General features: G+C 49.4%; 65 protein-coding genes and 1 tRNA gene (1 of these 66 only partly in view). 25 read left to right on the top strand and 41 right to left on the bottom strand.

The genetic code is table 11. The annotated features are described in order from the left end of the window. Positions 1-154 precede the first annotated feature (154 nt). From FH968_RS06595 to FH968_RS06585, 3 genes are all read right to left on the bottom strand, one after another. Positions 155-3,268, bottom strand: coding sequence for an efflux RND transporter permease subunit (locus tag FH968_RS06595; protein ID WP_139878342.1), 3,114 nt, complete (start codon positions 3,266-3,268; stop codon positions 155-157). Between the two features lie 13 nt (positions 3,269-3,281). After that, the gene (locus FH968_RS06590; protein WP_139878341.1) at positions 3,282-4,436 is read right to left on the bottom strand and encodes an efflux RND transporter periplasmic adaptor subunit; all 1,155 of its coding nucleotides are present in this window, start codon (positions 4,434-4,436) and stop codon (positions 3,282-3,284) included. Positions 4,437-4,518: 82 nt separating this feature from the next. Next, on the bottom strand, positions 4,519-7,629 hold the full coding sequence (locus FH968_RS06585) for an efflux RND transporter permease subunit (RefSeq protein WP_139878340.1): 3,111 nt from the start codon (positions 7,627-7,629) through the stop codon (positions 4,519-4,521). 239 nt (positions 7,630-7,868) lie between these two features. Between FH968_RS06585 and FH968_RS06580 the strand changes: the two genes are divergently transcribed. Continuing rightward, on the top strand, positions 7,869-8,486 hold the full coding sequence (locus FH968_RS06580; RefSeq protein ID WP_139878339.1) for a TetR family transcriptional regulator: 618 nt from the start codon (positions 7,869-7,871) through the stop codon (positions 8,484-8,486). 79 nt (positions 8,487-8,565) lie between these two features. On the opposite strand, the gene chbG is transcribed toward FH968_RS06580, so the two are convergent. From chbG to putP, 11 genes are all read right to left on the bottom strand, one after another. Further along, entirely contained in the window at positions 8,566-9,327 is a 762-nt protein-coding gene (gene chbG / locus FH968_RS06575) for a chitin disaccharide deacetylase (protein WP_139878338.1), read from the bottom strand. 51 nt (positions 9,328-9,378) lie between these two features. Further along, positions 9,379-10,722, bottom strand: a complete 1,344-nt coding sequence (locus tag FH968_RS06570; RefSeq protein WP_139878337.1) for a 6-phospho-beta-glucosidase — start codon at positions 10,720-10,722, stop codon at positions 9,379-9,381. Between the two features lie 137 nt (positions 10,723-10,859). Continuing rightward, positions 10,860-11,696 (bottom strand): transcriptional regulator ChbR, encoded by an 837-nt coding sequence (gene chbR / locus FH968_RS06565; protein ID WP_139878336.1) that lies wholly within the window; start codon positions 11,694-11,696, stop codon positions 10,860-10,862. 12 nt (positions 11,697-11,708) lie between these two features. Beyond that, positions 11,709-12,056 carry a PTS N,N'-diacetylchitobiose transporter subunit IIA gene (gene chbA / locus FH968_RS06560; RefSeq protein WP_139878335.1) on the bottom strand — a complete coding sequence of 116 codons (348 nt, stop codon included), beginning with the start codon at positions 12,054-12,056 and terminating at the stop codon, positions 11,709-11,711. A 68-nt stretch (positions 12,057-12,124) separates the two neighbouring features. Then, positions 12,125-13,483 carry a PTS N,N'-diacetylchitobiose transporter subunit IIC gene (gene chbC, locus FH968_RS06555; protein WP_139878334.1) on the bottom strand — a complete coding sequence of 453 codons (1,359 nt, stop codon included), beginning with the start codon at positions 13,481-13,483 and terminating at the stop codon, positions 12,125-12,127. 88 nt (positions 13,484-13,571) lie between these two features. Then, entirely contained in the window at positions 13,572-13,892 is a 321-nt protein-coding gene (locus FH968_RS06550; RefSeq protein ID WP_139878333.1) for a PTS sugar transporter subunit IIB, read from the bottom strand. 262 nt (positions 13,893-14,154) lie between these two features. Continuing rightward, the gene (gene phoH / locus FH968_RS06545) at positions 14,155-14,943 is read right to left on the bottom strand and encodes a phosphate starvation-inducible protein PhoH (RefSeq protein ID WP_189389021.1); all 789 of its coding nucleotides are present in this window, start codon (positions 14,941-14,943) and stop codon (positions 14,155-14,157) included. 587 nt (positions 14,944-15,530) lie between these two features. Further along, positions 15,531-16,814 carry an iron uptake transporter deferrochelatase/peroxidase subunit gene (efeB, locus tag FH968_RS06540; protein ID WP_139878331.1) on the bottom strand — a complete coding sequence of 428 codons (1,284 nt, stop codon included), beginning with the start codon at positions 16,812-16,814 and terminating at the stop codon, positions 15,531-15,533. Positions 16,815-16,819: 5 nt separating this feature from the next. Then, the gene (gene efeO / locus FH968_RS06535; protein WP_139878330.1) at positions 16,820-17,944 is read right to left on the bottom strand and encodes an iron uptake system protein EfeO; all 1,125 of its coding nucleotides are present in this window, start codon (positions 17,942-17,944) and stop codon (positions 16,820-16,822) included. A gap of 62 nt (positions 17,945-18,006) precedes the next feature. Further along, complete coding sequence (efeU, locus tag FH968_RS06530; protein ID WP_139878329.1) at positions 18,007-18,840, bottom strand: iron uptake transporter permease EfeU; 834 nt, start codon at positions 18,838-18,840, stop codon at positions 18,007-18,009. A gap of 157 nt (positions 18,841-18,997) precedes the next feature. Beyond that, positions 18,998-20,506 (bottom strand): sodium/proline symporter PutP, encoded by a 1,509-nt coding sequence (gene putP / locus FH968_RS06525; RefSeq protein WP_139878328.1) that lies wholly within the window; start codon positions 20,504-20,506, stop codon positions 18,998-19,000. Positions 20,507-20,945: 439 nt separating this feature from the next. Between putP and putA the strand changes: the two genes are divergently transcribed. Both putA and FH968_RS06515 read left to right on the top strand, forming a co-directional pair. After that, positions 20,946-24,905, top strand: a complete 3,960-nt coding sequence (putA, locus tag FH968_RS06520) for a trifunctional transcriptional regulator/proline dehydrogenase/L-glutamate gamma-semialdehyde dehydrogenase (RefSeq protein WP_139878327.1) — start codon at positions 20,946-20,948, stop codon at positions 24,903-24,905. Between the two features lie 55 nt (positions 24,906-24,960). Next, complete coding sequence (locus tag FH968_RS06515; protein ID WP_370451480.1) at positions 24,961-25,368, top strand: lysozyme inhibitor LprI family protein; 408 nt, start codon at positions 24,961-24,963, stop codon at positions 25,366-25,368. Here the strand turns inward: FH968_RS06515 and rutR are convergent. The 3 genes from rutR to FH968_RS06500 form a co-directional block, all read right to left on the bottom strand. Further along, positions 25,365-26,009 (bottom strand): HTH-type transcriptional regulator RutR, encoded by a 645-nt coding sequence (gene rutR / locus FH968_RS06510; protein WP_139878326.1) that lies wholly within the window; start codon positions 26,007-26,009, stop codon positions 25,365-25,367. The genes FH968_RS06515 and rutR overlap by 4 nt on opposite strands. 85 nt (positions 26,010-26,094) lie before the next feature. After that, positions 26,095-27,015, bottom strand: a complete 921-nt coding sequence (locus FH968_RS06505) for a DMT family transporter (protein ID WP_139878325.1) — start codon at positions 27,013-27,015, stop codon at positions 26,095-26,097. Between the two features lie 119 nt (positions 27,016-27,134). After that, on the bottom strand, positions 27,135-27,311 hold the full coding sequence (locus FH968_RS06500; RefSeq protein ID WP_034456279.1) for a general stress protein: 177 nt from the start codon (positions 27,309-27,311) through the stop codon (positions 27,135-27,137). 382 nt (positions 27,312-27,693) lie between these two features. On the opposite strand from FH968_RS06500, the gene wrbA reads away from it, so the two are divergent. Both wrbA and FH968_RS06490 read left to right on the top strand, forming a co-directional pair. After that, on the top strand, positions 27,694-28,290 hold the full coding sequence (wrbA, locus tag FH968_RS06495) for an NAD(P)H:quinone oxidoreductase (RefSeq protein ID WP_139878324.1): 597 nt from the start codon (positions 27,694-27,696) through the stop codon (positions 28,288-28,290). A 15-nt stretch (positions 28,291-28,305) separates the two neighbouring features. After that, on the top strand, positions 28,306-28,533 hold the full coding sequence (locus tag FH968_RS06490) for a YccJ family protein (RefSeq protein WP_139878323.1): 228 nt from the start codon (positions 28,306-28,308) through the stop codon (positions 28,531-28,533). A 40-nt stretch (positions 28,534-28,573) separates the two neighbouring features. Here the strand turns inward: FH968_RS06490 and agp are convergent, their stop codons facing one another. Continuing rightward, the gene (gene agp / locus FH968_RS06485) at positions 28,574-29,824 is read right to left on the bottom strand and encodes a bifunctional glucose-1-phosphatase/inositol phosphatase (protein ID WP_139878322.1); all 1,251 of its coding nucleotides are present in this window, start codon (positions 29,822-29,824) and stop codon (positions 28,574-28,576) included. Positions 29,825-29,992: 168 nt separating this feature from the next. On the opposite strand from agp, the gene FH968_RS06480 reads away from it, so the two are divergent. Next, on the top strand, positions 29,993-30,448 hold the full coding sequence (locus FH968_RS06480) for a helix-turn-helix domain-containing protein (protein ID WP_139878321.1): 456 nt from the start codon (positions 29,993-29,995) through the stop codon (positions 30,446-30,448). Between the two features lie 180 nt (positions 30,449-30,628). Continuing rightward, positions 30,629-31,423 carry an SDR family oxidoreductase gene (locus tag FH968_RS06475; RefSeq protein WP_139878320.1) on the top strand — a complete coding sequence of 265 codons (795 nt, stop codon included), beginning with the start codon at positions 30,629-30,631 and terminating at the stop codon, positions 31,421-31,423. Positions 31,424-31,715: 292 nt separating this feature from the next. Here FH968_RS06475 and FH968_RS06470 read toward each other — a convergent pair whose 3' ends face one another. Beyond that, positions 31,716-32,120, bottom strand: a complete 405-nt coding sequence (locus FH968_RS06470; RefSeq protein WP_139878319.1) for an SgcJ/EcaC family oxidoreductase — start codon at positions 32,118-32,120, stop codon at positions 31,716-31,718. A gap of 133 nt (positions 32,121-32,253) precedes the next feature. On the opposite strand from FH968_RS06470, the gene FH968_RS06465 reads away from it, so the two are divergent. The 6 genes from FH968_RS06465 to FH968_RS06440 all read left to right on the top strand — a co-directional run bounded on the left by FH968_RS06465 (position 32,254) and on the right by FH968_RS06440 (position 39,372). After that, positions 32,254-32,730, top strand: coding sequence for a WbuC family cupin fold metalloprotein (locus FH968_RS06465; RefSeq protein ID WP_139878318.1), 477 nt, complete (start codon positions 32,254-32,256; stop codon positions 32,728-32,730). 88 nt (positions 32,731-32,818) lie between these two features. Then, a complete protein-coding gene (locus FH968_RS06460; protein ID WP_139878317.1) occupies positions 32,819-34,468 on the top strand; it encodes a sensor histidine kinase in 1,650 nt (549 codons plus the stop codon). Next, a complete protein-coding gene (locus FH968_RS06455) occupies positions 34,461-35,159 on the top strand; it encodes a response regulator (protein ID WP_139878316.1) in 699 nt (232 codons plus the stop codon). Before FH968_RS06460 ends, FH968_RS06455 begins: the two co-directional genes overlap by 8 nt. A gap of 186 nt (positions 35,160-35,345) precedes the next feature. Then, a complete protein-coding gene (locus FH968_RS06450) occupies positions 35,346-36,434 on the top strand; it encodes an ABC transporter substrate-binding protein (RefSeq protein WP_139878315.1) in 1,089 nt (362 codons plus the stop codon). Positions 36,435-36,539: 105 nt separating this feature from the next. Further along, positions 36,540-38,309, top strand: coding sequence for an iron ABC transporter permease (locus tag FH968_RS06445; protein WP_139878314.1), 1,770 nt, complete (start codon positions 36,540-36,542; stop codon positions 38,307-38,309). Continuing rightward, a complete protein-coding gene (locus FH968_RS06440; RefSeq protein WP_139878313.1) occupies positions 38,302-39,372 on the top strand; it encodes an ABC transporter ATP-binding protein in 1,071 nt (356 codons plus the stop codon). The genes FH968_RS06445 and FH968_RS06440 overlap by 8 nt, the downstream gene beginning before the upstream one ends. A 107-nt stretch (positions 39,373-39,479) precedes the next feature. On the opposite strand, the gene arnF is transcribed toward FH968_RS06440, so the two are convergent. From arnF to arnB, 7 genes are read right to left on the bottom strand one after another with little or no spacing between them, the layout of a single operon-like run. After that, on the bottom strand, positions 39,480-39,860 hold the full coding sequence (arnF, locus tag FH968_RS06435; RefSeq protein ID WP_189389012.1) for a 4-amino-4-deoxy-L-arabinose-phosphoundecaprenol flippase subunit ArnF: 381 nt from the start codon (positions 39,858-39,860) through the stop codon (positions 39,480-39,482). Then, positions 39,860-40,183, bottom strand: a complete 324-nt coding sequence (gene arnE, locus FH968_RS06430) for a 4-amino-4-deoxy-L-arabinose-phosphoundecaprenol flippase subunit ArnE (protein ID WP_139878311.1) — start codon at positions 40,181-40,183, stop codon at positions 39,860-39,862. The genes arnF and arnE overlap by 1 nt, the downstream gene beginning before the upstream one ends. After that, the gene (gene arnT, locus FH968_RS06425; RefSeq protein ID WP_139878310.1) at positions 40,180-41,841 is read right to left on the bottom strand and encodes a lipid IV(A) 4-amino-4-deoxy-L-arabinosyltransferase; all 1,662 of its coding nucleotides are present in this window, start codon (positions 41,839-41,841) and stop codon (positions 40,180-40,182) included. The genes arnE and arnT overlap by 4 nt, the downstream gene beginning before the upstream one ends. Before the next feature lie 6 nt (positions 41,842-41,847). Beyond that, a complete protein-coding gene (gene arnD / locus FH968_RS06420) occupies positions 41,848-42,741 on the bottom strand; it encodes a 4-deoxy-4-formamido-L-arabinose-phosphoundecaprenol deformylase (protein ID WP_139878309.1) in 894 nt (297 codons plus the stop codon). Then, complete coding sequence (arnA, locus tag FH968_RS06415; RefSeq protein WP_139878308.1) at positions 42,738-44,720, bottom strand: bifunctional UDP-4-amino-4-deoxy-L-arabinose formyltransferase/UDP-glucuronic acid oxidase ArnA; 1,983 nt, start codon at positions 44,718-44,720, stop codon at positions 42,738-42,740. Before arnA ends, arnD begins: the two co-directional genes overlap by 4 nt. Next, positions 44,720-45,700: an undecaprenyl-phosphate 4-deoxy-4-formamido-L-arabinose transferase gene (gene arnC, locus FH968_RS06410; RefSeq protein ID WP_139878307.1), complete on the bottom strand. Its 981-nt coding sequence runs from the start codon at positions 45,698-45,700 to the stop codon at positions 44,720-44,722. The genes arnA and arnC overlap by 1 nt, the downstream gene beginning before the upstream one ends. A 1-nt stretch (position 45,701) precedes the next feature. Next, positions 45,702-46,841, bottom strand: coding sequence for a UDP-4-amino-4-deoxy-L-arabinose aminotransferase (arnB, locus tag FH968_RS06405; protein ID WP_139878306.1), 1,140 nt, complete (start codon positions 46,839-46,841; stop codon positions 45,702-45,704). 433 nt (positions 46,842-47,274) lie between these two features. Here arnB and FH968_RS06400 point away from each other — a divergent pair, with 433 nt between their 5' ends. Continuing rightward, positions 47,275-48,894, top strand: coding sequence for a phosphoethanolamine transferase (locus FH968_RS06400; RefSeq protein ID WP_139878305.1), 1,620 nt, complete (start codon positions 47,275-47,277; stop codon positions 48,892-48,894). A gap of 67 nt (positions 48,895-48,961) precedes the next feature. Here the strand turns inward: FH968_RS06400 and FH968_RS06395 are convergent, their stop codons facing one another. The 10 genes from FH968_RS06395 to FH968_RS06350 form a co-directional block, all read right to left on the bottom strand. Continuing rightward, on the bottom strand, positions 48,962-49,750 hold the full coding sequence (locus tag FH968_RS06395) for a hypothetical protein (protein ID WP_223271293.1): 789 nt from the start codon (positions 49,748-49,750) through the stop codon (positions 48,962-48,964). Beyond that, positions 49,747-50,277 carry an undecaprenyl-diphosphatase gene (locus FH968_RS06390; RefSeq protein ID WP_189389009.1) on the bottom strand — a complete coding sequence of 177 codons (531 nt, stop codon included), beginning with the start codon at positions 50,275-50,277 and terminating at the stop codon, positions 49,747-49,749. The genes FH968_RS06395 and FH968_RS06390 overlap by 4 nt, the downstream gene beginning before the upstream one ends. 34 nt (positions 50,278-50,311) lie before the next feature. After that, positions 50,312-50,932, bottom strand: a complete 621-nt coding sequence (locus tag FH968_RS06385; protein WP_139878302.1) for a VTT domain-containing protein — start codon at positions 50,930-50,932, stop codon at positions 50,312-50,314. 111 nt (positions 50,933-51,043) lie between these two features. Then, complete coding sequence (locus FH968_RS06380) at positions 51,044-52,435, bottom strand: heavy metal sensor histidine kinase (RefSeq protein ID WP_139878301.1); 1,392 nt, start codon at positions 52,433-52,435, stop codon at positions 51,044-51,046. Beyond that, complete coding sequence (locus FH968_RS06375; RefSeq protein ID WP_139878300.1) at positions 52,419-53,120, bottom strand: heavy metal response regulator transcription factor; 702 nt, start codon at positions 53,118-53,120, stop codon at positions 52,419-52,421. The genes FH968_RS06380 and FH968_RS06375 overlap by 17 nt, the downstream gene beginning before the upstream one ends. Positions 53,121-53,211: 91 nt before the next feature. After that, the gene (locus tag FH968_RS06370) at positions 53,212-54,249 is read right to left on the bottom strand and encodes an ABC transporter ATP-binding protein (RefSeq protein ID WP_139878299.1); all 1,038 of its coding nucleotides are present in this window, start codon (positions 54,247-54,249) and stop codon (positions 53,212-53,214) included. Between the two features lies 1 nt (position 54,250). Next, entirely contained in the window at positions 54,251-55,825 is a 1,575-nt protein-coding gene (locus FH968_RS06365; protein ID WP_189389006.1) for an iron ABC transporter permease, read from the bottom strand. Between the two features lie 26 nt (positions 55,826-55,851). Further along, entirely contained in the window at positions 55,852-56,868 is a 1,017-nt protein-coding gene (locus FH968_RS06360; RefSeq protein WP_139878298.1) for an iron ABC transporter substrate-binding protein, read from the bottom strand. Between the two features lie 303 nt (positions 56,869-57,171). Further along, entirely contained in the window at positions 57,172-58,362 is a 1,191-nt protein-coding gene (locus tag FH968_RS06355; protein WP_139878297.1) for an OmpP1/FadL family transporter, read from the bottom strand. Between the two features lie 65 nt (positions 58,363-58,427). Beyond that, positions 58,428-60,434, bottom strand: coding sequence for an alkyl/aryl-sulfatase (locus FH968_RS06350; protein ID WP_139878296.1), 2,007 nt, complete (start codon positions 60,432-60,434; stop codon positions 58,428-58,430). A 350-nt stretch (positions 60,435-60,784) separates the two neighbouring features. Between FH968_RS06350 and FH968_RS06345 the strand changes: the two genes are divergently transcribed. The 3 genes from FH968_RS06345 to FH968_RS06335 all read left to right on the top strand — a co-directional run bounded on the left by FH968_RS06345 (position 60,785) and on the right by FH968_RS06335 (position 72,441). Then, positions 60,785-61,576: a hypothetical protein gene (locus FH968_RS06345; RefSeq protein WP_223271291.1), complete on the top strand. Its 792-nt coding sequence runs from the start codon at positions 60,785-60,787 to the stop codon at positions 61,574-61,576. A 69-nt stretch (positions 61,577-61,645) separates the two neighbouring features. After that, positions 61,646-71,302, top strand: a complete 9,657-nt coding sequence (locus tag FH968_RS06340) for an autotransporter-associated beta strand repeat-containing protein (RefSeq protein ID WP_139878295.1) — start codon at positions 61,646-61,648, stop codon at positions 71,300-71,302. A 179-nt stretch (positions 71,303-71,481) separates the two neighbouring features. Continuing rightward, complete coding sequence (locus FH968_RS06335) at positions 71,482-72,441, top strand: hypothetical protein (RefSeq protein WP_139878294.1); 960 nt, start codon at positions 71,482-71,484, stop codon at positions 72,439-72,441. Between the two features lie 150 nt (positions 72,442-72,591). Here FH968_RS06335 and FH968_RS06330 read toward each other — a convergent pair. After that, positions 72,592-72,679: transfer RNA gene (locus tag FH968_RS06330), tRNA-Ser, on the bottom strand. Positions 72,680-72,842: 163 nt separating this feature from the next. After that, positions 72,843-74,471 carry an ABC transporter substrate-binding protein gene (locus FH968_RS06325; protein WP_139878293.1) on the bottom strand — a complete coding sequence of 543 codons (1,629 nt, stop codon included), beginning with the start codon at positions 74,469-74,471 and terminating at the stop codon, positions 72,843-72,845. 226 nt (positions 74,472-74,697) lie between these two features. On the opposite strand from FH968_RS06325, the gene yccA reads away from it, so the two are divergent. Both yccA and tusE read left to right on the top strand, forming a co-directional pair. Beyond that, positions 74,698-75,357 (top strand): FtsH protease modulator YccA, encoded by a 660-nt coding sequence (yccA, locus tag FH968_RS06320; RefSeq protein WP_064557603.1) that lies wholly within the window; start codon positions 74,698-74,700, stop codon positions 75,355-75,357. 108 nt (positions 75,358-75,465) lie between these two features. Further along, positions 75,466-75,795 (top strand): sulfurtransferase TusE, encoded by a 330-nt coding sequence (tusE, locus tag FH968_RS06315; RefSeq protein ID WP_139878292.1) that lies wholly within the window; start codon positions 75,466-75,468, stop codon positions 75,793-75,795. Here tusE and yccX read toward each other — a convergent pair. Beyond that, positions 75,792-76,073, bottom strand: coding sequence for an acylphosphatase (yccX, locus tag FH968_RS06310; RefSeq protein ID WP_139878291.1), 282 nt, complete (start codon positions 76,071-76,073; stop codon positions 75,792-75,794). The genes tusE and yccX overlap by 4 nt on opposite strands. Positions 76,074-76,163: 90 nt before the next feature. Here yccX and rlmI point away from each other — a divergent pair, with 90 nt between their 5' ends. Next, positions 76,164-77,363, top strand: coding sequence for a 23S rRNA (cytosine(1962)-C(5))-methyltransferase RlmI (rlmI, locus tag FH968_RS06305; RefSeq protein WP_139878290.1), 1,200 nt, complete (start codon positions 76,164-76,166; stop codon positions 77,361-77,363). Positions 77,364-77,466: 103 nt separating this feature from the next. Beyond that, positions 77,467-77,784 carry a heat shock protein HspQ gene (gene hspQ, locus FH968_RS06300; protein WP_139878289.1) on the top strand — a complete coding sequence of 106 codons (318 nt, stop codon included), beginning with the start codon at positions 77,467-77,469 and terminating at the stop codon, positions 77,782-77,784. Between the two features lie 28 nt (positions 77,785-77,812). Here hspQ and FH968_RS06295 read toward each other — a convergent pair whose 3' ends face one another. Next, a complete protein-coding gene (locus FH968_RS06295; protein ID WP_139878287.1) occupies positions 77,813-78,226 on the bottom strand; it encodes a CoA-binding protein in 414 nt (137 codons plus the stop codon). Positions 78,227-78,412: 186 nt separating this feature from the next. Here FH968_RS06295 and FH968_RS06290 point away from each other — a divergent pair, with 186 nt between their 5' ends. Beyond that, on the top strand, positions 78,413-79,078 hold the full coding sequence (locus tag FH968_RS06290) for a DUF2057 family protein (protein WP_139878286.1): 666 nt from the start codon (positions 78,413-78,415) through the stop codon (positions 79,076-79,078). Between the two features lie 94 nt (positions 79,079-79,172). Further along, the gene (gene mgsA, locus FH968_RS06285) at positions 79,173-79,631 is read left to right on the top strand and encodes a methylglyoxal synthase (protein ID WP_139878285.1); all 459 of its coding nucleotides are present in this window, start codon (positions 79,173-79,175) and stop codon (positions 79,629-79,631) included. 19 nt (positions 79,632-79,650) lie between these two features. Here mgsA and helD read toward each other — a convergent pair whose 3' ends face one another. Next, positions 79,651-81,705: a DNA helicase IV gene (gene helD, locus FH968_RS06280; RefSeq protein ID WP_139878284.1), complete on the bottom strand. Its 2,055-nt coding sequence runs from the start codon at positions 81,703-81,705 to the stop codon at positions 79,651-79,653. Between the two features lie 132 nt (positions 81,706-81,837). Here helD and FH968_RS06275 point away from each other — a divergent pair, with 132 nt between their 5' ends. Further along, positions 81,838-82,284 (top strand): YccF domain-containing protein, encoded by a 447-nt coding sequence (locus tag FH968_RS06275; RefSeq protein WP_139878283.1) that lies wholly within the window; start codon positions 81,838-81,840, stop codon positions 82,282-82,284. Between the two features lie 24 nt (positions 82,285-82,308). Next, on the top strand, positions 82,309-83,655 hold the 5' portion of the coding sequence (gene yccS, locus FH968_RS06270) for a YccS family putative transporter (protein WP_139878282.1). Its footprint extends 789 nt past the window's final position; 1,347 of the gene's 2,136 nt are visible here — the first part of the coding sequence; the start codon lies at positions 82,309-82,311; its stop codon lies beyond the right edge, outside the window.

Raw genomic sequence — 83,655 nt, 5'->3', positions numbered from 1 at the left:
GTATACGGCAACGTATCGAGGGTTCGAACCCCTCTCTCACCGCCACATTCCGAGAAGAGCCCGCATGAAAATGCGGGCTTTTTTTCGTCTGTAATTTGTCAATCCCCTCCAGTACAGGCAAAAAAGCCCGACCTTAAGTTCGGGCTTGCTCTTTCTAATCAGGCTTTTGCTTACTGAATCGCTTTCGTATCACGACGAAGAACACCGGAACAAAGAAGATGGCTAATAAGGTTGCTGATAGCATCCCGCCCATCACGCCTGTACCTACGGCGTTCTGCGCACCACTGCCCGCACCACGGCTTAATACCAGAGGCATTACTCCCAGAATAAATGCCAGTGACGTCATCAGGATAGGACGTAAGCGCATGCGCACTGCATCCAGCGTGGCTTCTAACAACCCCTTGCCTTCTTTATCCATCAAGTCTTTGGCGAACTCCACAATCAGAATGGCGTTCTTTGCCGACAGGCCGATAGTCGTCAGTAATCCCACCTGGAAATAAACGTCATTGTTCATGCCGCGCATTGCCGCAGCGAGTAGCGCCCCAACCACACCCAGCGGCACCACCAGCATCACCGAGAACGGTATTGACCAGCTTTCATAAAGCGCAGCAAGGCACAGGAACACCACCACCAAAGAGATGGCATACAGTGCGGGTGCCTGGTTTCCAGAAAGCCGTTCCTGATAGGACATTCCCGTCCAGTCGTAACCAATACCGGAAGGCAGTTTTGACGCTAATTGTTCCATTAATGCCATGGCCTCGCCGGTACTTTTACCCGGAGTTGCCTCACCCAGCAGTTCCATGGATGGCAAGCCGTTGTAGCGCTCCAGACGCGGGGATCCATACATCCAGTGCGATGAAGAAAATGCCGAAAACGGTGCCATCTGCCCGTTACTGCCGCGAACATAGAGATTGTTAATGTCCTGCGGGAGCATACGGAAGCGGGCATCCGCCTGCACATATACCTTCTTAACGCGACCATGATCGATAAAGTCGTTCACATAAGTGCCGCCCAACGCACTGGCAATCGTCTGGTTGATATCCTCAAGGCTAATGCCAAGGGACTGCGCTTTTTCCTGGTCAATTTCAAGTTTGTACTGCGGGGTATCTTCAAGCCCATTCGGACGAACACGCGTCAGCACATCGGGATGTTTAGCGACCATTCCCATCAATTGATTACGCGCCTGAGTGAGTTGCTGATGCCCAAGGTTAGCCTGGTCAATTAATTCAAAGTCAAAACCTGTTGCCGTACCCAGTTCAATAATGGCAGGCAAGTTAAACGGGAAAACCAACCCATCACGAATCTTGCTAAAGGTTTTAGTGGCGCGTTCAACAATAGCACCGACAGCATTTTCCTTACCGACGCGTTCCTCCCATGGCTTCAGGCTGATAAACGCCAGGCCGGAGTTCTGCCCCTGCCCGCTATAGCTAAAGCCATTAACGGTAAACACGGATTCAACGTTGGCCTTTTCGGTCTTCAGATAATAATTCGTTATCTGGTCGAGTACTTTCTGCGTTCTTTCCTGTGTCGCACCAGCGGGAAGTTGCACCATCGTCATAAACACGCCCTGGTCTTCTTCAGGCAGGAATGAGGTTGGCAAACGTAGGAATAAAACCGCCATCCCGGCAACAATAATCAGGTACAGCAGCAGATAGCGCCCGGTGTTGCGCAGGATATTGCTGACGCTGTCGGTGTAGTGATGAGCACTCTGGTTGAATTTATTATTAAACCAACCGAAGAAACCTGTTTTTTGATGGGCATTCGGTTCAATAGGCTTCAACAATGTGGCGCACAATGCAGGAGTTAAAATCAACGCAACCAGTACAGACAGCGCCATTGCCGAGACAATCGTAATGGAGAACTGGCGGTAAATAGCCCCCGTCGAACCGCCAAAGAATGCCATCGGAATAAACACCGCCGACAGCACCATGGCAATCCCCACCAGCGCGCCCTGAATCTGGCCCATCGATTTTTTGGTGGCCTCTTTTGGTGAGAGATGGTCTTCAACCATCACACGCTCAACGTTTTCCACCACCACAATCGCATCGTCCACCAACAAACCTATCGCCAATACCATACCGAACATGGTCAGCGTGTTTATCGAATAACCAAACGCGGAAAGAACGGCAAATGTTCCTAGCAGCACAACCGGTACGGCAATCGTCGGGATTAGGGTAGCGCGGAAATTTTGCAGGAAAAGGTACATCACCAGGAACACAAGGATAATGGCCTCGAACAGCGTTTTCACCACTTCATGAATGGAGATCTTCACAAATGGCGTGGTGTCGTATGGGTAAACTACCTTCATGCCTTGCGGGAAATAAGGTTGTAGCGAGGCCAATTTTGCCTTAATTCCGGCAGCGGTATCCAGCGCATTCGCACCGGTCGCAAGTTTAATACCCAGACCTGCTGCGGCCTGCCCATTAATCTTCGCCACGACGTTGTAATTTTCGCCACCCAGCTCAATGCGAGCCACATCGCTTAAATGCACTACCGAGCCATCCGGGTTCACTTTCAGCGTCACTTTCCCGAACTCGGCCGGATCGCGTAAGCGCGTTTGAGCAATAATCGAAGCATTAAGCTGCTGATTTTTAACTGCAGGCGTACCGCCCAGCTGCCCTGCGGCAACCTGGTCGTTCTGTATTTTAAGCTGACTAACCACGTCACCCGGATTGAGCTGATATTTGTTCAGCGCATCTGCATTCAACCAAATGCGCATCGCATACTGCGCACCAAACAGCTGCACATCCCCCACTCCATTGGTGCGGCTAATGGCATCTTTGATATTCGATGCCACATAGTCGGAAATATCATCCTGGGACAGTGCTGGGTTATCGGAGATAAACCCGGCAACCAGCAAAAAGCTGCTTGAGGATTTTTCTACGCTAATGCCCTGCTGCTGCACTTCTTGCGGCAGTAGCGGCATCGCCAGTTGCAGTTTGTTCTGCACCTGAACCTGGGCAATATCCGGGCTGGTACCTGATTTAAACGTCAGGGTAATGGTCACGCCGCCTGCGGAATCACTGGTGGAAGACATGTACATCAGGTTATCGATACCGTTCATGTTCTGTTCGATAACCTGCGTTACGGTGTCCTGCACTGTCTGCGCATCAGCACCCGGATAGGTTGCAGCCACCGCGACCGCCGGAGGTGCAATCGTCGGATACTGCGCGACAGGAAGCTTCAATATTGCAAGGGCACCCGCAATCATCAAAATGATCGCCAACACCCAGGCAAAGATCGGTCTATCAATAAAAAACTTAGCCATTTTGCGCGATACCTTAGTGTGTTTGAGCGGCAGCGCTATCTGGTACTATCTGTACCGCAACCCCAGGTCGAACACGTTGAAGGCCGCTGACAATAATTTTATCGCCAGGCTTAACGCCCTTCGTTACCAGCCATTGATCACCCATCGCCTGTGGCGCAGTCACTTCACGAACTTGTGCTTTATTGTTTTTGTCGACCACCAACACCGTTGCATCACCGCGAGGGTTACGCGTCACCCCCTGTTGCGGCACTAACATCGCTTCAGGCTGGATACCCTCGTCAATTTTTGCCCGCACATACATACCCGGCAGTAATTGATGCTGCGGATTCGGGAATACTGCGCGCAGGGTAATAGAACCTGTAGTCTGATCGACCGTTACATCAGAAAACTCCAACTGGCCGTTTAGCGGATAAGGCTGTCCATCTTCCATCATCAGTTGCACCGCAGTTTTGCCGTTCACTTTTTGCAAGCTTCCCTGCAAAACCGCCTGCTTCAACTGCATAAAATCATTGCTGGATTGGGTTACATCCACATAAATCGGGTCGAGTTGCTGAACGGTTGCCATTGATGAAGCCTGACCATTGGTGACTAGCGCCCCTTCGGTGACATTCGATTTACCAATCAGCCCATCAATTGGCGAGGTGACTTTGGTATAAGCCAAATTAATGCGCGCGTTTTCAACGTCAGCTTTTGCCGCTTTCACTTGCGCATCCGCTTGCTGGGCAGTAGCCACAGCCTGATCGTATTCTTGTTGGCTAATGTATTTTGTACCGAGTAACGGTAGATAACGTTTTACGGTTAAATGCGCGATGTTCGCAGCCGCTTGTGCTTTGGCAAGCGCACCTTGCGCACTATTCCAGGTTGCCTGATAAGGTGCGGGATCAATCTGATAAAGAGAATTTCCCGCGACGATATCGCTGCCTTCAACAAAGTTGCGCTTCAGGATGATACCGCTTACCTGTGGGCGAACTTCCGCCACACGGAAGGCATCGGTACGTCCAGGAAGTTCAGTCGTCACAGCTAACGGGGCGGCTTTAACGGTATAAACATTGACTTGTGGCGCAGACGCTTGCGCCTTTTCATCACCTTTATCATTACAACCCGTTAAGACTCCTGCCGCTAATAACAGTACGGAGGGCAGGATGATGAACTCACCATATTTCTTCATTACGATTCCTTAAAGCATCACTCTTAAAGTAAAAATTTGCCAACGGAGGAGAATTACGAAGCCCTCCGACAGCGTATTCTTGTTATTTCGTCTTACTAAAACGGCGGCTTATCACGACGAAAAATACCGGGACAAAGAAAACCGCCAGCAGCGTAGCGGAAATCATTCCGCCCATTACGCCTGTGCCTACCGCATTCTGTGCGCCGCTCCCCGCACCACTACTGATAACCAGCGGCATCACGCCGAGAATGAATGCCAGCGAAGTCATCAGGATCGGGCGCAAGCGCATACGCACCGCATCAAGCGTGGCTTCGATTAACCCTTTACCTTCTTTGTCCATCAGGTCTTTGGCGAACTCGACAATCAAGATCGCGTTCTTCGCCGACAGGCCGATGGTGGTCAACAGCCCGACCTGGAAATAAACGTCGTTATTCAAACCGCGCAATGAAGCAGCAAGCAGCGCCCCGACGACACCCAGTGGCACCACCAGCATGACGGAGAAAGGAATTGACCAGCTCTCATACAACGCGGCCAGGCAGAGGAAAACGACTAATAAAGAGATGGCATAAAGCGCCGGAGCCTGGTTGCCAGACAGTCGTTCCTGATACGACATCCCGGTCCAGTCAAAGCCGATTCCGGCGGGTAATTTCGCCGCCAGATGTTCCATCAGCAGCATCGCTTCACCGGTGCTTTTGCCCGGTGTTGCTTCACCAAGAATTTCCATAGAAGGCAAACCGTTGTAGCGTTCAAGACGCGGCGAACCATAAATCCAGTGCGCACTGGCAAAGGCAGAGAATGGCACCATTTGCCCGGAACTTGCCCGCACGTACCAGTTATTGACATCCTGCGGCAACATGCGCCCGGACGCTCGTCCCTGGAGGTAAACTTTTTTCACACGCCCGTTGTCGATGAAATCGTTGACATAAGTGCTACCAAGGCCTGTAGCAATGGTCTGGTTAATATCGGAAATGCTGACACCCAGCGACTGCGCCTTTTCCTGATCGATTTCCAGCTTAAATTGCGGTGTATCTTCAAGCCCGTTAGGGCGAACGCGTACCAGCAAATCCGGGCGTTTTGCAATAGCACCCAATAGCTGGTTTCGCGCCTGTGTCAGCCCTTTATGACCAAGGCTTGCCTGGTCAATCAATTCGAAGTCGAAACCCGTCGCCGTCCCCAGTTCAGTTATCGCCGGCAGGTTAAAGGCGAAAACCATCCCATCATGAATTTGACTAAATGCACGCGTTGCACGGCCAACAATGGCGGTCACTTCGTTCTCTTTGCCAGGGCGTTTACCCCAATATTTCAGACGCACAAACGCCAGGCCGTTGTTCTGGCCTTTGCCGCTGAAACTGAAACCGTTAACCGTAAAGACCGATTCAACGTTGGCGGATTCTTTAGTCAGATAGTAATGGGTAATCTGATCCATGATTTTCTCAGTTCTGGCCTGAGTTGCCCCAGCGGGCAGAGTTACCATAGTAAGGAAAACGCCTTGATCTTCTTCCGGTAAAAATGAAGTGGGCAAATGCAGGAACAGCGCCGCCATACCCGCAACAATGAGGGCATAAAGCAGCATATAGCGGCCGGTGCGGCGCAAAATCAGTTTTACGCTGTCTGTGTAATGATGTGTGCTTTGCTCAAAGCGGGCATTAAACCAGCCGAACAATCCACTGGTTTTACCGTGGCTACCTTTAGCGACAGGCTTGAGCAATGTGGCGCACAGCGCGGGCGTCAGGATCAGAGCAACCAGTACGGAAAGTGCCATTGCAGAAACAATCGTAATAGAGAACTGGCGATAGATAACGCCGGTTGAGCCGCCGAAAAATGCCATCGGAATAAACACCGCCGACAGCACCATCGCAATCCCAACCAGCGCACCTTGTATTTGCCCCATCGACTTTTGTGTCGCTTCTTTCGGTGGCAGCCCTTCCTCCACCATTACACGCTCGACGTTTTCCACCACCACAATGGCATCGTCCACCAGCAAGCCTATCGCCAGGACCATGCCGAACATCGTCAATGTATTAATGGAATAACCAAACGCAGCAAGGATGGAGAAGGTACCCAACAGCACGACGGGTACGGCAATGGTAGGGATAAGCGTGGCACGGAAGTTTTGTAAAAACAGATACATCACCAGGAATACCAACACGATGGCTTCCAGCAAGGTTTTGAATACTTCGCGAATTGAGATTTTGACAAACGGCGTTGTGTCGTAGGTATAGACCACGCTCAACCCGTGGGGGAAATAAGGTTTTAGCCGGGCCATTTGCGCCTGTACCGCCTTCGCGGTATCCAACGCATTGGCGCCCGTAGCTAATTTTATCCCCAGACCCGCGGCAGGTTTGCCGTTGTAACGGGCGATGACATTGTAGTTTTCACCGCCCAGCTCAATGCGCCCAACATCGTGCAATTCAACTTTGGCACCGTCCGGTTTCACTTTGAGCAAGATATGCCCAAACTGCTCCGGGTCACGCAAACGAGTCTGAGCAATAATAGAAGCATTGAGCTGTTGGCCCGCAATTGCGGGTGTACCACCGAGTTGCCCAGCAGCCACTTGCGCATTCTGCGTTTTTATCTGGTTAATCACGTCAAGCGTAGTTAACTGGTATTTATTCAGCAGATTTGGGTCTAACCAGATGCGCATCGCGTATTGCGCGCCGAATAGCTGCACATCCCCTACCCCCGCAGTACGGCTAATAGGGTCTTTGATATTAGAGGAAATATAGTCAGCAATATCGTCCTGACTCATGCTGCCATCCTGAGAGATAAAACCGGCAACCATCAGGAAGCTACTGGAGGATTTCTTCACACTAATCCCCTGTTGCTGTACTTCTTGTGGCAACAAAGGCATGGCGAGCTGAAGTTTATTTTGCACCTGAACCTGTGCGATATCCGGATCGGTGCCAGATTTAAAGGTCAGCGTCACGGTCACACTACCCGAAGCATCGCTGGTAGAGGACATGTACATCAGGTTATCCAGGCCGTTCATGTTCTGTTCGACAACCTGCGTTACCGTATCCTGAACGGTACTGGCGTCCGCACCCGGGTAGGTTGCGTTAATGGCAACCGCAGGTGGTGCGATTGTCGGGTACTGCGCCACCGGCAAGTTGATGATGGACAGCACACCTGCCAACATCAATATAATCGCCAGCACCCAGGCAAATATGGGGCGCTCGATAAAAAACTTCGCCATGCAAGAATTTCCCTGTAAACGGTTTAACTCTGTAAATGGATATAGAGAACCGAAGCTTAACAGAGGGTTTATCGATTAATTATTCATTGCTGTATGTATAATCCTATATTCCACCACTAGACATAAAAAAAATTAAAGCACATAATAATTCGCACTTTAATTAGGCAAACTAATATTATAAAAATAATATTTACACTTGTTAATTCTTGTAACTAATATCCACAAAGAGTTAATTCACTATGGCACGCAAAACAAAAATTGAAGCGTTAAAAACGCGTCAGCATCTGATTGATGTTGCTATCACATTATTTGCTAAAAATGGTGTGTCTAGCACCACGCTTGGCGACATAGCCGATGCGGCGGGCATGACACGTGGCGCGATTTACTGGCACTTTGATAGCAAGGTTTCATTATTTAATGAAATATGGAATATCCAGCCTTGTATCTCTTTGGAAATTAGAAGAAAACTTAAATCTCAAATTCATGATAATGACCTACAGTTTTTACGTGAGATCATCGTTGAAACATTAAAAATCATTTCCACAGACCGCCGCCAGTATGAGTTATTACAAATTCTTTACCATACGTGCGAATTTAATGGGGAAATGTATTCTGAGCGCGAAATAAGAGAGCGGCTTTGGTTTAACCGCGAAAGAATGAGAAAATTATTACGCAGTTGTATTTCAAAAGGTCAAATTCCTGTTAATACCAATATCGAACTGACGATCACCATTATCCAGGGTTATCTCAGTGGTATTATCAAAAACTGGCTGATGCAGCCTGAGAATCTCAATCTTTATGAGCAGGCACCTGAAGTGGTGGACAATCTTTTCCTGATGCTAACGAAATCAGCGTAATAAAAAGGGCAATAGCGTTATGCCATTGCCCTTCGGTTTTGTAGGTCGGATTAGCGTAAACGCCATCCGACAAAACCATTCATAGGTCTTTAAACGTCCCCAAGCGATAACCCCGTTCTGCAATCGCATATTTAAGCGAGGCTGCGGTCAGTACATCGAGTTCTGCGAGGCGTGGGTAGCAGTATTTGCTCGCAAGAATCGTGTTATCAATAAAGGAAGGATGACACATTATTTCTAACGATTGCTCGCCACGTGCCATTGCACGATCAAGCGTATCGAGGAACAATGTTTCTGAAATTTCATCGCCATAAAAGCCACTATCAAAACCCTGAGCAGTTTTTACCACCTGACACTCTAACCCACCCGGTATTGCAGCATCGTAGTCAAAACGGAGCGCAACACCCTTCTCTTTGGCAAAAGCTTCAACGATTGGATAGATTTGCGGGATCATATGCGCATGGTGATGGCTGTCGATATGCGTAGGTGCACGACCAAACAATTCGATAAATCTCGCAAACTGGCATGCCAGCTCTTGCTCAATTTCCGCCAGCGGTAGCGTGCCTTCTTCTGCTCGCTGCCAAATCCATTTCCCCAATTCACCCTTTTCATCTACAAGCCCTGGCATAGCAGACAATGGGCGACCTAGCGTCAAAACAAAGTGCATCCCTACTGCAAGTCCTGGATGTTTGGCGCTTAGCGCAACGGCGTGTTCGATACCTGAAGCGTTAACCATGGCGGTGGTCGAAGTCACCACGCCATTGGTGAAGGCGTCGATAATTCCGTAATTTTGCGCCTTACATAGCCCAAAATCGTCCGCGTTAACAATTAATAACTTATCCATTGTCGCCTCGGTAAGCTGCCTTCCCTTTTCCGGGAAGGCTTCAGTTATTTATTATTTCAGTGCAGCGATAGCCTGCGTGAAGTTTGGCAAATTAGCTTCATGCGCCAGCAACATGTCACGGGCAATTTTCTCAGCATCTTTATCAGAATGAATCAGCGGACTTAAATTGAGTGCCAGCAGAACATCGTTAAAGTTACCACTCAGAGCGGCTTCACTTGCTGCAACCTCAAACCCTTTAATGGTGTAAATCAGGCCCAGCACTTTCTCATCAAAATGTGTGATGCGCGGAGTCGGTGTTGCACCATCGCGACCAATAGTACAGGTCACTTCAATTGCCCAGTCAGCAGGAATGTTATCAATATGGCCGTGATGCGGCACGTTGACGTAATGCTCACTTTGCTTGTCGTTGTAGATGTCGCTTATCACTTCACAGGCGGCGTCAGAATAGTAAGCTCCACCGCGCAATTCCAGCTCTTTTGGCTTCACGTTCAGCGCAGGATCTTTGTAAAGCTCGAACAGTTGTTTCTCCACTTTCTGCACAACTGTTGCGCGCGCGCCACCTTTGTAGAACTCGCCCATTTCGATTGCCAGCATCTCTTTTTGCTTAAAGTAATACAGCAAGTAAGAGCACGGCAACAAACGCAGAGAGCGGATGAGGCCTTCGCTAAATGGCAGGTCAAAGATGTTTTTCACCGAGCCCGCAGTCAGCGTACCAGACGCCACGCCATCCAGCAGTTCATCAAAGCGGGAGGTACCGTTAACCAGAACGTCTTTGATGAACACCATGTGGTTCAGACCGAACAAGTCGATATTCAATTCATCTTTTGGATCGAGTTTTAGCACATCTTTAATGAACATTTTCATGCCCACCGGGATGTTACAAACACCGATGAACTTTTTGAAATCCGTGTGACGATAAACCGCTTCAGTCACCATACCGGCCGGGTTGGTAAAGTTGATAACCCAGGCGTTCGGGCAAATTTCTTTCACATCTTCGATAATGTCGAAAATCACTGGAATAGTACGCAGACCTTTGAACAGGCCGCCTGCACCGTTGGTTTCCTGGCCTAAATAGCCGTAGCTTAACGGGATACGCTCATCAAGTTCACGGGCTTTAAGTTGCCCAACACGTAATTGCGTCGTCACGAAATCGGCATCAACCAAGGCTTCACGGCGATTGAGGGTCTTATACAGTGCAATCGGCACACCCGCGCGCTCAACCATACGCAAGCAAAGATCAAAGATAATATCTTGTTTCTCTTTACCCGCCTCAACATCAACCAGCCATAATTCACTAATTGGCAATTCATCGTAACGTTTAATAAAACCTTCGAGTAATTCAGGTGTATAGCTGCTACCACCACCGATTGTGACGACTTTCAATTTTTTACTCATAGGGACTCCGGTACAAGTTTATTGCACTGTAATTAAGACAGCGACATATCCATTTGGGGCGTAAATGTATTATTGAAGGCTATTGCCGTCATTATATTACGGGGTTAATTACCAACCTTCACTAATACATATACAGATTATTTAATACTGTATAATTTCTTCCGATAATGTTGCGGTGTAAATGACGTTAGCTTTTTAAAGTTTTTAATAAACATACTGGCGCTACTGTAACCTGACTCAAAAGCAATATCGGTGACAGAAAAGTTGGTGATCTCCAGTTGTTTCTTGGCAAAATCAATTCTTATCTCATTGATAATTTGCATTGGTGTTTTACCATAATGGCGTTGTGTGGCACGGGTTAGATATTCCTGCGACTTACCGGACAACTCAACCATATTCACTAAGGCTTTATCACCAAACATCGCCTTGCCATGCATCTGTTCGACGGTATTTTTAAGCCAGGCAGGAATATCACCTCCTGACTCTGATTCTTTATGATGGCGCAGGCGATTTACAATATAAAACGTCACCATCTCCAGAAATTCACTAAACTCACCTTGCCGGAAATTTAATGAGGCAGTCACAGATTCAATATAAGCCAGGAATTCATTCTTAATTTGATAAACCTGTGAAGCAATAAAATATGCCGGAAATAACGGTAAATAATGCTGTTCAAAAAAAGCCTTGCTGATACCGACATTCAGAATCCGGGTTGCACCAAAATCATAAAAACTTTGATGATAGGAACCCAATGGAATGAAAACAAAACTTCCTCTTTCCAGCAGCACGCGTTTACCGTTTATTTCCTGATAATAACGTCCTGTTAGCACTACCGTGAATTCGTAATAATCATGCTGGTGTAGCCCGGAGACACTTTCGACTTTATTGTGGATGAACATGTGGAAATGTTGACCATCAAAAAGTTGACTCTCGCGTGCCGTATTGATTTCCATACTGATTACCGGTGGCTGCATAAGGACTCCAACTTATTTTATTTTTTCGTGAAGCTCAATAAGTTCTGTGACTAACTCACGCGCCAGCATGGAAGTCATCAGGTGATCCTGCGCATGAACCAGCACCAGGCTAACCTTGGTTTTGCCTTCGCCCTGGTCACCTTCAATCAGTTTGGTCTGAACCAGATGTGCTTCATTGAGTGCCAAACGCGATTGTGCCATTAATTCTTTAGCTTGCTCAAAATCACCAGTTTTAGCGATTTTCAGTGCGGCATAAGCCAGGCTGCGAGCTTGTCCTGAGTTTATGATTAAGCCCATCACCACTTCTTCAAGATCATCTGCGACTACTTCATCTTCTACTACTGTGTCCAGATCAAACATCAAACTCTCCCTAAAATCTTTGTGGTAACGGTTGGGGACAACCTTGCGCTATCCCCAACCAATTTTATTTAAAATTTCAGTGCGTTAGCGATATCTTCTTCGCTCTCTTCTTTTTCAATTACAGCCTGTGCTTTGTTAGACAGGATAACGAATGGAATGTACACACAGGTTGCGACACCCAGGTTAAACAGCGCAACTAACAGAGCCGCGATACTACCGTTACTGTTAAAGAAAGCGCCCAAACCGGTAGGCATTGTCCACGGAGCCAGGTTAGTGACCGGTGGAATAATTCCCAGTGAGTAAGCCGCGAGTGTAATGGCTGCCAGGATAGGTTGAACCAGTACAAACGGGATGAACATAACTGGGTTCATGATGATTGGCAGACCGAACAGGATAGGTTCGTTAATCTGGAAGATGCCTGATGGCAGTGCCAGTTTCGCAACCTGACGATGATCTGCACGGCGTGACACCGTGAAGATGGCAATAATCAAGCCCAGTGTCGCACCAGAACCACCCAACAGGATGTAGGAGTCGAGCATTGGTTTAGCCCAGAAGTGGAAGGTTTTACCTGCGTCAATCGCAGCTTGCACCGAGCCATACTGGTTGTAGATAGCGATGTTTTCCAACGCCCATGGGGTCATGATGCCGTTGTCCAGCGCGGTAAGCGCCAATGAACCGTGCACACCAAAGAACCACAGCAGGGAGTTGAAGATGACATACGCCCAGCCCACTACTGCACCCATCGACGCCAGAGGCGTTGAGATTGAATCCATAATGATCTGGTGGAAGTTGCTACCATGATTGGCCAGCATCCAGGAAATAATCCCGAAGATAGACAGGATAATAAAGCCTGGAATTAATGCAGAGAACGAACGCGATACCGATGTCGGCACACTATCTGGTAATGTAATAACCCAATTGCGGCGGATAACAAAAGTAAATAGCTCCGCGACAACCAGACCAATAACAATACCGGAAATTATATTCTGACCACCTAACCAGTTAGCACCGACAGCATAAGCTTCACCAACGCTATATGGAGTCACGGTCATAAATGCTGCAACGGATAATAAGCCCGCCGCAAGTGGATCAACCTTGCGTTCCTCAGCAAGCGCCATACCAATGAAAAAAGGAGCCATTAGCGACATAATACCCAATGTGCCGTTATACACATTGCCGCCAATGGCTTTTAACCCATTAAGGGTTTCAATGGTCGAGGGATCTAAGCGAATACCTAAGGAGTAGAAAAAGGAACCGGCGCCAAAACTCAGAAAGACGTTATTGATTAAAACAAACATGGCCCCGGCAAGGGTCAATGGCATTAATTTGATGAAACCATTTTTAATTGCGTTGACGTGCGGTTGCTTCCCTATTTTTACAGCGAATGGAAGCAGTACCTTTTCAAGTGAATCAATGACTTTACTCATTTGTTATTTCCTTTATTGCCGCAAGTGTCTTGCGGCCAGGTTGTGTAAGGTCGTTCTTTGACGGAAAAATAAAACAAGAAAAAATAAATTAACTATTTGCTGCCTTTTTGATCGATGCGACTGCTGCTTTCAGCACGCCTAATCCATCAATTTTGCCGTACATTGCTGAATCAATAACTTCTACAGTTTTGCCCGGTAATACTTTTTTAATCTCAGGAAGCATGTAAGCAATTTGCGGCCCAAGTAATACCAGATCTGCGTCTTTACCTTTTTCAGCAGCCAGGGTTTCTGGCCACGCTTCAATAACAACTGGCACTTCGTACTTTTCTGCCTGCGCCTTCATTTTTGATACCAGTAACGAGGTGGACATTCCGGCAGAACAAAATAGGTAGATACGTTTCTTTGTCATAATAGGTTCCTCACGTTGCAACAGCCTGCATGTCGGATATCAGTTCAACCCACGCCAGCAAAAGTGACTCATTGGAAAGTTCTGATTGTTTCTTGTTGGAAGAAGTATACGGCATCGCTTTGGCGGGGAATAATTTCGTGGAACCTAAAATTGTCTCTCCTTGACCATCTGTTTTGATAGCCTTCACATTTTGGGTAAATAATTCGCGCAAAGAAAAAAGCCCAAACAGAGTTTGGGCTTTACAAATCTATTACACCAGAAATCAATCGTAGGCATTCAACGTGCGCTGGCAAAGGGCCGAGCGCACACAATCTTGTTTGCCAAAACGAATAATACCTATCATTTCATCTTCTTCAAAACGCGCCAGCGCATCGCTCAGACCGGACTGAACACCCCGTGGCAAATCGCATTGAGTGATATCACCATTGACGATGACCGTCACGTTTTCCCCAAGGCGCGTTAAGAACATTTTCATTTGCGCTGCGGTGACATTCTGCGCCTCATCCAGAATAACTACCGCATTTTCAAAGGTACGTCCGCGCATGTAGGCGAACGGTGCGATCTCTACTTTGCCGATTTCGGGACGCAGGCAGTACTGCATGAAAGACGACCCTAAACGACGCACCAGGATGTCATAAACCGGGCGGAAATAAGGGGCGAATTTTTCCGAAATATCTCCAGGTAAGAAGCCGAGATCTTCGTCAGCTTGCAGAACTGGACGGGTAACAATGATCCTGTCGACATCCTTATGTATCAGGGCCTCTGCGGCTTTCGCCGCACTGATATACGTTTTGCCGCACCCAGCTTCACCGGTGGCGAATATCAGCTGTTTTTTCTCGATGGCGTTAAGATAGTGCTCCTGAGCCTCATTTCGCGCCGCTATTGGTGAATTATCACGGCAATCCCTTGCCATACCGATAGATTCAACGCCGCTCATCTGCACAAGCGATGTGACCGATTCTTCTTCACGTTGTTTATGGCTACGCGAATCCCGTCTCAGCACACGTTTTGCTTCACGACGAGCTTTGATCACTGCTTTCTGTCTTCCCATGGATGGCACCTTACAGTTGGTTTCATTTCCCGCGTCACTACTCAGGGCGCGATTATGCTTACTAACGGATGAGGTTTGGCTTCCTTTTAAGCCAGGAACTGCCGGTTGAGAGGATGCACCAGTTAGACGAACAACGCCGCTTAGCGCATCGTTAACACTTTGAGTTGTTGTGGATTGAGGATTTTTAGCGGTGAAGATAGCGAAGCCGGAGGAGATGCCTCCGCGCTGGTTTATGCGGGTAAGATATTTGTTCAGCCGTCCAGTACAGGACCCTACCATTCGCGATCTCCAATGTGATTAAGATTCACAGCCGGGAACTACCGCTCGTGCTTTAAGTACATCAAATTTTATCTTAATTGCAACACTTATTTTACTTTAATTCAACATTCACGCTTCGTCACGCGTTAATCAATTTTATGACATAAAAATATTACACTTTTATATCAACGGTATAGTCATAGGGGAATTGGATGATTACTAGACAGGCAAATTGTTAGCAAATGAAAAGTTAGCAGGGAAATGAATTGATGTTTTAGGTGGGTGCAGGACACCCTCACCTTTCAGGGTGAGGGGGAAAACGCTACAGACTAAGCCTCTAACAGCCCCTGCCCTAAATAATGCTGATTGTCTTTCACGCCCGGGAAAACGAAGAAATACCCGCCGCCAATGGGCTTCACGTACTCCTCAAGCGCTTCACCATTAAGCCGCTTCTGTACTGCCAGAAACCCTTTTTCCAGGTCATGCTGGAAGCAGACAAACAGTAATCCCATATCCAACTGACCAGATTTGGAAACACCCAGCGAATAACTATAGCCACGGCGCATCATCAGGTTTGACTGCGTTTCTTTGGTACGCGGATTTGCCAGGCGAATATGGGCATCCAGCGCAATCACGTTGCCGTCCGGGTCGGCCGCATAGTCAGGCTCATCGTGTTCGTTTTTCATGCCTAGTGGCGCGCCACTGTGCTTATCACGACCAAAAATAGTCTGCTGTTCTTTAAGCGGCGTTCGGTCCCAGGACTCAACATGGAACTGAATAATACGCACCGCCTGATAGCTGCCACCGACAGTCCATGTAGGCTCCTGTTGGTTTGGCGTCACCCACACTACGTCATCCATCAGCGGTTTATCGTTGCTGTTCGGATTCGCCGTCCCGTCTTTAAACCCTAACAGGTTGATAGGCGTTTCTTTGCCACGACTGCGCGCCGCATGGTTGGAAATAAATCCTTCCCGCTTCCAGCGCACACTTAGCAAATCCGGCGTGTGTTTAATGATATCGCGCAAAGCATGGATGACCGTGTCGGCAGTATTAGCACAAATTTGCAGCAGCAAATCTCCGTGACATAAGCTTGCATCCAGCGAATCATTCGCGAAGCGTTCCATCTTTTGCAGCTTTTTCGGCACTTGCCCTTTCAGGCCAAAACGTTCATCAAACAGCGATGTTCCCGCAGACAACGTGATGGTCAGGTTATCAGGGTAAATCTGCGCACCCAGAATCCCGGAGTCCATCGGTGGCATACGCGGATTTGGAGTATCCGGTGCAGGCCCACCCGTGGTGAGGAAATCAAAGCGTGCGGTCAATAATTTAAGCAAACGCTCAAGATCAGCTTTGTCACTGGCCAGCACATCAAAGGCAACCAACATCATTGCCGCTTGTTGTGGCGTGAGCACACCCGCTTGATGCACACCGTAAAACGGCTGTTTTTCCATGCGGGCATCAGGCGGTAATGTTCCCGGCGAGGTTTCTTGTTTTGCGGCATGCGCAACCGGGCAACCGCCAGTAACGGCAAGAGCACCACCCAGCGCACCCAGGCTTTTCAGCAACCGACGGCGCGCCGGTTGATGCGCGCCGTGTTTAGTTTTTTCGTTCATCGAACTTAGTCCAGACCCAGCACGCCACGCAGTTGCGACAAATCTTCCGCCAGTGCAGTTACCGGCCCTTTCAGAGCATTACGGTCAGCATCAGTCAGTTTGTCGTAAGTCTCGTAACCGTCTTTGGTGCGATATTTTGCCAAAATGGTGTCGACTTTCTTGAAGTTGGCATCCACTTTCGCCAGTAACGGTGCGTTGTCTTTGGTCAGTAAAGGACGCAGCAAGTTAACGATTTTCTGTGCGCCATCAACGTTTGCCTGGAAGTCCCACAGGTCGGTGTGGCTGTAACGATCTTCTTCACCGCTGATTTTGCTGGCTGCCACTTCTTCAATCAGACCCGCAGCCCCGCCGACAACTTTGCTCGGTGGGAAGGCCAGTTCAGAAATGCGTGTTTGCAGATCCAACACATCGGTATTCAACTGATCGGCATATTTTTCCATGCCTTTGGTGGAATTATCACCAAACAGAGCTTTTTCCAGACGGTGGAAACCTGTGAATTTAGGATCGTTAGCTTTCTGTTCGTAGTCATCTTCACGGGCATCAATGCTGCCGTCCAGGTCGGAGAACAGCTCAGCGATAGGTTCGATGCGCTCGTAATGCTGGCGCGTTGGTGCATACAGAGATTTAGCTTTTTCGATATCACCCGCTTTCACCGCATCGGTAAAGGCTTTAGTGCTTTTGACCAGTTCAGCCACTTCCGCTGTCACGTATGCTTTGTATTCGGTAATTGGCCCGGTTAACGCCATCAGGTCGTTCTTCGGTGCTGCCTGGTCACCCGCCGCTTTAACGATAAGCTTGCCTTTTGGATTGCTGAGCAAACCACATGTCATATCGTATTCGCCCGCTTGCAGGTTAGCTGTCATTTTCTGCGAGAAACCTGGTGCGATGTTTTCACGCTCTTCAACCACCATCACGCCTTTGAGAATCTCCCACTCCAGCGCTTTTTGGCTATTGTTCTGGATAATGAACTGGGTTTTACCGGCGTTAACCGTAATGTTCATAGGTTCGCACTGTTTATCCGTCACAGTGACTTTTACCTGTGGAACATCAGCAGCTTGAGCAGCAAAGGCAGAGGAAGCAAGCGCAAACAACGCGGCGTGCAACGCCTTACGACGAAAATGTGTAGTCATGGCCAATCCCTTTAAAAATTTAGTATGTTGTAACTAAGCGGCGATAACCCGCCGCAAGATGATTAACGAACGTTATTTGTCGCCTGACGAGCCAAGCGTGGGGGAGTGAAAAACAGCACCAGCGCGGGAATCAGGTAAATAAAGTACATGCCCACTTCGCTAACGGTCGGCGCTTCCTGATATCCAAAAATACCTTCGAGCAGCGTACCGGTCAGTGAATGAGTCGAAAGCACATTACTCAAATCAAATGCGATATCCTGGAAGTGGTTCCAAAGACCCGCTTCGTGGAATGCACGAACAGCGCCCGCAGCAAGCCCTGCGACTACCAGCAGAATAAACAGACTGGTCCATTTGAAGAATACAGCCAGGTTCAAGCGGATACCGCCCCAGTAAAGCAGGAAGCCAAGAACAATCGCGGTGCCAAGGCCGAGCATAGCGCCCAGCGGCGGCATGATGCCCACATCCTGCTGGAATGCCGCCAGCAGAAAGAACACCGACTCCAACCCTTCACGAGCGACCGCAAAGAACACCATCATAATCAGTGCCCAACCATGGTTACTTTTGCTGTGTAACGCGTTATCAACCGCTTGCTCGAGCTGGACTTTGACGTTGCGCGACACTTTGCGCATCCAGAACACCATCCAGGTCAGGATGAAGACGGCGATGACCGCCACGATGCCTTCAAACAGCTCTTGTTCTTTTTGCGGAAATTCACCGGTGGTTTCGTTGATGAAGATGCCCAACCCTAAGCAAAGCGCGGCAGCAGCCACAACCCCAATCCACATGACACCAATCCATTGGCCGCGTTGTGTTCGCTTCAGGTAGCTTGCAATCAGACTAACAATCAGCGCGGCTTCCAGGCCTTCGCGTAACATAATGAGAAACGGCACAAACATTCCTGACACCCCAACTGTGAACTCAGGTCAAAAGACGTAAAGAAAAGTAAAACCAGAACGATTGTGATTATCATTACGGGGAAAATAAACACAAGCAGATTGTTGGGTTATTTATGTGTAGATGTAAAAAGGGCCGCAATTTGCGGCCCTTGATGGATTACTCAGGTTGTAACTTACCTGGTGGTGGAGTGTGATAAATCTCATCCGCTTCAGCAAAGCGTTTTTGCATTGAGGCACTAGGCACTTTGCCAAGTAAGCTCACTACCACAATACCGATGCTGCCAAAGATAAAGCCTGGGATGATTTCATACAGACCTAACCAGCCGAACTGTTTCCAGACAATAACGGTCACAGCGCCGATAATCATACCTGCCAGCGCACCATTACGTGTCATGCGAGGCCACATTACCGAGAACAGCACAACCGGGCCAAACGCAGCACCGAAGCCTGCCCAGGCATAGCTCACCAGACCCAGCACGCGGTTTTCAGGGTTTGCGGCAAGCGCGATAGCGATAAGTGCCACCAGCAACACCATGAAGCGCCCTACCCACACCAGCTCTTTTTGCCCCGCATCTTTACGGAAGAACGCTTTGTACAGGTCTTCAGTAATGGCACTGGAACACACCAGCAGTTGGCAGCTCAGCGTTGACATCACTGCCGCTAAAATTGCGGACAGCAAAATACCGGCAATCCATGGATTAAAGAGCAGTTGTGCCAGTTCGATGAACACACGCTCACCGTTTTGGTTAACCGCACCCGCCAGAGATGGGTTGTTGTTGAAATACGCAATACCGAAGAAGCCCACAGCACAAGCGCCCGCCAGGCACAAAATCATCCACGTCATACTGATGCGACGCGCTTTAACGATGGTGTGATGCGAGTCTGCCGCCATGAAACGCGCCAGAATATGCGGTTGACCAAAGTACCCCAGGCCCCAACCCATCAGCGAGATGATCGCCACAAAGTTCAGGCCTTTCAGCATGTCAATGTTTTCAATGCTTTTTTGTTTGATAACCGCCATCGAGTCGTCAAACCCGCCAACCGCAATCACCACCATAATTGGCGTGAGGATCAGGGCGAAAATCATCAAACTCGCCTGCACGGTATCAGTCCAGCTAACCGCGAGGAACCCGCCAACGAAGGTATAAATGATGGTAGCCGCAGCACCGGCCCAAAGCGCAGTTTCATAGCTCATGCCAAAGGTGCTTTCGAATAGACGAGCCCCAGCCACAATGCCTGATGCGCAATAGATGGTGAAGAACAGCAGAATAACTAATGCGGAGATAATGCGCAGAACGCGGCTTTTATCTTCGAAACGCCCGGTGAAATAATCTGGCAGCGTCAGCGCGTTGTTGTTCACTTCGGTGTGAACACGCAGACGTCCGGCGACCAGTTTCCAGTTGATGTATGCCCCAACCGTCAAGCCGATAGCAATCCAGCTTTCCGATATACCAGAAAGGAAGATAGCACCAGGTAAGCCCATCAGCAGCCAACCGCTCATGTCGGAAGCACCCGCTGATAACGCAGTGACCAGACTTCCCAGGCTGCGACCGCCCAGAATGTAGTCATCAAAGTTTTTGGTTGAACGCCAGGCGATAAACCCAATCAATATCATGCCAAAGATATAGATGAAGAAGGTCACCAGCATTGGTGTACTCATGGTCATGCAAGTTCTCCAAATTATTTCCGGTGTTATCCGGTATTACCCTGCCGGAACGCAGCAGGGCTTATTTATATTCACAAACGTTTTAACACAACATTCACAATAAATTCACCGTACAAAAAATAGCATTTTCCTGGAGGTTGCACTCGCTCACGCTTTTGAGCGGTTGCACCTACAAAAAACGTTAACTATGCCCGCTAAATCTTCCTGTTCACGAATGATTAACTCGCTCACTTTCTTATTTTTGATTTAACAATTCACTCTTTTTCCAGCTTGCTATCTGGCTCACATTTAACAAGGTTGCACAAAGTTGCAACATGATGGATATTGCCGGATAACTTCTATCAACCCTAAAAATAGTTACCCTAAATCATTTGAGTTGCAGGTAGGCGGCAAAAGAACTCATCCCAGCCGCTCAAAGGATGACGGGTAAGGAGCATTAATGGCCACCACCATGGGCGTAAAACTGGACGACGCAACACGCGAGCGCATAAAAGAGGCCGCTTCACGTATTGACCGCACACCACACTGGCTCATCAAACAGGCGATATTTAACTATCTCGAGCGCCTGGAAAATAACGACGAATTGCCAGAACTCCCGGCGTTGCTGGCTGGTGCTGCCAACGAAAGCGAAGAAACACCCGTGCACGTTGAAGAAATTCACCAGCCATTCCTTGAATTTGCTGAACAAATTCTTCCGCAGTCTGTGACTCGCGCAGCCATTACCGCCGCCTGGCGCCGCCCGGAAACCGATGCGGTGCCGATGATCCTTGAGCAGGCTCGCCTCTCGCCTGTGATCGCCGAACAAACCCATAAACTGGCTTATCAGCTTGCTGACAAATTGCGTAATCAAAAGAGCGCAACAGGCCGGGCGGGCATGGTACAGGGTTTATTGCAGGAATTTTCACTTTCTTCACAAGAAGGTGTCGCGCTGATGTGCCTGGCCGAAGCGTTATTACGCATTCCGGATAAAGCGACGCGCGATGCACTAATCCGCGACAAAATCAGTAATGGCAATTGGCATTCCCACATTGGCCGCAGCCCGTCATTGTTTGTGAACGCCGCGACCTGGGGTTTGTTGTTTACTGGCCGCCTGGTTTCCACCCACAATGAAGCCAGCCTCTCGCATTCCCTGAACCGTATTATCAGTAAGAGTGGCGAGCCGCTAATCCGCAAAGGTGTGGACATGGCAATGCGCCTGATGGGCGAACAGTTTGTGACCGGAGAAACCATTGCCGAAGCGTTAGCCAACGCCCGCAAGCTGGAAGAAAAAGGCTTCCGCTACTCCTACGATATGTTAGGTGAAGCGGCACTGACCGCCGCCGATGCGCAGGCGTACATGGTGTCTTATCAACAAGCGATTCACGCGATTGGTAAAGCCTCTAACGGACGTGGCATTTATGAAGGCCCTGGTATTTCTATCAAACTTTCCGCGCTGCATCCGCGTTACAGCCGTGCGCAGTACGACCGCGTAATGGAAGAGTTGTACCCACGTTTGAAATCCCTGACGCTGCTGGCACGCCAGTACGATGTTGGTATTAACATTGACGCCGAAGAAGCCGATCGCCTGGAGATCTCTCTCGATCTGCTGGAAAAACTTTGCTTCGAGCCGGAACTGGCGGGCTGGAACGGCATTGGCTTTGTCATTCAGGCATATCAAAAGCGCTGCCCGTTTGTGATTGATTACCTGGTAGATTTGGCTTCCCGCAGCCGTCGCCGCTTGATGATTCGTCTGGTGAAAGGCGCATACTGGGACAGCGAAATTAAACGTGCGCAGATGGACGGGCTGGAAGGCTATCCGGTTTACACACGCAAGGTTTACACCGATATCTCTTATCTGGCCTGCGCCAAAAAATTGCTGGCCGTTCCGAGCCTGATTTACCCGCAGTTTGCGACCCACAACGCCCACACACTCGCAGCAATCTACAACCTGGCGGGGCAAAACTATTACCCTGGCCAGTATGAATTCCAGTGCCTGCACGGTATGGGCGAACCGCTTTACGACCAGGTCGTGGGCAAAGTGGCCGATGGAAAACTAAACCGCCCTTGCCGCATTTATGCCCCAGTCGGTACGCATGAGACCTTGCTGGCTTATTTAGTCCGTCGCCTGTTAGAAAACGGTGCCAACACTTCGTTTGTTAACCGCATTGCCGACAACACGCTTCCGCTAGACGAGCTGGTTGCAGACCCGGTAACCGCCATTGAAGGCATTGCAGGTAAAGAAGGCCAACTGGGCCTGCCACATCCTAAAATTCCATTGCCGAAAGAGTTGTACGGGACCGGACGCACCAACTCCAGCGGCCTGGATCTGGCGAACGAGCATCGCCTGGCATCGCTCTCCTCTGCCTTGCTTAACAGCGCCGCACAAAAATGGCAGGCTCTGCCAATTCTTGAAAACGCGGTTTCTCAAGGCGACCTGGTTGCAGTGAAGAACCCAGCGGAACCGAATGATGTCGTTGGTTTTACGCGCGAAGCCACGCACGATGAAGTTTCACAAGCGCTGGAAAGTGCAGTGAACAACGCGCCAATCTGGTTCGCCACACCGCCGCAAGAACGTGCTGCCATCCTTGAGCGCGCAGCGGTGATTATGGAAGGCCAGATGCAGCAGTTGATTGGCATTCTGGTCCGTGAAGCCGGTAAAACCTTTAGCAACGCGATTGCTGAAGTACGCGAAGCGGTGGATTTCCTGCACTACTACGCAGGCCAGGTACGCGATGATTTCGATAACGAAACGCACCGCCCGCTCGGCCCAGTCGTTTGTATCAGCCCGTGGAACTTCCCGCTGGCAATCTTTACCGGGCAAGTTGCCGCCGCCCTTGCCGCAGGTAACAGCGTGCTGGCAAAACCTGCTGAACAAACGCCGCTAATTGCCGCTCAAGGTATTGCGATTCTACTGGAAGCCGGTGTCCCTGCTGGCGTGCTGCAATTGCTTCCAGGCCGTGGTGAAACCGTAGGCGCACAACTAACGGGCGACAAACGCGTACGCGGTGTGATGTTTACCGGTTCTACCGAAGTTGCCACGCTGCTGCAACGCAACATTGCTGACCGGCTTGATCCACAAGGCCGCCCAACGCCACTGATTGCCGAAACTGGCGGTCTGAACGCGATGATCGTTGATTCTTCGGCGCTCACCGAGCAAGTGGTGGTTGATGTGTTGGCATCAGCGTTTGATAGCGCGGGGCAACGTTGTTCAGCACTGCGCGTACTGTGTATTCAGGAAGATGTCGCTGAGCACACGCTGCAAATGTTACGTGGTGCCATGGCTGAATGTCGGATGGGTAACCCAGGCCGCCTGACTACCGACATCGGCCCGGTTATCGACATCGAAGCCAAAGAAAATATCGAGCAACACATCCAAACGCTGCGCAGCAAAGGCCGCAAAGTGTTCCAGGCTGCGCGTGATAACAGCGTGGATGCCAAAGAGTGGCAGAGCGGGACTTTTGTTGCACCAACGCTTATCGAGCTGGAAAGCTTCGACGAGATGCAAAAAGAAGTGTTTGGCCCAGTACTACACGTGGTGCGTTACAACCGCAGCAATCTGGACGCGCTGATTAACCAAATTAACGCCGCAGGATACGGCCTGACGCTCGGCGTTCACACGCGCATTGATGAAACTATCGCCCAGGTCACTGGTTCTGCGCATGTCGGCAACATGTACGTGAACCGCAATATGGTTGGTGCGGTTGTTGGCGTGCAGCCGTTTGGCGGCGAAGGTTTATCCGGTACTGGCCCGAAAGCCGGTGGCCCAATGTATCTGTATCGTCTGCTGGCAAACCGCCCGGACAATGCACTACAAACCACCTTAAATCGCCAGGATGCCGAATTGCCGGTGGATATCACGCTGAAAGCCCGTTTACAGGAAGCGCACCAGGCGTTAATACAGTGGTCGGTGAAAAAAGGTGAGCTGCCAGTAATCTGCGAACGCTTCGCACAACTGGCACAAAGCGGCACTCTGCGCCAGTTGCCAGGGCCAACAGGTGAGCGAAACACTTATGCATTAATGCCGCGTGAACGCGTGTTGTGCCTTGCCGATAACGAGCAAGATGCGTTGGTACAACTGGCCGCGGTAACAAGTGTTGGCAGCCGCGTGCTGTGGGCTGATGATAAATTGCACCGTGAGCTGGCAAAAGCGCTTCCGGCGCTGGTACAACAGCACATCGATTTAGCTAAAGAAGAAGTGTTATTGAGCCAATCGTTTGATGCGGTGATTTATCACGGTGATTCTGACCAGCTGCGCGCACTGTGCGAAAAAGTAGCGGCGCGTGAGGGTGCGATTGTTTCGGTGCAAGGCTTTGCCCGCGGCGAAACCAATTTGTTGCTGGAGCGGCTATATGTTGAGCGTTCGCTGAGCGTGAACACCGCAGCAGCAGGTGGTAACGCCAGCTTGATGACAATCGGCTAAGTTTTCACTACGCTAAAAAGGCTCCTTTTGAGGAGCCTTTTTTCTTTGAGGAACGATGATGAAACGCGTTGGTTTACTGATTACAGGACTGTCGTTGAGTATAGTCTGGAGCGCAAACGTTTTGGCTGACAGTTGCGACTCTGCCACTTCACAGGCTGGGCTCAACGAGTGCTACAGCAACGAGTACCAAAAACAGGATGATTTGCTCAATCAAACCTATAAACAGGCCATGAAGCTCGCCACCGATACGCAGACTATGCAGTTAAAAGCAGCGCAAAATGCATGGATTGCCTTTCGCGATGCCGACTGTGCTTTCTTAACCTCTGGCGCTGACGGTGCATCGGTTGCCCCGATGGTACACGCCCAGTGCATGGCGGATAAAACACGTGAACGTACGGAACTGCTGAAAAGCACGTTGCATTGCGAGGAAGGCGATATCAGCTGTGTTTTCCATCCGCACTAACGCACCCTAATCCCTTCAATAATCATTCGCTGCACGTTTTCTACCGTGCGGCGGAAAAATGCTTCATCATGTAAATTGCTGCCCGTCACCGCTTCAACCTGGCTTGCGAAGTCAGCGTAGTGCTGCGTGGTTGCCCACAGCATAAAGATCAAATGATGCGGATCGACCGCCGCCAGTTTGCCACTCTCAACCCAACCGGCAATGATCGCCGATTTCTCATCGACAAGAGATTTCAAATCTCCGGTCAACTCCCCTTTCAACAACGGTGCACCTTGCAGCATTTCAAGGCAAAACAAACGAGAGGCCTGCGGATAATCACGCGACACTTCCAGTTTCAGACGGATGTATTCACCAATTGCTACCAGTGGCTGTAAATCTTCACGAAACGCGCGCAATGGTGCCAACCAGATATCCAGAATCTGTTTGAGCACGGCGACATAAAGCGCTTCTTTTGAGGGGTAATAATAAAGAAGGTTAGTTTTTGACACTTCCGCACGCTCCGCCACCTTTTCGATACTGGTGCCATGAATGCCATATTGGGAGAAAAACTCCAGTCCTGCCGCCAAAATAGCCTGCTTTTTCGCCGCAACCGCTTTTGCACGTCGTCCGGTTTCTTTCGTTGCTGCCGCACCTTGTGCCATGCGCTCTCTCTTTATTCCGTTTTGCTCACTGATGACAAACTTCTTTCGTAGGTCGGGGCACTTAGCCACACCCGGAAAGATAGCCCTACAACCCTTTTTCTTCAGGCACCAGCAACGGCGCCTTTTTCTTACGCTTAAGTTTTAGCTCACTAACCAAAACACCCAGCACTATCAATGCACCACCTAGCAGCGCCAGCATGGGTAAGCGCTCTCCCGCCATGCGACCGAAAATTCCGGCCCATACTGGTTCACCGGTATAAATCACCGTGGCTCGTGTTGGCGACACGCTGCGTTGCGCCCAGTTCATCGTCACCTGAATAATCGCGCTAAAAATCCCAAGCCCGAGGGCGATGACCAGCAAGCCGGGAGTAAACGTGGGTACACTTTCCCCTGCCGGGATCATGGTCGCAAAAGCAACAATCGAGGCGGTAGCAAGTTGCACAACAGTGACACGTTTAATATCAACTTTGCCTGCCCAGGCACTAATCAGAATAATTTCGGCGGCAATCGCCAATGCACTGATAAGCGTAATAATTTCGCCTGCACCAAGCGTTAACGACGTTCCGTCTGGCCCCGCAAGGAAGATAAGACCAATAAATGCCAGCACCACACCCACCCAGGACATGATGCCCGGCATTCTCCCCAAACAAATCCATTGTAGAACGGGCACCAGCGGAACATACATCGCAGTGATAAATGCCGATTTACTGCTGGGTATGCTTTGTAATCCCCAGGTCTGCATGCTGTAGCCGATAGCAATGGAAACCCCGATAAATACGCCTGCTTTGACTTCAAGCCAGGTCAGGCCGCGTAGCGATTTTATCGACAACAACCCGACAGCCATTGCAGCGGTAGCAAAGCGTAGACCGACAAAGAAAAACGGCTCGCTCATGGTCATTGCATACTGCACTGCAAGGAAAGTCCCACCCCAGAACATGGTGATGAGGATCAGGAGCGCTTCTTGAGGTTTTACGGAGAATTGATAGCGACGCAATAAGGCAGACATGGAAGTACCACGACGAGATAAGCAAGCCGAATATAGTGCGACCTTGCGCCAGTCACTTCAATGGGAGAGACAAAATAAAACCGCCGGTAAAAACCGGCGGCTGGGGTTAGCCTGGCGAGTTACTTACTGCTGCCTTTACCATGGCTATTTTTGCCCCCTTTTTGGCCCGCTTCTGAAGCGCGCTGCGGGTCATTTTTGAAGTTCCCGCCGCTATGTTGGCCACCTTTACGACCTGCTTCTGATGCCCTTTCACGGTCTTCAGCGAAATTACCTGACCCACCACGATGGTTTGCCATTTCTAACCTCCAGATTGGTGAAATAGTTAAGTCATCATATTGCATTCAGTCAAAGAGAATTCTTTCACCTGGCGGCTTACACAGATGTTACCGCGTGGAACTAAGCTTAGTGCAGTCAGGGTAATTGACCACCAAATCGTAATATCTTGCAACATGTAATCGCCAGAATGGGTGATTTTTTTGCCGCTTAATCCATAAGATATTCTTATTTTTAGTGAAATAGTCACCTTATGAAAATGTGACTTAATGCAACATTTTCATTCATCACAAGGAAAATTAATCTTAATCAATGAAAACGCCGTCTCATTTGCACTCTGAGCCACAGCACATATCTTTAGAGGAGTGCAGCAATACGCTGCGACAATGGTAAGGAGTGAGCGACATGGCTAAAGTTCTGGTGCTTTATTACTCAATGTACGGACACATCGAAACCATGGCACACGCTGTGGCAGAAGGTGCTCAGAAAGTGGATGGCGCAGAAGTCACAGTGAAGCGAGTCCCGGAAACTATGTCAGGCGAAGCTTTCTTAAAAGCCGGGGGGAAGACGCAAAATACCCCGCAAGCCACACCACAAGAGCTTGCCGATTACGACGCCATTATTTTTGGCACGCCCACCCGCTTTGGTAATATGTCCGGCCAGATGCGCACCTTCCTTGACCAAACTGGTGGTCTATGGGCATCAGGCGGTTTGCACGGCAAGCTTGCCAGCGTGTTTAGTTCAACAGGCACTGGCGGCGGACAGGAACACACAATCTCATCGACATGGACCACTCTTGCTCACCACGGGATGGTGATTGTCCCCATCGGCTACGCCGCGCAAGAATTGTTTGATGTCTCTCAGGTTCGTGGTGGGACGCCTTATGGTGCTACAACGATTGCCGGTGCCGATGGGTCGCGTCAGCCAAGCCAGGAAGAGCTTTCCATTGCTCGTTATCAAGGCGAGCATGTAGCAAGCCTTGCCGTTAAACTTAATGGTTAAATTCTGGAGGAGTACATGCAGAATCAACAATCAAAAACTCATCACGTAGGTGAATGGGCGAGTTTACGTAACACCTCTCCTGAAATCGCAGAGGCTATTTTTGAAGTGGCTAAATACGACGAAAAAATGGCGGAGAAAATTTGGGAAGATGGCAACGACGAGGTGCTGACGTTGGCATTTGAAAAGACAGATAAAGATTCACTGTTCTGGGGCGAGCAAACCATAGAGCGGAAGAACGTGTAACTGAAACTCCCCCGCGATATGCGGGGGAGTCACACATTATTTATTTCGCCTCTTTTACACTCTTCGCTAACACATCAGTAAATTTATCCCACGGACAAAAACCATTCGCATCAGTCGGACAGCCATTAAGCTGGAGCGTTACCCGTTGCGGCGGTTGTTGCAGACTTAACACATCAGCCTTACGCAATTGTTCAGTACTTTGATAAACGTATTCCACCTTCATCAAATCACGGTTGTTATTTGCATCATGCCAGCGCTGGAACATGATTTTCCCGCCGATTGGCGTGCGCTCATACTGTTGCGGCAGTTGGTAAGGTTTGAAATCCAGCGCTGTTAGCAATGACGCAATGTTGGAGTCATGCCCCACCAACAGGGTAATTTTTGGCCCTTTGTTATCACTTCCCGCCAGCGCTTTTTGAATATATTTAATCAACGGTGCTGCCACATTTCGTGCAACTTGTGGGGAAGTGAACAACGTATCCTGATAGCCATTTTTCAGCTGCGATAACACCTTCCATTGCTCGTCAGTTTTGATTTTCCCCCAGGCAACATTATCAAGCGGCATACCCTCGTAATATTGCAGCGTAAAGGCATCCACCAACGAGTTGCCAACTTTAAGCGGGCCACTCACACCAGGTTCTTCCGTGGCATTGGCGCTAAATTTGTCTTTTTCAGCGGTCAAGGAACACTTCTGTTTTTCTTTACAGCTTGGCGAGTCGTTAAACCCGACAATTTGCTCAAGAAGCTGGTAACTGTCGTCGAGTTTGTAATGTTCGCGTTGGGCTTCCATCGCCTTCACCGCTTCTTGCTTAAATTCAGGTGAGTTGTTGGTGATGACGGGATTAAACGTGGGGTCCATGGTGCCCATTTTTTCCTGGTGATGGACAGGCACATCACAGCCAGGAAAAGCACCAGTGATAAAGAACTGTGCCGTTGCAACGGTGCGCTGCAAACTGTTGGCGTAGGCGTAAACACTTTGTGGCGTTGGACATTCACCACTTTTCACTAAACCCTGCTCCGCAAGCCACTCGCGCAGATAATGCCCCATATACACTTCCAGCACGCCACCCTTAGTGGTGAGCTGGCCGCCAGGAACATCCCATTCAGGCCAGGATTGCGCGGTAGACTGTTCTAATACGCTGCCATTATTGGCGAGCGGCGCGCGCAGGTTATGGCGACTCATTAATAGAACTTGTTCGAGCTGATAACCCTGTGGCGTTGTTTCGGCTTGCGCCAATGCAGGGGCGAAGCAAGTCAAAGTCAGTAATGCCGCGATCGTTTTTTTATTCATCCCTTAATCCTCAAGAGGTTATTGCACAAAAATGCCAAATACAGTGTGGCAGAAAATAGCTATGCCGCCTTTTGAGTCGATCGCAAAATCACAGGGTGAAGGAAAACTACTCAATGCAGTAAATAGGTTTTATAATAAAACCAGATAACGATTTGCCAGGGAGAATCAATGAAACGCAAAAGTCTGGAAGGCAGTACCTGCTCGGTCGCCCGAACGCTGGATATCATCGGCGACTGGTGGACGTTACTGATCGTGCGCGATGCTTTAAATGGCCTGACACGTTTTGGTGAGTTCCAGAAAAGCCTCGGCATCGCCAAAAATATGCTGACTCAGCGGTTAAAACAGCTCGTTGAGCAAGGGATTTTGGCTGTGCGCCCGGCAACCGATGGCAGCGCCTGGAATGAGTATGTGCTGACTGAAAAAGGACGCGCGCTGCAAATGGTATTGGTTGCACTGTCGCAATGGGGTGGTGAATATCTTTTTGATAGTAAAGAAAAATGTAACATCCTGGTCGACAACAAGCATCATCAACCGCTGAGAAAACTTACGTTGCAAGCTCAAGATGGGCGCACGATTACACCCGATGAAGTAGTCCTTGAACGCAGTACCGTTCCCGCCGAATAATTTCCATTCCCCAAATGTACCCAAGCGCCTGAAATTAGGGCGCTTATTTTTTCAGGCCGTATTAGTCCCAACGCAGAAGTAGAAAAACCGACGCAATATGGTTGCATTATAAAACCATTCAACCTACCTTTAATTTAGTTTCATTATTAAACCACAACATCTTTCACTGACGAGGCTACCATGACCACTTCTCATTCTGTTGCAGTAATAACCGGCGCATCTTCAGGCATTGGCGCGGTATATGCAGAGCGCTTCGCTGCTCGCGGCTACTCACTGCTGCTCGTTGCCCGCCGTGAAGAAAGACTGCGCGAACTGGCCGCAAAATTAGAATCGCTTTACGGTATTTCAGTTCAGACGCTGCCAGCAGACCTGGCAAGTGATGAAGGTATTAGCGTGGTTGAAGACGCGTTACATAGCACTGAAGGGCTTAAAGTGCTGGTCAATAATGCCGGAACTGCGCATCTTGCCGCATTTACCGCAGGCAACGCTGAATTACATGAGGCAGACATCACGCTCAATATCACCGCGTTGACTCGATTAAGCCTTGTCGCCCTCACCCGCTTTCAGGCACAAAATAGCGGTACCATTATCAACATCGCTTCGGTGGTTTCACTCCATGCCATCGCAGGTAGTGCCGTGTATAGCGGCACCAAAGGCTATGTGCTGAATTTCACTCGCGGATTGCAGCAAGAAATTGCTGGTAGCAATGTGCGCATTCAAGCTGTATTGCCTGCAGTTACTGCCACGGAAATTTGGGATGTTTCTGGCGTATCAATGGATCATTTAGCACCTGATTCCATCATGACTGCCGAAAATATGGTTGATGCCGCACTGGCGGGCCTTGACCAGGGCGAAGAAGTTACCGTGCCGCCGCTGCACGATCTGGCGCTGTGGGAAGCTTATGAATCTGCACGACTGGGGATATTCGATGCCTCCCGCACAGGCGTTCCCGCACCGCGTTATCAGAAGCAATAAGCGTAAAAAGCGGGATTCGTCCCGCTTTTTTGCATAATTTTGTAAAAGGCACTTCGTTGAATTGAGGTTGTAGTTAGATTGATATAATTATATCAATAAGAATCCTCTATCAATAACGTATGAAAATGCTTAATTATTCTGCTCTTGGGGCACTGGCCCTTCTACTTATACTTTGGGCAGCACTGATATTTGATACCGGCAATATTCTCCACCATATGTCTGAAACCTTGCATTTTCTTGAAAGTCTGGTGATAGCCTACTCTGAGTAAGTTCGGAGCCGTCGCAACGTGTTTCAGGCCGTATCACCATCCAAAAGAGAAGTGCCATAAGAATTATCGACAGTGCATAGCCAGCGGCCGTCGCTTTCTTGCCGAAATACATACGTTGCTCGGCGCGTAGTCTCAACCTTTCCACCTTTACCATCAGGAAAACGCAACACCGTTTCCATGATGACCAGAGCATTCCCACTCCCTTCGATAACCTGCATTTCGCCCTGTTCTACGACGAGATTCCCCTGGAAGTAATCTGAGATGGCAATGAACGCCTTGCGGATATTGTCTTTCCCCTTCGCAATCATGCCCGGCTTAACAACCAGAGCGGCGTCATCCGCGTAGTACTCCATAAGAGAGTCAAAATCTTTAGCTGATATAGCCTTATCGCATGACTCAATAATCTGCCGTATTGGATGTGGCTGCATATACAGATCTCCTGAAAAATGAGTGGTTTGTTCTTACCATACCATCGATTGCGAGCTTGCCACCTTTCCTGACTACAAGGCTGCTGTTAATCTGTGGTATCGCTTTCATCAGACCTAACTTCAGGCGGCATATATGAAACAAATTACCCTTAGTGACATGCAACAACAGAGTGAAGCGGCAGCGCGTGCGCCCCGCTTACGTGCCCACCGTAATTTTCACCCGGAATTGAGCGATCCTGTGCAGCGTTTGGCTATCGCTATGGAGCCAGGCACCTATATTCGCCCGCACCGCCATCCACACACATTTGAACTACTGATTCCACTGAGCGGGCGCTTTCTGGTGTTGAATTTTGATGATAACGGCACCGTGACTGAGCGTGTCATTTTAGGTGAAGAATGCATGGCGCTTGAGATGGATGCCGGAACCTGGCACGCGGTGTTGTCGTTGGACAATGGCGGTATTATTTTTGAAGTGAAACACGGTGGTTATCAACCAGTCACAGAACAAGATTCTGCATCCTGGGCACCCGCCGAAGGTGAACCTGGCACATCTGAGCTGATGAAATGGTATGCAATAGCGCAAATTGGTGACGGCGGCTTCAAATTGTAATTCCTGCCTTATGCGCGGAGTTCATTCCCCCAACTCCGCGTGATACGCTCATTCGATGTGCCTCTTTTGTTTTCCTGCAGCAGGTCGTATGACACGTAGATTACCTTTTCAGGTAAAACTCTTTTTATCTCTGGTGGTATTTTCCTGCCTACTGCTAGCGCTGCTGGGCGCGATTTTATTTCATGTTATCGACAAACAACTGCATCACGATCTGGGGCAACGCGCACGCGTTCAGGCTAGCGAAATAGCACTGATGCCAGGACTTGCGGAATATGTGGCAGCGCGCGATGTGGCGGCAATTGCCCGTTTAATTCAGCCGCTGCGCGACCAAAGTGATGCCAGTTATATCGTGATTGGCGACGTACGCGAGCAACATCTTTATCACTCGGAATCACCGGAACGCCTTCATTTACCGATGATCGGTGGTGATAATGCCGAAGTTCTGCAAGGGAAAACCATTATTTCCGCACGCCAGGGCGGTATCGGTTTTTCATTACGCAGCAAAGCACCGATCTTCAATGCGAATAAACAGGTTATCGGTATCGTCTCGGTCGGTTATCTCACTTCCTATATCGACAATATTAGTTCCCGCCTTCTCTGGCAGGCGGGTCTATACGGTCTGTTGCTCCTGGCGCTACTGTTTATTTTTTCGTGGATGTTTACCCGCAACGTCAAAAAACAAATGCTTTGGCTTGAACCCAAAGATATCGCGCTGCTGGTGTTGCAACAAAAAGCCTTGCTCGAAGCGATGTATGAAGGTGTCTTTGCCATTAACGCCGAGAAGCAGCTGATATTAATTAACCGCGCCGCAAGAGAGTTGCTCGACATTCGACAGACCGAAAGTGAACTCATTGGAAAACCGCTGGAAGATGTGTTGCAGACTCCACCGGCATTTTTCACCCAAAGCGGAACAGAAAATAGCAGCTATCACGATCAGGTCACCGTATTGAATCAGCGGCAGATGATCGTTAACCGCGTACCTATCAAACTGGAACCCGGCACTGAAAGCGGCTGGGTGTTTAGTTTCCGTGACAAAAACGACATTAATACCTTGAGCCGCCAGTTAAGCCAGGTGAAACGCTATGCCGATAATCTGCGCATTATGCGGCACGAACAATTGAATTGGACCGCGACGCTGGCTGGTTTATTGCACATGCAGCGTTATGACGATGCGATGAGTTATATTCAAGCGCAATCCGCAGGCGCTCAAGAAGTGCTGGATTTTGTCTCAGCACGTTTCACATCACCTGCATTGTGCGGCCTGCTGCTGGGGAAATACGTCAGTGCGCGGGAAAAAGGCATCGAGCTGGCGTTCGATCCTGCCTGCCAGTTAACCCGTATTCCAGCGACAATCAGCGAAACTGAATTAATGTCGGTTATTGGCAATTTGCTGGATAACGCCGTCGATGCCACGCTGAAAGCCCATAACGCTTCATCACCGGTAGAACTGTATATTTCAGACAGAAATCAGGAGCTACTAATTGAAGTAGCCGACAGAGGCTGCGGCGTGGATGATGCGCTGAAACCGCATATTTTTGAACAAGGCGTCACCAGCAAACCGTCTAACGACCACGAAATGGGTGGTTCGGAACATGGTATCGGCCTTTACCTGGTAGCGGGATACGTTCATCAGGCTGGCGGTAGCATCGAAATCGCAGACAATACTCCGCAGGGTACGATATTTTCGGTTTTCGTCCCGTTCACGACCCATGTTTCATCAGGGCAACACCATGAATAACACCACTACATTCGATGTCGTCATTGTGGAAGATGAGCCTCACCTTGCCAGTTTGCATCGTGATTTTATCGAGCAAAATTTTCATCTGCACGTCGTTGGGATAGCCGCGACGCTTGAACAGGCCTACGCCCTGATTCGGTTACATCAGCCACGCCTGATACTGCTCGATAACTATTTGCCGGATGGCCAGGGCGTGGATTTAATAGACGACCCGCTTCTAAAAACCTTTGATTGCTCGGTGATTTTCATCACTGCCGCCAGCGATATGCGCACCTGCAGCCATGCAATGCGCAGTGGCGCGTTCGATTACATTATTAAACCGGTGTCTTTTCACCGTTTGCAGGCCTCACTGGAACGCTTTATGCAAATGGTACAGACATTACGCAATGTGAAGGTGGTTGATCAAAGTTCACTGGATCGGCTGTTTAATCTGCCAGCCAGCGAAGCCCCGCCAACCCCGTCAACAAAAGGAATTGAGAGCAATACTCTGGAACGCGTTCAGCGCGTTTTTACCGCTAACCCGGACACCAGTTGGTCGGTAGAACAGGTTGTGGAAGAGGTCGGGATCAGCAAAACCACAGGTCGCCGCTATCTTGAATACTGTGTGGAAATTGGCTTTATCGGCGTTGAGATGCTGTACGGAAATATCGGCCATCCAAGGCGTCTTTACCGCAAAGTTTCTGACGATTGAAAGTGTATACAGGCCATTTAAGTGGCCGGGTTCTTCCCTCGTTCCGTGGTGTTTATGGTGTTAATTGCCTAAAAAACGCCGACAATCACAATTCAGAAAGATAGCAATCTTCCAGCTATTACCTGTCAGATGTTATGCGTTATGTTTCTTTTTAGTTCCTCAAATGTAACTAGAAGGTTAACAATAATGTCGAATAAATTTCACATCTCTCTGCTTGCTACTGCTGTTCTGATGTCTTCTTCTGCAATGTCTGCACTGCCTCAGGGCTATCCCGCTGACTATCAAAAAGTCGTCGATGCCGCGACTAAAGAAGGCAAAGTGGTGATTTACTCCACCACCGATACCAAAGCTGCCGGGCCACTGATTCAAGGCTTCGAAGCGGCCTATCCGGGCATCAAAGTTGAATACAACGACATGAACAGCACAGAGCTGTACAACCGTTTTATCAGTGAACAAGCCTCCGGTGGTACTAGCGGCGACGTAGTCTGGAGTTCTTCAATGGACACCGCGCTGAAGCTTGCAACCGACTATGCACAGGAATACAAATCACCTGAGCAGGGCCAACTGCCAAAATGGGCGGTATGGAACAACAAAGCTTATGGCACAACTTATGAGCCAGTGGTGTTTATCTATAACAAACGCCTGATCCCTGCCAGCGATGTGCCGGACTCGCATGCTGCACTGGCGAAATTGATTGCCAGCCAGACCGAAAAATTCAGCAAAAAAGTCACTACCTACGACATCGAGAAATCGGGACTTGGGTTCATGCTTTCGGTGCAGGATTTCAAAGCCGATCCGAATTACTTCAAAACGCTGGCTGATGTCGCTAAAGGTGGCCTGTCGGTACAGTCTTCTACCGGTACGATGATGGAAAGGGTGTCATCCGGCGAAAACCTGATTGGCTTTAACATTCTGGGTTCTTATGCCGAAGCCCGCGCCAAAACTGACCCGTCACTTGGGATTTCCTATCCGAAGGATTACACCCTGGTGCTGTCACGCGTCTCGTTCATCAGCCAGCAATCCCAAAACAGCAACGCGGCAAAACTGTGGCTGGACTACGTGCTGTCTGAAAAAGGCCAAAGCATTCTGGCAAATCAGGCCGACATCCCGTCAATTCGTAACGATATCGAAGGTAAAAACGACATTGACGGCCTGACCAAAATGTTGGGGAAATCGCTCAAGCCTATTCCGGTTGATGAAACCTTGCTGGAATATCTGCAACAGAAAAAACGTCTGGATTACATCAAAGAGTGGCGCACTGCTGCTCAAAAATAAGACTTTCGTTCCTGGTGGGTACGCGATGCTTACCCACCAGGAAAGACTTGAGTAGGTCGGATTAGCGCAGCGACATCCGGCATTGATTGTTGGAAAGGAAGTCATATGAGTGCATTACTCAGAAAGTGGCAGAGCCTGCCGCGCGGCATTGTGGTGTTGATAACGACGTTGGTTATCTACATTCCGCTGTCGTTCATCGTGATACAAAGTTTTCTCTCCGCACCATTCTTTTCCCCGTCGAAAGAGTGGAGCCTCGAATCTTTCGGATTCATTTTTACCGACCCTGATTTCTACAGAGCACTAAAAAGCGGGTTTATTCTGGCGTTCGGGTTGGTGGTGATTGCCATTCCGCTTGGGGGAATTCTGGCATTCCTGATGGTACGCACTGATTTACCAGGCCGTCGCGTGATTGAGCCGCTGATCCTGGTACCGATTTTTGTCTCACCGATGGTATTAGGTTTTGGCTATGTGGTTGCCGCAGGGCCAGTAGGTTTCTTCTCGCTGTGGGCACAATCCCTGATTGGTTTTGTGCCGTGGAATATCTACGACATGTCGAGCATCGTAGTGATAGCTGGTCTGACCCACGTCCCCCATGCTTATCTCTATATTTCATCGGCGCTGCGCAGTGTGGGTTCTGATGTTGAAGAAGCCGCGCGTACAGCGGGTGCTTCACCATTACAGGTCATGACAGCCGTCAGTCTGCCGATGGTACGCCCATCGATTCTTTACGCCACTGTATTGCTGTTCTTTCTCGGGCTGGAAGTGTTTGGCCTGATGCTGGTATTAGGCGACCCGGAAGGCAACATGGTGCTGGCAACCTATTTGTACCAGCTAACCAATAAGCTCGGCACGCCGTCTTATCATCTGATGGCAGCCGTTGCCGTGGTGCTGATTTGCATCACTATTCCGCTGGTGATGTTGCAGCGTCGGCTGATGCGCACCGCTAACCGTTTTGTGACGGTTAAAGGCAAAGCGTCTCAAGCCCGCGCGTTACCACTGGGGAAATGGCGCTGGGTAGCGGGGGCCGTGGTGGCATTCTGGCTGACGGTCACCATCGGCGTTCCGCTGGTTGGCGTCATGCTGCGGGCATTTATTTCCAACTGGGGTGTCGGTGTTTCTCTGTGGGACGAACTCTCACTCAACACTTTCCGCAATATTTGGGAACAACCCAACCTACTGCGCGCCATTGTGAACTCCATGGCAATCGGCGTGATTGGTGGCGCACTGGCGGTGGGTTGTTATCTGTTTATCGGCATCGCCATGCACCGAAAACCAGACGGCGTAACACGCTTCCTCGATTACAGCGTGCTGGTGCCGCGTGCGGTTCCAGGCCTTCTGGCGGGTCTGGCGTTCCTGTGGGTGTTCCTGTTCCTGCCAATGTGGCTCGATAACGCGCTCAAATCGGGTTGGCTGTCAGGTATGCCGTGGTCGCAGTGGCTGCGCGATAACCTGGTGGTCTGGCTGCGTTCACTGCGCAGTACTATTTTCAGTGTCTGGCTGGCGTACACCGTGGTGTGGATGGCTTACGGTTTACGACTGATTTCCTCAACATTGTTACAGGTAGGGCCGGAGCTGGAAGAAGCCGCGCGCAGTACCGGAGCGACACGTGGGCAAATCACCCGCCACGTCACGATTCCATTATCGCGCTACGGGCTGATTGGCTCTTGGTTGTTAATGTTCCTGATTTTCGAACGTGAATATTCAACCGGTGTGTACCTGCTCTCGCCGGGTACTGAAACCATCGGTTCAATGCTGGTTTCTCTGTGGGCCGCAGGTGCTATTGATATTGTCGCCGCACTTTCCTTTATTAACATCCTGCTGGTGGTAGTGGGTTTGGGTATCGCCCTTCGTTTTGGAGTCAAATTACATGATTGAATTATCGGTCGAAAACCTGCACTTAACCTACGGCGACAATCCAGTGTTAAAGGGCGTTTCCATGGATTTGAAACGTGGCGAAGTTGTCTCTTTACTCGGGCCTTCCGGGAGCGGAAAAACCACTTTATTACGCGCTGTCGCCGGGCTGGAAAAGCCCACGCAGGGCACGATCATCATCGGCAAAAACAAAGTGTATGACGGCACGCCGCGCAGTGAGATTCCTGCTGAAGAACGTAATCTTGGGCTGGTGTTTCAGTCTTACGCGCTCTGGCCGCACAAAACTGTGTTTGAGAACGTGGCCTATCCACTGAAGTTGCGAAAAGTTTCAGCGGCAGAAATCACCCAACGGGTTCAGGATGTATTGAACCAACTTGGCCTTGGGCATTTGGGCAAGCGACACCCACACCAGCTTTCCGGTGGCCAGCAACAGCGCGTGGCAATTGGTCGTGCGTTGGTTTATAACCCGCCGGTTATCCTGCTTGATGAACCGCTGTCGAACCTCGATGCCAAGCTACGCGAAGAAGCCCGCGTATTCCTGCGCGAGCTAATTATCAAACTCGGTTTGTCGGCACTGATGGTGACACACGATCAGAATGAAGCGATGGCGATTTCTGACCGCATTTTGCTGCTCAACAACGGCAAAATCGAGCAGCAAGGTACACCACAGGAAATGTACGGCTCACCAAAAACTCTGTTTACCGCAGAGTTTATGGGTAGTAACAACCGTCTGCACGGCAAAGTGACGGAGATTCGCGACGGAAAAGCACGCATTGAAGGCAAAGGTTGGGCGCTGTGGGGGATGGCGGGCGAAGGTGTGCAAAGTGGTCAGGAAGGAACCGCGGTTATTCGTGTGGAACGCGTTTTGCTGGTAGAGGGTCCTGGGGATAATCAACTTGAATTGCCGCTGCTAACCAGCATGTATCTCGGCGACCGTTGGGAATATCTGTTCCGGACGTCAGGCGATGATTTTGTCATTCGTGCCTATGGCACTGAAGTTCGCGATCCGCAGCATTGCCACCTGGCATTGCCTGAGGATCATGTTTGGATTTTCCCTAAATCCTGATAATCAAAGGGGCGGTAACTGACCGCCCCGGTAATCCTTTGACTCAACTCTTTCGTAGGAAAATTTTCATTTTCGAAAAGATTATTTCAGTGTGATGGATAACACGTTCAGCGCTTGCGTTGTGGGAGGCAAACCATCAGCAACCCGATAAAAATCACGCTGACACCAACAAGTTTCCCCGTGCTAAAGCTCTCATTGAGCCATGGTAGCCAAATAGCCGTCGCCCACACCAGCACGTAGCTTAAACTCAGCAGCGGATAGGCTTTGCTCAGCGCAATGCGCCGCAACGCCAGAAACCAGCAGCCCATCGAAAAGACATAGGCAAACAGCCCAACGAAAAGCGCCAGTGCGCCAGAACTGAGACTCAAAAACGCCATAAGCAGTTCTGCATGTTGAGAGACAGGTGGCAGCGTCATCATTGCCCATTTCATGATGAGCTGAGCGCAACTGACCAGCAGCACGCTCATCAATGCCCAAAAATAGCCCATCAGGCAACGTTCCCCATGATAATAATGCCGCCGATAATCAGCACCACGCCCAGCCAGTGCCTAATTGATACTGGCTCATGCCAGATGAAACGCGCAGCAAGCGTAATAAAGATAAAGTTCAGGCTTAGCATCGGGTAAGCCACGCTAACTGGCACGCGCTGTAGCACCAGCAACCAGAGCAACATCGCGCAGCCGAGCAACAAAACACTTAGTGCCAACCAGCCAAACAAGTGCCGACGACCGAGCCTGTACGTGGCCTGCTTCTGACAAAGCTGGCCACCACAACTCAGTAAACTTGCCAGCACAATGAGCAGATAACTCATGGCGCTTTTTCGTAGAAGAAGAGAACAAACCGCCCTTTGCGATACAGGTGGTCTGGTGTTGGCAAATCATGGTCTTCCGGCACTTTGTCTTTCGATAACAGCATCACCAGCGACACGTTACCTTCTTTGCGATGTTCAGCCAGCCAGCCAGCAAAATCTTCGCGCGAGACAAAGTTATCTTTCGCATCATCGAAATTCGTCAGACCATAATTCAGCTCACCCGGTTTTGCATAAAGCGTGATGTCATCGCGCTTTAATTCCCAGGCGATACCCGCCCCTACTCCCACGCTATCGACAAGTATGTAACGGCTACCCGACAGTTCTGGGCGAACCATGTCGATAAACACTTGTGGATGTTTGGAGTCAACGACTTTTTCCGGGATAACACCACCAACTAATAACGCGAGGCCAAGTGGACATAACGCCGCCCACTGCCAGAATTTGGCGTTATTACGTGTGGTGAAATATCCCACCAGCGCCCACACCAGGAAAGCAATGCTCGCCTGAATGACTTTCAGCACTTCATGATTGGCATAAACAGGATGCTTTGCCACACCCCACGGAGCCAGCACCACAAGCACAACTACCGTGCAAATGCCGCCAAAAACCATGTTGATCCAGCCGTTGATTTTTAGCGTGCGTGATGTTGCAAGCAACTGCGTGGCATGACGTGCCAGTAAAATAGCCAACGGAGCGAAGCACGGCAAAATATAGGTAGGTAATTTGCCTTTCGCGATGCTAAAGAACAGCAACGGCATAACCACCCAACCCAGCACATAAAGCGACCCGCTTTCAACTTTGCGTTCTTGCCAGCCACGTTTAAGTGCGCCGGGCAATAATGCAAGCCACGGCAAACAACCCGCAATCAGGAACGGAATGTAGTACCAGAATGGCGCTTTGTGTTGAGCATCTTTCTCAGCGAAACGTTGAATATGCTCGACCCAGAAGAAGTAGTGCCAGAAAGTGGGTTCTGCTTTGGCAATTGCCAGCGCCCAGGGCAAGGTAATAGCAATAGCGCTCAGAATGGCGAGTGGCCCAAACAACAACACTTCTTTCCAGCGTTTTTGCGCAATCACCCACGGTAAGACACCCAGCACTGGCACAGCGAGCGCCAGAAAACCTTTTGTCATTACGCCCATGCCGCAAACCAGGCCCAGCAGAATATAGCCGCCTGCTTTCCCTGCATTGGTTTGTGCATTCGCGCCCAGCCAGAAGCTGCACATAGCCGCAACCAGCCACAGCGTGATCATCGGGTCAAGCACCGCATAAGTGCCTACGCCATAAACCAGCAGACAAGTCAGGAAAATCACGCCAGACAAGACAGCTACGGTTTTATCGCGCCACAAACGCAATGCCAGCCACGCCACCATAAGCGCACTTAACGTAATTGAAAAGACCGAGCCAAAACGCACGGCAAAGTTGTTATGGCCGAAAATCAGCTGGCTGATATTGTTAATCCAGTACCCAGCAACCGGTTTTTCGAAATAACGCACATCCAGAAAATGCGGGACAATCCAGTTTCCTGCCGCCAACATTTCGCGGCTTATCTCAGCATAACGGGTTTCATCTGGTTGCCATAAAGCGCGGAATTCTAAAGGGAGCAGGTAAAGCAGAGCAAAACCCATTAGCAGAACAATCGAATACTTAACTGATTTCATCCGTTTTTATCCGAGAAGTTGTTGGCAACCCAGCCAGCCTTCACGACCGGGGATAACACCGCGCACCACTTTGCCTACGGGCAGAGTGGTGAGATCGTCGGGTAGTAACTCACTTAAAGGGCAAAACTCGATACCCTCAAGTGCGGCCATAGTAAGGAGCTCATTAAAATCATTACGCATCACAATACCTTCCACTTCAGCATGGATGGTGTACACCGGCGTACCGGTGTCTTGTTTAATGCGGTCGAGAATAAAACGGTTGTAGTCTTCGCGGCTGACACCATCACCGATGACTTCATCCCAGGTAGGCAATGTCACTGGAATTTGTACCGTTCCCGTGCTGCCATCGGTTAATAACGGGAGAAATGGTGTCGTTCCACGGCAGTCACTGTTGTAGGTGAAGCCGAACGGCTGTTTCGCCCGTACTACGCGCTGGTCGGCACGCCAGCCTGCTACTGCTGAGCAAGTAACAGGCTGTTCGATGATGACACTTAACGCATCAAGCCCGAGACGGATTTGCTTTTCCAGTTGGCTGTTGTCCCAGACGCCAGCCCAGGTTTGCCAGGCAAAGTGATCCCAGGCATGCAAACCCACTTCGTGGTGATCCGCTGTCGCCGCGATTATCGCCGCGTTTCCGGAGCCGATTTTACGCCCCGGCCACGCGGTACCCGCCAGCAAAATATCCCAACCGTAAAGTGATGCGGCTTTAGACCGCAGCATCTTCCACAAAAATTGCGGTTTCACCAGCCGCCACAAGTGACGGCCCATGTTATCCGGGCCGACGCTAAAGAAAAAAGTGGCCTGAATACCGTGCAAACTTAAGATCTCAAGAAGTTGCGGAACCCCTTGTTGGGTTCCCCGCCATGTATCTACATCAATGCGCAGGCCAACTTTTCTCATGCCTGAGGATCCGTCAGTTCAACTGTTTTCAGGAAGAAGTCCAGGGTTTCGTCGATGGTTTTTTCCATCTCAACGGTTGGCGTCCAGTTTAGTAAGCGGTGCGCGTTACGAATGCTTGGCTTACGGTGTTCAACGTCCTGATAACCTTTGCCGTAGTAAGTGCTGCTTTCTACTTCACGGAAACCAGCAAACGGAGGGAAGTGGCCGCGCAGCGGATGCTTCTCAAAACTTTCCAACAGCATTTGCGCCAGCTCTTTTATACTCGCTTCGTTATCCGGGTTACCAATGTTGATAATTTGCCCGTCACAGTTGCTGTTTTTGTTCTCAATAATGCGGAACAGCGCTTCGATACCGTCGCTGATATCGGTAAAGCAGCGTTTTTGTTTACCGCCATCAATGAGCTTAATCGGCGAACCTTCCACCAGGTTCAGAATCAACTGTGTGATAGCCCTTGAGCTACCGATGCGCGCAGCATTCAGGTTATCAAGGCGTGGTCCCATCCAGTTGAACGGACGGAACAGTGTAAAGCGCAAGCCTTCTTTCTCGCCGTAAGCCCAGATAACACGGTCAAGCAGTTGCTTGGAAACAGAGTAAATCCAGCGCTGTTTGTTGATTGGCCCAACGATCAGGTTCGAGTTATCTTCATCGAACACTTTGTCGGTACACATGCCATAAACTTCTGAAGTAGAAGGGAAAATAATGCGTTTCTGGTATTTCACACAGTCACGGATGATTTTCAGGTTTTCTTCAAAATCCAGCTCGAATACGCGCAGTGGGTTACGGGTGTATTCAATCGGAGTGGCGATAGCAACCAAAGGCAGCACCACGTCACATTTCTTGATGTGGTATTCAATCCACTCGGAGTGAATACTGATGTCACCTTCCACAAAGTGGAAACGTGAGTTACCGAGGAAACGGGAAATCGCATCGGAGCCAATATCCAACCCGTAAACTTCGAAGTTATCGTCTTGCAGTAAGCGCTCTGTCAGGTGGTTACCGATGAAACCGTTCACACCGAGGATCAACACGCGAGTACGACGTTTAATCGCTGAAACCGGCTGGCTGCTGATGATTGCACCGGCTACCAAACCGAGGCTTTGCGCCAGTTGCGCGCCCTGCATGTAGACGCCGTTTTCGGCCTGTCCGGTAATAATTTCCAGCGCGCCCTCACCTGCAGCGATAACCAGCGGGTTTACGGACAAGACTGTGCCTGCTTTCGCGCCGGAGGTATTTTCCAGCACGCGACCTTTCCAGACGATAAATTTACTGCCACCCACATAGCCAAACGCACCCGGCCATGGATTGGTCACTGCACGTATCAGGTTGTTTATTTCGCTAGCAGGTGCACTCCAGTTGATGCAACCGTCTTGCGGAGTACGGCGGCCAAAATAGCTGGCTTTGCTGTTGTCTTGCTCATACTGCGGGTAATGCCCGGTTTTGATAACTGGCAGAATATCTTCCAGCAAGTCGGACGCGGCTTCACGCAATTTATGATGCAGCGTTAATGCCGTTTCTTCTGGGGTGATAGCCACACGCTGCTGCGCCACAATGGCGCCAGCATCGGCACGGTTAACCATGCGATGAAGGGTAACGCCAGTTTCGGTTTCGCCTTTCACCAACACCCAGTTCAGCGGCGCACGGCCACGGTACTCTGGCAGCAAAGAACCATGTAGATTAAACGCGCCAACCGTTGCGCTATTTACGATTTCATCGCACAGCAAGTTACGGTAATAGAAAGAGAAGATGACATCTGGTTGCGTAGATTTAATTCTGTCAACCCACAATGGGTGATTCACATCTTCGGGTGCATAAACAGGAATGCCATGTTCTGCGGCGGTACGCGCAACCGAGCCAAAGAAATGGTTCTCAGACGGTGAGTCTGGATGAGTATAAATAGCCGTGATTTCGAAACCAGCAGCAACCAGCGCATCAACACCCGCGCACCCAATATCGTGATAAGCAAATACAACAGCTTTCATTAGTGATTTTCCTGTGAAGTTGAAACGGTGTCGCGGCTAACTACGCGCTGAATAAAGTAACGAGGCCGGGCACGCACATCGGTATAGATACGCCCGATGTATTCGCCCAGAAGACCCATGCCAACAAACTGTGCGCCGATGAACATAAACAGCACCGCAAACAGCATGAACACCCCTTCCGCAGCCCATTGCGGGCCGAATGCCAGGCGCAATACCACCAGCAAAACAGAAAGCGCAAAACCGGCCAGTGCAATAACGCTGCCGAAGACACTGAGCATGCGCAGAGGTGTGGTAGTCAGGCAAGTGACCAGGTCGTACATCAGATTGATCAGGCGCATAAAGCTGTACTTGGAATCACCGAATTCACGCTCTGCGTGATGAACCGGAATTTCAGTCGCTTTACGAGCAAAAGTGTTAGCAAGAATCGGAATAAAGGTGCTGCGTTCATGGCAGTTGAGCATCGCGTCGATGATGTGGCGGCGATAAGCACGCAACATGCAGCCGTAATCGCCCATCGCTTTACCGGTGGTGCTTTGAATCAGGCGGTTAATCAGGCGAGAAGCGCGTTTGCGAAACCAGGTATCCTGGCGGTTCTGGCGCACTGTACCGACTACGTCATAACCTTCATCAGCTTTTGCCACCAGGCGAGGAATCTCTTCCGGTGGGTTTTGCAAATCGGCATCCAGAGTGACAATCAAGTCCCCGGTGACATGGCTAAAACCGGCCATAATCGCATTGTGTTGCCCGTAATTTCGGTTCAACAATACTGCAACGATGTGGCTGCCAGGTGCTCGCGCGGCATCGTTTAACATTTCAGCAGAGTTGTCACTACTGCCGTCATCTACCAACAAAATTTCGTAATCTTTACCCAGAGTTTCGCAAGCGGCAGTGGTCCGCTTGATAAGCTCAGGCAAACTTTCCTGTTCGTTATAAACCGGGATCACCACGGACACTTTGTGGATGGGTTCTATTTTCGTCATATTATTTTCCTACAACTTCACGTAAGGCTGTGATTACGCGGGTGACATCGTCATCAGACATCGTTGGGAATAAAGGAATGGAGCAAATACGTTCGCTGTTCCATTCTGTGTCAGGTAAAGAGAGTGTCGGGTAGCGTTCACGGTAGTATTTCTGCGTGTGGGCTGCTCGGAAATGCAAACCGGTGCCGATTCCTTTCGCTTTCAGAGCATCCATAAGCTCATTACGGGTAATCCCGCAGCGCGATTCATCAACACGAATAATAAAAAGATGCCAGGCATGCTTATGCTGCCATTGGGGATGAATAAGCGGTAAATAAGGGGTATTTGCCAGCTCGGCCAAATAACGCTCGGCTATTTCTGTACGACGAGCATTATTTTGTTCAAGTTTCTTTAACTGCACTAAAGCAATCGCGGCATTGATATCAGCGAGATTGTATTTATACCCAGGAGCAATGACTTCTGCCTGCGGCGCACGCCCCAGAGCTTGTCTGTCGAAAGCATCAACGCCCAGCCCGTGAAACTTCAGGCTGCGCATCTTGTTAGCAAATTGCTCGTCGTCAGTAACAATCAACCCGCCTTCAGCACAGGTCATATTTTTAATGGCGTGGAATGAGAAAATTGCCGTGCCACGGCTACCTACATGCTTGCCTTTGTAGTGAGTTCCAGCCGCATGGGCTGCGTCTTCTATAACGGGAATTCCGTGGCGTTCACCAATGGCGCGAATGGCGTCGATATCGGCTGGAGCACCCGCATAGTGAACCGGAACAATAGCGCGAGTCCGTGGGGTGATTGCGGCTTCAATACTTTCTGGCGTGACCATTAGCGTGTCACGATCAACATCAATCATTACGGGTTCGGCACCCAGTAGCACAATCATGTTCAGTGTGGACACCCAGGTAAGTGAAGGTGTAATCACCTCGTCACCGGCCTGTAAGCCCAGAGCCATCAATGCGACATGCATACCGGCGGTTGCGGAGCTGACAGCGATAGCATGTTTATTGCCGGTTAACTCGCAAAACGCCTGTTCGAGTTCCTGATTTTTAGGACCCGTGGTTATCCAACCAGACTGCAAAACTTCGCTAACTGCGGCGAGTTCTTCTTGCCCCATTGCGGGACGCGAGAAGGGCAGAAATTCACTCATTGAATAATCCTTTAATTAGCAAGCACAGCATAATATTTGTCCGCATAGTGATTCGCTTTATCAAAAGCGCGGGAATTTATTCATCATGAAGCAGGTTGATTAAATAAAAGTACAACGTAACTAATTCGTAACGTGACTAAATGGTGCCTATCTAAACTGCTTTTCAGTTGCAGGAAACTTAGCAGAGATTTCTTAGTTCAATATTAAGAATGTTTAAAACAGATAAAAAATTAGTGTTGATAAAAATGGTGATGAGAATCGCAAATTCGTCACAAACTCACATATTTGCAAGAATCTCTTCATCTTTTAGTCACATGCTACACTGTAAAAAATATAAATTCTCAATGTGGAAATATACTAAGGTTAAATTAAGGTTAGTAGGTAACCCTTGCCATTAGTGAATTATTTAATAAAATTTGTCTCGGAGATGTGAATGCCTGTACTTTTCAGGATGAAGGTTGTCCCGCTGGTTTTACTCTTGGCTGCCGTTTTCGCCTTCCTACTCAATTGGCCTGTGTTACTGCATTTTTACGATATTTTATCGCATCTTGAACACGTGAAAGTTGGCTTCGCTATCTCGATACCGTTCGTATTGGTCGCAGCACTCAACTTCGTATTCATGCCCTTCTCTATCCGTTATCTGCTCAAACCCTTCTTTGCCCTGCTGCTCGTTACCGGGTCAATGGTCAGTTATGCGACGCTGAAATATAAAGTGATGTTTGATCAAACGATGATCGAAAACATCATTGAAACGAATCCGCAAGAAGCCCATTCCTATCTGAATGGCTCAGTCATTTTATGGGTGCTGCTTACCGGTATATTGCCAGCTATCTTGCTGTTTTTAATTAAGATTGAATACCCTTCAAAATGGTACAAGGGTATTGCATACCGTTTACTATCTATGGTGGCGTCGTTGGTGTTAATCGCAGGCGTTGCCGCGCTTTATTATCAGGATTATGCCTCTGTCGGGCGCAATAACTCGACGCTAAACAAAGAGATTATCCCCGCGAACTATGCCTATAGCACCACGCGCTATGTTCAGGACACTTACTTTACGACCAAAGTCCCCTTCCAGACGTTGGGTGATGACGCTAAACGTGTCGCCAATAAAGAAAAACCAACACTGATGTTCCTGATTATTGGTGAGACTGCGCGTAGCCAGAATTTCTCAATGAACGGTTATGCACGCGACACCAACGCATTTACCAGCCAGACAGATGGCGTAATTTCGTTTAAAGACTTCCATTCATGTGGTACTGCTACCGCAGTTTCCGTACCGTGTATGTTCTCAAATATGAACCGCACCGAGTACGACGGCAAAAAAGCAAACAACAGTGAAAACTTCCTCGACGTAGTGAAAAAGACCGGTGTTTCGCTACTCTGGAAAGAGAACGATGGCGGCTGTAAAGGTGTCTGTAGCCGTCTTCCAACCGTCGAAATTCAGCCGACTGCCGATGCGAAACTGTGTGACGGTAAAACCTGTTATGACGAAGTGATGCTGGACGGCCTGGATGACGAAATCGCCAAAATGGCCGGCGACAAACTGGTGGCATTCCATATTATTGGAAGCCACGGGCCGACTTATTTTCGACGTTACCCTGCCGAACATCGCCACTTCATGCCGGAATGTGCACGTAGCGATATTGAAAACTGCACCCAAGAGCAGTTGGTCAATACTTACGACAACACCATTCGTTATACCGACTATGTCGTAGCGCAAATGATTGAAAAACTGAAAAAATACAGCGACCAATATAATACCGTGCTGCTGTATGTTTCCGATCATGGTGAATCATTAGGCGAAAGTGGCCTGTATCTGCACGGCACACCGTACAAACTGGCACCGGACCAGCAAACGCATATTCCGATGCAAGTGTGGATGTCACCAGGCTTCATCGCCGAAAAACATATCAACATGACTTGCTTGCAGAACAATGCAGCTAAAAACCCCTACTCGCATGACAACCTGTTTTCATCAGTGCTTGGGATTTGGGACATCAGCACCAGTGTGTATAACCCCGAGCAGGATTTATTCCGTGGATGCCGGAGCTAACCCACTGTTGATAGTGGTATAAACCTTTGCGGCAACTGAATTATCAGTTGCCGCAAACGACGCGTTATCAATCTTTCTGGCCTGCCGCAATACTGTTTTTACGCCAGTCAATCACGACCAATCCCCCGACCATCACAATAATCGCCAGGCCAAAAGCCAAACTGGTGAAATTCGCCCCAAGCCCCATGCCACCATTCTCAACAGGTTGCGACAGCAAATCGCCGCATGCCGCACCGAAAGGACGAGTGAGGATGTATGCCGCCCAGAAGCAAAACACTTTATTTGCCCGGAAGGTAAAACAGGCTACCGCAACAATAAGGATCCATGCACCGAAGAATACCGCGGCACTGTAATAACCCAGCCCTAAACCTTCAGCCAGCCAGTCACCCACCGCCGTACCCAACGCGAATGTCGCAAGGATAGCTAACCAGTAAAATGACTCCCGGCTCAGGCTGTCAATGCTATGAATGGATAACGTCCCTTCCCGGCGATACCAGACCACGAATGTAATCAGCAATATAACGCTGAAAAAAAGTGACGAAGCCGCCAGTGGTACCTGCCAGGCATCGGTTAGGTTATCGGTAATCAATGTGCCAAATACGCTAATAAACACCACTGTTAGCCAATAAAGAACCGGTTTATAACGCGGTGAGCGCATCTGGAAAAAGAGCGATATCGCCAGTAATATTCCAGTAATAATTGAGGTGTTCGTCAGACCAAAATTAAGATCCATATTCAGGAAGTCAGCCGCCGTTTCGCCCACCGTGGTTGACATCATTTTAATCAACCAAAATACGAGGGTAATTTCAGGGACTTTATTTAACCAACCTGGATTATTCTGTTGAGTATTCATCATTGTTTTCTCGCATTTGTCAGTCGTTGTACTAATTGCAGACGGGTAACAATCCAGGCACTGGCCGCGGCTACTAATAAAGCACCGAGCATATCAACTGGGAAATGTACCCCTATATAAACTCTGGCCCACGCTACCGCCAAACCTGCGACGCTAAGCAAGATGCCAATCTTTCGAAAACGAGATTCCATCAACATCGTAAACGCGACAGACCACGTCAGAGCCGCATGATCACTCGGGAATGAAGCATTCGCCGCGTGAGGGACCAGCGTGTGCCCAATGCCTACGACAAAAGGACGAGGCATCGGCCAGATATGGCCTATTGTGACGTTAATCAGCACACTCAGTAGCGCGCACAATATCGAGGTTAATACTATTTGTCGGTTATCCTTCTTCCCCCATAATAAACCTAAAACTAACGGAATAAACCAAAGCGGTAATTCTGCAATCGCACGCACAATGTTTAGCGTGATGGGTTCAGGAATATGTGATGCATTAATAAGAAGAAATAAAGACGTATTAATAGACATGCTGGTCATCCTCAGCAAAAGAGTTATTTATTAGTTAGCGAATAGTCCGACGGAAGAATTGATAACCCACTGGCATTAGCGAGAATATAACTATGGCAAGAGCCATCAGTTCCATATGCGTTTGTACCCAGTGAACTGAGCCGAGGAGATAACCAAGAGTAATAAAGCAAAGACACCACGAAATCCCGCCGAGAATATTCCACATCAGAAATTTACCCGCAGGCATTTTCCCGGTGCCAGCAAGAAAAGGGGCAAGCGTTCTGACAACAGGAATAAAGCGCCCAATAAAGACGGTTGCCGCACCGTATTTCTCAAAATAGTGTTTGGTCTGCACGACATGATGCGGCTTTAAAACCCGTTGGTTAATCAGCCTCTGCCCAATAGCAGAACGTCCCACTAAATAGTTCACGGTGTCGCCTGCAAAGGCTGCAGCAATAATGACCGTCACGGCTAATACAGGGGAAATAGCGCTACTGGCCAGAAATGCGCCAAGGGTGAAGATGAGAGAGTCGCCGGGTAGAAACGGCGCGATGACAATACCTGTTTCGCAGAAAATGATCAGAGCAATGATACCAAGCCCCCACATTTCGTTTTGCGCCAACAGGTCGCTGATATGGTGGGCTGAAAAAAAATTAATAATATCGTGCAGAGCCATTGGCTTCTCCGGGAAGTTTTCATTTTAACTTTCCCGGATTATCAACCTTCCAGCATGACTGAAGCTCAACCTCTATATTACAATTTTGTTAGAATTGGCAAACTCTTGCGGTTATTGCGGTAACACCAGCGTAAAACGACTGCCCTTGCCAGGTTCACTGGTTACCTGAATCTTCCCACCGTGCAGTTCTGCAATGGTCTTAGCCAGTGCCAGACCAAGGCCAGTATTTCCTGCACTACTACGCGCATCGTCCACGCGATAGAAACGGTCAAAAATGTGCGGCAAATGTTCGGCACTGATCCCTTCGCCATTATCAATCACCGACAACATGACATTCCTGCCGTCTTGAGATGCTTCAAGGTGAACCGACCCTCCATCAGGAGTATGGCGCATGGCATTGGAAAGCAGGTTCGAGAGTAATCTCTGTAAATGTGCAGGATCGGCGCGGAAACTAACCTCCCCCTCACTCGTCAGATGTATATTTTTCTCTTCCGCCAGAATGTCGTAGTAATTGATTAAGCGGGTGAATTCTGTAGCGCTGTTGAGCGAATCGAGATGCAATGGTTCGCGGCTATTATCGGCCCTTGCCAGGAACAACATAGACGAAATCATGCGTGATAATCGCTCCCCCTCTTCAACAATGGCGGCCAGCGCCTCGCGGTATTCTTCCGGGCTGCGGGCTTTACTTTGTGTCACGCTGGCGGCAGAAATCAGGTTATTTATCGGGCCACGCAGTTCATGCGCGATATCCGAGGAAAAGCGACTCAGTTGTTTAAACGACGCTTCCAGGCGTGTCATCATGCCATCGAACGACGAAGCCAGCGCATTAAGCTCGGAAGGCCAGCGCTGAGTCGCAAGCCTGGTATGCAAATCTTCCGCGTGGATATATTCGATTTCACGGCTCATTTGACGTAACGGATAAAGGCCGCGCCGCGCCAGCCAAAAACCAATCGCCGAGAAAATTACAATCGCCAGCGCCACCGCTATCTGCATCCGATCCCAATAATCTTCAATGATTTCATTGTTGCGAGAAACGTTTAACGCCGCTTGTACCAGCCACGGTTGGTTATCTTTCAGCACGAAATTGGTTGAGGCAATCAGGTATTTTTCACTGATGTCGCCGGAACGATTGTGCCATGAGCTGTATTTGAATTCTCGCGACGGAGCCGGAAAATCAGCCTCAGGTATCTGCAAACTCTTCGATTTTGCCCAAACTTTGCCATCCGGAGAGATGATGCGCAGCGCCAGCCTGTCCTGGTGAGCAACAAATTCGAACAATTCTTGCTGCCAAAGATCGGTTGGCCCCTGCCGCTCACTGATGGTGGTCGCGATCTCTTGCTGAAATTGCAGCGTGCTGCGCAATTCATTTTCATCTTTTTGGCTGAGCTGATTACGCATAGTGGAGTACAAAAGCCCGGAAACGCTATACAGCACCAGTGTCATGGCGATTGAAAAGTAAAGTGTCAGCCTGAGCGTGATAGAAAAATTACGCGGTATCTGCATTATCTCTTTCTTCCAGAACGTAACCTGCCCCGCGGATGGTATGTAACAGCTTCATATCATAACCATCATCAATTTTGCTGCGTAAACGGCGGATAGCAACATCAATCACGTTGGTTTCTGGGTCAAAATTCATGTCCCAAACTTGTTCAGCGAGAACGGTTCGCGAGAGTACTTCGCCGCTGCGGCGCATCAACAGGCTCAAGAGTAGAAATTCTTTTTGCGTCAACTCAATGCGTTTTCCGGCACGCGAGACCCGATGTTTGAGGAAATCGAGCTGCAGGGTGCTGATTTGTAAAACAGACTCTTCCGTTACTGTGGAATGAACAGCCTGGCGACGCATAATCACGCGAACCCGAGCCAGCAACTCACTGAATGAAAAAGGTTTGATTAAGTAGTCTTCGGCCCCTAACTCCAGGCCGCGCACGCGGTCCTCGACTTCATCACGCGCAGTAAGAAACATGACAGGAGTGGTTTTTCCAGCCTGCCGTGCCAGCTCAAGGATTTTCCAGCCGTTCATGCCAGGCAGCATGACATCCAGAATGGCGAGATCGTAGTCGTTAGTCAGTAAAAAGTGCAGCCCATCTACGCCGTTGTTGGCAACATCGACCACAAAATCATTTTCTTTCATGCCTTTCGCAATGTAGTCCGCGGCCATGGTTTGATCTTCAACCAGCAATAATCTCATTGTTCCTCCAACAGATGTGTCGCCGAATTGATCGAGTCTACCCGCTTATCATCAACAAAAAGGGGGATATTAAGATGACATTTTTGTCATCTTAATCCGCGAGCACGCAGGCATGGCCGTTTATCGCGAGCTTAACTGGCATTCCCACCCGCCAGTTTTGCTGGCTTATCGTTTTAACTTGCAACGGAGCGGGCCAAACAGGGGATGAAAGAGTCAGTGTCGAAAGATAGCCGGTAAAATCCACATCACTGATCGTTACTGCATTAAGATTTTCAGCATCCGAGTTAAGCGCAGAAATAATGACCTGTTCCGGGCGCAGCATAATGCGTTTTTCGCCCGCAGCCTGTGGGTTATCTGCCGGAATATTCCCCAATATACAATGTGCAAATCCGCCATTCACTTGCGCGGAAAAAATCAGTGCATCACCGAGGAATAACGCAGTATCTTCATCCACTGGCTGCGAATAGACCTCAATCGGAGAACCCACCTGGGTAAAACGACCGTTGCGGATAACCGCAATCTGGCTCGCAAAAGACAACGCTTCATGTTGGTCGTGAGTCACCAGAATCGAGGCCACTCCGGCATGGGCAAGTAGCTCGGCTGTTGCTTTACGCGTGGCGGCGCGCAGGCCGGTATCCAGCGCTGAGAAGGGTTCATCCAGCAACATTAATACCGGTTCTTGCGCCAGCGCCCTGGCCAGTGCCACACGCTGCTGTTGCCCACCCGAAATTTCATGCGGCCAGTGGTGTTGAAGCTGACTATCAAGCGACACCAATTCCATCAATTCCGCGACCCGTCTGCGATTTTCATGCTTTGAACCATGCAAACCGTAAGCGATGTTGTCACCCACTTTCATGTGCGGGAAAAGCGCCCCTTCCTGAGGGACAAAACCGATACCGCGTTGATGCGCCGGAACAAAGGTATTCTCATCAAAAAGTGTTTTCCCGGAGAGCATGATTCGCCCGCTATCCGGGGTTTCAAACCCAGCGAGAATACGCAACAACGTGGTTTTCCCTGAGCCGGATGGCCCAACAATCACCGTTCGGCTGGCAGGCTTCACCATTAAATTCAGGTTTTCCAGAACCGGTGTCTGACCGAATTTTTTAGAAATGTTCGATAATTCAATCATTTTACAAACCTGCTAGTTTTTGTGACTGTACATAGAGAATACCGGTCAACGGCAGCGAAATAAGCACCATGAGTAATGCGTAGGGGGCTGCGGCGACGTAATCAATTTCACTGGTTAACGCCCAGAAGCCGGTCGAGAGCGTTCGCGTGCCCAGCGGTGAAAGCAAAAGCGTTGCGGTCAGCTCATTGGTGATACCGAGAAAGACAAGCGCAGCACCCGCCGCAGCCCCAGGTGCTGCAAGCCGCAGAGTTACGCTCCATATGGCCCTGGCCTGTGTTTTCCCTAAACTGCGGGCGACGTTTTCCAACTCAACGGGGGCTTGAGCAATACCGGCACGCAGATTGATTAGGGCTCGAGGCGTAAACATCAGCAGATAGGCGAGAAACAGTGTGATTTCAGTCTGATAAATAGGCCGCAGATAATGAATGGTGACCGTCACTAGCGCCAGAGCAACCACAATTCCGGGCAGTGAACTGGTGAAATAGTTGCAGCCTTCGAGCACGCGAAATAGCGGGCGTGGATGGCGTACGGATAACCACGCGATGGGGATCCCTGCGGCGATAATTAATAACGCACCGCCGCAGGCAAGCAGCAACGTCTGTTGCAGGGAAAGCCACAAGTCGGCATGGTTCCAGTTTTCTATTCCGCCCAACCACAACCAACGACACAACACCGCTAACGGCACCACTAACGCCAGTAACACCACAGCGAGCAAAAATAGCTGCCCGGCAGTATGCAGCGGTGCATTAAGTTGCCATCGTTTTTGTTCGCGTGAGGCTCCGGCACCTACTCGGGCGTAGCGAGCCTTACCGCGAGTGCCCCCTTCAATGGCCAGAATGACCAGGCAGCAAAGTGCCAGCACGCCAGCCAACATATTGGCTGCCGGCCCGCTGAACGTTGACTGAAACTGGTCATAGATTGCGGTTGTGAATGTATCAAAACGGATCATTGCATACAGGCCGTATTCAGCCAGTAAATGCAATGAAACTAACAACGCACCGCCCCAAACCGGCAACTTTAGCTGAGGCAGAACGATGCGGAAAAAAATGGCCCAGGGTGGTGTGCCTAACGAAGCGGCAACATCTTCCAGCGTGGGATCGAGGCGACGTAGCACGGCAGCAACGGGGAGATAAATAAACGGGTAATAGGCGAGCGTTGAAAGAAAAATACCGGCAGGCAGACCATGTATTGACGGCACCGCACTCACCCATGCATAGCTTTGCACAAACGCTGGGATAGCAAGTGGCGCAACAGCCAGCATCGACCATGCACGTCTACCCGCAAGCGTGGTTCGTTCAGTTAACCAGGCAATCAGCGTACCCACCAGCACACAAATCGGCACGGTAAAAGCAACAAGCAACAGCGTGTTGCTGAGAAGCTCAGCAACACGAGGTCGAAAAATGAGTGCCTTAACGGTTTCCCAGCCAGTGTCAAAACCAACAAAAATGACAAAAGCGGGGGGTATCAGTGACAGCATCGAAAAGATGACCGCCAGAGCTACCATGGTAAACGCTGGACGACGCTGTAAAACACGGCTCTGAACGTTTGTACTCTCTGTAATATTAACCACTGACATTAGGCACTCACCACAATATTAAACAATCAGAACAGACCAGCCTGAGTCATCAAATCAATGACTTTCTTGCTGTTGAGCGATGACGCCTCAACTTTTGGTGCATCCAGGTCTTTTAGCGGAACCAGTTTCGGATTAGAAGCCGCATTAACGCCTACTGCATATTCAAAGGCATTATTAGTGCGCAAAATATCCTGACCAGATTTACCAGTGACCCATTTCATGAAGGCCTGAGCCTGTTGCTGATGTTTGCTTGAAGCCAACACGCCGCCACCAGAGATGCTGACAAACGCACCTGGATCCTGATGTTTGAAATAGTGGAGTTGGGTATTTTTGCTGTTTTCACCCGTTTTTGCCTGATCAACAAAACGGTAATAATGATAAATAACCCCACCATCAATCTGACCAGCATTCACCGCTTTCATGACGGTGCTATTGCCTTTGTAAGCAACAAAGTTTGTTTTCATCGCTTTCAACCATTCCAGCGTCGCTTTTTCACCTTTCAATGCCAGAACTGCACTGACGATAGCCTGGAAATCAGCACCTGACGGGGAAGCAGCCCAACGCCCTTTCCACTCGGGTTTAGCCAAATCCATCAGCGATTTTGGCAATTGAGATTCATTGAGCTTAGCTGGGTTGTAGACAAACACGGTGCTACGGGCAGCAATGCCAATCCAGCGACCATGTTCAGGGCGATAAGCAGGGGCAACTTGCTCAAGTGTTGCAGCATCCAGTGGTGCAAGCAGTTTAGCGTTATCGACCAGTACCATTGCCGGGGAGTTTTCCGTCAGAAAAACATCAGCAGGCGATGCGCTACCTTCCTGAACCAGTTGGTTGCCCAGTTCGCTGTCTCCGCCGTTGCGAAGCGTCACCTTGATGCCGGTTTCTTTGGTGAAGCCGTCAACCCATGACTGAACCAGATTTTCATGCTGCGCGTTATAGACCACAATCCCTTCGTTGTTATCGGCAGCACCGGCCAGGGGTGTCAGCAAAATAGAGGAAGTCACCATCGCGATTGAGCACAGGGACGATACGCCAAATTTCATAAGTTAATCCTTCATAAGAATGAGTACATAACAGCAGAATGCGAAGCGAGGCGGATTAAATCACAGAGAAATACAAATGATAATGAAAACTGTTATCAATTTTAAATATAAACAAAAAATATGGCGAACGACGTCTTTATTAAAATAAAAATCTTGTTTCAGATTGAGGTGTTAAGAAAGATTAAAATAACCTTAGGGAAAATGGAAAAAAACCAGCTACTTAGCAAGATTGGCTAGCGTAGTGGTTTTATTTTCCAAAATAAATACAAAGAGATAGCATGAATTTATGCCTAAACCTGATGCTTAAAATAAATAGCTGTAATTAGCCGTATAAAAATAGAGGTTAGGATGGTCATAAGTGCCGCCTAATGCTGAACCTGACACCGTTGAGCTGGCCATTTTCATATATTCAAACGCCCCGCCTATGCTGCTTTGTTTTGTCAGCTGGTATTGCGCGCCAGCTCCCCACCGCCATGCATCGCCGGATGGCATGGTAATAGACGTGTTGTTCTGGTCTTTATAAAAACTGCTGTCGTAAGCAATACCGCTGTTTAGCCTTAACTCTGGCGTTGCCTGAAATTGCACGCCGAGCGCCGTATGCCAGGTATCTTTCAAACGCTCTTTGCTTTGCAACGATCTATTCGCTACTGACGTTTCGCTATCGCTGTAAGCGCTCCAGTCTTGCCAGCCTAAATCGCCCAACACCGCCCACTGGTTGTTTATCTGGTGGAAGGCGCTGAACATCAGTTGTTGTGGGGTTTGGACTGCGGCACTGAGTGGGAGTGAATATGTTGGGTTGCCCGACAAACGGGTTAAGGTCACATCAGTTTTAACGTTAAAGTCATACTTTGTTTTGCTGGTGTAGGTTAATCCAAAACGGGTGGCGTCGTTGAGTTCAAACATCAGGCCCAGTTTGCCGTTGATCGCCCAGTCGTGGTCATCCGATTTTTGCTCTCCGTCATCCGTATCACGCTTCAGGGAAAACAACCCGTAGTTAATCCCAGGCCCGCCGCCTATCGACCACTTATCACCAATTTTCCAGGCAATTACAGGCTGGAAAGTTAGCGCAATTAATGTACTGTCTTTAATCAGCTGACTACCTGCCCAGTCACCAAAATGCAGGCCCAGACCGTAGTTGCCGTAAATACCCAAACCAACTTTTACGTCATCGTTAATACTGTGACTGATGAAACTGCTGGCGCCTGGAAACCAGCCAATGACATTGCCAGGCCCTTTTCCGCTGCCGTCCAGATTATAGTGAGCATCGCCATACAAGGCCTGCCCGCCCAGCGTCAGATTATCGCCAGGCAATCGTGTTAACCCCGCCGGGTTATTAACTATCGTCCCGGCATCCTGAGCTCGAGCTGCTTGCCCTGCCCCTGCAAGCCCGACATCTTCAGTGCCCACTTCATAAAGATACAAACCACTTGCAGATGCCTGTACCGAACAGACCAAAGCCAGGCCGCAAGCCACTTTAATTAACGTTTTTTTCATTATAGACCTTCAGTTTTCAGGCCAAAAAACCGAACATCCTGAGATGCCCGGTTTCATAACGACTGTTACGGTTCGGCGATAGTGAACCAGAAATCAAATTTATCGAAGTTATCCAACATCGCTTTAAATTTGTCTTTGTTCTTATCGATTGTGACTTCGCCACTTTCGGTCAGATTACCCAGTTTGAGTTTGCCCAAAGCGATGTCATCAAGCGTGGTGCGATTAAGCGTCACGGTGCCATCCACTTTGTCCTCCGGGAGCTGAACATCTTTGTTGTAGTTCAGCACGCCGTTTTCCATGGTCAACACAAACTTCTCTTTGGTATCCGGGAAAATGAGGTTCCAGATGTATTTCTGGTCGCCCGCGCGCGGTCCATTGAGGTGGATTGCCAGGAAGTCGAGGAACATTGGCGTGGTCATGCCACGGATAATATCCGGTGAACTGGTATTAGGCGTTGCCACTTTATGTACACCGCCGCGCAGTTCCTGTGCACCAGAAAGGTAGAAGTTACGCGCCGGACCAGATTCTGCCTGGTAGCCCAACTGTTCCAGTGCGTTAGCTTCAACTTCACGCGCTTCTTTGTTATCTGGCTGTGCAAAGACAACTTTATTAGCAACGGTTGCCGCCCAACGATAATCACCTTGATCAAATGACGATTTCGCCGTCTGAATCATTTTATCTGCGCCAATCATCTCGACGTATTTCTTCGCTTCTTCAACCGGCGGATACGGGTCGAAGTTGGCTGGATTGCCGTCCCAGAAGCCCAGATAGAGCTGATAAGTTGCCCGCACGTTATGTTTGAGCACGCCATAGTAGCCACGGTTGTAGAACTGTTTTGCGAGGCTATCTGGTAGGGTGAACTTCTCGGCAATTTCATTCATCGTCATCCCCTGATTTGCCATACGCAGAGTTTGATCGTTAATGTATTTGTAGAGATCACGCTGTTTTTCAAGATGGCTGACAACGTTTTCATTGCCCCATTGCGGCCATTGGTGGCTACCGAAAGAAACAACGGCTTCTTTGCCCCACATATTAATAGTTTCATTAAGCGTGCTACCCCATTTCTGCGCGCTACGCACTTTGGCACCACGTAATGTCAGAATGTTGTGCAGGGTATGGTTGGCATCTTCGGCAAGATCAAGGGCTTTAAATTGTGGGAAGTAGAACAGCATTTCCGCTGGCGCTTCGGTGCTCGGTGCCATCTGGAAGACAACATCAATGCCGTCAATCGTCAGTTTCTCGCCGGTTTTTTCGATGAGTTTCGTCGGTTTGAACAGTGTGATAGTACCCGCAGCTGTTGTTAGTCCCAGCCCACCACCCACGTTGCCTTTCGGATCTTTTGGCAGCAAGTTGCCATACATATAGGAAGCGCGGCGGCTCATTACGTTACCCGCAAACACGTTTTCACTGACCGCTTCTTCCATAAAGCCTTCAGGTGCAATAACCGGCACTTTTCCTGATTTCGCATCCTCTTCATTTACGATGCCGCGAATACCTGCGAAGTGGTCAACATGCGAGTGGGTAAAGAGCACGCCAGTTACCGGGAGTTTCTCTACTTTTTCGTTAATGAGATCCAATGCCGCTTTTGCCGTTTCTGCGGAAGTCAGCGGGTCTACAACAACCCAGCCCGTTTTACCTCTGATAAAGGTAATGTTTGCAAGATCTATGCTACGAACCTGGTAAATACCATCGACAACTTTAAATAGCCCATGGATAGCTAAAATCTGCGACTGACGCCACAGACTAGGGTTTACCGTATCAGGAGCAGGACCTTCTTTATGCAAAAAATCATACTGGGAAAGATCAATGACGGTATTACCCGATGCGCCTTTAATGATTGGGCTAGGCAAGTCGGCAATAAAACCTTGTTTGGCGTCAGTAAAATCCTGTGTATTTGAGAAAGGAAGGAATTGCTGAACTGCATTATTGGCTTGTTTTGTCGCTTCAGTTGCATCACCTGGTGAAGTAACCGCTGCGGTTTCTTCTGGTGCGGCTATTGCCGACGCAATCCAGAATGACACTGGCAGCAAACTTGTCCCAAGAATTAATCTTGTATAACTTTTCACTTTCATATTCCTTACCTAATTAAGGGATATCACGGACCAACTTAAAAATTTTAGCAACCCAGAGAAAACACACTCGAAAATTCCAGATATTATGCCGAAAGTGTTTTTTAAACATTAAAATCAGAAGGTATTCAGAAATACCCTGCTAATTTTGTGAGCAATTGTTTTTTAAAACTATAGTGCAATGGTTTTAAAAGTGTGATTGATTTTTTCATCAACATTCATGCACCACACTTTAGTTCCATTGCACTGTAAAAAAATATTGTTACCAGCTACCTTTTTCACAGAAATGTGCAAATATTTAATCACCGTTCAAACTTAGTGCGGCAGCTTTATCATTATAAAAGAGATGATATATGAGCATGTTGTTGGGCCACCCGCTATTCCTGTTCATTGCGTTACTAATCATATTGCCGCTTGCCTCAGCCATCGGGGTTTATTGCCTGCGACGAAAAGGCCATCTGGATGAGGAAACGCTGAAGGATTTTGGCGTGGTTCAGGCGGCAACCCTTACCCTGCTTGGTTTGTTGATAGGGTTCAGCTTTTCCAATGCTGTAGGCCATTATGATCAACGTAAGAACAATGAGTCTGAAGAAGCCAATGCTATTGGTACAGAATATTTACGTATCGATTTGCTTTCTGCAAAGAATGCGACTACTGCTCGTAATGAATTATTAAAATACCTGGATCTGCGCATTGCGTTTTATCAATTACATGATGAAGAAGAGCTTGCCACTCTTGATAAGGAAACAGCTAGTTCACAGACGCAATTATGGCAAGTTATTAAAAATGAAACTCATATATCCACAACGCCAGTAACAGCATTAATTGCCGCAGGCATGAATGATGTTATCAACACCCAAGGTTACACCCAGGCAGCGTGGATAAAACGCTTCCCTGCTTCAGCATGGGTATTACTTGTTGCCATTGCCGTGATATGTAACATTCTCATTGGTTATGGTTCACACAGTAAAAAGAGCAATAAAGTCTATCTCTTTATTTTACCGGCCATCATTGCTGTTGCACTTTCAATGGTTGCAGATATTGCCAGCCCACGCGGTGGGTTAATACGTATTGAACCACAAAATTTATTACTCCTTAAATCCTCAATTCAAACTGAAAATAAGGTATTAACCACTCAGCAATAGTGAATCGCCCTTTCTATTCATCACTATTTCTGGGGGTTTTAATTTTTACATTACGTCTGGAGTTTTTATATGAATCGTATCTATCGTCTGGTATGGAACCCAAGCCAAAATGCATTCGTTGTCGCCCCAGAGACGACGAAAACACGAAAAAAATGCAAAGGCCGGGCAACACAAACAGCATTGCTGAGTGCCTCTTTATTTCTCACAGCACTTCCCGCTTTTGCTGACGATATCAACTGGGCCGACGCTTATCCTTCTTATGGATTTCCGGTCCTGGTTAACTACGATCAAGTGATTGATACCGGTTTTGCTTTCACCATAGATAACACCCCCGCGCTCAATCACTATGCCCCAGGTACTACGCTCAATATCCTCGGGCCAATCCCACAGATTGCCCCGGGCGTTAACGGCAGCGCCACGCAGATGTTGGTTCGTGATGGGCTGGCAAGCAGTACGGGGCCAAGAATTACATTTATCCAGGCAACCGATTCTCAAGGTGTTATAACGCCCATTACCTCCGCCAATATTGATAACTTTAGCTATTCCACCAACCCTTCAGTGCCGCAGCAAAACCAGGAACTCAACGTTGTAGTTCCCGGGCTTGAAGGAAGCGACTCGGTTATCAAAGTGTATGATTCCAGCACTTTTTCAGCCCCTGGTACGTCATTGGTGGGCGATCTACCGCTAAATATTTACGACTCCCACTCTTTCCGCATCTATAACAATTTCGGCATTGTTGATATCGCCCCTGAAGGCGGCACGGCCAATATTAATATCGGGGCGGATACTGCCGGAACAACGCCAATATCCGCGGCGGCAAACACAATTGAACTACTGGCGAAAAACTCAACGCTTGCCAGGGCACAAGGGACAAGCACTGCTGATAGCCACGTGAACTGGCAGTCAGATAACTATATTCACTTTATGCCTGCCTTAGTAATTGCAACTGATTTGCAAAACGAGACTGCGGTCAGCTCCAAATACAACGATAGCATTACGCTACCTAACTACATTCAGGTTGGGCAGCAGGTCATTTTGGATCCAGTACAAACCTCCATCACCTTTCCCATTAATTCAGCGCTAGATATTGCAACGGTGAATGATTTCTTACTGGGGCAAGGCGCCTATGCTGGCCGTCAAAGCCAGGTGCAGCTTTGGCTCACGGGTGGCGTACAACTTCCCCCGGCTTACGGCAGTGTGGTGATTGATTCCAGCACCATCGCGCAAAATACCTACAACGGCATCATTCAAAGTTTGTTGGGTGATGAAGTGAATAACCGGGTTGATTTGACCTATCACGTTTGGGACGACGGCCTGGCTCATAACAATAACGCCACGCTGGGCACCGGTAATCTCGATATTATTTATGCCACAGGTGCTAACGCGACAGGTACGGTAACCGCTGAAGGTAGCCTGGCCGTAGACGGAGCCTCTGCCGTGATGCGCGGCGATACCAATGCCGTGTTGACCAACAACGGGACAATTAACATCTGGCGCAGTTCCAGTGCCAGCCCTTCCGGTGTTGGGATGCGAACCACCAACGCTACCGCGCTCAATACCGGAACAATCAACGCAGGCCTGTTCATCGAAAAAGATGGCACCAATCAAAATGTGCATAACCAGGGCAGCACCGCAATCCAGGGTGATGGTGCCAGCACACTCACCAACGAAGGATATATTAACGTTGCGCTAACCGATGGCAGCTCCGCTAATGCCTACGGTTTGCGGGCTCAAGGGACTACAACCGCGAGCAACAGCGGCACCATTGCGGTGGTTGGCAATAGCTTTAATGTTGACGGACGCGCCTCGGGTTATGCCGTCGATATAGCCGATGCATCAACCTTCGCCAACACCAATTCCGGCAATATTTTCATTGGTAGCACACCGATTACCGCCACAAAAATCTACTCACCAGTGCTCATGGTCGGCGGCGCACAGCAGTCGGCAGGCATTCATACCAGCAGTAGCGGAGCCGTCACTAACAACGGGACGATTACTCTCGGTGGGCAAACCCGCAATGCCGTAGGCATATTGGTGAGTGGTGCGACGGGGGCAGTCACCAACAGCGTTACTGGCGTCATTAACGTGCTTGGGCAGTTAGCGGGTGGCGCAGCGGCGGCCAACTACGGACTGTCCGTTATTGATACCAACAATGTAACGAATAACGGTCGTATTAACGTTTTTGGTGACAATAACGCTGCCATCAACGTGCTCGCATCGACCAAGGCTGCGGCGGTCACTTCAACAAATTCTGGCGTGATTACCGTTGGGGCTGCCGGAGATGCCGGTGGTAGTGACAATAACCCGGTGACTTATCGTAACTACGCGGTGTTTGCTGAAGGTGTGCAGGGTTTCCAGGCCACCGCCGATATCAACTCGGACATGAACCTGTTTGCTGCAGGTGCCATTGGCGCACACGCTCGTGGCAGCGCCACTATAAATGTTGGTTCGGATGCCGCATTAACCTTTAATAACACCAACCAAATTGGCTATTACGCCTACGGCCAGAGTGCCAGGATTAATCTTGCCAATGCAGTGATTGACGATAACGGACAGGCGCATTCCACTCTGTTTTTAATCGACCATGGTGCCACGTTTGACGGTAACTCTGGCGGAGGTGGCGCATATCAACTTACCGTCACCGGTGATAGTTCCATTGGCGTATTCGCCCACGGGCGTGATGATGGCCCTGATGGGCAAATGGACACCGCCGATGATGTGCCTTCTATGCTCAATACCGGCACCGCGACTATCACGGTAAATGGCGAAAATGCCGTGGGGGTGAAAGTCGCAGGTGGCGCGACGGGGACTATCAACAACGGCGGGATTATCCTTTCCCATAACAACACGACCGGCGTGGTAGTTGACGGACGTATTTACACCATTGATGGCAATATTAGTTCGGCTGGCGATGCACTTTCGACAGTGGTCACTTCAGACGTCGCACTCACATCCGGCGTGTTGCAAAGCGGTATTACCGGCTATGACGTCTCTTATAAAGGCGTGGTCACGCTCAACGGCGCGGGCATCAACCTTAACGGTACCAACAGCACTGGCGTGCTTTTGCATGACGGCGGTACAGGGTTGAATAACGCGCCCATTTCGGTATCAGGTGCGAATAATATCGGCGTACATATCCAGAACCAGGGCACGTTGACTAACACTGGAGCGATAAGCGTCACAGGGGCTGCGAACAGCGGCAACGTCGGTGTGAAAGTACAGGGTGCTGGCGCACAGGTTACACAACTGGGCAACGTTACAGCCAACGGTGGCCTTGCCGCTGTTCAGCTTATTGATGACGGGGCCTCTCTTACAATTAATGGCTCCGGGAACCACATTACCGCCAGCAATGGCGCAGATGGTATTCGTATGGATGCCGGTGCTTCATCACTCACTGCCCAGAATACGGTGATTGATATTTCTGGCACAGGTGCCGGCATTAACAACAACGCGGCCACCTCAAACATCAATTTAAACACGGTTACCGTCAACGCTTCAGACGGCCCGGCAATCCGCACTGCCGTCACCTTTAATGCCGAAGGGAGTGGAAATATCCTCAATGTTTCCGGCAGCGGTGCGGGCTTTGCTTTTGAACAGGCCGATGGCAGCAATACTACCGGCAATCTCACCATCGGTAACGGCTACACCATCAATGTGACGGGAACGAGCGCGTCCAATGGCAACGGTATTCTGGCGAAAACTAACGGCGCGGTGACATCGGGAGCTAACATCACCGTGGGCTCAAACGGAGGTGCTGCGATTTCAGCCATTGATGCGAACGCTGTGACCAACAGTGGTAATATTCAGACCAGCGGCGACGTCAACAGCAGCATTCTGGCAACCAACGCCGCAGCCTTTACCAACACCGGCACCATTAATTCCACCAGCACCACTAACTCACAACCACTGATCCGCATTAACGGCAGTGCTGCGGCGCGCACCATTCTTAACAGCGGAACGATTACCGATAGTAGCCCAAACTCGGTCGTGATTGATGCCAGTGGCAGTGCCAACAATACCATTACCAACCAGAACATCCTCAGTGCTGCCAACAATACGTCAACGGCGATTTTATCCGGTAGCGGTAACGATTTAATTACGCTTAACGGCGGTGCGACAACGGGACTGATTGCTGCGGGCAGTGGCAGCGACACCTTCACCTGGAATAGCGGCACCTTCGACGGTGCGGTAGATTTCACGGGGGGCGATGGCAATGATAAGGCACTGATAGGTAACGTCGATCTTGGCGCAACTCGCCACATTCTCAGCGAAGGTGGCAGTAATAATCAGCTGACGCTGACCAATACGAATCTGTGGAATGGCGGTGCTGGCCCAACGCGAATTGGTACCCTGACAACAGATGACGTGGCCACAGCAACCAATATCGGCACCGGCTGGAGCAACTTAACGGTTAGCGGAACACAGGCTAATGTCCGCGTTGTTAACAATCTGCTGTTATCGGGCACGCCTTCTATTGCTGTCACTGACGGCGGCACGTTACGCACAGGCGACAATCTGGTTACAGCGAATAACGCCACCATCAATAACTACAACATCGCAACCGACGGACCAACGAGCCGGGTCGTTTTCGATGGCACCTCTGCATCACAACTGTATACGGGGATAATCAGCGGTACGGGTGAACTGGAGCGCGCAGCAAGCGGCACCACAATCCTGACCGGAGAAAACACCTACAGCGGCAATACACTCATCGACACTGGCGGCACATTGCAACTCGGTACCGGCGGCACGGCAGGTGCGCTTTCTGCGGCCACAAATATCATTGATAACGGTATTTTTATTATCAACCAGTCAGATACCGTTAACCTTGGCGGCGTTATCTCTGGCAGCGGTGAATTTCACCAGATTGGCACTGGGGTGACTCGGTTAAGCGGTGCCAATACTTATCAGGGTGTCACTCAGGTAAACAGCGGCACGTTGCTGGTAAACGGTGATCAGTCAGGTGCTACAGGCGCAACTTCCGTTGCCAGCGGAGCCACACTCGGCGGCTCGGGCACCATTGGTGGCAGTGTCACCTTTGCCAATGGCACCACGTTAACGCCGGGTGACGGCGGTACAGGCACGCTGGCTATCAAAGGTGATTTAACGCTTGCGTCCGATACTAACAACAAATTTGAATTAGGGCAGCCGTTTACCTCAGGTGGTGCATTAAACGACCTGGTGACCGTGGGCGGCAATTTGACGCTGGACGGTGACCTGAACGTGACCTTGTCAGCGGGTGGTATTTTCGCGCCGGGTTTGTACCGTCTGTTCGAATACGCCGGTTCGCTCACCAATAATGGGCTGGATATTATTTCGCTGCCACCAGGTAACTCCACCATTTATTCAGTGCAAACCACACTGCCAAATCAGGTAAATCTGGTAGAGGGCTTCCCTAGGGGTTCAGCTAATCTGCAGTATTGGGACGGCGATGATGTTGCTAACCATGGTGCTACTGGCATTGAAGGTAATGGCATTATTAATGGAGGAAATGGGATATGGCGTTCCACCATAGGGGTAAACGAAAATAAATGGACATCTTCTACTGGGATCGGAAACGCACCGTGGCAGCAACAGGCGTTCGCTATATTCCAGGGTATCAGTGGTACCGTAGTGGTGGACGATAGTAACGGTTCGGTCGTTACCTCTGGGATGCAGTTTGATACCGATGGCTATTTACTGCTTGGCGGTACGCTGAATATCGCACGCACTACCAGTCAAATCCCTTCAATCAATTATGCCAATCAGGGTGAAACTCTCGCCACTGCATACTTCGGTATACGCGTTGGAGCAGGTGCCAGCGGTGGAGATATCACCACGACGATTAATACCGACCTGCATCAGAATAACCCCCTCGAGAGGTTGAAACTGGTCAAACTCGATCCTGGTCGCCTGATTTTAACCGGCAATAATGATTATGAAGGTGGTACCGAGATCTATGCCGGCACACTGAATGTCTCTACCGACGCCAACCTCGGGCTTGCAGGCACATCGATTCTGATTAATAACAACTCCGTGCTGCAAATTGGCGCGAATTACACCACCACGCGCCCTATTTTCCTGAGTGAAACAGGTGGCGGGCAGTTCGATCTTTATGGCCTTACGTTCACGCCAGACGGGGTGATTGGCGGGCTTGGTGGGCTGACAATTAAAGATACTTCAACCGGCACCGACGACAGCAATCTGGTGCTCAATAACGCGACGACTTATCAGGGCGCAACCACCATCACCGGTAAAGATGGCACTGCGCAAGTGGTAGTTGATGCCAATGTCACGGGTGCATTAGGCCCGGATATCAGCACATTGACGGTGAATCATCAGGCCACATTAAACTTCAATAATAGCGCGACGGCCCAGTCGCATTCTGTGGCACTTGATGACGCAACACTTAACTTCACTGGTAGCGCATCCGCGGCTAATAGCACAATCAACGCCGCAAATGGCGCGATGATTAATCTTGGTGATACCTCCTCTGGCGGTGCCGCGCAGATTAACCTTGCTGCCGGAACGCAATTGAATCTCAGTGAGCAGTCCAATGCGGGTAGCGCTACGGTAACTAACAACGGCCTGGTGACTTTCACCGATAGCGCACAAGCGCAGGACGCCGTGATTACCAATAACGCAGGCGGCGTGGTGAATCTTGCAAACACCAGTAGCGGCACCACCATCGGCTCGCTATCGGGTGCGGGCAATGTTGAGCTGGGAAGCAAAACGCTCAGCGAAGGTTCACTTAATCGTGATGATTTGATTAGCGGTGTAATTAGCGGTGTAGGTGGCGTGCTGAGCAAAATCGGTAGCGGTATTTTGACGCTGACCGGAGACAACACTTACACCGGCCAAACCACGGTGCAGCAAGGCACATTGTTGGTAAATGGTAACCAGTTGGCAGCAACGGGTGATGTGAACGTAAGCACCCTGTCCACTCTTGGAGGAGCGGGCGTCATTGGCGGAAAAGTGACGGTTGCCGACGACGGGCATCTTGCTGCGGGGGCTGATTTAGCGAGTGTTGGCGTATTAACCTTAGGCGGGTTAGCCCTGAATCAAAATTCCCAGGTGGATTTCCAGTTTGGTCAGTCGTTTACAGCGGGCGGTGTGCTTAACGATCTGGTGAATATCAACGGCGATCTGAACCTCAACGGCAAACTCAATATCACGCAAACCCCCGGTGGCACTTTCGATGTCGGGATTTATCGCGTGTTTAACTACACAGGCAGCCTGACGAATAACATCATGGATATCGGCATCGCGCCGGATGCTGCGGATGATCTGTACGTTCAAACCTCTATTGCCGGGCAGGTAAACCTGGTCAACCGCACTGGCGTTATTCTGCGTTTCTGGGACGGCAACCTCACCGCATCCAAAAACAACGGCGAGATTAACGGTGGCGATGGCGTATGGCAAAACAGCCACGGCAACGATAACTGGTCAACGGATGTCACCACACCGGATGGGCGCTTCAATGCACCATTCAGCGACGGATCGTTTGCGATATTCGGCGGTGAAAAAGGCACAGTCACGGTGGACAATTCGCTTGGCGAGGTGCGGGTTAGCGGGATGCAATTCGCCACAGACGGTTACGTCATCAACGACGGCACGATAACCACCAACACTGCAGATACGCAGATTCGCGTGGGTGATGGCACGGCTCCTGGAGCAAACTACATCGCCACCATTAACTCAGTTATCGCAGGCAGCGGCGGCATAGACAAAACTGATATCGGAACACTGCTGCTTAATGGCAACAATACCTATGCAGGTGGCACTACGGTCAGCGGCGGTACTTTGCAAGTTGCCAGCGATAGCAACCTCGGCCAGGCTGGAACAGGAATTGTGCTTAATGGTGGTACATTCCGCTACGGAGCGGCGTTCGATACCGCCCGTGCTGTGACGCTCGCCGCAAACGGCGGCACTGTTGATACCAACGGCAATAACGTAACCCTGCTGGGTGCGGCAAGCGGAACTGGCGCGCTGACCAAAGCCGGACTCGGTACGCTAACACTCAGCCAGGACAGTACTTACACCGGTGATACCACCATTCGTGCCGGCAATTTGCAATTGGGTACCGGCAGCACCCAGGGTAGCGTTATAGCCAATATTATTGATAACGGTGTGCTGCAAATTAACCGCTCCAATAGCTTAACGCTGGGCGGCAATATCTCCGGCACCGGCCAACTCTGGCAGCAAGGTTCTGGCACCACAATTCTTGCTGGTAGTAATAATTACCAGGGCATTACGCTGGTAGAAAATGGCACCCTGAAAGCTCAGGGGGTAAATAAACTCAGCGCGGCTTCAACGCATATCGTCAGCAGCGGTGCGACGCTGGATACCGGCGGCGATAACCAGACCGTTGGCGCACTGGCAAACCAGGGCACGGTGAATCTGCGTGGCGGTGATGTGGGATCAACCCTGACAGTAAATGGTGATTATGTTGGGCTTAACGGTGTGCTGAAAATTGCAGCACAGCAACATAGCCCAGGCGTTGCCGATCGGTTGGTGATCAACGGCGGTGCCGCTACAGGTAGAACGTTGTTGGATATCGACGTCAGCCAGCTTGGTGAACAGACCGAAGGTGACGGTATCGCGGTGGTAGAAGCGATTAACGGTGCGACGACCACAGCGCAAACCACCAAAGATGCATTTACCATTGGCGCGGATCACCTTGAAGCCGGTGCCTGGGAATACCGTTTGTTCGCTGGAAACAGCCAGGGGCAAGGTGAAGATTGGTTCCTGCGTGCCAGTTATCGTCCGGAAGTGCCTATCTTTAACACCGTCGCCTCAACTGTCCGCCAGGCAGATTTAGCGGTTCTGGGTACGTTGCACCAACGCGTGGGCGACGAACAGCCGTGGAATACCACCGTGGCACAAGACAATGACCAGCGTTTCTGGGCACGCTATATCACGCAATCCACCCATCAGTCATTTAACGATGCCACAGGCTCGCAGGCTGATTCGCAGATTAATGGTATGCAGATTGGTTTCGATTTGTATGTTGATGAAGACTGGCGTGCTGGGATGTACACCTCGATTGTGGACGATGACACCAGCGTTCAGGGCGCAAATTCTGGTGGCTACGGTACGGCGGGTTATAACTCTACCCTGTCGGTATATGTCGGCGGTTATGCGACCTACACCGCACAAAGCGGTTTCTATGTTGATAACGTATTGCAGTACGGCAACCACAGCATCGATTTGAAGAACGCACAAAATCAAAATACTTACAGCCCTGATGGCAACAGCTTTATCGCCTCGGTTGAAACGGGTTACCCAATTCTCTTTGGCGATACTACCTGGTTTATCGAACCGCAGGCGCAACTCATCTGGCAGCACAGTGATTTTGATAGTGTGATTCTGGAAGGTGATGCGAAAACTCGTGCGTCCATTGATGCAGATGATGCCATCATCGGCCGCATTGGTGCGCGTTTGGGAGCAGAATATGAAACCAACGTCGGCAAGGTGAAACCTTACGTACGGGTGAATTTGTGGCAACAGCTTTCCAATGGGCAGGATAACGCAACGTTTGAGAACACCACGAATAATGCTGGAAAATCAGTGGTATCTTCGGATCAGCAATACAGCAGCACGCAAGCGGCTGTGGGTGCTACCTGGACTATCGCCAAAAATGCCGAAGCTTATACCGAAGTCGGTAAAACCTGGAGCAACGGTGGCAGCAATACCAGCATCAGTAATGATTTTGGTGGGTCGGTTGGTATGAAGATTCGCTTCTGATTTTGCTTTCCGTTGAGGTGGTTAACCTCTTAAAGTCATGCACTTATTTCTATATCCAGGGATGGATATAGTGAGTGGGTAAAGAAAGGAAAAAACCATACATTTTCCCAAAAAGTGCCAGAATGGCACACAAAAGGTAAAACGCCTTCTTTTGGACAAAGATTCTTGTGGAGAAAAGCATGGCGCTACCCTTCCCTTTATCTCACGCTAAAACTTTTGTGCTGGCTGGTTTACTCCTCGCCAGCCCACTTGGTTTTGCGGCTGACGGCAACCTTATCAGGCAACGAGCCAATGCGGTTCTTTCGCTAATGAGTTACACGGTAGTACCTGATATTACCGCCAGCGACCTCAATATCGGCGGCGGCGGCAATGAGAAGAACTCGCTTTCCATCACTCAATTTGGTGGCGGTGCCACAATGAGCGAAGAATTCCCCATTTATCTGGAAGGCACGTTGGGCTATAGCCGTTACGATCCGCAATTTGTCTTCAGCAATGGTACTGAAAGCCGCAAGATCCCCGTGAAATGGAACAGTCTGAACGCAACAGGCGGTATCGGTTGGGATTTTAAACTGCACACGGATAGATGGGGCGGTAATTTGGTATTGCGCCCCATCGCTAACTTTACGCTGGGGACGATGGCAAGCGATTTGCGGGTCGGTGCGTATCTGCTCCAACAATCTAGAGACGCAGATTTTAAGTTTCTTGATGGAGGCCGTCTCAACGTTTATGGGTTGGGGGGCGCGCTGATGCTCGACTATGAATTATTCTCCAAAAGCCAGGACATTGATGTGGAGTTGCGTTATTCCAAACAGGAACTGCGCAGCTTCGATAGCTCGTTTGCCGCTAGCGGCGAGGCTAACGCGGATAATTTGGGCCTCTATCTACGCCGCCGTGCGCCTATTTCTGACTGGACGTTACTAGGAAAACCCGTTCGCTATGTAATGGAAGGTGCCCGTACCGAATATCTGGGGGAACAGCGTGGTCTGCTCGGGTTCAATAGCCTTAACTCGTTGGGGCTGGGACTAGAATTGGACAGCAGCGATTATGACGTAGTGATAAGCCGCACTCGTCTGGTCGCACGTTATATGTTTGGCAATAATACGACGGGTTACGGTATTGGCCTGGCGATGAGTTTCTGAAAAGGCATCATTCTTGTGCTGGCAAATTTGTAGAGGTTTGTGACTCGGGAGTGTTTCAGATACCGACGGTACATATTTAGGTTATGCCGGCTTATGGGTAATACGACACAAATGAAAAAGGGGTCGCCTTTCGGCAACCCCTTCAAATGTTGGCGGAAGCGCAGAGATTCGAACTCTGGAACCCTTTCGGGTCGCCGGTTTTCAAGACCGGTGCCTTCAACCGCTCGGCCACACTTCCAACGAGGCGAACTATAAACATACCCATACTTCATGTAAAGCACGATTTTGTTCGTTCGCCTGAAAAATCACCAAATTCGTGTTGTTTGGCTGAATCATCAACAATTTGATTAGTTTAACAACAGCATTCGCTGCAAATTTTGCGACTTGCAACGAATCTGGCCTCAATGTTTTTTGATGTACATATCTTTGGTGTAGTAGAAAGCGAGGTTGTTTGGCGCATATCCGCCGACAAAAGGTTTCACCAGTTGGGCTGAAACATAGTGATAAACCGGAATCGCTGGTACATCCTCCCCCAATTTGTCCTCTGCTTGCTGATAAAACTTTCCGCGCTCTACAACATTGTCCGCTTTTGCAGCATTTTTCAGTGCCTGATCAAAATCAGCGTTGCTGTACTTCGTCGTATTCTCGCTATCGCCAGTCCGGAAATTATTCAGGAAGGTCGATGCATCATCGTAATCCGCGACCCACGCGTAGCGAACGGCGTCAAAATTACCGCTGTGCATTGTGTCGAGCATGGTTTTCCATTCCTGATTTTGCAGCTTCGCTTCAACACCCAAATTTTTCTTCCACATTGAACTGGCGGCAATCGCGATACGTTGGTGCGATTCCGAAGTGTTGTACAAAAGATTAAAGCTCAATGGGTGGGCGGCGTTAAATCCCGCCTCTTCAAGTAATTTTTTAGCCTCTGCGATACGCTTCTCGTGGCTCCAGCTGGCGTAATCAGGGGATTTAAGCTCTACACCACCAATTTTACGCTGGCTGATTACCCAGGCAGGGAGTTGTCCTTGCCCCAGCACTTTTTCAGCGATGATGTCTTTATCCAGCCCCATATTCAGCGCCCGACGTACACGCGCATCATTGAATGGCGGCTTGGTGGTATTGAACTCGTAATAGTAAGTCGCCAGTTTCGGGGTAACGTGAACCTGATCCGGGATAGATTTTTTCAATGCCGCATACAGGGTTTGCGGCACAGTCAAAACGATATCAATTTCACCCGCTTTGTAGCGGTTGATGTCTGCCGTTTCGGAAGCAATAGGCAGATAAGTCACCTTATTAATAACCGTATGGCTATCGTCCCAGTATTGCTTGTTACGCACGCCAACAACTTTTTCGTTCACCACCCACTGCGAAAGTGTGTACGCACCACTGCTGACGAAATTACCCGGCTGTGTCCATTTATCTCCGTACTTCTCAACAACTGTTTTATCAACTGGCACCAGCGACGTGTGCGCAAGCATAGAAAGAAACGCGGCGGTTGGCTGAGTGAGCGTGATTTGTAGCGTCGAATCATCTAGCGCTTTGACACCTAATGTATCAGGGGATTTTTTACCATTTGCAATGTCTGCTGCATTCTCAAGGTGCATATTGCCGAGATAAGTGCCATACGGAGACACCGTTTTCGGGTCAACCAGGCGTTGCCAACTCCAGACCACATCTTGCGCGGTGATAGGCTCCCCATTCGACCATTTAATGCCGGGGCGAAGATGAAACGTCCATACAGTACTGTCCTTCTCTTCCCATTTTTCAGCAAGCCTTGGCTCTATAGAGCCATCGTTTCGCACGGCTACCAACCCTTCAAAAAAATCACTGATAATGGCCGACTCAACACTACTTTCAACTTTATGGGGATCAAGCGAGGCTGGCTCACTGCCGTTGTTGCGCACTAATTCCTGAGTCGCTGCAAGCTCTGTCCCTGCTGGCACGTTAGCGGCCCAGGCACCAGAAATGGCACAGGCCAAGCTCACTGCGACAAATGATTTGATAAATGTGATGTGGTTGTTTGTTTTCATTACACACGCCTTATTTGAGTTATTAACGACGGTACGGTTAACACTCTTAGCATCCGGAATGGTTAAAGCAATGTTTTTCAGCCACATATAAGTTATTTCTTTGACGAATGTCCGGCTTGTGATTTATTCGCGGACAAGGTAAAGATGGGTAAAATGACTTCCTTGCAATAAAGGAGGCTATTATTCTCAGTCACCATATACACCTGCATTAAGAGAGAGTTTCTGAATGGATCGCATAATTACTTCTTCGCGTGACCGTTCGTCACTGCTGAGTACCCATAAGGTACTGCGTAATACTTATTTCCTGCTCAGCCTGACGTTGGCGTTTTCTGCGATTACTGCAACCGCCAGCACAGTGTTGATGTTGCCATCTCCGGGTCTGATTCTGACTCTGGTTGGTATGTATGGCCTGATGTTTTTGACTTACCGTCTGGCGGATAAACCTACAGGCATTCTTGCTGCTTTTGCTTTCACCGGCTTCCTGGGTTACATCCTCGGCCCAATGCTTAATTCTTATATCTCGGCCGGTATGGGCGATGTGATTGGCATGGCGTTAGGCGGTACGGCGTTGGTGTTCTTTAGCTGCTCGGCTTATGTGCTGACCACCCGTAAGGATATGTCCTTCCTGGGCGGCATGCTGATGGCGGGTGTAGTTGTCGTGCTAGTTGGCATGGTAGCGAACATCTTCCTGCAACTGCCTGCTTTGCATTTGGCTATCAGCGCGGTGTTTATCCTGATCTCTTCTGGCGCCATTTTGTTTGAGACCAGTAATATCATCCGTGGTGGTGAAACCAACTACATTCGCGCAACAGTTAGCTTGTACGTTTCTCTGTACAACATCTTTATCAGCCTGTTGAGCATTCTGGGCTTCGCAAACCGCAATTAATCACTTGCCTGTTCCATACCAAAGCCTCGCAAATTGCGGGGCTTTGTTTTTTCTGAAACAGTAAAATTTGCTACACTGCCGCCAGTTTGTCTGGAGCAACGAATAATTATGTTGATGTTTGAAGGCCGAGAAATAGAAACCGACGCCGATGGTTATCTGAAAAATAGCCAGGAATGGAGCGAGCCGCTTGCAGAAGTTATTGCCGCCGGTGAAGGCATTACGCTTGCGGTAGAACACTGGGAAGTGGTGAGATTCGTACGCGAATTTTATCTGGAATTTAATACGTCCCCAGCTATTCGCATGTTGGTGAAGGCGATGGCGAATAAATTCGGTGAAGAAAAAGGTAACAGCCGTTATCTGTATCGATTATTTCCAAAAGGACCGGCCAAGCAGGCAACAAAAATTGCTGGGCTGCCAAAGCCGGTGAAGTGTATTTAGTAGCGAATACTAAAATCTGTCCATTGGCGGTCGGGTTGATGTGGTTCAGTCAGCACTTTATCAACCCGAGCACTGCGTGGACCCCCTGCTTTTAGCCAAGCGACAAGTTTTTCAACCTGCTGTGCTTCTCCGCAGGCCAATACTTCAACGCTACCATCATCCATGTTACGAGCATAACCGGTTAAACCCAGTTTTAGCCCTTCACGCTGGGTGCTGTAGCGAAAACCAACCCCCTGAACCAGGCCGTGGACCCAGGCGAGTGTGCATACTGTGGCCATAACTTCCTCCGTTTCGGGTTCTTGCGTTGCATTTCGCCGGTGTTAACCGGAAAATGACGCCCAATTATTAGCAAGAAAGCATAGCAAATTATGAGTGTACGTTTAGTGTTAACCAAAGGGCGCGAAAAATCTTTATTGCGCCGTCATCCGTGGGTGTTTTCTGGTGCGGTCGCACGCATGGAAGGCAAAGCTAATCCTGGCGAAACAATTGATGTTGTTGATAGCCAAGGCAAATGGTTAGCCCGTGCAGCCTATTCCCCTTCGTCGCAAATCCGTGCTCGCGTCTGGAGTTTCGACGCCAATGAAAGCATCGACATCGAGTTTTTCACTCGTCGTTTGCAGCAAGCGCAGATTTGGCGGCAATGGCTGGCAAACCGTGATGGGCTGGACAGCTATCGCCTGATTGCAGGTGAATCTGATGGTCTACCGGGTGTGACAATTGACCGTTTTGGTAATTTTCTGGTGCTGCAACTGCTTTCTGCTGGTGCTGAATATCAACGCCCTGCACTCGTTGCTGCGTTGCAAAATCTTTATCCAGAATGCGCTATTTACGACCGTTCCGATGTGGCGGTACGTAAGAAAGAAGGGATGGAATTGACGCAAGGCCCTGTCAGCGGTGAATTACCACCTGACTTATTACCAATTGAAGAACACGGCATGAAGCTGCTGGTCGATATTAAAGGTGGCCATAAAACAGGTTACTACCTTGACCAGCGCGATAGCCGCTTTGCGACCCGCCAATATGTGAAAGATAAACGTGTCCTGAACTGTTTCTCTTACACTGGGGGTTTTGCCGTTTCCGCGCTGATGGGCGGTTGTAGCCAGGTTGTGAGTGTTGATACCTCTCAGGATGCTTTAGATGTCGCGAAGAAAAACGTCGAGCTGAATAAACTCGATCTGAGCAAAGCTGAGTTCCTGCGTGACGACGTTTTCAAACTGCTGCGCAAATACCGCGATCAGGGTGAAAAATTCGACGTTATCGTTATGGACCCGCCAAAGTTCGTCGAAAACAAGAGCCAACTGATGGGCGCTTGTCGTGGCTACAAAGATATCAACATGCTGGCAATCCAGTTGTTGAATCCGGGTGGAATTCTGATGACGTTCTCATGCTCTGGTCTTATGACGACAGATTTATTCCAGAAAATCATCGCCGACGCCGCCGTAGATGCTGGGCGTGATGTACAATTTATAGAGCAGTTCCGCCAGGCAGCCGATCATCCAGTGATTGCCACCTATCCGGAAGGGCTGTATCTGAAAGGGTTTGCCTGTCGCGTCATGAATGCCCTATAGATTTCGAGTAGCAGCTTGGCTGCATTTTGAAAGATATGGTATTGCTTGAAAAGTAGAAACTTGCCCGCACATCTGTTGCAGTAACGTTTCTCAGGAGGTGACTATGATTGCCAGCAAATTCGGCATTGGCCAGCAAGTCCGACATTCTTTGCTGGGTTATCTGGGAGTGGTGGTCGATATTGACCCAGAATATTCTCTGGATGAACCCGCAGAAGATGACCTGGCCGGCAATGATGTTCTGCGTAGTGCACCCTGGTATCATGTAGTGATGGAAGATGATGATGGCCAGGCGGTGCATACCTATCTTGCTGAAGCCCAGTTAAGTTGGGAGTCACAAGACGATCACCCCGAACAACCGTCGATGGATGAATTGGCGGCTTCGATACGGCAACAGCTTTTGGCACCTCGCCTGCGTAATTAGCAAAAACCCCGCATTGCGGGGTTTTTTATTATTTAGCTAAACCTAAGCGTGGGATTTCAATCGCTGGACATTTATCCATCACTACATTCAATCCGGCATCCTGGGCTAGTACAGCGGCTTGTTCATTGATAACGCCCAACTGCATCCACAACGTTTTTGCACCAATAGCAATCGCTTCTCGCGCCACTTCCCATGCAGCTTCTGAATTTCTAAATACATCAACCATATCGACTTTCTTAGGGATATCAGCAAGCGTGCCATAGCCTTGCTGCCCTAAAAGCGTTTTACCTGCCACTTTTGGTGAGACAGGAATGACTTCATATCCTTGATCCAGCAAATAAGCCATCACCCGATAGCTTGGCCGATCGGGTTTATCACTGGCTCCCACTAGCGCAATTGTTCGGGTGTTTTTTAGAATAGTTTCGATATCTGCCTGTTTCATCACATTCTCCGCTAAGACTCAGTAATCAAAAGTGTATGTCATCCATTACTGACTCACCATCTTTCCCATACACAGGTAGTAGAGCAATTCTTGGGAATATGTCTATATGTTAATGAACCGTTCTTATGAAAAATTTTGATACATTCAGTAAGGGATGGTCCCATTTACCCTTGGCCGGAGAAATAGATGAGAACCCTGTGCTTAATCGCAATATGTTGGACTCTTCTTTTGCCGCATGAATCGTGGGCGACAACCCTGCGTCTGTCCACGGATGTAGATTTGCTCGTGCTGGATGGAAAAAAAGTTTCTAGCTCTTTGCTCAGGGGAGCTGATAGCCTGGAGCTGGATAACGGCCCGCATCAAATGGTGTTTCGAGTAGAAAAAAATATTCGAACCACTACGCGGGAACAACGCCTTTATATTTCCCCTCCTCTGGTCGTGAGTTTCGATACCAAAGAAGTCAATCAGGTCAATTTTAATCTGCCGCGCATTGAGAATGATAAAGAAAGCGATGAATTTGACCAGGCTCCTCATCTTCAGTTGCTTGATGGTAATGCCGCAGTCATTCCATTGAAAATGGATATCTTGCCGGTGAAAATAACACCCCAGGGAATTGATTACGAACAGGATACGCAGTTTTACAACAAGTCTGAGAAAACTGCATCAGTAAAAGGATTCGCCACCATGATGGCGGATGATAGCGCATTGCTTTCCGGGGTGTCTGAACTCGATTCTCCGGCTCGCCAGTCTGAAACATTAACCGAGCAACGCCTAAAATATTGGTTTTTACAGGCAGATAAACCTACCCGGGAGCGGTTCTTACAGTGGGTGAAGGATCATCCTGCACAATAATGCCTTTCAACCTCCGTATTTTTGCCCCTCTTCTCTTGCAGCGTCAGTAACTTCCAGTAATCTGTAGTCAATATAAATCAATCAGGATTATCCAATGGAACTCACTACCCGCACCCTGGCGGAACACAAGCATATTGCGCTGGTTGCGCATGACCACTGTAAAGACGCGTTGTTGAAATGGGTTGAACGCCACAAGGCTACTCTTGCTCAACATGTGTTGTACGCAACCGGTACCACCGGGAATCTCATCCAGCGTGGTAGCGGTCTTGATGTGAATGCCATGTTGAGCGGGCCGATGGGCGGTGACCAGCAAGTGGGCGCGTTGATTTCTGAAGGGAAAATTGATGTGCTGATTTTCTTCTGGGATCCGCTCAACGCTGTTCCACACGACCCGGACGTTAAAGCCTTACTGCGTCTGGCAACAGTGTGGAACATCCCTGTAGCAACTAACCTTTCGACTGCCGATTTTATTATTCAATCACCGGGCTTTGATCGTGCAGTAGAAATTTTGATTCCAGATTACCCGCGCTATCTGGCTGAGCGATTGAAATAACTATCATCGAACTGAAAAACTACGGTCGATTTGCAGCGGGCACGCCAAGCTGTTTCAGAATCTCAACAAAACTGGATGGTTCTTGTTTGTTGAATAGTAGCCAGACACGATGACGGGCCCGCGTCATCGCTACGTACAATAACCGCCGCTCTTCTGCATCCGGGTAATCTTCTGGTTCTGGCAGTAACGCCTCTTCCATGACAGATTCTCGCACTTCCGCCGGAAAACTATCTTTTCCCTGCTGCAACCCCAGAACCACAACATACTCAGCTTGTTGCCCTTTGCTTGCATGAATGGTCATGAAATCAATGGCCAGTTTTGGCCAACGTGTCGCGGCCTTTTCCAGAATCGTAGGGCGTAAATGGTGGTAACGAGCGAGTACCAGAATACGTTGCTCAGGTTTCACATAACCGCTCATCTTATCGAGCAATGCTTCAAGCTGGTCGTCGGCCAACAGTGTGATGGCTTTTTTATCGCCTTTGGACAAACTGTTCAGTGGTTTGGCAAGTTGATGTGGATTCTGCTGTATAAAGCGATTGGCAATTTCACCGATTCTATCGTTAAAGCGATAAGTCGTATCCAGCGCACATTGGTCTGCATCACCAAAATGGTGAGCAAAGGCAGTCGTCAGCGTCATCTCTGCACCGCTGAAACGATAAATTGCCTGCCAGTCATCCCCTACCGCGTATAAAGAAGTATGGGAGTTCTGTTTTCTCAGTGCCACCAACAAAGCTGCGCGTTGTGGTGAGATGTCCTGAAATTCATCTACCAAGATGTGCTTCCAGGGACTGATAAATCGACCTTTCTCCAGCACATTAATGGCCTGATGAATCAACCCCGAAAAATCGACGGCCTCTTCAGATTTCAGTGCGATCTTCCAGCTTTTCAACAATGGAGCCATCAGCTTGACGCGTTTAGCAAAGTGGTCGCGTTTTTCTTCCGGTGCTGCTGCAATCATTTCTGCCTGCGAACCACCATGCATACGCATCAATCCTAGCCACCTGTCTAACCGGCTCGCCAGGCGTTTGGCTAATCGTTCATCCTTCCAGTATTCACCTTCCGGTACCTCCCATTGCAACTCGTCCCGCAGCCATTCACGCCAGCCTTTTGCCTGTGCTTTTTTCTCACGGCACTGTTGCTGCCAGCATTCAATCAACAATTGGTGACGTGCGCTGGTATCCGATTCAAGCTCGCTGACGCGTGGCACTTTTTTGCTCCCTTGCTGGATAATATGTAACGCGAGGGAATGGAAAGTGCGGGCTGAAATAGCATCAGTGTGCAGCCGTTCAGCGATTCGCTGATCCATCTCTTGTGCGGCTTTGCGCCCAAACGCCAGCAACAAGATTTGATCCTCACTTGCTTCGCCCCGTTGCAGTAACCAACCAGCACGCGCAACCAGAACAGATGTTTTGCCGCTACCTGCTCCCGCCAGCACCAACAGTGAATCTTCGCCATTTACCACAGCGCGAGCCTGAGAAGGATTCAGCGGTGAGCTTTCAACTTCCTGGAAGAAATCAGAATACTTTTCAAGCATATGATTGGTGAAAGCAGTATTACGCTGATGGCGACGCACCTCACCTTGTTCAAGCCAGGCTTTACAGTGCAACCAGACTTCGCGGCAATTATCGAATGCTTCAAGACGCGCTTGTGGCAGTGGCAATGCGGAAAATGCAGCCCGTACGTTTTGTTGTAATGCTTGCATGTCGCTGCGTTTGAACCATTTTTCCTGCTGGATTCGACGCGTTATCTCAGCATATTGCTGATGAAGTACCTGAGCCGCAACTTCACTCATTTCAGCGCTCCAGTTCTGCCATAGCTCATCGAGATGATGATAAAAGTGCTGAGTTTCATTCCATTCAGTGCCGTGTAAGCGCACAACCTTATCATCGGGCAGGACAAATTCCAGCTCGCCCCAGACCAGGCCACGCTTGCAATTTATTGCTATTAACTGATTGAATGGAATAAGGTATTCATGGCGATCGCCCTTTACCTCTACACCAGCAGTCAGCAATCTCACACGATTGTAGGGATGTTGTGCTAAATGCTTGCCAAGGGAGGTCGCTTTCAGTTCCATTACGCTTTGCCTGATCCAAAATAGTGGTTGTGGTTGAGTTTACCCGCCGAAGGATTGACGCTCCAGAGTAAAAACGCGTTACAATTGTTGTGGTTATTCATTTGTCTACATTCATACCAACGAAGAGTGATTATGCGTACAGTCCTTAATGTTTTGAACTTTGTACTGGGGGGCTTTCTAACCACCCTATCCTGGTTGCTGGCCACTCTTGTCAGTATCATTTTTATTTTCACGCTCCCGCTGACTCGTTCCTGCTGGGAGATAACCAAACTCTCTTTCGTTCCATATGGGAACGAAGCTGTTCATGTTGATGAGCTAGACCCACAGAGCAAAAGTACAATCATGAACACTGGCGGTACATTACTGAATATTGTGTGGCTGATATTTTTCGGCTGGTGGCTCTGTGTACTGCACATCTGCACTGGCATCGCACAATGCATCACTATTATCGGCATTCCTGTGGGAATCGCTAACTTCAAAATAGCAGCGATTGCACTCTGGCCAGTGGGTCGTCGTGTCGTTTCTGTTGAAACTGCACAGGCTGCGCGTGAGGCCAATGCACGCCGTCGCTTCCAGTAAATTTGAAAAGGATAGTGAGTATTAATGCTTAGCCCAATTTTGCGCCGCTATACCTGGAATAGTACCTGGCTCTATAACTTGCGCATTTTCATTGCACTTATAGGCACCACCGCCTTTCCCTGGTGGTTGGGCGAAGTCAAACTTACTATCCCGCTAACCCTGGGCGTTGTTGCAGCAGCCCTTACCGATTTGGATGACCGCCTGGCTGGCCGTCTGCGTAATCTTCTGATTACCCTGGTTAGCTTCTTTATTGCCTCAGCGTCTGTAGAATTGTTGTACCCATGGCCAGTGTTCTTCGGTATTGGGCTTATGGTTTCAACCAGCGGGTTTATTCTGCTGGGTGGATTAGGCCAGCGTTACGCCACTATCGCCTTCGGCGCACTGCTTATCGCAATCTATACCATGCTCGGTATTTCTTTGTATGAACAATGGTACCAACAACCCATTCTGCTGTTAGCGGGTGCCATCTGGTACAACTTGCTGACTCTTGCCGGGCATCTCATTTTCCCGATTCGACCGCTGCAAGATAACCTGGCTCGTTGTTACGAGAGTCTCGCACGCTATCTTGAAGTCAAAGCCACGCTGTTTGACCCTGATATTGAAGAAGAAAGCCAGGCTCCAATGATTGAGCTTGCCATGGCCAATAGCCAACTTGTAACAACCCTGAACCAAACCAAAGGTTCGTTACTGACTCGCTTACGTGGCGATCGTGGGCAACGTGGCACACGTCGCACCCTGCATTACTATTTTGCCGCTCAGGATATTCACGAGAGAGCCAGTTCTTCACATATTCAATATCAGGCACTACGCGATAAATTTCGCTACAGCGATATTATGTTCCGATTTCAGCGCTTGCTGACCATGCAATCTCAGGCATGTTTGCAGCTTTCTCGCTCTATATTGCTACGCGTGAAATATCAACACGACCCGCGTTTTGAACGCGCATTCACTCATCTGGATGCCGCAATGGAGAGACTGAAAGCAGATCAATATCTGGTGGGTGAACTAAAAGCACTTGGCTTCCTGGTAAGCAATTTACGCGCCATCGACGCTCAATTAGCGACAATTGAATCAGAGCAAGCTTTGGCTGCTCCGGAAAGCGATATTGAAAACCGCCTTGCCGATGACCGGTTAACGGGTTTTGGTGATATCTGGCAACGCCTGAAACGAAATTTAACGCCGGAATCTGCGTTATTTCGCCATGCCGTACGGATGTCAGTCGTACTGTGTGTTGGCTATGCATTTATCCAATTTACAGGACTTAAGCATGGCTATTGGATACTGCTGACCAGCCTCTTCGTTTGCCAGCCAAACTACAGCGCTACACGTCGCCGCTTAGCCTTGCGTATCATCGGTACTTTAGTGGGAGTG

Origin of the sequence: Buttiauxella sp. B2 (assembly GCF_006376615.1) — a bacterium.
Lineage (GTDB): Bacteria > Pseudomonadota > Gammaproteobacteria > Enterobacterales > Enterobacteriaceae > Buttiauxella.
Note: the sequence above shows the minus strand (reverse complement) of the source record. Positions and strands in the feature narration are given on the sequence as shown.

Coding starts and splice junctions, on each gene's coding strand:
- FH968_RS06490 (WP_139878323.1), top strand. CDS start 28,306: ATGCAGAATCAACAATCAAAAACTCATCACGTAGGTGAATGGGCGAGT.
- FH968_RS06385 (WP_139878302.1), bottom strand. CDS start 50,932: ATGGCTCTGCACGATATTATTAATTTTTTTTCAGCCCACCATATCAGC.
- FH968_RS06440 (WP_139878313.1), top strand. CDS start 38,302: ATGATTGAATTATCGGTCGAAAACCTGCACTTAACCTACGGCGACAAT.
- FH968_RS06340 (WP_139878295.1), top strand. CDS start 61,646: ATGAATCGTATCTATCGTCTGGTATGGAACCCAAGCCAAAATGCATTC.
- FH968_RS06515 (WP_370451480.1), top strand. CDS start 24,961: ATGATGAAACGCGTTGGTTTACTGATTACAGGACTGTCGTTGAGTATA.
- efeO (WP_139878330.1), bottom strand. CDS start 17,944: ATGACTACACATTTTCGTCGTAAGGCGTTGCACGCCGCGTTGTTTGCG.
- putA (WP_139878327.1), top strand. CDS start 20,946: ATGGCCACCACCATGGGCGTAAAACTGGACGACGCAACACGCGAGCGC.
- mgsA (WP_139878285.1), top strand. CDS start 79,173: ATGGAACTCACTACCCGCACCCTGGCGGAACACAAGCATATTGCGCTG.
- wrbA (WP_139878324.1), top strand. CDS start 27,694: ATGGCTAAAGTTCTGGTGCTTTATTACTCAATGTACGGACACATCGAA.
- FH968_RS06590 (WP_139878341.1), bottom strand. CDS start 4,436: ATGAAGAAATATGGTGAGTTCATCATCCTGCCCTCCGTACTGTTATTA.
- rlmI (WP_139878290.1), top strand. CDS start 76,164: ATGAGTGTACGTTTAGTGTTAACCAAAGGGCGCGAAAAATCTTTATTG.
- arnA (WP_139878308.1), bottom strand. CDS start 44,720: ATGAAAGCTGTTGTATTTGCTTATCACGATATTGGGTGCGCGGGTGTT.
- FH968_RS06335 (WP_139878294.1), top strand. CDS start 71,482: ATGGCGCTACCCTTCCCTTTATCTCACGCTAAAACTTTTGTGCTGGCT.
- FH968_RS06570 (WP_139878337.1), bottom strand. CDS start 10,722: ATGAGTAAAAAATTGAAAGTCGTCACAATCGGTGGTGGTAGCAGCTAT.
- tusE (WP_139878292.1), top strand. CDS start 75,466: ATGTTGATGTTTGAAGGCCGAGAAATAGAAACCGACGCCGATGGTTAT.
- FH968_RS06290 (WP_139878286.1), top strand. CDS start 78,413: ATGAGAACCCTGTGCTTAATCGCAATATGTTGGACTCTTCTTTTGCCG.
- yccA (WP_064557603.1), top strand. CDS start 74,698: ATGGATCGCATAATTACTTCTTCGCGTGACCGTTCGTCACTGCTGAGT.
- hspQ (WP_139878289.1), top strand. CDS start 77,467: ATGATTGCCAGCAAATTCGGCATTGGCCAGCAAGTCCGACATTCTTTG.
- FH968_RS06500 (WP_034456279.1), bottom strand. CDS start 27,311: ATGGCAAACCATCGTGGTGGGTCAGGTAATTTCGCTGAAGACCGTGAA.
- FH968_RS06395 (WP_223271293.1), bottom strand. CDS start 49,750: ATGATGAATACTCAACAGAATAATCCAGGTTGGTTAAATAAAGTCCCT.
- FH968_RS06370 (WP_139878299.1), bottom strand. CDS start 54,249: ATGATTGAATTATCGAACATTTCTAAAAAATTCGGTCAGACACCGGTT.
- FH968_RS06475 (WP_139878320.1), top strand. CDS start 30,629: ATGACCACTTCTCATTCTGTTGCAGTAATAACCGGCGCATCTTCAGGC.
- rutR (WP_139878326.1), bottom strand. CDS start 26,009: ATGGCACAAGGTGCGGCAGCAACGAAAGAAACCGGACGACGTGCAAAA.
- FH968_RS06450 (WP_139878315.1), top strand. CDS start 35,346: ATGTCGAATAAATTTCACATCTCTCTGCTTGCTACTGCTGTTCTGATG.
- FH968_RS06465 (WP_139878318.1), top strand. CDS start 32,254: ATGAAACAAATTACCCTTAGTGACATGCAACAACAGAGTGAAGCGGCA.
- arnE (WP_139878311.1), bottom strand. CDS start 40,183: ATGAGTTATCTGCTCATTGTGCTGGCAAGTTTACTGAGTTGTGGTGGC.
- efeB (WP_139878331.1), bottom strand. CDS start 16,814: ATGAACGAAAAAACTAAACACGGCGCGCATCAACCGGCGCGCCGTCGG.
- FH968_RS06360 (WP_139878298.1), bottom strand. CDS start 56,868: ATGAAATTTGGCGTATCGTCCCTGTGCTCAATCGCGATGGTGACTTCC.
- arnT (WP_139878310.1), bottom strand. CDS start 41,841: ATGAAATCAGTTAAGTATTCGATTGTTCTGCTAATGGGTTTTGCTCTG.
- FH968_RS06550 (WP_139878333.1), bottom strand. CDS start 13,892: ATGACAAAGAAACGTATCTACCTATTTTGTTCTGCCGGAATGTCCACC.
- helD (WP_139878284.1), bottom strand. CDS start 81,705: ATGGAACTGAAAGCGACCTCCCTTGGCAAGCATTTAGCACAACATCCC.
- FH968_RS06445 (WP_139878314.1), top strand. CDS start 36,540: ATGAGTGCATTACTCAGAAAGTGGCAGAGCCTGCCGCGCGGCATTGTG.
- arnC (WP_139878307.1), bottom strand. CDS start 45,700: ATGACGAAAATAGAACCCATCCACAAAGTGTCCGTGGTGATCCCGGTT.
- FH968_RS06400 (WP_139878305.1), top strand. CDS start 47,275: ATGCCTGTACTTTTCAGGATGAAGGTTGTCCCGCTGGTTTTACTCTTG.
- chbC (WP_139878334.1), bottom strand. CDS start 13,483: ATGAGTAAAGTCATTGATTCACTTGAAAAGGTACTGCTTCCATTCGCT.
- chbA (WP_139878335.1), bottom strand. CDS start 12,056: ATGTTTGATCTGGACACAGTAGTAGAAGATGAAGTAGTCGCAGATGAT.
- arnB (WP_139878306.1), bottom strand. CDS start 46,841: ATGAGTGAATTTCTGCCCTTCTCGCGTCCCGCAATGGGGCAAGAAGAA.
- phoH (WP_189389021.1), bottom strand. CDS start 14,943: ATGGGAAGACAGAAAGCAGTGATCAAAGCTCGTCGTGAAGCAAAACGT.
- FH968_RS06460 (WP_139878317.1), top strand. CDS start 32,819: ATGACACGTAGATTACCTTTTCAGGTAAAACTCTTTTTATCTCTGGTG.
- putP (WP_139878328.1), bottom strand. CDS start 20,506: ATGACCATGAGTACACCAATGCTGGTGACCTTCTTCATCTATATCTTT.
- FH968_RS06470 (WP_139878319.1), bottom strand. CDS start 32,120: ATGCAGCCACATCCAATACGGCAGATTATTGAGTCATGCGATAAGGCT.
- FH968_RS06325 (WP_139878293.1), bottom strand. CDS start 74,471: ATGAAAACAAACAACCACATCACATTTATCAAATCATTTGTCGCAGTG.
- chbG (WP_139878338.1), bottom strand. CDS start 9,327: ATGGATAAGTTATTAATTGTTAACGCGGACGATTTTGGGCTATGTAAG.
- arnF (WP_189389012.1), bottom strand. CDS start 39,860: ATGGGCTATTTTTGGGCATTGATGAGCGTGCTGCTGGTCAGTTGCGCT.
- FH968_RS06350 (WP_139878296.1), bottom strand. CDS start 60,434: ATGAAAGTGAAAAGTTATACAAGATTAATTCTTGGGACAAGTTTGCTG.
- FH968_RS06480 (WP_139878321.1), top strand. CDS start 29,993: ATGAAACGCAAAAGTCTGGAAGGCAGTACCTGCTCGGTCGCCCGAACG.
- FH968_RS06295 (WP_139878287.1), bottom strand. CDS start 78,226: ATGAAACAGGCAGATATCGAAACTATTCTAAAAAACACCCGAACAATT.
- FH968_RS06365 (WP_189389006.1), bottom strand. CDS start 55,825: ATGTCAGTGGTTAATATTACAGAGAGTACAAACGTTCAGAGCCGTGTT.
- chbR (WP_139878336.1), bottom strand. CDS start 11,696: ATGCAGCCACCGGTAATCAGTATGGAAATCAATACGGCACGCGAGAGT.
- FH968_RS06595 (WP_139878342.1), bottom strand. CDS start 3,268: ATGGCTAAGTTTTTTATTGATAGACCGATCTTTGCCTGGGTGTTGGCG.
- agp (WP_139878322.1), bottom strand. CDS start 29,824: ATGAATAAAAAAACGATCGCGGCATTACTGACTTTGACTTGCTTCGCC.
- arnD (WP_139878309.1), bottom strand. CDS start 42,741: ATGAGAAAAGTTGGCCTGCGCATTGATGTAGATACATGGCGGGGAACC.
- FH968_RS06455 (WP_139878316.1), top strand. CDS start 34,461: ATGAATAACACCACTACATTCGATGTCGTCATTGTGGAAGATGAGCCT.
- FH968_RS06580 (WP_139878339.1), top strand. CDS start 7,869: ATGGCACGCAAAACAAAAATTGAAGCGTTAAAAACGCGTCAGCATCTG.
- FH968_RS06380 (WP_139878301.1), bottom strand. CDS start 52,435: ATGCAGATACCGCGTAATTTTTCTATCACGCTCAGGCTGACACTTTAC.
- FH968_RS06275 (WP_139878283.1), top strand. CDS start 81,838: ATGCGTACAGTCCTTAATGTTTTGAACTTTGTACTGGGGGGCTTTCTA.
- FH968_RS06585 (WP_139878340.1), bottom strand. CDS start 7,629: ATGGCGAAGTTTTTTATCGAGCGCCCCATATTTGCCTGGGTGCTGGCG.
- FH968_RS06355 (WP_139878297.1), bottom strand. CDS start 58,362: ATGAAAAAAACGTTAATTAAAGTGGCTTGCGGCCTGGCTTTGGTCTGT.
- FH968_RS06345 (WP_223271291.1), top strand. CDS start 60,785: ATGAGCATGTTGTTGGGCCACCCGCTATTCCTGTTCATTGCGTTACTA.
- FH968_RS06505 (WP_139878325.1), bottom strand. CDS start 27,015: ATGTCTGCCTTATTGCGTCGCTATCAATTCTCCGTAAAACCTCAAGAA.
- efeU (WP_139878329.1), bottom strand. CDS start 18,840: ATGTTTGTGCCGTTTCTCATTATGTTACGCGAAGGCCTGGAAGCCGCG.
- yccX (WP_139878291.1), bottom strand. CDS start 76,073: ATGGCCACAGTATGCACACTCGCCTGGGTCCACGGCCTGGTTCAGGGG.
- FH968_RS06375 (WP_139878300.1), bottom strand. CDS start 53,120: ATGAGATTATTGCTGGTTGAAGATCAAACCATGGCCGCGGACTACATT.
- FH968_RS06390 (WP_189389009.1), bottom strand. CDS start 50,277: ATGTCTATTAATACGTCTTTATTTCTTCTTATTAATGCATCACATATT.